110 protein-coding genes, 1 tRNA gene and 1 pseudogene (1 of these 112 running past the window's edge) are annotated in these 111,703 nt (G+C 42.0%); 42 read left to right on the top strand and 70 right to left on the bottom strand.

The features are described 5' to 3' along the window. The 4 genes from IPL35_04245 to IPL35_04230 all read left to right on the top strand — a co-directional run. On the top strand, positions 1 to 855 hold an 855-nt coding region (locus tag IPL35_04245), incomplete at its 5' end, for a hypothetical protein (protein MBK8442666.1). Then, positions 836 to 1,060, top strand: coding sequence for a hypothetical protein (locus tag IPL35_04240; protein ID MBK8442665.1), 225 nt, complete (start codon positions 836 to 838; stop codon positions 1,058 to 1,060). The genes IPL35_04245 and IPL35_04240, both read left to right, overlap by 20 nt. Before the next feature lie 1,795 nt (positions 1,061 to 2,855). Then, a complete protein-coding gene (locus tag IPL35_04235; protein MBK8442664.1) occupies positions 2,856 to 3,182 on the top strand; it encodes a hypothetical protein in 327 nt (108 codons plus the stop codon). Between the two features lie 367 nt (positions 3,183 to 3,549). Next, complete coding sequence (locus IPL35_04230; GenBank protein MBK8442663.1) at positions 3,550 to 4,206, top strand: hypothetical protein; 657 nt, start codon at positions 3,550 to 3,552, stop codon at positions 4,204 to 4,206. Here the strand turns inward: IPL35_04230 and IPL35_04225 are convergent. Further along, positions 4,193 to 4,342 (bottom strand): hypothetical protein, encoded by a 150-nt coding sequence (locus tag IPL35_04225; protein ID MBK8442662.1) that lies wholly within the window; start codon positions 4,340 to 4,342, stop codon positions 4,193 to 4,195. The two genes, IPL35_04230 and IPL35_04225, sit on opposite strands and share 14 nt — an antisense overlap. A gap of 11 nt (positions 4,343 to 4,353) precedes the next feature. On the opposite strand from IPL35_04225, the gene IPL35_04220 reads away from it, so the two are divergent. Further along, complete coding sequence (locus IPL35_04220) at positions 4,354 to 4,590, top strand: hypothetical protein (protein MBK8442661.1); 237 nt, start codon at positions 4,354 to 4,356, stop codon at positions 4,588 to 4,590. A gap of 459 nt (positions 4,591 to 5,049) precedes the next feature. On the opposite strand, the gene IPL35_04215 is transcribed toward IPL35_04220, so the two are convergent. The 10 genes from IPL35_04215 to IPL35_04170 form a co-directional block, all read right to left on the bottom strand. Further along, positions 5,050 to 5,238 (bottom strand): hypothetical protein, encoded by a 189-nt coding sequence (locus IPL35_04215; GenBank protein MBK8442660.1) that lies wholly within the window; start codon positions 5,236 to 5,238, stop codon positions 5,050 to 5,052. Positions 5,239 to 5,311: 73 nt separating this feature from the next. Next, the gene (locus tag IPL35_04210; GenBank protein ID MBK8442659.1) at positions 5,312 to 5,842 is read right to left on the bottom strand and encodes a hypothetical protein; all 531 of its coding nucleotides are present in this window, start codon (positions 5,840 to 5,842) and stop codon (positions 5,312 to 5,314) included. Positions 5,843 to 6,243: 401 nt separating this feature from the next. Beyond that, entirely contained in the window at positions 6,244 to 6,408 is a 165-nt protein-coding gene (locus tag IPL35_04205; protein ID MBK8442658.1) for a hypothetical protein, read from the bottom strand. Between the two features lie 197 nt (positions 6,409 to 6,605). Further along, positions 6,606 to 6,929 carry an NAD(P)-binding domain-containing protein gene (locus IPL35_04200; protein MBK8442657.1) on the bottom strand — a complete coding sequence of 108 codons (324 nt, stop codon included), beginning with the start codon at positions 6,927 to 6,929 and terminating at the stop codon, positions 6,606 to 6,608. A gap of 57 nt (positions 6,930 to 6,986) precedes the next feature. After that, positions 6,987 to 7,196, bottom strand: coding sequence for a hypothetical protein (locus IPL35_04195; GenBank protein ID MBK8442656.1), 210 nt, complete (start codon positions 7,194 to 7,196; stop codon positions 6,987 to 6,989). Between the two features lie 34 nt (positions 7,197 to 7,230). Further along, positions 7,231 to 8,253, bottom strand: a complete 1,023-nt coding sequence (locus IPL35_04190; GenBank protein ID MBK8442655.1) for a 1-acyl-sn-glycerol-3-phosphate acyltransferase — start codon at positions 8,251 to 8,253, stop codon at positions 7,231 to 7,233. Then, a complete protein-coding gene (locus IPL35_04185) occupies positions 8,226 to 8,402 on the bottom strand; it encodes a hypothetical protein (GenBank protein MBK8442654.1) in 177 nt (58 codons plus the stop codon). The genes IPL35_04190 and IPL35_04185 overlap by 28 nt, the downstream gene beginning before the upstream one ends. A gap of 43 nt (positions 8,403 to 8,445) precedes the next feature. After that, complete coding sequence (locus IPL35_04180; protein ID MBK8442653.1) at positions 8,446 to 8,691, bottom strand: hypothetical protein; 246 nt, start codon at positions 8,689 to 8,691, stop codon at positions 8,446 to 8,448. 84 nt (positions 8,692 to 8,775) lie between these two features. After that, positions 8,776 to 9,276, bottom strand: a complete 501-nt coding sequence (locus IPL35_04175) for a DUF4252 domain-containing protein (protein MBK8442652.1) — start codon at positions 9,274 to 9,276, stop codon at positions 8,776 to 8,778. Between the two features lie 200 nt (positions 9,277 to 9,476). Further along, positions 9,477 to 10,262 (bottom strand): TatD family hydrolase, encoded by a 786-nt coding sequence (locus IPL35_04170; GenBank protein ID MBK8442651.1) that lies wholly within the window; start codon positions 10,260 to 10,262, stop codon positions 9,477 to 9,479. A 460-nt stretch (positions 10,263 to 10,722) separates the two neighbouring features. Here IPL35_04170 and tilS point away from each other — a divergent pair, with 460 nt between their 5' ends. The 3 genes from tilS to IPL35_04155 all read left to right on the top strand — a co-directional run bounded on the left by tilS (position 10,723) and on the right by IPL35_04155 (position 12,410). After that, positions 10,723 to 11,883, top strand: coding sequence for a tRNA lysidine(34) synthetase TilS (tilS, locus tag IPL35_04165; protein MBK8442650.1), 1,161 nt, complete (start codon positions 10,723 to 10,725; stop codon positions 11,881 to 11,883). A 63-nt stretch (positions 11,884 to 11,946) separates the two neighbouring features. Continuing rightward, on the top strand, positions 11,947 to 12,084 hold the full coding sequence (locus IPL35_04160; protein ID MBK8442649.1) for a hypothetical protein: 138 nt from the start codon (positions 11,947 to 11,949) through the stop codon (positions 12,082 to 12,084). Then, positions 12,075 to 12,410 (top strand): sugar transporter, encoded by a 336-nt coding sequence (locus IPL35_04155; GenBank protein MBK8442648.1) that lies wholly within the window; start codon positions 12,075 to 12,077, stop codon positions 12,408 to 12,410. The genes IPL35_04160 and IPL35_04155 overlap by 10 nt, the downstream gene beginning before the upstream one ends. Before the next feature lie 54 nt (positions 12,411 to 12,464). On the opposite strand, the gene radA is transcribed toward IPL35_04155, so the two are convergent. Together radA and IPL35_04145 are read right to left on the bottom strand one after the other, a co-directional pair. After that, a complete protein-coding gene (gene radA / locus IPL35_04150; protein MBK8442647.1) occupies positions 12,465 to 13,832 on the bottom strand; it encodes a DNA repair protein RadA in 1,368 nt (455 codons plus the stop codon). A gap of 2 nt (positions 13,833 to 13,834) precedes the next feature. Further along, entirely contained in the window at positions 13,835 to 14,653 is an 819-nt protein-coding gene (locus IPL35_04145; GenBank protein MBK8442646.1) for a sugar kinase, read from the bottom strand. Between the two features lie 89 nt (positions 14,654 to 14,742). Here IPL35_04145 and IPL35_04140 point away from each other — a divergent pair. Continuing rightward, positions 14,743 to 14,816: transfer RNA gene (locus IPL35_04140), tRNA-Asn, on the top strand. A 139-nt stretch (positions 14,817 to 14,955) separates the two neighbouring features. Then, on the top strand, positions 14,956 to 15,147 hold the full coding sequence (locus IPL35_04135) for a hypothetical protein (protein ID MBK8442645.1): 192 nt from the start codon (positions 14,956 to 14,958) through the stop codon (positions 15,145 to 15,147). A gap of 480 nt (positions 15,148 to 15,627) precedes the next feature. Here the strand turns inward: IPL35_04135 and IPL35_04130 are convergent, their stop codons facing one another. From IPL35_04130 to IPL35_04055, 16 genes are all read right to left on the bottom strand, one after another. Next, on the bottom strand, positions 15,628 to 16,596 hold the full coding sequence (locus IPL35_04130) for a S1/P1 Nuclease (GenBank protein MBK8442644.1): 969 nt from the start codon (positions 16,594 to 16,596) through the stop codon (positions 15,628 to 15,630). 234 nt (positions 16,597 to 16,830) lie between these two features. Then, positions 16,831 to 17,304 carry a DUF4920 domain-containing protein gene (locus IPL35_04125; protein MBK8442643.1) on the bottom strand — a complete coding sequence of 158 codons (474 nt, stop codon included), beginning with the start codon at positions 17,302 to 17,304 and terminating at the stop codon, positions 16,831 to 16,833. Positions 17,305 to 17,452: 148 nt separating this feature from the next. Further along, a complete protein-coding gene (gene murI / locus IPL35_04120; protein ID MBK8442642.1) occupies positions 17,453 to 18,280 on the bottom strand; it encodes a glutamate racemase in 828 nt (275 codons plus the stop codon). Between the two features lie 75 nt (positions 18,281 to 18,355). Continuing rightward, positions 18,356 to 19,027, bottom strand: a complete 672-nt coding sequence (locus IPL35_04115; GenBank protein MBK8442641.1) for a YigZ family protein — start codon at positions 19,025 to 19,027, stop codon at positions 18,356 to 18,358. 73 nt (positions 19,028 to 19,100) lie between these two features. Further along, on the bottom strand, positions 19,101 to 20,210 hold the full coding sequence (gene lpxK, locus IPL35_04110) for a tetraacyldisaccharide 4'-kinase (protein MBK8442640.1): 1,110 nt from the start codon (positions 20,208 to 20,210) through the stop codon (positions 19,101 to 19,103). Between the two features lie 66 nt (positions 20,211 to 20,276). Beyond that, on the bottom strand, positions 20,277 to 21,362 hold the full coding sequence (locus tag IPL35_04105; protein MBK8442639.1) for an AAA family ATPase: 1,086 nt from the start codon (positions 21,360 to 21,362) through the stop codon (positions 20,277 to 20,279). Positions 21,363 to 21,439: 77 nt separating this feature from the next. Further along, a complete protein-coding gene (locus IPL35_04100) occupies positions 21,440 to 22,492 on the bottom strand; it encodes a tetratricopeptide repeat protein (protein ID MBK8442638.1) in 1,053 nt (350 codons plus the stop codon). Between the two features lie 131 nt (positions 22,493 to 22,623). Continuing rightward, entirely contained in the window at positions 22,624 to 22,917 is a 294-nt protein-coding gene (locus IPL35_04095; GenBank protein ID MBK8442637.1) for a DUF721 domain-containing protein, read from the bottom strand. Positions 22,918 to 22,960: 43 nt separating this feature from the next. Then, entirely contained in the window at positions 22,961 to 24,052 is a 1,092-nt protein-coding gene (recF, locus tag IPL35_04090) for a DNA replication and repair protein RecF (protein ID MBK8442636.1), read from the bottom strand. A 218-nt stretch (positions 24,053 to 24,270) separates the two neighbouring features. Then, positions 24,271 to 25,623, bottom strand: a complete 1,353-nt coding sequence (gene gldG / locus IPL35_04085; protein ID MBK8442635.1) for a gliding motility-associated ABC transporter substrate-binding protein GldG — start codon at positions 25,621 to 25,623, stop codon at positions 24,271 to 24,273. A 9-nt stretch (positions 25,624 to 25,632) separates the two neighbouring features. Beyond that, complete coding sequence (locus IPL35_04080) at positions 25,633 to 25,980, bottom strand: Gldg family protein (protein ID MBK8442634.1); 348 nt, start codon at positions 25,978 to 25,980, stop codon at positions 25,633 to 25,635. A gap of 175 nt (positions 25,981 to 26,155) precedes the next feature. After that, on the bottom strand, positions 26,156 to 28,105 hold the full coding sequence (locus IPL35_04075) for a tetratricopeptide repeat protein (GenBank protein ID MBK8442633.1): 1,950 nt from the start codon (positions 28,103 to 28,105) through the stop codon (positions 26,156 to 26,158). Positions 28,106 to 28,255: 150 nt separating this feature from the next. Beyond that, positions 28,256 to 29,065: an EF-hand domain-containing protein gene (locus IPL35_04070; GenBank protein MBK8442632.1), complete on the bottom strand. Its 810-nt coding sequence runs from the start codon at positions 29,063 to 29,065 to the stop codon at positions 28,256 to 28,258. A gap of 16 nt (positions 29,066 to 29,081) precedes the next feature. Further along, positions 29,082 to 30,164 carry an endonuclease/exonuclease/phosphatase family protein gene (locus IPL35_04065; protein MBK8442631.1) on the bottom strand — a complete coding sequence of 361 codons (1,083 nt, stop codon included), beginning with the start codon at positions 30,162 to 30,164 and terminating at the stop codon, positions 29,082 to 29,084. An 81-nt stretch (positions 30,165 to 30,245) separates the two neighbouring features. Continuing rightward, a complete protein-coding gene (locus IPL35_04060; GenBank protein MBK8442630.1) occupies positions 30,246 to 31,016 on the bottom strand; it encodes an enoyl-CoA hydratase/isomerase family protein in 771 nt (256 codons plus the stop codon). A gap of 141 nt (positions 31,017 to 31,157) precedes the next feature. Continuing rightward, a complete protein-coding gene (locus IPL35_04055) occupies positions 31,158 to 32,219 on the bottom strand; it encodes a class I fructose-bisphosphate aldolase (protein ID MBK8442629.1) in 1,062 nt (353 codons plus the stop codon). Positions 32,220 to 32,449: 230 nt separating this feature from the next. Between IPL35_04055 and IPL35_04050 the strand changes: the two genes are divergently transcribed. Next, entirely contained in the window at positions 32,450 to 33,526 is a 1,077-nt protein-coding gene (locus tag IPL35_04050) for a c-type cytochrome (protein ID MBK8442628.1), read from the top strand. Positions 33,527 to 33,552: 26 nt separating this feature from the next. Here the strand turns inward: IPL35_04050 and IPL35_04045 are convergent, their stop codons facing one another. The 4 genes from IPL35_04045 to IPL35_04030 form a co-directional block, all read right to left on the bottom strand. Beyond that, complete coding sequence (locus tag IPL35_04045; protein ID MBK8442627.1) at positions 33,553 to 34,218, bottom strand: DUF4956 domain-containing protein; 666 nt, start codon at positions 34,216 to 34,218, stop codon at positions 33,553 to 33,555. A 37-nt stretch (positions 34,219 to 34,255) separates the two neighbouring features. Beyond that, on the bottom strand, positions 34,256 to 35,128 hold the full coding sequence (gene purU, locus IPL35_04040; protein MBK8442626.1) for a formyltetrahydrofolate deformylase: 873 nt from the start codon (positions 35,126 to 35,128) through the stop codon (positions 34,256 to 34,258). A 477-nt stretch (positions 35,129 to 35,605) separates the two neighbouring features. Continuing rightward, positions 35,606 to 35,842, bottom strand: a complete 237-nt coding sequence (locus tag IPL35_04035; GenBank protein ID MBK8442625.1) for a T9SS type A sorting domain-containing protein — start codon at positions 35,840 to 35,842, stop codon at positions 35,606 to 35,608. After that, positions 35,815 to 37,914, bottom strand: coding sequence for a hypothetical protein (locus IPL35_04030; GenBank protein ID MBK8442624.1), 2,100 nt, complete (start codon positions 37,912 to 37,914; stop codon positions 35,815 to 35,817). The genes IPL35_04035 and IPL35_04030 overlap by 28 nt, the downstream gene beginning before the upstream one ends. Positions 37,915 to 38,047: 133 nt before the next feature. On the opposite strand from IPL35_04030, the gene IPL35_04025 reads away from it, so the two are divergent. Then, positions 38,048 to 38,290, top strand: coding sequence for a cytochrome b5 (locus tag IPL35_04025; GenBank protein MBK8442623.1), 243 nt, complete (start codon positions 38,048 to 38,050; stop codon positions 38,288 to 38,290). A 43-nt stretch (positions 38,291 to 38,333) separates the two neighbouring features. On the opposite strand, the gene IPL35_04020 is transcribed toward IPL35_04025, so the two are convergent. The 4 genes from IPL35_04020 to IPL35_04005 all read right to left on the bottom strand — a co-directional run bounded on the left by IPL35_04020 (position 38,334) and on the right by IPL35_04005 (position 42,726). After that, a complete protein-coding gene (locus IPL35_04020; GenBank protein ID MBK8442622.1) occupies positions 38,334 to 39,152 on the bottom strand; it encodes a purine-nucleoside phosphorylase in 819 nt (272 codons plus the stop codon). A gap of 56 nt (positions 39,153 to 39,208) precedes the next feature. Continuing rightward, complete coding sequence (locus tag IPL35_04015) at positions 39,209 to 40,390, bottom strand: aspartate aminotransferase family protein (protein ID MBK8442621.1); 1,182 nt, start codon at positions 40,388 to 40,390, stop codon at positions 39,209 to 39,211. A 157-nt stretch (positions 40,391 to 40,547) separates the two neighbouring features. Next, a complete protein-coding gene (locus IPL35_04010; protein MBK8442620.1) occupies positions 40,548 to 42,170 on the bottom strand; it encodes a glucosaminidase domain-containing protein in 1,623 nt (540 codons plus the stop codon). 157 nt (positions 42,171 to 42,327) lie between these two features. Continuing rightward, the gene (locus tag IPL35_04005) at positions 42,328 to 42,726 is read right to left on the bottom strand and encodes a DUF423 domain-containing protein (GenBank protein MBK8442619.1); all 399 of its coding nucleotides are present in this window, start codon (positions 42,724 to 42,726) and stop codon (positions 42,328 to 42,330) included. Positions 42,727 to 42,958: 232 nt separating this feature from the next. Here IPL35_04005 and IPL35_04000 point away from each other — a divergent pair, with 232 nt between their 5' ends. From IPL35_04000 to IPL35_03990, 3 genes are all read left to right on the top strand, one after another. Next, entirely contained in the window at positions 42,959 to 43,927 is a 969-nt protein-coding gene (locus tag IPL35_04000; GenBank protein MBK8442618.1) for an endonuclease/exonuclease/phosphatase family protein, read from the top strand. A 44-nt stretch (positions 43,928 to 43,971) separates the two neighbouring features. Next, entirely contained in the window at positions 43,972 to 45,660 is a 1,689-nt protein-coding gene (locus IPL35_03995) for an alkaline phosphatase family protein (GenBank protein MBK8442617.1), read from the top strand. A gap of 212 nt (positions 45,661 to 45,872) precedes the next feature. Continuing rightward, positions 45,873 to 46,868 carry a hypothetical protein gene (locus IPL35_03990; protein ID MBK8442616.1) on the top strand — a complete coding sequence of 332 codons (996 nt, stop codon included), beginning with the start codon at positions 45,873 to 45,875 and terminating at the stop codon, positions 46,866 to 46,868. Between the two features lie 12 nt (positions 46,869 to 46,880). Here the strand turns inward: IPL35_03990 and yidD are convergent, their stop codons facing one another. From yidD to rho, 5 genes are all read right to left on the bottom strand, one after another. Then, positions 46,881 to 47,120: a membrane protein insertion efficiency factor YidD gene (gene yidD, locus IPL35_03985; protein MBK8442615.1), complete on the bottom strand. Its 240-nt coding sequence runs from the start codon at positions 47,118 to 47,120 to the stop codon at positions 46,881 to 46,883. Further along, on the bottom strand, positions 47,098 to 47,376 hold the full coding sequence (locus IPL35_03980) for a ribonuclease P protein component (protein MBK8442614.1): 279 nt from the start codon (positions 47,374 to 47,376) through the stop codon (positions 47,098 to 47,100). Before IPL35_03980 ends, yidD begins: the two co-directional genes overlap by 23 nt. A 9-nt stretch (positions 47,377 to 47,385) precedes the next feature. Then, complete coding sequence (locus IPL35_03975) at positions 47,386 to 47,532, bottom strand: hypothetical protein (protein ID MBK8442613.1); 147 nt, start codon at positions 47,530 to 47,532, stop codon at positions 47,386 to 47,388. A 310-nt stretch (positions 47,533 to 47,842) separates the two neighbouring features. Then, positions 47,843 to 47,998 (bottom strand): 50S ribosomal protein L34, encoded by a 156-nt coding sequence (rpmH, locus tag IPL35_03970; GenBank protein ID MBK8442612.1) that lies wholly within the window; start codon positions 47,996 to 47,998, stop codon positions 47,843 to 47,845. A 134-nt stretch (positions 47,999 to 48,132) separates the two neighbouring features. Further along, entirely contained in the window at positions 48,133 to 50,148 is a 2,016-nt protein-coding gene (gene rho, locus IPL35_03965; GenBank protein MBK8442611.1) for a transcription termination factor Rho, read from the bottom strand. A 939-nt stretch (positions 50,149 to 51,087) separates the two neighbouring features. On the opposite strand from rho, the gene ruvB reads away from it, so the two are divergent. The 4 genes from ruvB to IPL35_03945 all read left to right on the top strand — a co-directional run bounded on the left by ruvB (position 51,088) and on the right by IPL35_03945 (position 54,566). Next, positions 51,088 to 52,137, top strand: a complete 1,050-nt coding sequence (ruvB, locus tag IPL35_03960; GenBank protein ID MBK8442610.1) for a Holliday junction branch migration DNA helicase RuvB — start codon at positions 51,088 to 51,090, stop codon at positions 52,135 to 52,137. 113 nt (positions 52,138 to 52,250) lie between these two features. After that, complete coding sequence (locus tag IPL35_03955; protein ID MBK8442609.1) at positions 52,251 to 52,787, top strand: RNA polymerase sigma factor; 537 nt, start codon at positions 52,251 to 52,253, stop codon at positions 52,785 to 52,787. Positions 52,788 to 52,851: 64 nt separating this feature from the next. Beyond that, complete coding sequence (locus tag IPL35_03950) at positions 52,852 to 53,082, top strand: hypothetical protein (protein ID MBK8442608.1); 231 nt, start codon at positions 52,852 to 52,854, stop codon at positions 53,080 to 53,082. Between the two features lie 287 nt (positions 53,083 to 53,369). Continuing rightward, positions 53,370 to 54,566, top strand: a complete 1,197-nt coding sequence (locus IPL35_03945; protein ID MBK8442607.1) for a hypothetical protein — start codon at positions 53,370 to 53,372, stop codon at positions 54,564 to 54,566. Between the two features lie 188 nt (positions 54,567 to 54,754). Here the strand turns inward: IPL35_03945 and IPL35_03940 are convergent, their stop codons facing one another. The 15 genes from IPL35_03940 to IPL35_03870 form a co-directional block, all read right to left on the bottom strand. Beyond that, entirely contained in the window at positions 54,755 to 55,348 is a 594-nt protein-coding gene (locus IPL35_03940) for a nitroreductase (GenBank protein ID MBK8442606.1), read from the bottom strand. A 66-nt stretch (positions 55,349 to 55,414) separates the two neighbouring features. Then, positions 55,415 to 55,879 carry a GatB/YqeY domain-containing protein gene (locus IPL35_03935; GenBank protein ID MBK8442605.1) on the bottom strand — a complete coding sequence of 155 codons (465 nt, stop codon included), beginning with the start codon at positions 55,877 to 55,879 and terminating at the stop codon, positions 55,415 to 55,417. 126 nt (positions 55,880 to 56,005) lie between these two features. Then, entirely contained in the window at positions 56,006 to 57,175 is a 1,170-nt protein-coding gene (locus IPL35_03930; protein MBK8442604.1) for a M56 family metallopeptidase, read from the bottom strand. A 58-nt stretch (positions 57,176 to 57,233) separates the two neighbouring features. Beyond that, a complete protein-coding gene (locus IPL35_03925; GenBank protein ID MBK8442603.1) occupies positions 57,234 to 57,638 on the bottom strand; it encodes a BlaI/MecI/CopY family transcriptional regulator in 405 nt (134 codons plus the stop codon). 214 nt (positions 57,639 to 57,852) lie between these two features. Further along, entirely contained in the window at positions 57,853 to 58,245 is a 393-nt protein-coding gene (locus IPL35_03920; GenBank protein MBK8442602.1) for a hypothetical protein, read from the bottom strand. 201 nt (positions 58,246 to 58,446) lie between these two features. Beyond that, positions 58,447 to 59,694 (bottom strand): outer membrane protein transport protein, encoded by a 1,248-nt coding sequence (locus IPL35_03915; GenBank protein MBK8442601.1) that lies wholly within the window; start codon positions 59,692 to 59,694, stop codon positions 58,447 to 58,449. A gap of 176 nt (positions 59,695 to 59,870) precedes the next feature. Then, entirely contained in the window at positions 59,871 to 62,090 is a 2,220-nt protein-coding gene (locus IPL35_03910) for a TonB-dependent receptor (protein ID MBK8442600.1), read from the bottom strand. 131 nt (positions 62,091 to 62,221) lie between these two features. Then, positions 62,222 to 62,773, bottom strand: a complete 552-nt coding sequence (locus IPL35_03905; GenBank protein ID MBK8442599.1) for a hypothetical protein — start codon at positions 62,771 to 62,773, stop codon at positions 62,222 to 62,224. A 172-nt stretch (positions 62,774 to 62,945) separates the two neighbouring features. After that, complete coding sequence (locus tag IPL35_03900; protein MBK8442598.1) at positions 62,946 to 64,484, bottom strand: aldehyde dehydrogenase family protein; 1,539 nt, start codon at positions 64,482 to 64,484, stop codon at positions 62,946 to 62,948. Between the two features lie 151 nt (positions 64,485 to 64,635). Then, on the bottom strand, positions 64,636 to 64,902 hold the full coding sequence (locus IPL35_03895; protein MBK8442597.1) for a heavy-metal-associated domain-containing protein: 267 nt from the start codon (positions 64,900 to 64,902) through the stop codon (positions 64,636 to 64,638). Positions 64,903 to 65,059: 157 nt separating this feature from the next. Further along, positions 65,060 to 65,374, bottom strand: a complete 315-nt coding sequence (locus IPL35_03890; GenBank protein ID MBK8442596.1) for a rhodanese-like domain-containing protein — start codon at positions 65,372 to 65,374, stop codon at positions 65,060 to 65,062. A 202-nt stretch (positions 65,375 to 65,576) separates the two neighbouring features. Continuing rightward, positions 65,577 to 66,104, bottom strand: a complete 528-nt coding sequence (locus IPL35_03885) for a hypothetical protein (protein ID MBK8442595.1) — start codon at positions 66,102 to 66,104, stop codon at positions 65,577 to 65,579. A gap of 215 nt (positions 66,105 to 66,319) precedes the next feature. Then, positions 66,320 to 67,060, bottom strand: coding sequence for a hypothetical protein (locus tag IPL35_03880; protein MBK8442594.1), 741 nt, complete (start codon positions 67,058 to 67,060; stop codon positions 66,320 to 66,322). Positions 67,061 to 67,094: 34 nt separating this feature from the next. After that, positions 67,095 to 68,192 (bottom strand): Nif3-like dinuclear metal center hexameric protein, encoded by a 1,098-nt coding sequence (locus IPL35_03875; protein MBK8442593.1) that lies wholly within the window; start codon positions 68,190 to 68,192, stop codon positions 67,095 to 67,097. A 30-nt stretch (positions 68,193 to 68,222) separates the two neighbouring features. Next, positions 68,223 to 69,308 carry a mannose-1-phosphate guanylyltransferase gene (locus IPL35_03870; GenBank protein MBK8442592.1) on the bottom strand — a complete coding sequence of 362 codons (1,086 nt, stop codon included), beginning with the start codon at positions 69,306 to 69,308 and terminating at the stop codon, positions 68,223 to 68,225. A gap of 93 nt (positions 69,309 to 69,401) precedes the next feature. Between IPL35_03870 and IPL35_03865 the strand changes: the two genes are divergently transcribed. Next, on the top strand, positions 69,402 to 69,902 hold the full coding sequence (locus tag IPL35_03865; protein ID MBK8442591.1) for a hypothetical protein: 501 nt from the start codon (positions 69,402 to 69,404) through the stop codon (positions 69,900 to 69,902). A 19-nt stretch (positions 69,903 to 69,921) separates the two neighbouring features. Continuing rightward, a complete protein-coding gene (locus IPL35_03860) occupies positions 69,922 to 70,731 on the top strand; it encodes a DUF2797 domain-containing protein (GenBank protein MBK8442590.1) in 810 nt (269 codons plus the stop codon). Here IPL35_03860 and IPL35_03855 read toward each other — a convergent pair. Together IPL35_03855 and IPL35_03850 are read right to left on the bottom strand one after the other, a co-directional pair. Beyond that, positions 70,728 to 71,495: a hypothetical protein gene (locus IPL35_03855; protein MBK8442589.1), complete on the bottom strand. Its 768-nt coding sequence runs from the start codon at positions 71,493 to 71,495 to the stop codon at positions 70,728 to 70,730. The two genes, IPL35_03860 and IPL35_03855, sit on opposite strands and share 4 nt — an antisense overlap. A gap of 113 nt (positions 71,496 to 71,608) precedes the next feature. Beyond that, complete coding sequence (locus tag IPL35_03850; protein MBK8442588.1) at positions 71,609 to 72,244, bottom strand: rhomboid family intramembrane serine protease; 636 nt, start codon at positions 72,242 to 72,244, stop codon at positions 71,609 to 71,611. Positions 72,245 to 72,749: 505 nt separating this feature from the next. On the opposite strand from IPL35_03850, the gene IPL35_03845 reads away from it, so the two are divergent. Then, positions 72,750 to 73,700, top strand: coding sequence for a redoxin domain-containing protein (locus IPL35_03845; protein ID MBK8442587.1), 951 nt, complete (start codon positions 72,750 to 72,752; stop codon positions 73,698 to 73,700). A 6-nt stretch (positions 73,701 to 73,706) separates the two neighbouring features. On the opposite strand, the gene IPL35_03840 is transcribed toward IPL35_03845, so the two are convergent. Both IPL35_03840 and IPL35_03835 read right to left on the bottom strand, forming a co-directional pair. After that, a complete protein-coding gene (locus IPL35_03840) occupies positions 73,707 to 73,925 on the bottom strand; it encodes a T9SS type A sorting domain-containing protein (protein MBK8442586.1) in 219 nt (72 codons plus the stop codon). Further along, positions 73,876 to 75,906, bottom strand: a complete 2,031-nt coding sequence (locus IPL35_03835; protein ID MBK8442585.1) for a VCBS repeat-containing protein — start codon at positions 75,904 to 75,906, stop codon at positions 73,876 to 73,878. Before IPL35_03835 ends, IPL35_03840 begins: the two co-directional genes overlap by 50 nt. Positions 75,907 to 77,077: 1,171 nt before the next feature. On the opposite strand from IPL35_03835, the gene IPL35_03830 reads away from it, so the two are divergent. Continuing rightward, positions 77,078 to 78,442: a metal ABC transporter permease gene (locus IPL35_03830; protein ID MBK8442584.1), complete on the top strand. Its 1,365-nt coding sequence runs from the start codon at positions 77,078 to 77,080 to the stop codon at positions 78,440 to 78,442. Here IPL35_03830 and IPL35_03825 read toward each other — a convergent pair. After that, positions 78,399 to 79,847 carry a hypothetical protein gene (locus IPL35_03825; protein ID MBK8442583.1) on the bottom strand — a complete coding sequence of 483 codons (1,449 nt, stop codon included), beginning with the start codon at positions 79,845 to 79,847 and terminating at the stop codon, positions 78,399 to 78,401. The two genes, IPL35_03830 and IPL35_03825, sit on opposite strands and share 44 nt — an antisense overlap. Before the next feature lie 495 nt (positions 79,848 to 80,342). Here IPL35_03825 and IPL35_03820 point away from each other — a divergent pair, with 495 nt between their 5' ends. From IPL35_03820 to IPL35_03790, 7 genes are read left to right on the top strand one after another with little or no spacing between them, the layout of a single operon-like run. Next, positions 80,343 to 81,680, top strand: a complete 1,338-nt coding sequence (locus IPL35_03820; GenBank protein ID MBK8442582.1) for a hypothetical protein — start codon at positions 80,343 to 80,345, stop codon at positions 81,678 to 81,680. Next, the gene (locus IPL35_03815; GenBank protein ID MBK8442581.1) at positions 81,677 to 81,916 is read left to right on the top strand and encodes a hypothetical protein; all 240 of its coding nucleotides are present in this window, start codon (positions 81,677 to 81,679) and stop codon (positions 81,914 to 81,916) included. Before IPL35_03820 ends, IPL35_03815 begins: the two co-directional genes overlap by 4 nt. Continuing rightward, entirely contained in the window at positions 81,892 to 82,476 is a 585-nt protein-coding gene (locus IPL35_03810; GenBank protein ID MBK8442580.1) for a hypothetical protein, read from the top strand. The genes IPL35_03815 and IPL35_03810 overlap by 25 nt, the downstream gene beginning before the upstream one ends. Positions 82,477 to 82,511: 35 nt before the next feature. Continuing rightward, the gene (locus tag IPL35_03805) at positions 82,512 to 82,775 is read left to right on the top strand and encodes a T9SS type A sorting domain-containing protein (GenBank protein ID MBK8442579.1); all 264 of its coding nucleotides are present in this window, start codon (positions 82,512 to 82,514) and stop codon (positions 82,773 to 82,775) included. Positions 82,776 to 82,779: 4 nt separating this feature from the next. Then, positions 82,780 to 83,004, top strand: coding sequence for a hypothetical protein (locus tag IPL35_03800; GenBank protein MBK8442578.1), 225 nt, complete (start codon positions 82,780 to 82,782; stop codon positions 83,002 to 83,004). Between the two features lie 11 nt (positions 83,005 to 83,015). Beyond that, on the top strand, positions 83,016 to 85,160 hold the full coding sequence (locus IPL35_03795; GenBank protein ID MBK8442577.1) for a leucine-rich repeat domain-containing protein: 2,145 nt from the start codon (positions 83,016 to 83,018) through the stop codon (positions 85,158 to 85,160). Positions 85,161 to 85,164: 4 nt separating this feature from the next. After that, the gene (locus IPL35_03790; GenBank protein ID MBK8442576.1) at positions 85,165 to 88,041 is read left to right on the top strand and encodes a leucine-rich repeat domain-containing protein; all 2,877 of its coding nucleotides are present in this window, start codon (positions 85,165 to 85,167) and stop codon (positions 88,039 to 88,041) included. A gap of 170 nt (positions 88,042 to 88,211) precedes the next feature. Here the strand turns inward: IPL35_03790 and IPL35_03785 are convergent, their stop codons facing one another. Further along, the gene (locus tag IPL35_03785) at positions 88,212 to 89,552 is read right to left on the bottom strand and encodes a Fic family protein (protein MBK8442575.1); all 1,341 of its coding nucleotides are present in this window, start codon (positions 89,550 to 89,552) and stop codon (positions 88,212 to 88,214) included. A gap of 216 nt (positions 89,553 to 89,768) precedes the next feature. Between IPL35_03785 and frr the strand changes: the two genes are divergently transcribed. Beyond that, a complete protein-coding gene (gene frr, locus IPL35_03780) occupies positions 89,769 to 90,341 on the top strand; it encodes a ribosome recycling factor (protein MBK8442574.1) in 573 nt (190 codons plus the stop codon). A 114-nt stretch (positions 90,342 to 90,455) separates the two neighbouring features. Then, positions 90,456 to 90,947: a GNAT family N-acetyltransferase gene (locus IPL35_03775; protein ID MBK8442573.1), complete on the top strand. Its 492-nt coding sequence runs from the start codon at positions 90,456 to 90,458 to the stop codon at positions 90,945 to 90,947. Here the strand turns inward: IPL35_03775 and IPL35_03770 are convergent. Continuing rightward, positions 90,938 to 91,918, bottom strand: coding sequence for a DUF2279 domain-containing protein (locus tag IPL35_03770; GenBank protein ID MBK8442572.1), 981 nt, complete (start codon positions 91,916 to 91,918; stop codon positions 90,938 to 90,940). The two genes, IPL35_03775 and IPL35_03770, sit on opposite strands and share 10 nt — an antisense overlap. A 266-nt stretch (positions 91,919 to 92,184) precedes the next feature. On the opposite strand from IPL35_03770, the gene gldF reads away from it, so the two are divergent. From gldF to IPL35_03750, 4 genes are all read left to right on the top strand, one after another. Further along, the gene (gldF, locus tag IPL35_03765; GenBank protein MBK8442571.1) at positions 92,185 to 92,916 is read left to right on the top strand and encodes a gliding motility-associated ABC transporter permease subunit GldF; all 732 of its coding nucleotides are present in this window, start codon (positions 92,185 to 92,187) and stop codon (positions 92,914 to 92,916) included. Between the two features lie 114 nt (positions 92,917 to 93,030). Next, positions 93,031 to 96,138, top strand: coding sequence for a tetratricopeptide repeat protein (locus IPL35_03760; GenBank protein MBK8442570.1), 3,108 nt, complete (start codon positions 93,031 to 93,033; stop codon positions 96,136 to 96,138). Between the two features lie 150 nt (positions 96,139 to 96,288). Further along, positions 96,289 to 97,203 (top strand): ATP-binding cassette domain-containing protein, encoded by a 915-nt coding sequence (locus IPL35_03755; protein MBK8442569.1) that lies wholly within the window; start codon positions 96,289 to 96,291, stop codon positions 97,201 to 97,203. Further along, positions 97,193 to 98,011 (top strand): hypothetical protein, encoded by an 819-nt coding sequence (locus IPL35_03750; protein ID MBK8442568.1) that lies wholly within the window; start codon positions 97,193 to 97,195, stop codon positions 98,009 to 98,011. Before IPL35_03755 ends, IPL35_03750 begins: the two co-directional genes overlap by 11 nt. Before the next feature lie 25 nt (positions 98,012 to 98,036). Here the strand turns inward: IPL35_03750 and IPL35_03745 are convergent, their stop codons facing one another. Then, positions 98,037 to 98,291, bottom strand: a complete 255-nt coding sequence (locus tag IPL35_03745; GenBank protein ID MBK8442567.1) for a helix-turn-helix transcriptional regulator — start codon at positions 98,289 to 98,291, stop codon at positions 98,037 to 98,039. Between the two features lie 331 nt (positions 98,292 to 98,622). Between IPL35_03745 and IPL35_03740 the strand changes: the two genes are divergently transcribed. The 4 genes and pseudogenes from IPL35_03740 (at position 98,623) to IPL35_03725 (ending at position 102,429) form a co-directional block, all read left to right on the top strand. Then, the gene (locus IPL35_03740) at positions 98,623 to 99,597 is read left to right on the top strand and encodes a hypothetical protein (protein MBK8442566.1); all 975 of its coding nucleotides are present in this window, start codon (positions 98,623 to 98,625) and stop codon (positions 99,595 to 99,597) included. A 91-nt stretch (positions 99,598 to 99,688) separates the two neighbouring features. Next, positions 99,689 to 100,285, top strand: coding sequence for a hypothetical protein (locus IPL35_03735; GenBank protein MBK8442565.1), 597 nt, complete (start codon positions 99,689 to 99,691; stop codon positions 100,283 to 100,285). Between the two features lie 242 nt (positions 100,286 to 100,527). Continuing rightward, positions 100,528 to 100,995 (top strand): nucleoside deaminase, encoded by a 468-nt coding sequence (locus IPL35_03730; protein ID MBK8442564.1) that lies wholly within the window; start codon positions 100,528 to 100,530, stop codon positions 100,993 to 100,995. Beyond that, a pseudogene (locus IPL35_03725) lies at positions 100,996 to 102,429 on the top strand (FAD binding domain-containing protein). It begins immediately after the preceding gene. A gap of 38 nt (positions 102,430 to 102,467) precedes the next feature. Here IPL35_03725 and IPL35_03720 read toward each other — a convergent pair. From IPL35_03720 to rfaE2, 5 genes are all read right to left on the bottom strand, one after another. Then, positions 102,468 to 103,607: a VWA domain-containing protein gene (locus IPL35_03720; protein MBK8442563.1), complete on the bottom strand. Its 1,140-nt coding sequence runs from the start codon at positions 103,605 to 103,607 to the stop codon at positions 102,468 to 102,470. Positions 103,608 to 103,621: 14 nt separating this feature from the next. Beyond that, positions 103,622 to 105,676, bottom strand: a complete 2,055-nt coding sequence (locus IPL35_03715; GenBank protein MBK8442562.1) for a choice-of-anchor B family protein — start codon at positions 105,674 to 105,676, stop codon at positions 103,622 to 103,624. A 199-nt stretch (positions 105,677 to 105,875) separates the two neighbouring features. Beyond that, on the bottom strand, positions 105,876 to 107,201 hold the full coding sequence (rseP, locus tag IPL35_03710) for an RIP metalloprotease RseP (protein MBK8442561.1): 1,326 nt from the start codon (positions 107,199 to 107,201) through the stop codon (positions 105,876 to 105,878). Between the two features lie 136 nt (positions 107,202 to 107,337). Further along, positions 107,338 to 108,261, bottom strand: a complete 924-nt coding sequence (locus IPL35_03705; protein MBK8442560.1) for an amidinotransferase — start codon at positions 108,259 to 108,261, stop codon at positions 107,338 to 107,340. Positions 108,262 to 108,375: 114 nt separating this feature from the next. Beyond that, positions 108,376 to 108,870 carry a D-glycero-beta-D-manno-heptose 1-phosphate adenylyltransferase gene (gene rfaE2 / locus IPL35_03700; GenBank protein MBK8442559.1) on the bottom strand — a complete coding sequence of 165 codons (495 nt, stop codon included), beginning with the start codon at positions 108,868 to 108,870 and terminating at the stop codon, positions 108,376 to 108,378. Between the two features lie 319 nt (positions 108,871 to 109,189). Between rfaE2 and IPL35_03695 the strand changes: the two genes are divergently transcribed. After that, positions 109,190 to 110,125 carry a peptidoglycan-binding protein gene (locus tag IPL35_03695; protein MBK8442558.1) on the top strand — a complete coding sequence of 312 codons (936 nt, stop codon included), beginning with the start codon at positions 109,190 to 109,192 and terminating at the stop codon, positions 110,123 to 110,125. Between the two features lie 791 nt (positions 110,126 to 110,916). Further along, a protein-coding gene (locus IPL35_03690) for an inositol monophosphatase (protein MBK8442557.1) crosses the window boundary here: on the top strand, positions 110,917 to 111,703 show its 5' portion. The gene runs 29 nt beyond the window's last position; only the first 787 of its 816 coding nucleotides appear in the window; it begins with the start codon at positions 110,917 to 110,919; the stop codon falls past the right edge of the window.

Genomic DNA, 111,703 nt, shown 5'->3' with positions numbered 1-111,703 from the left:
GCAACTTCGGCGTGGCAGAGCGCGAAGAACATGCGCCGCCTGCTCTATACCGAAGCCCGCGACCTCACCAATCAGGTGGCACTCATTGAGCATTATCTCATCAATCATATTTTGGACAATGCTTTTCGGTGGTGCGCTTCTTTGGTGGGAGCCGCCGACCGCTATCTGGTGGGCAAACGTTTTGATTGGGTCGTTATTGACAAAGCCTCACAAGCCCTCGTTACTACATGGATTCCCATCGCCAAAGCCCACAAAGTACTCTTTGCTGGCGACCCTTTTCAACCACACTACCGTAAAAGTTTTGATGCCGAGCGCAAAGGGATTGGACAAACCATCATCGGAAAAAGCCGCCTACACATCTCTGCCCAAAGTGAGCCTCCTCGATGTTCAATACCGTATGAACGAACAGATTGTAAACTTTCCCGAACCGCTATTTTTACAACAACCGCGCCAAGCGCACGAGTGGGTAAACGTGGCAACTGCCCTGCTCAACGGAAAAACCAGCCTGTGGAGTTCGTGGATACGGCGAGCTGCGGCTTCGAAAAGAAAACGCCAAAACAGCAGGCCTACAGCAAAGCCGCCCTCTTGTGGAAGCACTTAGAGCAACTGCTCCAACATCAGCGGAGACTTGCCTTTCCCTTCCATTTGGTATCGTTTCGCCCTACAAAGCGCGGGTCGTTTATTTACAAAATATGCTCAACGATTACTGCCTCCAACAACAGCAACTCGCCCACTATCAACATCAATACCATTGATTCTTTTTCAGGGAGCAGAAGGCGCGACATTGTTATATTTCTTTTGGTGCGAAGCAATGAAAACATAAGACATCGGGTTTTTGAATTATCGCCCGTATGAACGTGGCAATGACCCGCGCCCGCAAAAAATTAGTCATTACGCCGGCGATAGTGCCACCTCGCCCAACACGACTTTTGACAGCTCCTCGACTATGTTCAGCAAAACAACAGCTACACTTCAGCTTGGGTATATGGGGGGAGTAGTAGCAGCGAGCTATTTTTGCAAAAAAAAAAATTTAAACTTATTAATAAAAGATTATTTTTAACTTCATAGCAGATAAAAAGCAAAAATTATGATAATAGAAAAACTAAAGATAATTTATCATCAAAACTAAACCAGGAAATAAATTTGATTCAGAGCGTTTAAAAAATCTTATATTTAAAAATGGAATGCCATAGGCCTGATAAATCTTTATGGAAAGAAATACCGAAAACCTGAAAACCTTTTTCCGGGTGGTACATGCTTCATTCTAAAAATACCGACAACTGATAATGAAATTTTGGACATACATATACAGAAACAGACAATAGCATTGAGGTTTATCGACGGACCGAAAAATATTTTGAGGAAAACCCCGAAATTAAAAAACGTGTTGAAAGAGTAGGATGGATTTATCATACAGTTGGAATGATAATCCCTCAAAATCTTGAAAACCTTTGGTCTGGACACTATTTTCCATTTATCGACTCTTGGGAAGAACTTCAAGTATCATTCAATCAAATATGCTTTGGTCTTTACAAACAAGCTTTGTTTCACTTAGAAGTGGCTTAGAATTAGGAATGTTATCTGTTTACTTCAACATTAATGACGATGGACTGTACAGCCTGAAAGAATGGTTACGAATCCAAAGACGTGAAAAGCGGACACACCATATGCAAAGATAATTTGGAAAATTCTAAAACAAAATGACCATTCGATTATTTAACGAAAAACACGATTTAGAAACAGTCCATAAAAGCCTTGGTTATCTTCACAATTGTATTTCTAAAGCCTAGGGGCAAAATATTCCAACAAAATGGGAATGTTCAAGAGTAATTCACAGCTATTTGAGCCAAAATTAATTCTAAAATGGCTGGATACTTGTACAAAATAATTTCTTTAGTTAACTTGTCTGCATTTTATTAAAATATCCGATTTCTGTAATTAGGTTTGACTACGATAAAAAATTCGGAATTGATATTCCAAGTTTTGGAAATCTGGAAGAATACCAGATTGATAGAATAGCAACCATCTTACCATCTAATTGTTTAGCAGACATAGAAGCTATAGCACAAGCGGACAAAGCAACACAGGAAAAATTAAGAGATAGGAGTGCATTTCCAGATATGACAGAAAAACAAGTTGAAGAGCAAATAATCAATTCGGAAAAAATAGTAATAGAGGAAGGTTTTTACAAAATGGTTAAAAAATAGAGAAATTGCTTTTAAAATCGTTAGGGCAAGAGACAAATGACGAAAAGAAACAAAACAAGAGAGTTGAACTTGCTAAAACAATGGGCAAAGGAGAATGGCTATGGAATCAAAAGCAAAGAGGTTGAATTATAATATTTAAGTAGTGCCAAGGACAGATAGAAAACCAGCAAATTCGTTTATTTTGCCCCTTTACTTTATACAAAACATTTCCCAATGAAAAACACCGACCATCGTATGTGCGCTATTTAGCCGACATTTGCGCCGACAAGGTATGGGCACGCGGTGTTTTCGGGCTTGGCGCCGCTTCCCTTCGTGATGGCTTTTTCACCGCCACCCGCACATTCAGTGCCACGTCATCGTTGATGAACGCTGCGCCGCTTTTATGCGCCCTTGGGGTATCGCACAGCAAACCCGCCAACCTATCAGCACTCATTGCACCTCGCTGCACTGCCACCCTCAATTATGCGCTAGCCCTCGCCGAAGCCTTCTATCAGGAAGTGCCTTTTGCTCGTGCTTACCGCCAGACCGACCTGCGGGAGTGGATAGACCAAGCCGGTGTGCGAGTATTCGCCGGGTGGGGGTCTGTGCAACTATATAAGAAAAAGTTTTCAGCTGCCCTACTCTCCCCGCAAGCCGATGATTTCTGGTATGCCTGCCGCCTGGTCAATGGGAAGCACTCAATGTGTCGCTGTATCCCACGGCGGCAGTGCAGCATATCAATGTGCCTTTGCGCGGCAGCCGCTGTATGACGAAACCGACACCTCCACCGATAATTGTATCCCCAAACGCATTGATTTGGGGGCGGCGAGCGGGTGTTGCGCTTTCCGCAGCACGCTTATTTGTGGATTTGTGGCACAACAGCCCAAAAAATGCTCCTCGCCGGGACTACGCCGCCCGATGCCCGCCTGCTCAGATTATTACGCCTTGCAACGCCGCGAGGATATGGTGCTGCTCTGCGAAAGCACTTCAATTTGAATGATGATGCTTTAGCACCACCGACCTTTCATTGATGGCTGCAATGAGCGCAACAACAATATTTGCAGCCCGATTTGTTGGTATCTTTCGGCGGAATGATTGTATCTAAAAAAAAATAAAACAGTTTTTGCGCAAGCACCCAAACACCATATCCTGCTCCACGAAAACGCCTTCCATCACATGATACTTTTCGTTCTCACACAAAGGGTGGCTGCCACTGGGCGTTTTTTTCTTTATATATTGCGGAAGGCTCTAAAAAATTTCCCGCACTGATGCCGCACAGCCCTATTATCATTTTTCAGCATATCAACCATCTACACCGCTTATCCGGCAGCAGCAATATTTAAAACAAATCCCTTTTTGTGATTTGAAAAATTTTTGTTTTGTTAGTGCAATACCCTTGCCCAAAAATGCGCTGCTCAACTCGACAAATGCAGCGGTGCAGCTATTCCAATATTTTCGGATTGCGGGGTCGGCAAATCCTTGCAGCAATCGCGGCGTGGGTGGTATTGATGCACCATTTACGGCGGCAGGGGCTGCCATTGCTGATACACGGCGCGACTCACCGTGCTGGTCACCGAGATTGGCTTTTTACGACAGCAACGCCCTTTGGAACGAGGAATTATCACCCAATTTGCGCATTATCCTCATCAATAACGGCGGCGGCAGTATTTTTGCGTATTATTCCGTGGGTCCTGACCAATTGCCGCCCACCGAATACAACGCTGTTTTGACACGCCCCCTACCCTCAATGCCGAACCTTTGGCGCAGTTGTATCATTTGGATTAAGCCCGCTTGCAGCAACGAAAAACAATTAAAGCAGGCTTTGGCTTCGTTTTTTGGAAAATCCGACAGGGCAAAAATTTTGGAAATAAAAAGTGATAAAGCATTGAGTGCTAAGTATTGCAATTATTTCGCTGTTTTCAGTAAAAATGTTTTTAAAATCTATCTTAAAGTCCCATTATTGAAAATGGTGCTTTTGAGTTTTTTTCCAAAATCGTTCATAAAACTCACTTGGCGGTAGCGGCGATAAATTTGGGAAAGAGGCGCACAAAATCGGCGGAGTAGGGTTTGGTGACGAGCCGCAAGCCAAAGCCCATACGCTGTACTTCGTTCATATCCAATTGCCACACTGCCAACTCTTCCAATATCTGCACCATATCACCTTATTTTGCTTAAAATAGGAGGATACATATTTTTGCCCTTCGCGGGGTTGGCAATGTTTAAGCCTTCGTGTATGGCTGCTGCTCAAACTTTGCGCCAGTGTGTCGAATTTGGCTTCGGGCGACAAATTTGCTGCCTGCGCCGCCTGACTGATGCGCTCGTGATGTGCCGCAAGCCGTTGGGCGCGCTTGGCATTGGGCAGCCCGCCGCCGACAGCAATATACCGAAAAGAAAAAACAGATAAGAGAACGTAATTCAAAAGTGTCTTTTTTAGGATAAAAACGTTGAATAATTCTTTCGCAAATGTGCATAAAATAATCTAAAAACTGCAAATATTTAACAAAAGAGCCTTCAATAATAGGGCAAAATAAAAAACCGCCGCAGACAATCACTGCCTGACGACGGCTCCAAAAACAAGATACCAAAACAAAAAAGCAAAATAAGTTGAACTCCTTATGTCTTTTATTCTCTACTTCACTTCACATTCTTTCACATCTCATAAGGATATTACAACTTATCGGCTATCATGTTGCAGGTTGTTGCTCAAGTAAAAACTCACCTTTTTATAGAAAAACACATCTGACTATTCAGGTTTTACACTTAATATTCCCATTGATTATGTTCGCGCTCATAAAGTTCGCGTTTGATGCGGTGCGACTCTTCAAGTGCATTTCTGCCCGTAGCATATTCGGCGATATTGCGGTCATACACATTGTCTTCTTTTACAACGCGGCTGCAAATATCCCATATCCAAAAAATCAGCCCAGCTCAATATACTCTCTTCTCCATCGGGATTGGGAGCATCGTATTGCGCCAGCAAAGGACGAATGTCATCATAATACACCCAAAACAAAGCCTCCTGCCCGCGAATAACACCCGTTTCGTCAATCACCTCGCGAACAGGAGCAATGCCAATAATGCGTACATCTAAATTGGAATGTTGCTTTCAAATACCCAATCTTCTTTCAAACGAAACTGCACAAAATCTTTCCATTGCAAATTGCGCTCGATGGCTTCCAGTCGTATTCCTGCGTGGCAAAATTATACACCGCCACCGTATCAAATCCCGTAAAACGGTTTTGTAATTGCTCGCGCGGAACGGTTTCGGTAAAAGTATCATCGGTAAAAATGCGCACTTCGGGGTGTTGCATCACCAAATCGTACATCAATTCGGCAAAGGGATAGTCGGCGTTGTTGAATCGTTTGTTGGTGGCAGCGCGCGTATCAATGCTGCGCCAAATGCGCTTGCTCCACAGCACGTCTGCTTCGCGGATATAAGGCTGTGGCAAAGGCACACCGCCGCGTTGCATATTTTTGCGGTAGCCGCCTTCTTCTATGCTCACCAAATGTCGCCAATTGAACGAAAACGGCGCAGGCGGAATATCAGTAGAAACTTCGTTCAGCGAAGCAATGAGTTCCGCATTATTTTGCGAATAATTTTGTGCAAAAGAATAATAAAACAGCGAAAAATTCCCAATAATGCCAAGCAATACCATCTTAATAAGCGTCCCATAATTATTTGTTTTAATCCTGTTTTTGCTTTTTTGCAAAAGGATATTTTTTATTCAGGAAAAAATAAATCTATAAAATGTGTAGAGCTTGTTTTATCAATAGGCTGAACGGGAATATTTTTATGTAATTGATGTAATAATAGTCTTCTAACGCTGCCGATTTTAAAATATTGTGCAGAGTATGATTTTTTTAGAAAAATTTTTTTTATACTTTCATTTCTTCTTCATTGACCAAAAATTCTGCATCTACATCATTTTCGTGGTGCATCAGATTATTGAAAGCTTCGTGAATGGGCAAGTTTTCGTATAGAATACCGTGCAAATTGGCAATAATGGGCAAATCAAATGATAGTACCGCGATAAACAGTGAGCTATTTTGGTGGTTTTTACGCCTCCGCTACTTCGTCCATCGTTTCCAGAATATGGTGTAGCGTTTCGCCTTGCGACAAGCGATAGCCCACCGTAAAATTGCGGCTGCGGCTGCTGGAGCAGGTGGCAATTAAATCGCCAATGCCCGCTATGCCATAAAAAGCACTCGTTTTGAACCCAATGCCCTCCCCAAACGCACCATTTCGCCCAAACCCTGCTCATAATCATAGCACGGCTGTTTTCGCCCATTTGCATACCACTCAAAATACCCGATACAATGGCATAAATGTTTTCAGCACGCCTGCCATCTCTACGCCCAACACATCGTGGCTGCCATATACCCTGAAGCGATTGCTGCGCAAAGTATTTTCGTATTCAATCACTTCATCAAAACGGCTGCTGATGACGGTGGCCATGGTAGGGGCGCAAAAGGGTCTATCTGGCGGATAAGTTCGCGGAAGCCGCCCGAGTCCACCATTACATAAATGAGGGTGCAGCGTTGGCATACTTCTTCGGCAGAGATGGTAGCCTGAATACGCGGGTGAATAGTTTGATTGCGGTGCAGCCGTTTATGCTGAATAGCATCAACTACTTCGGGGCGGCGTGCATACATCAATACCTGATGATTATCTGCCAAGATATTGGCGATGGCTGTACCAAAACTGCCCGCCCCCAGCACACCTATAATTGAATTAGATAGCATATTTTTCAATAAAAATACTAATTACAACACAAAGAAAAAAAGATAAAAATTGCGCCTCTACACCCACTCATCTAAGCCGTAGCCTTCCAAGCGATTGTGATAAAAATATAGCAGGTTCATATCTTCGGTAAAAATATCGCCATCTTTGTTGCGGTTCACTACTTTTTTGCGATGATAAATACCGATATTTTCTATGCCGTGTTGTACGATATATTCTATATTTTCATTAAAAGGGTGGCTCAGTTTTAATTTCTTTTCATCTGCCATTATTTTAGTTTTGCCACCAAGCGTTCCATTACTTTTATAAATTGCTCGTAGGAATGAGTGTGTCTTCTTCCGACAAGCGCAACAAGCCGAATAGATCCAAGCGGCGATGGCGTTTTTTCAAAATTTCAAAAATGGCAAAAGCAAGCAAGTGGCTCGTGAGTACGCGGTTTTCTTTATAAAAACGCTCTACGATTTTGTCGGCTAATATTTTGGTATATTCCGAATCGCGCTGATTATCCTCGGCAATTTGACCGTTGCTCATAAAGTATTCTTTTATTTCCACTTCTTTTCCGTTGCGGTCGATGCTGTTGCCCGCTTCATCTACATCATTTCCAAACAAATCCATCGGCTTGCCAAACGATAGCACTACTTTTGACTTTGCCGAAAATAATTTCCATACAAAAAGCAAACTTTTGGCAATACTCGGAAAGTGGTCTTTGGGCGGATAATAGCGTTCTTTGCCCACTGAGCGCAAGTGTTCGTCTATCAGCGAAGCGGCTTCCAACACAAAATGGTACGAAATGACCAAAGGTACTACGAAAATTTTTTGCGGTTTTTCGGGGGCAGGATATTGCAAATTAAATCGCTGCGCATCAAATACTGTTCCGAGCAAACCCATTTTGAGGTCGCTTTCCAACTGTCCTGAGCGCGAGCGTGTGCCGCCCGGAAAAAATAAAGTGTGGCAACCGCGCTGTATCGTCATACGCGAATACATTTTGAGGGTTTCCAAATAGAGGGAGTTCTTTTTGCGGCGGTCAATTTTATAAGCTCCCAGCCGATTCATAAAATAATCAAAACCGCGTGCATTGAACAAATTCAGCCCCGCACCATACAATAAGGCGGGTACGCCAACGGCGTGTATTGCCCAACCCAATAAAATAGAATCCAAATTGCTGTGATGGGTGGGTGTAAGAATTACCGTTCCTTTGGTGGTTAAATTGCGCAATTCTTCAATGTGCCCGCGCAGTAGGAGGCTGTCCTGAATGAGCAGGTCGTTGTTGAAAATACGCCGCAGGCTTCGTGCACCCGCTACATTGAGCAAACGGTTGAAAAACACAGGCAAAGCCCGCGCCGCAAAACGATAGGTGCTACGATTGAAGTGTCGGCAATTTCTTCGGCGTAGCGGCTGATGATTTTATGCAATAAGGCTTGTGTTTCGGGCGATACGCCGTTGATGTCGGCTTTTTTTTGAGCAATTACCGCCAATTGGTCTTTAATATCACGCCAAAATTCTTTTTCGTCGGGCGGGTCAATGCGCTAGGGGTTTGGTGCGCAAACGAATGGTTTCCAAATAAGCGGCTTTGGCGATAATTTCCTCCAAAGGCATTTGAGATTTTACCGCATTGTCTATGATTCTCTTTTTGGTATTTTCTACCCATTGTGGGATAAAAGTGTCTAACTCTTGTGTGAGTTTATAAATTGGCCACTCGTTAATGTTGGGTAATACAGGCTCCAAAATGCCCTGAGGTTGTATGTTTTCTCCTTTTTCAGCCATGTAGGTGCTGTTTTTAGCAGCGTGAAAGTAGAAAAACTATCGCAGGTAAGAAAGAAAAATAGGTTATTTTATAAAAATATCCTATTAAAACGCCATACGCGGGTTTTGGGGAGCAATAGAACGCAAAGCGTCAAAACTTCCGATGAGGCGCAGGCATTTAAAATTTTCGTATTCGGCATTCACAATAACCAATTCCTGATGGTTGGCATTTACGGAGCGATACAACACGCCCATTACTTTTCCGTGTTGGCGACGACTGTGTAAAGGTTGGTAATTAGCATCGTGGAGAGTCTGTAATAATTCTACAAATAATTGACCGCCGTTGAGGTTGGTATTATTGCGACTATACGACAATACATCAAGGCTTTTAGCCTGCGACAAAAAACTCCGCACAGAAGGGTCTTGAATATATTGTTGGCTCACTTTCGCGATATTTCCTTCGTAATGTGATGTGCTGAAACCTTGCTGGTGGGCGTATTTTTCAAAGAAAGTATCGGTATCTTTAGGCGATTCGGCTGCCATTATATACATCGTACCTAAAGAAATAAGTACTGAAAACAGAGATATCCATATTTTTTTATACATGATATTACATAAGGTTTTGATTGTAAAAAATCAATGCAACTAATACTTGTATAAAGTTACATCAAACTATTTTAGCAATAACGTTAAAATCTATTAAAAAATTTCAAAACGTTGTATTAAGACTAAAATTGTCTGAATTGTTTATTTTTTTTATACATTTTTGTTGCATATTTTGTGTTGCTGCTTCTGTATAGCAGTGATTAAAGACCAAATAATTTTCGGGCATTTTGAGTGGTAATATGTGCAACTTCTTCTACGCTCACGCCTTTTATTTGTGCTAATTTTTCGGCTACTAAGCGTATATATGCAGATTCGTTGCGCTTGCCGCGATACGGCACCGGAGCTAAATACGGCGAGTCGGTTTCGAGTACCATCGCTTCTAATGGCAAGTGTACGAGTGTCTCTGCCAAGCCGCTGTTTTTGAAAGTGAGTACACCGCCGATGCCCAAATAAAAGTTGCCCAAAGATAATATCTGCTCGGCGGCGGCTACATCATCAACAAAACAATGAAAAATACCACCTAAACGGCTGTCGGCGTGTTCCTTAATCAGCGAAAAGGTTTCGTTGAAGGCAGAACGCGTGTGCAAAATCAAAGGCAAATGGTAGGTTTTTGCCCACTCCGCCTGTTGGTGTAAAGCGATTTGTTGCTGGGCAAAAAAAGTGGTGTCCCAGTATAAATCAATGCCCGTTTCGCCGACACCCCAATAGCGGCGCGTACCCGTTTTGAGTTCGTTTTCAATGAGTGCTAATTCTTCTTTCCAGTTTTCTTTCACGGAGCAGGGGTGCAAACCTATCATCGGCAGGCATATTTGCGGAAATTCATCGGCGAGGCGGTTCATAGCGTCGAGTGTGCCGCTATCTACATTGGGCAAAAAACAATGCGATACGCCCGCTTCTGTGGCACGTTGTAGCACGGCTTGTATGGTGGTGGCGTTTTCTAAAAACTGCTCGCTGAATAAATGGGTGTGGGTATCTATGAGTTGCATAGTATGATGTATATAAAAACGAAATGCAAAGTTGAGAAAAAATTACAGTACGCCGAAAAAATCATTGCTCCACTCTGTTGATGTGTTTTATTGATTTTTTTTCAATGTTTTTTAAGAATAAAGATTCCAAAAAGATAAAAAAATACTGTTTTACAAACAGATTTATTGCAGGGGCGTAGGTGCTGTGAATAATATGTGCTTACTTTTGACCGTCAAAAATCGTGCTTTAATTATACAACCTGCTTTTTTATCGTTTTATGCTCACCGAATTTTTGCAATATTTATATGGTGTGTGTCGCTTTGCCGAAGGCAACTCGCTCTTGCTCGCCGTTAGCGGTGGCGTGGACTCTATGGTGTTGGCGCATCTGTGCCACGAAGCCCGCCTGCCTTTTGCAGTGGCACATTGCAATTTTCAGCTTCGTGCCGCCGACAGCGATGCCGACGCTGCCTTTGTGCAACAATGGGCACAAGCACGGGGTATTCCTTTTTTTACGGAAAACTACGACACTGCACTGCTGGCGCAGCAAGCCGGCGTTTCTATTCAGATGGAGGCGCGCCGCCTGCGATACAGCTTTTTGAACGCCTGCGCCAACAACACGGCTACACTTTTGTAGCTACGGCGCATCATATCAACGATGCTGTTGAAACTTTGCTCATCAACCTCACCAAAGGCTGCGGAATCGGCGGCTTGCACGGCATTGCTCCCAAACAAGGTGCGGTGCTGCGCCCTTTGCTTGCTTTTACGCGCCAACAGATAGAAGCTTTTGCTCAGAAACAACAAATCGCTTTTCGTGAAGATGCCTCCAATGCCGAAGACAAATATATCCGCAATAAAATACGCCATCAGGTAGTGCCTGCGCTGCAGCACATCAATCCGCAATTGGAACGCACTTTTGCCGATAATTTCCGCCGCTTTGCCGATGCCGAAATTTTGTATCGTCAGGCTATTGAGCAATACCGAAAAAAACTGTTGCAGCCGCGCGGCAAAGACATTCGGATTCCGGTGCTGCTGCTGAAAAAAACACCCGCCGCCACCACCGTTTTGTACGAACTCCTCCAACCCTACGGCTTCCACGCCGCCCAAAGCACCGACATCATCGCCCATTTACAACACTCCGAAAGTAAACAATATTTTTCGGACAGCCACCGCTTGGTGCAAGAGCCGCGTTTTTTGTGGATTTTGGCAAAAAATATACAGGAAAGCGAGCGTTTTTTAATAGAAAAAAAACGACAATGGCGGCTACAACTGCCCGATTTTGTGATGAACGGCAAAATAAAAACCGCCGCCGCCACTACCATTAATCCCAACCCGCGCTATGCTTTTTTAGATGCCGAAAAAATTGAATTCCCTTTGACGCTCCGCCGTTGGGAACAAGGTGATTATTTTTATCCTTTCGGTATGAAAAAACCAAAAAGCGATAAGGTGGGAAAAAAGAAACTGAGTAAATATTTTAAAGATGAAAAATGGACTTTGCTCCAGCGCGAACAAGTTTGGATATTGCAAGATGCCGCCAAACGAGTTGTGTGGGTGGTGGGCACACGCATTGACCAGCGTTTTGCCGTACAGGAAAAGAGCAAAACTATTTTGCAATTGAATATTAAACATATCGCAGAGGTATAAGTCTAATGTATCTTTCGTGTTTTAAAAATTCAACATTTTATCATCATTTTACACATAAAAAAAATGAAAAAAATATTATCTATCGCCTTTGTTTTGTTCTTTGCCTACACCACCTTTTTGCAGGCGCAAAACACTCCACAACCCGTTAAATGGACTTTTGAAAGCAAAAAATCAGTGAAACCGAATATGATGTGGTGCTAAAAGCAACAATTGAAAAAGGTTGGTATTTGTACTCTCAATATTTGCAAGATGGCGGACCCGTACCTACAAGTATTCAGTTTAAAGAAGAAAAGGGTATTACTATTGCAGATAAAATTGAAGAAAAAGGACTTGCACCAAAATCGGGCTACGACGAGCTGTTTCAGATGGATATTACCAAATACGCTCAGGAAGCGACTTTTACGGCGCGTGTGAAACAGAAAAAAGCAACTCCCGCAACATTGCAGGGTTCGGTGGAATTTATGACCTGCGACGATACCAAATGCTTGCCGCCCGACCAAGTGGATTTCTCTTTTGAGCTAAAATAAAAAAACACAGCATTTAAGATTTTTCGCCGAAAAGCGGTACTTCTTTATTATTTATCAGGAAAATACTTTGTCGTATAAATCGCGCACTGTGCTTACTTGTATAATTTCTAAAGTACTGTTTTTCGGTATTCCTTTAAAATGGCTCGATACAAATATTTTTCTAAAACCTAATTTCTCCGCTTCTGCCAATCGCTGCTCAATGCGTGTAACACTACGCACCTCCCCCGATAAGCCCACTTCGCCGCTAAAACAAGTGCGCGGTGGCAAAGGTATATCTTCGTAAGACGACAACAAAGATGCTATCACCGACAAATCAATAGCGGGATCTTCTACTTTTAAGCCGCCTGCAATGTTGATAAAAGCATCTTTATCGCCCAATTTAAAACCGCACCGCTTATCCAGTACCGCCAACAACATGTGTAAACGCCGCAAATCAAAACCGGTGGTGGAGCGTTGTGGGGTGCCATATACGGCGCGGCTCACCAAAGCCTGTGTTTCAATAAGCAAAGGTCGCTGCCCCTCCATCGTGGCGGCAATGCTGATGCCGCTGAGTTCGGTGTCGTGCTGCGAAATCAACAATTCTGAAGGGTTGCTCACTTGTCGCAAACCTTCTTGTTTCATTTCATAAATACCGATTTCGGCAGTAGAGCCAAAACGATTTTTAAACGTGCGCAACAAACGATAACTGTGGTGCTGGTCGCCTTCGAAATGCAGCACCGCATCTACGATATGCTCCAACAATTTGGGACCAGCAATAGAGCCGTCTTTGGTAATATGCCCGATAAGAAACACCGAAATTCCTGATTCCTTGGCAAAACGCTGCAAAATACCCGCACATTCGCGGATTTGAGAGATGCTGCCCGCCGTGGCTTGTATGTCGTTGCTTTGTAGGGTTTGAATAGAATCAATAATGAGCAAAGTGGGCGATACTGTTTTTACAGCATTGAGAATTTGCTCTACTATGGTTTCGGTAAACAAAAAACAACGGTCGTTGCTGATACCTAAGCGGTCGGCACGCATTTTTATTTGTTGCTCGCTCTCCTCGCCCGACACATATAAAATAGTTTCTTGTGGCAAATGTACGGCGGTTTGCAGCAGCAGCGTAGATTTTCCGATGCCGGGTTCGCCAGCAATGAGTACCAATGAACCGGGTACAATGCCGCCGCCCAACACCCGATTCAGTTCGGCATCTTGTGTGTGCAAACGCGGCTGCACCTGCACCGAAATATCCGTTAAACTCACCGGTTGTGGTTTGTCGGTATGATTGCGCCAAGTGCCTTTGCCAACGCCCGAAGCACCGCCTTTTTCTACTACTTCCTCCACATAAGTATTCCACTCGCCGCAAGCCGGACATTTTCCTATCCATTTTGCGGCTTCTGCACCACAATTTCTACAGAAAAAGGCGGTTTTCGTTTTTGCCATTTTTAAAATGAAGCCATAGCCGAACCGTGAATAACTGCGCGGCGCAAATTATCAAAAGAAGTATCGTTAGTGCTTGCTATATATCCCATCAAGCCGCCTGCAAATGTATCGCCTGCACCGGTGGGGTCAAATACTTCTGCCAAAGGCAAACCGGGGGCATAAAACATCTCTTCTTTGCTGAACAATAAGGCTCCATGTTCGCCTTTTTTGATTACTAAATAGCGGGGACCCATTTCGTTTAAAATACGGCGTGCCGCTTTGAGTAAAGAATATTCACCCGAAAGCTGGCGCGCTTCTTCGTCATTGATAGTGAGCAAATCAATGCGTTTTAATACTTCGTGCAATGGCTCTAAGGCTATATTCATCCAAAAATTCATCGTGTCCATCATAATAAATTTCGGACGCTCGTTCATTTGGCCTAATACCTGAATTTGTAAAGTAGGGTCAATGTTGCCCAACATCAAATATTCGGCATTGCGATAGCTTTCGGGTAATACAGGGTCAAAATCTGCCAACACGTTCAGGTCGGTGATGAGGGTATCGCGCCCGTTCATATCCTGATGATAACGCCCACTCCAAAAAAAGGATTTTTCGCCTTTTTTCATCTGAATTCCTTCGCTGCTGATATTGCGGCGAGCAAATTCATTGAGCATATCCTGCGAAAAATCATCACCAATGACGGAAACAATACCGCAAGGATTGTAAAAGTTGGAAGCCGATAAACTTATAAAAGTAGCAGAGCCGCCCACTACTTTATCTATTTTGGCAAAAGGTGTTTCGATGGCATCAAAGGCTACAGTGCCTACAATAATTAAACTCATTTTTTAAAATTTTTTTTGCAAAGATATTGCAAGTTTAAAAAACACACACTATCTTTGCACCGCTTAATTAGAAATTAATACAGCAATTTTCCTCAGTAGCTCAGTCGGTTAGAGCATCTGACTGTTAATCAGAGGGTCACTGGTTCAAGTCCAGTCTGGGGAGCTAAAAAGCGCAAGTCGTATAAAAACGTGCTTGCGCTTTTTTGTTTTTTTAAAAAAGAGATAAAACATTTAGAAGCGATAAAATGTCCTCATCGCGCAATCACAGATTTAGTAAAGAATGGTAACCGCCCCAATGGCACATAGCACGGTGGCGTTGCAATACTTGTAAAAAAAGTTTTCAACTATCTTATCGTCACACTGCCAATAATGTAGGGATAGCCGAACAAATAGAACTTCAAATACTCAATAGTAGTGGTGTTAGAGATACCGCTCGGATATTATCTATTAATAAAAATACAGTGGTAAATCATTTTAAAAAAAAATGCCGATAGAAGTAAACTCTTGAATACATGGAAGATAGAGCGTAAAAATTTGAATTTCAGGACTCATATCAAAAGGTTAAACAGGTGCTATCTGCTAATCTAAAAGCGAAAAAATTCACGATAATGTCATTGGTTTTTATATCAATAAATATTATTTTTACAACGAAAAGTATGGCGATTTCGTAACTGCCTAAAATAATAACTCAACTCTTTTAATACAGTACCAAGTCTTCTATTCTGTAATGATGTGGCTGATATTGTTACTAATATCAATCACTTTGAATGGGAATTGAGTCTGTAAAATAACTATGCCAAATAGATATTTGAATAGTATTAGATGTTGATTTAGTATAACAAAGACTTCCCTCCTTCGGAAAGGAAAGAGAGGTAAATAGTTGTATTTATATAAACAAAGAAACAGGCAGGCTCTATTGAGAACCTGCCTGCACAAAAGGATTTTATATTTTTTTGGATACAAATAAAATTTTTTTAATGGTCATCACAAGAGCGACCTTTTATTTTTCCAGTTTCGTACATTTTTTGGAGTTCCGCCATTTCTTCTTTTTCGCTTTCACTTTCTTCGTATTTGCCGAGGTTATTTAAGTCGGGTTTTCCGGCATTTACCCAGGCGGTGTACCAAAAACTACCCACTGCCAGCACCGCCGCTCGCATGCGGCGTTCCTGCATATTGTCCAAAAGTTGGGCGTACTGCTCGGAATACTCGGAGGAGTAGGTGCGCGTCATCACATTATTTCTGTCCACATACGAATATTTTTTGTCGTCGGGAAATGCCTTATTTAGTTCGGCTTCGATGAGGAGTACCGAGTCCACTGCGGCATTGCTTTGCATAATAAAATCCCAGATAAGGGGAGCAGGGTCGGAGATGTATTGTGCTTTGCCTACAAAATAGTCGTAATCGTTACCAAAAAGTTCGGGTACGCGGCTTTCCCAAAATCCGTGAATACCTCTTTGGTTGGTGAGTTGTCCGTTGTAGTTGCGTGTGGTGTGGAGTGGCACATGTCCGTCAGCAATATAGTGCCCAATATCGGAACTATAACGCATAATGAGGGCAACGTCTTTTTTTACGAAAGCCTCTGTAAGGCGGTCTAAGCTCCATTGCAAATTCCAGGGCAAATAGCCGTGTGCTTTGAGGGTATCTTCAGAAAATTTTTCTTTGGCAGCTCCCCACGCATGCGGCAAGTCGTTGTAAGGCGGCACGCCGTAGCGGTCGAGGTCGATAAAATGTTTTCCGGCTTCGCCATCAACGGCATAACGGCGTTTGTCGGGGTCGGCGGCGTGCTCGGTTACATACTCTATATTTTCCTTAAAAAACACAATCATTTCGGGGGGCAGCGTAAACACCGCCAAACGGTTGATGCGTTTATGCGCCCAAAAACCCCACGATTGCGCCGCTTGCGGCACGGAAAACCAATAAATTGCTCCTGCAACAAAACTCAGGAACAAAATTTTATACAACAAAGAAAGATTTTTTTTCATCATATCCGTTTTAAGTAATGATTAATTTTTAATTGTAAATGATAAATGCAAAAACTAATTAAAAATCAATGTTTTATAAAAACAAATAGTATAAATTAATTCTGCTTGGATACTTATCTGTTGAAAAAAAGCGTAGCTATCATCATTGAAATAACAACTTTTACAAAGTTAAAAAAGTTTTAAAAATAAGAATAACTACTCAATCACCACACCTTCGGCTTCAAAAACCACTTCTACTTTGGGCTGTGTGATTTGTGCAATTTCTTCGGCGGCTTTGCCTTCATCTTCGGCATAGTGGCGGAGGTCATCAACAGAAGTAGTGTCGTATTTGGCAATGCCTTCAAAAACTACGCTTTTGCCCGATAAATCTTTCGGAACAAAAAAAGCATAATCTTTAAAAGTTACGCGCATCGGGTCGCCGGCTGTATTTTCAATCGTCATCCAGCAGCCCTTGGCTTGGCACACTTCCGCCACTTTTCCGCGCACTTTGGCATTCACCTGTTTAGTGCCCTGTATCTGCTGCGAAAGGTCGCCCATCGTAATGGCTTGCTCGCTGCTGATATTTTTACCGAAATGTTTGCCATCGCCGCCGGTGGCAGCACCGCCTCCGCAAGCCTCTAATAACAACAGCAGACAAGCACCCAAAAAGATAGAATATATTGTTTTCATGCGTTTATTTTCAATAAAAAAAGGTGATAATGAATTAGGCAAAGATAATTCAATCTCTGTATATTTTATGATATATTTTACACACGCAATCCCCTCAAAAACACGAATAGTGGCATCATTTTATTTTTTTAAAAACAACAACAATACATTAAGATTTTGAAGGGTTTGTATGTAAATGACGCTCCTCTAAATGAATAGATTTTCCAAAAAACATCGCTGCACTTTCTTCAAAAGCCGCAGTGCGGTCGGATACATAAAAAAGATGGCTGCCGCTTTTGTGTTCCGATAATAAATTGCGCTGCCGCAATACTTGCCCCAAATGCTCCGCAATAATGGTGGGTGAATCAAAAATATCCGCTTTTTCGGGCATAAATTGTTGAACGGCATTTTTGATAAGCGGATAATGTGTGCAAGCCAATATCAAACCTTCGGTGTGTTCAAAAGGCTCATCTGCCAGATAATGCTCCAAAACAGCCTGAATGATTTTTTCGTTGCGATACAAACCTTCTTCAATCATCTGAGCCAAAGAGCGCGTAGCTTTGGCATACACTTCTATATGCGGCAGGGCGGCACGCAGCTTTGCCGAATATACCCCCGACTGAATGGTGGCTTGGGTGGCAATCACCGACACATGCTGTAGCCCGTGCCGCTGCACCGCCGCCACTATCGGGTCTATCACATTGATCAAAGGAACGGCAGGAGGCAATAATTGCAGCAAAGGCAAATAAGCCACCGAAGAAGCCGTATTGCAGGCAATTACAATCGCTTTGCAGCCTTTACTGAGCAAAAACTCACAAATGCGCTCGCAATAATGCACTATTGTTTGCGCCGACTTTTCGCCGTAGGGCATGTGGGCGGTGTCGCCGAAATAAATAAGGCGTTCGTGTGGCAGGGCGGCAGCAATGGCATTGGCGACCGTCAGTCCGCCTACTCCCGAATCAAAAACGCCAATCGGCGCGGCAGCAGAAATTTCCATCAGCAAAAAAATATAAGATACATTGAAATCAAAATAAAAAAAATCACAAAAAGACAGCAATTGTACTGCTCTTTATCAACGTTTTAGCAGCAGCACCGTTACATCGTACAATTTTTGCAAATCGGCGAGCATATTATCTTCCTCTTCCAAAGGCACACTGCATATCAAAAACGATTGGTTATCAAAACCCTGCTCTACTATTTTGATACCTTCGCGGCGCAGGGCACGCATCACATCGTTCATACGCTCATAATTAAACACCAAACGATAGTGTGCCTGTAGTTTTACAGCTTTTACGGCTGCATCTTTGAGGGCTTCGGCGGCGGCGGTTTTGTAGGCACTTACCAAACCCGCCACACCCAACTTTACACCGCCGAAATAGCGCACCACTGCCACCGTGCAAGCTGTTATTCCTTTGGAGTCTATTTGGTTGAGTATGGGCTTGCCGGCAGTTCCCGAAGGTTCGCCGTCGTCATTGGTACGAAAAAATTTTCCTTCGGCATCTAAGCGGTAAGCATAGCAAATATGCGTGGCTTTGGGGTGTTCTTTATGGAGGCGTTCAAGAAAAAGCTGCACCATTGTTTCATCGGCGGTATGTTCGGCATACGCCAAAAACTTGCTCCCTTTTTCGCGGTATTCCGCATAGCAGGCAGCCGCCAACGTGTTGTAGTGCTGTATCGAAGGTTTTATATGAAACAAATTCAATTGCGGTGGATTTTCTTTTTTGCCTTGCTTCTTATCGCTCATTTTTTTTGTGCTGTGATGATGATGAATAAAAATACCACAAAATATACCAATAATGAAAAAAAACATTTTAAAATTACGCCAAAGATGCTGCTGTTTGCAAGCGTAGACGGGCGGCAGCTATTTTTTCTTTTATAGTATCCAAAAAAAGCGTTTCATCTTTCAATACATACAACTCTATCGGCACTACCACCACAGGCATTTGAAGTTCTTGCAATAAGGGCAAATGCAAGCGCAGGCGGGCGGCATCTTTTTCGGTCGTAAGTACTGTAACATTTTCATATTTTGCACATAGGTATTGATAAGTTTGTTGGCAATTTTTTAAATCATTTTCGGTAAAAAAATGATGGTCGCGGTGCAATAGCGTTGTTACTTGGGTATAGTGCTGCTGCAAATAATCTATCAGGGGCTGAGGGCGGGCAATGGCGGCGAGCAAGAGGGCGACACTTGATTGTAGCGGTGTGGGGAGTTGGTTGGCGGCGGGAGGAATCGTGGTATTTTGTTGTGGATTTAAAAAATAAGGAATCCCGTAGCGTAAAGCGGCAAAAAATATAGGCTGCTGCGCCAAAGGCTCTAATTCGCAGGTAATTGCCGCCATCGCTGTTTTATCTAAGGAAGCGGGGCAGCGAGTTACTAAAATCATATCGGCGCGGCGGCGGCTTTGTTTTTCATCGCGCAGAGAGCCGAGTGGCAAAAGGTGGTCGTGGGGATAGCGTTGTTCGTAGGGTGTGAGCAAGACATTGCAGTCGCCCCGCAAAGTACGGTGCTGGAAAGCATCGTCCAATATCACCAATTCAATATCGGGGTGCAGTTGTAGCAGTTGTTGTATGCCCCGAATACGATTTTCGCAAACCGCCAGGGGCACTTGCGGAAATTTTTCTTTCAACTGAAAGGGCTCATCTCCGATAAGGTCGGCGGTGCTGTGTGCATCAGACAGTACAAAACCTTTGGTGCTGCGCCCGTAGCCGCGACTCAGCAGAGCCACGCGATAATGCGCCTGCAATTTTTTTACCAAAAACTCCACACAGGGCGATTTTCCGGTGCCTCCTACATTCAGGTTGCCCACCACCAAAGTAGGCACAGGTGCAGCTTTGCTTTTGAGCCAGCGGCGGTTGTAGGCGATATTGCGCCAGCGCAGCCCCCAACCGTATATTTTTGACAATACATATAAAAAAGCAGTACGCATTTTGGCAAGGTGTGGGAAAAGTGAGCAGATTTTTTTAAAACCTCAAAAAAAACAAAAGCAATAATGCTATATCAAATCGCGGCAAGCACGATAAATATCTTTCCAGCCTTCGCGCTGTTTCAATACGGCTTCCATGTATTCCTGCATCACGATTTTATCTTGTACGGGGTCTTTTATAATAGTTCCGATAATGCCACCGGCTACGTCATCTGCTTTGAGGTCGCCATCGCCGAAGTGGTGGGCAAGAGCCAAGCCGTTGTTCATCACCGAAATAACTTCGGCGGTACTCAGCGTTCCCGAAGGCGATTTGAGTTTGAGTTTTCCGTCCTGTGATATGCCATTGCGCAGTTCTCTGAAAATCGTAACAATACGTTTAATTTCTTCCGTAATACCCAAAGGCAAGGGCAATTCCATCATTTGGCTGTAGCTTTTTACACGTCTGCTCACGATGTCAGTTTCTTCTTCTATGGTGGCAGGCACAGGTAAAATCACGGTATTAAAACGGCGCTTCAACGCACTGGATAATTCATTTACACCTTTGTCGCGGTTGTTGGCGGTGGCAATAACATTAAACCCCCTAATGGCTTCTACTTGTGTGTTGAGTTCGGGAATGGGCATTGATTTTTCGGACAATACAGTAATGAGGGCATCTTGAACATCAGAGCCGATGCGGGTAAGTTCTTCGATGCGCACAATTTTTCCGCTTTTCATGGCTCTCATCACGGGTGTTTCTACCAAGGCTGCAAGCGAAGGACCGGCTGCAAGCAGGAGGGCGTAGTTCCAACCGTAGCGAATGGCTTCTTCGCCGATGCCCGCCGTGCCTTGAATGAGGAGTTTGGAATCGCCGGTAATAGCTGCTGCCAAATGCTCCGATACCCAAGATTTGGCGGTGCCGGGCAAGCCGTAGAGCAGCAAAGCGCGGTCGGTGGTGAGGGTGGCGATGGCAATCTCCATCAGGCGTTTGTTGCCGATGTATTTGGGCGATATTTCAAAGCCGTTGTTCAGTTTTCCGCCCATCAGATAAGTGAGTACCGCCTGCGGCGACAGTTGCCATTGAGCCGGTTTATTGTGGCGGTCGTGGCGTTTGAGTTCCTCTATTTCGTGTGAAAAAGTATGTTCGGCGGCGGCACGCAAAATGACATTATTACTCATGGCTGTTGTTTTTTTTTCAGGAAAAAATAAAAATAATGATATTCAATAGTCCGACAAAAAAGTAATTTCCTTTTTTATTAATCCTGAAAATCACACATTCTTTTCAGCTCTTTATAAGCGTCCAACACATTCAGTTGATAGGCTCTTAAAAAATCATCGCAGGCTTGGTAGGGTTCGTTGATGGCAGAATACGCCAAACCTCTGTAAAAATACGCCAAACCATCATTCGGCTCCAAGCCGATATTGGTATTAAAATCTTTGATAGCTTCGTCATATTTGCCGATTTTGCATTTGGCAATACCCCTTCCGCGATAAGCGGGCGCAAAGAAGCCGTTTAAATCTACTACTTTGTTGTAGTCGTCCAAAGCGGCATCGTAGCGTTTGTTGAGTACATTGCAAGAGGCTCTGCCCTGATAGGCGAGCAAGTAGTCGGGTTTGTGTTTGATGGCAGAGCTGAAATTTTTGGAGGCTTCTTTGGTGTCGCCGAGTTTCATGTGCACCGCCGCCAGATTGTAGTTGATGTTTGGATTGGTAGGGTCGTATTTAATGGCTTTTTGGAGGTCTTTTTTTGCTTTTTTAAATTCCTGCAATTCTGCCTGGGCACCACCGCGCAAAAGGAGTAGGTCTTTATTGTTGGGGTCTTTTTTGAGGCATTTGTTCAATAAATCCACTGCACTTTTGAAGTCGCCCTCATTGACGCGCTGTATGGCTTGGCGATAATAATATTTAATATTTTCCTGATCGCGGAAAGATATTTTGCTGCGCGGGGCTTTTACATATACAGTGTCAATGACGTATTTTCCGACGATGCCGTCCAAATCCAAGCGCAACACTTTGCCCTGTTGGGCGGAGTCGGCGCGAGTGCTGCCGGCGGGTGCTGTGGTTGTGTTTTTGTCGGGAGCAGTAGTTTTCGCCGGAGTTTTGTCGGATGGAGGCGTATTGGCGGCAGGCTTTTGTTTGCTGCTGCTTTTGGATTTTTCTTTGCCCTTGTCTTTATCTTTTTCCTTATCTTTTTCTTTGGGCGAGTTGCCGTACATTTCAAAATCATCTCCTCCGATTTGGGCACGCAACGGCTCGCTGCTACTAATTGCCAAAAAACAAAAAAGAAATAAGAAGAGTATATTTTTCATATTATTTATAATGCGTTTTTTTAAAAAACAATTTTTTATGTAATAGTCTTGATTATTCCGATAAAAACGGAAATATCTGCTTTGAAAGTATTGGTTATGGTAGAAAAAGTTTTAAAAAAAGACAGAGTATGCTACATTACTACCACTTCGCGAATCAAGTTGGTTCCCAATTTTTCGTTGAACAAAGCGGCAATGCGCTCGCGGGCATAGAGCAACTCCTGCCTCAAAGGAGCAGATGTAATGCGCAACAACAATTTTCCCTGTCGCAACGATACCGCCGCCGTATGGCGTACAATCGCTTCGCCCATCAGTTCTTCCCACAAAGCAATGACTTTTGCCTCGTGGAGTTTATCCTGTAGTTCGTTTTCTTTCAAAAAATGGCGCAATACTTCGCCCAAACTCTGCTCATTGCTGTTGCGTTTCAAAGTGTATGTTTTATTGGATTATGAAAAAAATAGAGATATAAAATTAAGAATGATGAATTTCGAGTGCATGAAAGTGCAAATTTAAGCCATTTAATACAAGTGCCAAACGTTGTGGGTCGGTATCGCTGATAAATATTTGTCGGCAGCCGCTTTGGGGCAACAATTCAAAAAGGCGGTGCAAGCGGTGGGGGTCTAATTTGTCAAAAATATCGTCCAACAGCAGCAAGGGAGCAATGCCTTTATGACGGGCGGTGAGCTGTGCCAAAGCCAATTTGAGTGCCAGCAAATACGATTTTTGCTGCCCTTGCGAGGCAAATTTTTTCAAATTCAAACCATTTATTTCCATTTCCCAATCGTCGCGGTGTATGCCGTCGGTGGTTCGCTGTGCTTGCTTGTCAAAGGGTACATTTTCTAATAAAATATCCGAAAAAGGGCGTTTTTTCAAAGAAGAAACATACCTACATTCAGCCACTTCGCGCTCGCCCGACAAAAAATGATACAACTGCGCCAACAAAGGGGCGATGAGGATTTCGTAGCGGCTTCGCTGCTCGGCAATAAAAGTGCCGTGTTGTATCAAAATACGATTAAAAGGCTCCATCAGTTCAAAATCGTAGCGGTCGCGCTCGTAAAAATGTTTCAGTAAAGCGTTGCGCTGCTCCAAACAGCGTTTATACAATTGCAAAGATTCCAAATATTTCGGCTCTAATTGCACCAAAGCGGCATCTATCAGTTTGCGCCGTTCTTCGCTGCCCGCTTTTATCTGAAACAAATCATCGGGAGCTATCATCACCAAAGGCAACAAGCCGATATGTTGCGAAATACGCTCGTATTGTGAACGGTTTTTATACATTTCTTTGCCGCGCTCTGCGCTGTATTTGGCTTGTATAAACAGCGTTTCGTTGGTATTATCATCATTGCAATATTCGCCACTTAACAAAAAATATGTATTGCCTCGCTCAATGACTTGAGCATCGCTCAGATTAAAATAGCTTTTACAAAAACTCAAATAATAAATGGCATCTAACAAATTAGTTTTGCCGCTTCCGTTTGCTCCTGTGATGATATTGATGTCGGGAGAAAAAGAAGCCTGAAAATGGCGGTAATTTTTAAAATGCTCTAAAGTGATGCCGGACAAATACACTGCTGAATGAATGGTAAAGGGTGATTTTTTTTAAAAAATGAATAAAATTCAGGATTTTTATAATGCAAAAGCCCCAAAACTGCATATATAAAATACTATCAAAAAAAAGCAATATTATAAATCAGCTAACTTTAAATTTTTGCATATTCAAATAAAACAAAGTACAGAGATGATGGCATAACAACATAAATGCAAGATCATTTTCATATACCTCAACGAATGATATTGTTTGTATATCGCCGTTTTCGCCAAAAATGATACGCCGCCGCCGCTATGCCCGTGAGCAGCAAGGGCAGCATAATATTGAACAACTGCCAAAAAACGCGCTCCTGTTTGCTGCGCTCGCCGTCTAAAAGGCGCAGTGCAATTTCTTTGTTGCGGGCTTCTATCACACCGGCATCATCGGTGAGCCATTCAATGGTGTTGAGCAAAAAATCTTTGTTGGCAAAGGTTTCTTTGGTGTATTTGTAATATCCCAGAGGCAGTGTTTTGCTGCTGCTGCGTTCATAATCGTTTTTGATAAAATCGCCATCGGCAATGACGACCATTTTGGTAGGTGAGCTTTTTTCTTTAAATTTTAAATTCAAGCTATCCAACATTTCTGCGGTAGAAAAAGCCAGCCGATTTTTGAAATTGGAAGTAAATTCTCCTTCCAAAGCTACTGCTACTGCTAAGTTTTTTTGATTAAACTGCTCCGGCAGTGGGCGTTGTTTTACGGTTTCCAGCGACACATTAACGGGATTGGTGAGCGCACGGCTGTATTGCGAACTGCTCATCAGCACTGTCTTTTTTATGTCCTGCACACGAATAGTATCGAGTGTGGAGGCGAATTTACTCATCGTTGCGCCCATATTTTTGCCAATCGGGTGTGCTTGATTGAATTGTGTAAAAATGGGATAATACAACCAAGGGAAAAGTTGTTGTTGGGTGGCGTTGCCCGCTTTATCCGTACCCACCACCACCGGAATGGGATTGCACTGCATATCCTGCAATAAATTGGGATTGATACGCACGCCGTATCTGAACAGCAAATCATCTAAATTCAGCGGATAATCGGCGGTGATGAATGAGCCGCCGGCATTGTTGAGGCTGTCGGCATCGGCAATGAGGGGGTCTATGAGCCAAAGAATTTTTCCGCCGCGCATCACATATTGGTCGAGTTTGTATTTGTCTTTTTCGTCAAAAGGCTGTGTGGGTTTGGCAAGCACCACCGCTGCATATTTAAAAGTATCAATAGAAAGCACTTCGGGCAACGAAAGGCGGTGCAACTCGTAGTAGGTTTGGAGTGCGCCCGCAAAATCATTGACGTAGTTTTCGGTGAGTTCGCCGTGTCCTTCCAAAAACGCAATATGCGGTCGCTCTTTGCGCAGCAGTTTTTGAATGGCATTGATGAGGTTGTATTCGAGCAGTGCGGTGGAATTGTTGAGTACGGTTTCGGGGGCTTTGTTGAGTTGTTCCTGCAACAGCACTATCGGATATTCGCGTCCTTTGTAGGTGGCGATAGCTCCGGGAAAAAATATTTTTTCGGAGTAGCAGTCTGCATTTTCAATGAGGCAGCGCGGCACTAAGCCTTTTTAAATAAGTTGGTTGGCGATGGCTTGTTTTTCGCTTTCACTTTCCACATCTAAAGGGTCAATAAATTCGTATTGAAGATTATTGCCGGCAATAGCGCGAAATTCGTCGAGCATATCTTGGGTGCTGTTGCGCAAACGCTTGAAACCCGCCGGAAAATCGCCCTCCAAATACACTTTGATAAAAACAATATCGTCGAGTTGTTGCAGCACTTTTTTGGTAGCCGGAGTGAGGGTGTATTTTCCTTCTTGTGTGAGGTCGAGGCGGGCATAAAAACGCTGCGACAGAATATTGAGCAACAACAATATTCCGAATACGGAAAAAACAGGCAACCAATTTTTTAATTTCATAAAAATATATTTTGCGTTCTGCGAAAATATCATCTACAATGGAGATGAGTATAATAAAAAACAGAAAACAGTATGGGCGATGTACTTATTTTAAAAGTATTAAAAGATTTTTTTCGCTGTTTTTTTTTATCATAAAAAAAAGATACACAACAAAAAAATAACACCGACAGATTTATTATTTATTTTCTAAAAACAAAGGTAAGGTTCTTTGAATATCAACATCATTCGGGTCTATTTTGTAGCCTTTTTTAAATAAAGCAATTGCTGCTTCGCTTTGCCCTGTATTGAAATAGCAAACCCCCAAATCATATAATACTTTTACATCAGTGCTATCGTAGGTCAATGCTTTTTGTAGTAAAGGCATAGCGTTGATAAAATCATTATTAGTTCTAATAAATTTTAAGGCGTTGCTGTGCAACGATGCCACCATACTTTTTTGGAGTTCGGCTACCAAAGGGTGGGTCGGGTACAGCGAATCGGCTTTGCTCAAATACACTTCGGCACTGTCCAATTTATTTTGTTTGCCGTAGCAAGCCGCCATATTCAACAAGCCATTTACATAATTGGGGTTCATACTCAATGCTTTTTGTGCATATCCTTGTGCTTTGAGAATATACTCGTTTTCGTGGCTTTTGTGCTGCGGTGCTGCCGACATAAAAATATAGGCGGTAGAGGCATTGTTGTTGAGTGCCAAACTTTCGGGCTGTTTTTCTACATCTGCCAAAAACAGGGTATTATCATTTTCCCAATCTTTGTTTCTGCTGACGGTGAGGTAAGCATACACCAGCAAAATGGCAGCGAGCGCGGAATAAGCCACCCACGCAGTGGCAGTATTTTGTGTTCCCCGATAAATCAGCCACCCCAATACAATACAAAATCCGAGCGAAGAATGGAATATCAACCGCTCGCCCATCGTGGCACCCAAATTGAAGCCCAGCAAGTTGGAAACCAAGGCCAAAGCCCCCAAATAAAATGCAACAGGAAAAGCGAGTGGGTTGCGTTTTTTTAAAAAGTAAAAAAATAAAAAGATAATCATTCCATAGCACAAAGCACTCGCTATAAAAGCAATATCGGTGATGTTTTTGTAGGGAATGGAGTTATAACCATAGTCGCTGACAAGCGGATAAGGAATAATGAGTAAAATGAGGTATTTGAGCAGCACAAATATTTTGGTAGCAAAAGCCTCAGTGCCTTTGGCAAATAAATACGGATTATTGAGAATTTCGGATTCTACACCTATGTCTTCTTTTTGAAACAAAGCTCCTGTTTGTAGGCGCAGAAGTATATATATCAGCAAAGTGCCTCCTATTATGCCCATTATTTTTGTATATTTCGAGGCAATGATGTCTTTTTCAAATAAATAAAAAGACAAAGGCAGCAGCACCAACAAAATAATCCCGAACTCTTTGGACAGCATCGCCATCAAAAAGAAGAAACCCGTGAGCAGCAGCCATTTCGTATCATTGCGGCGATAAAAATTGTGGGCAGCTATCAGTGTAGCTACAATAAACAGCAACGAAAGTATTTCATCGCGGCTTTTTACGTTGGCTACCACTTCGGTGTGTATGGGGTGCGCCGCAAACAACAAAGCTATTATCAAAGCGGCTAAGGCTTGTCCGTGCCGGAAATTTATTTTTACCAAAGCCGCAAATATCAAACAAACCAGTAGGCTATACAGCAAAACATTTACCCAATGCCGCAGCCCGAAGCCTTTTGCCATCGCATCTTTTTGGTCGTAAATACCATCTTTATATACATCTTCTTCGGGTTCGCTGATGCCGTTTTTATTTACGTCCCATTCATTTTTGCCAAAGTCCATATTGTTTCGCGCACCGATGCACTCCTGCTCTACGGCAAAAGTGGCAACGGATAATGGTCTGAAACGCCCCCCGTGCAAACGACCATTTGCGCCCATTTTCCGATAATAGCTATCTAACATATCTTTGGTAAAAATATCGGGAATACCCCTCACTCCCTTCAATACATACTCATTGTTGAGAATAGTCATTCCGTCATCTAATGCGTATTGATGATGCAGGGTATTGGCGTATAATAAAAATGAAAAAACAAACAAAATAAGGTACGGAATATACCCTTTGGTTGTTTTTTCAAGGAGGGCGGACATGGTTGTAATGATGATAATTTTTAATTAAAAAAATGATAACAAATAATAAAGATACTTAAAATCAGTATTTTATAATAAAAAAATTACCAACATTGAATGATAATGATTACCCGATGAACGATTTTCTTAATTTTATTTTTAAAATAAATATTATTTGTACTGAAGCCCTGTGTTTGCAGGATTGTTCAAATCTATCCAAAATATTTGTGTAGCTTCTTCATATTCCATTTTTCCGTTATTATTTTTATCTATTTTGGCAAACACATACATCATATCGTTGGCGGGGTCGTATTCCGAACTCATCACCGAACAATTTTTGGGAATCAGCGGTGTCGGATTTTGTGCATTTATATCAAAATAATATAAGCGGCGCAGGTCTTTGGTATTGATAAAACCGTCTTTGTTTGTATCTTCATCATACGCCGAAATCATATAAAAATTTCGTTGAAGTGGTTTTCCGTTTAAAGTGTCTTTTGAGAAAGCCGGATAATACAGCGTTTTAATCAGCACTGCCTGTTCAAAAAAACGATTTTCTGTTTTGAGCTGATGATTAAAATGCGAAACATTGACTAAATTATAGCCGGACATTGCTTCAAAACCGGGTATAAAATGGTCGTTCCATTGATTATTTGCCGGTATATCGGCTATGTCCCAAGCGTTTCCGTGAAAGGCATTTTCACCAGTAAAAGGCTGCTGCTGCCTGTCGTAGTTTACTTTGTAAACGGGTACTAAACGATGGGCAGTGTTGGTAGTTAATAGTACATTGCGCGGTTGGGTAATAAAAGGCACAGTATCCGCCATTGCCAAACCTGCCGCACGATGAGCGGGTGCTTCGTCATTGTAGCTTTCGCTCGTATTTTGTACAGCAAATCCCTTTTCCTCTAATTTGTTGTGTTCCGAACAATGGGAAAATATCATTAAATTTAATAATAAAACAGCTGTCGGAAATATTTTTTTCATCATACTGATCCCTTTATCAAGGAATAATATCTATTTCCAATACCAATGGCAAGTGGTCGCTGTAATCGCCGATATACTTGTTGCCGGAGTAGGTGCGGCTCGGCGAAGCACCGTATTTCGGGTGTTTGAACATCATGTAATCTTTTTCAAAAACGTCCAATTTTCCGGCATCGCTGTGCAATCCTTTGGTGCTGTTGAGTACTTTGTCATTCACCACTAAATTATCAATCATTTGCCAGTTGCCCTGATAGTTGTAAGAGCCTATTCCTTTATTTTGTAGCACTGCTGTTAGATTATAGAGTTCTTTGTCGGCAATAGGCTTCATAGATAATTTAGCACCCAAGGTTTGTTGCAAACTTTTGTCTTGCGGTTGGTCGTTGAAGTCGCCCATGATGATAATTTTTGCGTTGGAGTTTTTGTTTTGAACTTCCTGTACTGCTTTTTTGAGTGTGGCGGCGGCGGCTACGCGTTTGGGTTCGCTTTTGGCATCGCCTTCGCGCCGTGAGGGCCAGTGATTGACAAAAAAGTGTACTTCATCGCCTTGAATGTGGGTGATGGCATGCAAAATTTCGCGGGTGTGGTCGTTGGAAAACGGCGGCGGAAAATTTACCTGCAAAAACTCTTCTTTATCCAAACTAAACAAATTTTTATCATACAACAATGCTACATCAATGCCGCGCTCATCGGGCGACTCCTGATGCACAATACCATATTGACTGCTTTTGCCCGCATTTGCCAATAAATCTTTCAATACTTTTTCGTTTTCTATTTCTACCAAGCCCAAAATAGCCGGATAGCTGCCGCCGCCCGCATCTTCAATTACTTGATTGAGCTTATCCAATTTTTTTTCATAACGTTCTCCGTCCCATTTCAAGTCGCCGTTGGGCAGAAAATCCTCATCGTCTTTTGTGGGGTCGTCAATCGTATCAAATAAATTTTCTACATTATAAGATACTAACTTCAAACTGCTAGGCAATGAGGTTGTAGTAGCGGTGCTGCTGTGGTTGGCATCGGGTGTGCTGTTTTTTATATTTTTGGGTTCGCATTTAAAAAAGTTTATTAAACTCAATCCCAAAACGAAAAGATATATTTTAGTCATGTGTTGTGTATATAAAAATATGTTTGTTTATGTTGTCTATTTTATTTTTAACAAAAAAGAATAGTGCAAGCCAATAAAGCATTATCCGGCTTTGAAACGGGTGATGGCGTTACGCGTAAATTCGGAAGTTACCAACTGCCCGCTAATGGCGGCGCGTTCCAATAGGAGGCTGTCCCAACTGTCGGTGCCCTGCCAAAAGATGCTTTTGAGCATCGCTGTTGCTGCGGGATTGGATTGCGAAAGCGTAGCAGCGAGTGTGTCAATGGCGGTGTCCATTGCTTCGATGCTGTCGAATACTTCGGCATATAAACCGCGCTGCAATGCCCACGCCGAACTTTTCCATTCGGTAGCTTTGATGGTGAGCTGGCTCATTGCCGACAAGCCCACTTTGCGCTCCACTGCCGGTCCTACCACAAAAGGTCCGATACCTACCGCCAATTCGCTCAACTTAACGGCGGCTTCGGCGGTGGCAAAACAATAATCGGTAGCGGCTGCCAAGCCTACACCGCCGCCAACGGCTTTTCCCTGCACCCTGCCTATCACTAATTGCGGGCTGCGGCGCAAAGCATTGATAACGTGTGCAAAACCCGAAAAAAAGTGCGTTCCTTCAGTTTCGTTTTGGATAGCCGCCAACTCATCAAAGCTGGCTCCGGCACAAAAAGTGCGGTTGCCGCCACTGCGCAATACAATTACTTTGGTGGCTGCATCTTGGCTCACCGCCGTAATGGTTGCCGCTAATTGTTCCAAAATAGCAGAAGGCAAAGAATTGCTTTGCGGGGGAAAAAACTCAACAGTAGCTACGCCGCGCTCATCGCAGGTGTGGCGTACATATCCTTCATTAGTGCCTGACATCTTTTTTCTTTAAAAAAAATAAAAAAATTATATAAATAAGAAACCTGCAAAACTACCTTTATTTGGCCGCTTATGCAAGCATTTTGAAGCAGTTTTGCAGGTCTTTGCTATATTTTCAAAAAGGACGATAAGAGGAGATAATTATGCCAGTGTAATGGTTTTATCTAAGTACACGTCCTGAATGGCGTTCAGCAAAGCTACGCCTTCTTTCATTGGGCGTTGGAAAGCTTTTCTGCCCGAAATCAAACCGCAACCGCCAGCTCTTTTGTTGATAACCGCCGTAGTGACGGCATCAGCCATATCGCTCGCTCCGCTCGCCTCGCCGCCGGAATTGATTAATCCCACACGACCCATATAGCAGTTGGCTACTTGGTAGCGGCACAAATCTATCGGGTGGTTGCTGCTGAGTTGCGAATACATTTTTTCGTTGGTTTTGGCAAAATTAATTGCTTTGAAACCGCCGTTGTTTTCTGCTAATTTTTGCTTAATCATATCTGCCTGAATCGTTACGCCCAAATGATTGGCTTGTCCGGTGAGGTCGGCAGAAACGTGATAGTCTATGCCGTCTTTTTTGAAACTGTTATTGCGCGTGTAGCACCACAGCACCGTTGCCAAGCCGAGTTCGTGGGCATAATCAAAGGCTTCGGCGATTTCCGTAATTTGGCGTGCACTTTCGGGGGAGCCGAAATAAATAGTAGCACCAATGGCGGCGGCACCCATTTCCCACGCACTTTTCACAGTACCAAACAATACCTGATCATATTTATTGGGATAAGTAAGAAGTTCGTTGTGGTTGATTTTTACGATAAAAGGAATACGGTGGGCATATTTACGAGCCACAATACCCAATACGCCAAATGTAGAAGCTACGGCATTGCAACCGCCTTCGATGGCGAGTTTTACGATATTATCGGGGTCAAAATAAATGGGATTGGGAGCAAATGAGGCACCTGCGGTGTGTTCAATGCCTTGGTCAACGGGTAAAATGGATACATAACCGCTGTTGGCGAGGCGACCATTGTTGTACAAAGCGGCGATATTGCGCACTACGGGCACGCTGCGATTCGATTGACTTGCCCAAATGTCGCCTACATAATTCGGACCGGTGTGTATAATATCGTTTTTGCCGATAGTGCTGCTTTTATGCTCCAGCAAATACGAAGCCTTATCTCCAAGTAAATCAACAATTTTTTGTTTAGCCATGATTTCGGAAAATGTTTTTTTTGAAAAGAAGGATAAAAATGATTAAAATTATTGCAAAGGTAGCAATAAAATACAGGTTATATATGGCTAAAATATGCCTTTACAACATAAATATCAGAGATTTATCGAATTTTTTTATTAATTTAGATGCTGTTTTTATAAAATCACAACTGTTTTTGATTAAGAATACTATTTAACAACTAAACTTCACTTTGCGGCGTTTATCAAATATGAAGCGTTTTCGTGCATTTGCTGTGTATGGGCTGCTGTCGGTTGTGCTGGCAGCTTGCGACCCGAAAGAAGATCCCACACCCGAACCTGTATATCCCGATCCTACTTTGGCGGCACTTACCGCGCCCAAAGGTTTGCCACCTTTGCCCGCCGCCTTTGACACTGTTAATGTAGAAATGCTCGATTTGGGCAGGCATCTTTTTTACGACCCTATCCTCTCCGGCGACAGCACGCAATCTTGTGCTTCGTGCCATCGTCAGGAACACGGTTTTTCCGATCCCAATCGCTTCAGCAAAGGCATTAGCGGCGCAGAAGGTGTGCGGCAGTCGATGGCTTTGATAAATTTGGTGTATAGCCAGCATTTTATGTGGGACGGCAGACACGCTTCTTTGGAGTCGCAGGCGGGCGAGCCGGTAGAGAATCCCATAGAAATGAACATAACTTGGGACGAAGCCCTGCAACGCCTCAACCGCCACCCGCAGTACCCCGACCGGTTTGGCAAGGCATTCGGTACGCACACTGCCACCCGCGAGCGTGCTACTGCTGCCATTGCACAATTTGTGCGTACCCTCATTTCGGGCAAAAGCAAATTTGATTTGGCGCAGCAAAATGGTTCGGGGGTGTTTTTTACGGAAGAGGAATTGCGCGGGAAAGAGGTTTTTAATACAGAAGTGGGCAACTGCTACCACTGCCATGGCGGTGTGTTGGCAACCAACAACAATTTTGGCAACAACGGCTTAGATGCCGTGGGCGATTTTTTCGGTTTTGCGGATAAAGGTTTGGGAAATTTTACAAAAGATGCCAATGATAATGGTATGTTTCGTATCCCTACTTTGCGCAATATTGAAATGACCGCTCCTTATATGCACGACGGGCGTTTTGCTACGTTGGAAGAAGTCATCAATCATTACAGCGAGGGTATTCAAAGTTCGCCTACGCTGCACCCGATTATCGGGGCAGAATCGCCAGGGGGGGTACACATGAATGAAGCGGATAAAGCGGCTTTGCTGGCTTTTTTGAAAACTTTTACCGATACTTCTTTTCTCAACAACCCCAATTATGCCAGTCCTTTTTAAAAAAATACCCGGTAGCTCCGTAAAGGTCAGCCTCTTTCGGGCGAACTGATAATATTTCCTTTTTCGGGCATATAAAATAATTTGATGCGTGCCGAATCGTTGATAAAATTGATTTGACCTACTTCTACGCGAGTGATATTCAGCCCTGTGCGCTTGCTGAGGTCGGTGATGAGCTGCTCGCGGTTTTCGGGCTTGATATTTTCTATTTTTTCATATACTATTGTTTGAAAAGCCACCTGCTTTGACATCCACACGACATCTAATATATAAATAACGCCTGTAATAAAAACGTTGGTAAAAAGAAGCTCAAAATAGCTCACTTTTTTATTGCTCATCGCATTGACCAACCCAATGGCAATAACGGCAAATAGATAGCTCATCTCTACCACCGGCAGGGTAGTAGTGCGATATCGTAGAATGGAAAATAGGGCAAAAATGCCGAAAGCGAAACCTAATTCAAATTTTACTTCACTGAGCAAATGGCATACAAAAAATACCAGCGTATTTAATACTACAAAAGTAAAATAGTATTCTTTATCTTGACGTTTGGGATAATAAATGTAGTGGATTAATACAAAACTCACCAATAGATTGACCCCTAAACGAAACAGTAAATTTACCGAATCGTTATAATTAAAAATTTTGGTATCTAAAATCTGCCAACTTTCTAACCAGTATATGAAATTATTCATTATGTTTTTTTTGAAAGGGTAAAAATATGGGATATAATCAGAAAATGATCGTTTTGTTGCCGTTGATCATTACGCGCTCCTGTAATACCCATTCTAAGGCTTTTGCCAATACCAAAGTTTCTACATCTTTGCCCATACGCGCCATTTCTTTGTCGTTGTAGTTGTGGTCAGTGCGCGTGATGTCCTGATGAATAATGGGTCCGTCGTCTAAGTTTTCATTGACAAAGTGCGCAGTAGCTCCGACAATTTTTACACCCCGCTCGAAGGCTTGGCGATAGGGATTTGCTCCGATAAATGCCGGCAAAAAAGAATGATGAATGTTGATGATGCGGTGGCGATAGTGTTGCACAAATTCCGAACTCAAAATACGCATATATTTTGCCAGCACGATATAATCAAAAGAAAAAGTCTGCAACAACTCCAATACCTGAGCTTCGTGGGCTTCGCGGCTGAGCCCTTCTGCACTGATGCAGTGAAAAGGCAAATGGAATTTTTCTACCAAATCGCGTAATATTTCGTGGTTGCTCACCACGCCTACAATTTGGGCGTTGAGGTGGCGGTAGTGGCAGCGCAGCAGCAAATCGCCCAAACAATGGTGCTCCTTCGTTGCCATCAGCAATATTTTTTTGCTTCGGTTGGGCAATGCCTCAATAAAAGCACCGGGCAACAGCGTATCGCGCAATCTTTGCACCAACTGCTTGCCTTCGTCGGTAGTGGTGGGTGCAGACAATACACAGCGATAGAAAAAATGGTCTTTTTCTTCATCAACAAATTCATCGTTTTCGATGATATTATAGCCTTCTTCAAATATTACTTTGGAAATGCGATAAATTAAGCCTTTTTCATCGGGACAGGAAATGCGCACAATGAGTTGCGAAGGAGTAGGAGTGGCGGGTTTTGTAAGCGACATAGGTAAGTTGTGTATGTAGTATGCTATGCTGCCAAGGGCTACAAACCACGCAGCGAAGTCAATGAGTATATTGTGTGGCAAAAATAATGCTAAAAAAACTTACCTGAATGTATATTTTTTATCAAAAAAGGCAATCTTTCCGTTTTATTTCCGAATTTAAGCAATCACAGGTACTTAGCCAAAATAAACCCTCAATGAAGCAGCCATACATTTATCAAAAGAATACTTCTATTGCATCTATGCTATATTTTAGGTTCAAAGGTGCATCGTTTACGTCTGCTACCGTAAATTTTTACGTCGAGAACGTGAAATTTAGCGTAAAGAACATAAAAAAATGTACCTCTCTCAATTCCTTCTTTTTGAAGGAAGGAAGTTTTTATCAGAACTTTACGAAAATTAAGCAAAACTAAATGGGGGAAGTTCTGAAGCAGGGGAGTACTTCCGAAGTACCTACCTGCTTCAAAGTATCCTGCTTTATCAGTGTATCATAAATATTTTTGCTACTGCCGCTTCGCTGCCATCGGTATTGGTGGCGAGTACTAAATATACACCTGTTTGTACGCGCTTGCCCTCGTAGGTTTTGCCGTTCCATATTGCCTGCCCGCCCAAAGCGGTGGTTTCATACACCAAACGACCACTGATGTCGGTGATTTTTACCTGTGCATCTTCTACTAAACCTTTTATGGCTATATCACCTTCGTAATCGGGGCGCACCGATTGGGATATACTAAAATATTGTCAAAATTGCGCGCGCCCTGTGTAGCATCGGCTTTGTAAGAAACGATTCCTTTATCCGTACCTATAAATAACTCGCCGCTTTCGTGGTCAATGGCGAGTGTTTTGATGATATTGGAAGGCAAAGGGCTGTTGCTGCGGTTAAATGCCGCCAACTGCTCCCGCCCGTCTGCAGATATTAAATACAGCCCCGATTCAGAGCCTATCCACTTGCGGTTGGCACCATCTACGGCAATGCTCAACACGCGCTCGCCGTCTAAGAGCCGCGCCAATTTTCCGTTGATGTCCACAATGGGTTGTTCAGCTTTGCAGGCGGTATTAAAAATATCATACCCACAATAAAAAACCACTACGCCATCGGCAGTACCTATCCATACTTCGCCTTCGCGGTCGGTTTGCATACACAAAATGTCGTTGGTGGGCATATCGGCGGAGGTGGTTGTGAGCCAGCGATAACGGTCGTCATTATCATCGGCAATATCATCACCACTGTCATATACCACTATTCCATTGGTGCGCACCAAAAACCATTTGTTGTTGTAGCCATCTATCGCCACATCAAAAAAGCTGTTTTCGGTACTGAATACATTTCCATTATCGAAAGAAAGCCATTCACCTGCTGCTGTTTTTACCACTATGGGTTTTTCTGCGCCGTAGTTGGCTATCCACAAGTTTTGGCTTTTATCCCACTCCAATCCGCATACTTTTGTGGCGTTGGGATCGCCAGTGGCGGCACGCAGCGCACTGTTGGAGGCGTTGTAGAGCGTAAATCCTTCCGGTTTCCATTCCAATAGTCCTTTGCCGTTCATTCCGAAATAAGTAATATCTTGGGTAGGGTGATTTGTGATGCGGATAAAATCGTACAAGCCGTTGTCGTTGATAAAAGAGGTATTGTAGATGTTATAATTTTCCCAATAATTTTCGGTGTTGTAGCGATAAAAACCATCGCGATTGTAAAGAGCCGCGCCGTTGGAAGCTACGCCGCCCGGGGCTACATACACTTGCCGTTTTTTTACAGCCATACGCAGTACATTGCTGCCCGGCGCATTGATGCTGTATTGCCCCAATACCTGAGTAGCAGAGGCTTGGGTGAGGGCGGCATAAAAATCGGCTATCCAAAAGGTTTGTGTACTGGCAGAAAAAACAACTTCGCGGGGGCGGTAAATAGTGGGTGCTTGTAAATACAAAGGGCTTTGAAATGAAGTAACCGCATCAAAATAAGCGATGCGGGCTTCGGTAATATTCTCGTTGTCGGGAGCATGATTTTCGCACACCATCAGTTTTTCGCCGTTAGCACTCATATTTTGTATGCTCCAAGTGGCGGGCAGGGCATAAAAATTTTCCCAACTATTGTCGTTGTAGCGATATATTTTCGTATCATCGGCGGCATAAAATGTTTGATTGATATACACCAAATGCCGTACATTGTCAGTGGGCAAGCCCTCTGTTTCGTCAAAGCGGCTCCACGTTTCTGAACTAAACAGCAATTCGGCATTGCTCGGCGCATAATACACGCCGTTTTCGGTGGCAGCCATCAGCAGGTTGGCATCTTGGGCAAGGGCATAGCAGCGCAAAGTGCTGTTGTTGTTACCAATGTAGTAAGTATCGCGGATTAAAAAATCTTCCAAATCCATCACTACAATACCAAAACCCGTTGCTAAATATGCCAGCGAGTCGGTGAGCATTATATCATAAATATTTTTATCGCCGCTCATAGACTCTTCTTTCAGGTCGCTCACATTTTTTACAGCACCGTTTTGCAGCAAAATATCTATGTTGGAGTTTTGATAGGCGATGAACAACAGTTGGCGGCTGTCGGAGTAGGCGAGTTGCTGCACACCGATTTCCGAAAGCCCTTCGATAGTGGAAAGCCCACGCAATTCATTGTCATCGGCATCGTAATAAAACACACCCGAATTATTAGTGCCGCAATAATAACGATTGCCGGCTTGTGCGATGCAGGTGGGTTCATTATAAGGCAGATGATTGCGCCAAGTACCCAAAGGAAAATCCTGTTGTGCCACCAAAGGCAGCAGAAAACAAGACCACACACACCAAAATTTTAAAAAACGAGAAAATAGCATGGAACAAAAATAAAGAGGCTTTTGGAAAAAGATGTACGAAAGCGCAAAAGGGTTGTAAAATGCAGCGATAAAGGTATAATTTTGTTGCGATTTTGCAAAAATGCACTCTTTACCCTTCTACACACGCACTCAGTTGGCACTGCGCAACGGACAAGACCGCCCCGAAGTATGGGTGGCTTATAAGGGCATTATCTACGATGTAAGTGCAAGCCGCTTGTGGCATACCGGCACACATTATGAACACTGGGCAGGGCAGGATTTGAGCGAAGAACTCCGCGATGCACCCCACAGCGAGCAGGTTTTTGAGCGTTTCCGGCAGGTGGGTATGCTGAAAGAGCAATAAAATCGTTGAGAGTTTTGCTATTTTAAGAGGTATCCGTTTTTTTTTACAACACCTGCAGCAACTCCTTGAACAACACCACCAATTGTTTGTCGGCGGCATTGGCAATATCTATTATTTCCTGAATATCATTTACCGGCTTGAGGCGCGCTTCGTCACATTCATCGGTGAGCACCGAAACCGCCAAACAAGGAATCTGTAATTGTTTGGCAACAATGGCTTCGGGAACAGTGCTCATACCTACGGCATCAGCACCGATAAGGCGCAAAAAGCGGTATTCGGCTTTGGTTTCTAACTGTGGTCCCAACAAAGCTACATACACCCCCGAAGGCAGATGAATATTTTTTTGTTCGGCGATGTGGCTGAGTTGCTGGCGCAAAGCAACACTGTAAGGCTCGTACATATCCACAAAACGCTCCCCGAAATCGTTGATATTCGGCAAATTGAGTGGCGAGTCGCCCATCATATTGATATGGTCTTCAATGAGCATAATATCACCTTTGTTCAGTGCCGGATTGAGTGCGCCGGCGGCATTGCTCACCAACAAATTTTCGATACCGATTGCGTGCATTACACGCAAAGGATAGGTGATTTGCCAGGCGGCGTAGCCTTCGTACAAGTGAAACCGCCCTTGCATCAATATCACTTTTTTTCCGGCAATAGTGCCAAAAATCAGGTTGCCCTCGTGAAAAGTAACCGTAGAAAGCGGAAAGTGTGGAATTTCGGAATAAGGTATAATAATGGTATCTTCTACCTGATGCACTAATTTTCCCAAACCCGAACCTAAAATAATACCGGCGGTAGCCGCTTCAAAGCCGCGCGAGCGCAAATAAGCTGCACTTTCTTGTATTTGTTGTATTGTCATCATACGAGAAGGCAAAATAAAGCATATTTAATGAAATATAACAGGAAATATATTTTTTAATCCAAACTTTTCGTGATAATCGTGCAGGCGGTTTGTATTTCTTCGGGCGTAATCAATAAAGGCGGTGCAATGCGCAGGCAGTGGGGCGCAAATAAAAACCAATCTACGATGATGCCGTTTTTTATGCAATATTGTACGCTTTGCAGCACGGTATCAAAACTGTCCAATTCTACAGCTATCATCAAACCTTTGCTGCGCACTGCTTTGATGCGCGGGTGTTGTAAATATTGTAAAAAACATTGCTCTTTTTCTTTTACCTCTGCCATCAGGTTATTTTGCAACAGCACTTCCAAAGTTGCCAGTGCCGCCGCCGCACATACTGCATTGCCACCAAAAGTAGTGATGTGTCCTAAAACGGGGTCGTGGCTCAAACTGCTCATTATTTTTTTATCGGCGATGAAGGCTCCAATCGGTAAGCCGCCGCCCATTCCTTTGGCGAGCAGCAGTATATCCGGTACTACGCCGTATTGCTCAAAGGCAAACAGCGTGCCGCACCGTCCGAAACCGCTTTGTATTTCATCAAAAATAAGCAATACTCCCTGTTCGGTGCAATGCTTCCGCAGGGCTTGTAAAAATTCGGCATCGGCGGCAATAACTCCCGCTTCGGCTTGCACCACCTCCGCCACCACTGCCGCCGTTTGTGTAGTGATGGCTGCTATATCTTCTTTTACATTGTAGTGCAGGGTGCGCGTGGCAGGAAGCAGTGGGCGCACTTTATTTTTGAGAAGTTCATCGCCCATAATGCTCAATGCTCCTTGCGTGCTGCCGTGATAGGCGTTTTTAAAAGAAATTATTTCAGGTCGCTCGGTGTAGCGTTTAGCGAGTTTCATAGCACCTTCTACAGCCTCTGCCCCCGAGTTGGTAAGATACACATTGTTCAAGGAAGGCGGCAGTTGTGCGCACAGCAATTTGGATAATTGTACTTGCGGATAATAAATATATTCGCCATACACCATCAGGTGCATGTAGCGGGCGGCTTGCTCCTGCACAGCTTGAACAACGTGCGGGTGACAATGCCCTACATTGCTCACACCGATACCGGCTATTAAATCCATATAGCGTTGCCCGTCGGGACTGTATAAATACATACCTTCGGCGCGGTTAATTTCCAACTGCAAAGGCGCATCGCTGGTTTGGGCTACATGTTGCAAAAACAGTTGTCGTAAAGAGGTATTCATAAATAATAAATGTTGTCGCGCTGTTTTTTTAATGTTGCAAATAAAAACAAAAATGCCCTGCTGTAAGAGCAAGGCAGTGTTTTTTTATAGAAATGATGTCGTAAACGGATTGTTTATGTTTTTTTTTAAAAGTTGATTTTTAACAACATGTATTTTTTTAGCGCACACGCAACAAAGAACCTGCTACTATTTTATTTTTTTTGATACTGCTGTTCATACTACAAATATAATCAATACTGCATTGGTAGCGTTTGGCGAGGCTGAACAAGGTGTCGCCGGCGGTTACTTTGTGATAAAGACGCTCGTTCATAGGAACGCCAGCGGGAGTTGCTGCGGGTGCATCAACAACAGGAGCAGCTGCCGGAGTAGTATTTGCCGGAAAATTGTGGGCGGTAACTGCTGGACCTGAAATATCACTTTGAGCATCGTGGTAGGCGATGGTGTTTTCGCGAATGATAATTTTAGTGCCTTGCGGCGGATAGCTGATGGCGAGTTTGCGAGGTGTATCTGTTGTTGCAGGATTTATTTTTGTGGAGGTGGTGGGCGTACCGCTTTGTTTGGGAAGTGGCGGCACAACGGAATTTTGGCGAGTGCCGTGCACCTGCTGTTGTTCAGATTGGTTTTGGGTATCTTCCTTTTTTGGGGCGATGGCTGTTGTTGAGGCAGGAGCTGTTTCTTTCGTAATTTCAGTGATATGCGGGGCTTTTTTGCGCAAATACAGCACCGTACCTGCGGCAAGTTCTTCGCCCGCCTCCAAATGGTTGCGCTCGCGCAAAGCCCCTGTTTTTACGCCGTATTTCAGTGCAACTTGTTCTATGGTTTCACCTTTTTGTACTTCGTGTTTTTTATATTTTTTATCACTTTTGCTGCGGCGTTCTGCCAAATAAATGGGCGTATTGGCAGCGATGGTGTCGTTGGTTTGTATGTCGTTCCAATCTAAGAGTTTATCTAAATCACAATTGTATTTTTCTGCGATTTGTGCAGGATATACAGGATGACGATAAGTGACAACTTCTGCTCCATTGATATATTGAATAGGGCGATAGCCTAAATATTTGGGTATGGCGTGCGGCTGCGCAACAATAGCGGCAGCAGGAATAGTAGGGGTATTTTGTGTTTGTAGTGCAGATAATACATATTGTTCGCGCGGAACGGGCTGCTGTGTGTGGGCAACTATAGCATCTGCGGTTTGTACAAAAGAAGATTGTGTAGGCGAATAGGCAGCAATATATTCACCATTTTGTGCAAAATCGTATAAATGCAGACGGTAGCGTTCAATGATATTGATAAGTTTTCCGGCATAGCGCGGGTCGGTGGCATAGCCAGCGGTTTTTAAACCAAAGCACCAGCCTTTATAATCGGAACGGTCTAAGCGAAATAAAAATTTATAACGGTCTTTTTCTAATATTTTAGCATGATTAATATATGATTCATATACGCTTTCATACTTTCTGAAACACTCATTGGGTCGGTCGTCAGTGTATGAAATAGTAGCACCAAACCAAGTATTGTGGCATTTGGCACCGAAATGATTATTTGCTAAAACAGCCAAACGGCTTCTGCCATAGTTGGTTTCGTGGAGTGCCTGTGCCAATTTTATACTGGCGGGAATTCCGGTGCGATACATCTCTGAAATCGCATATTGCTGATACTGATTAATATACAACACCGCCAAAGAATCAATTTCGGCTTGTTCTTCGGACGTAATTTGAGCATAGCTCTTGGTGTTGTAAGATAAAATGACAATGAATGCTATACAATATAATAAAACTCTCTCCATATTATATTACGATTGAATAAAGGCAACGGCGACTTCTTTTAAAGAAAATTATAAAAAAATACACAAACAAAAATAATGCCTAAAAATGGGTTTATAACGATACTAAACGACAAAGTCGCTCTATTATTCCATTCGTATTAAAAAGTATATAATTGACTTATGTGGTGGGATATTTGAGTAAATTCCAAAATAACAGCAACCAGCCCGCAATAAAACACAGACCTCCGAGTGGCGTGACAGGTCCTAAAAATCCGAAGGATATCTGTGTAATTTCCTGTGTGCTTAATAAATAGATAGAACCCGAAAACAGCATGACTCCAGCCAGCCAGCACCAAGCCACTGTACTTAAAAAAGTAGCCGAACTTTGCTGCTGCCACCAAATACCGATTGCCAACAGTGCCAATGTATGATAAAATTGGTAGGTGACTGCCGTTTGATACGATAATAAGCGGTCGGGACTCAGCCGTGCTTTGAGGGCGTGTGCACCAAAAGCTCCAAAAATAACTGCCAGTGCACCCATTATTGCTGCAATGCGAAGAATAGTAATTGCTTTCATGGTGTGTTGGTATAATTTTTTTTATAAGCCGTAAAGTTGCGCAAAAATATAATATCATACTAATTTTTTTAGCGACATATATATCATTTATTATAGTTTGTTAAAATCTTTTCTGTAATCTAATTGATTCATTTTAAATGATTTATAAACTTGTGAGTGCCTTTTTTTGAAAAACTTGCTACAAGTTCTTTAACTTAGCAACCTCAAATATTTTTATCTTATTTTTTTATAGATGATAACTAAATTACGCCGTTGGCTGCTTTCGTTGGTATTTTTAACACCTGTATTGTTGGTCATTGTGGCACTTGCTACCGAGCCTCCCGCATTTTTACCTCAAGAGATTCGCCAACTGCTTCAAAATATCAGAACTTTTATTGACGATTACAGAAATGCGCCCGTAACTTCTTCTTCTGAAAGCAGCGACCCCATTCCTGCCGAACAAAAGCCCGTTAAAAAAGCATTTAATTTGGTGTCGTGGAATGTGTGTAATTTTGGAAAAAGTAAAGACGATGCCGAAATTGATTTTATGGCGAGTTTGCTGAAATCGTATGATATAATAGCATTACAGGAGATTAATGTGAGCAGCGACGGAGCGCAGGGCGTGGCGCGTTTGGCAGAAGCCCTCAACAATAAAGGCGGCGATTGGGATTATACCATCAGCGACCCCACCGAAGGTAAAGGAACTTCGGAGCGGTATGCTTATATATGGAAACAATCCAAGGTAAAGCTATACAATAAAGCGATGCTCGTGAAGCCTTTTGAGCGCACCATTGCCCGCGAACCTTATATGGCGCGTTTTCAGGTGGGTAGTAAAGATTTGTTGCTGATTAACTTTCATGCCGTACCGCCCGAAAAACAGCCCGAAAATGAAATAATGCAGTTGTATCGTATTCAAGAAACCTATCCCGTCGATAATGTCGTGTTTTTGGGTGATTTTAATTTAGATGCTCATCACGATGCTTTTACGCAAATACATAATGAATTTTCGCCTGCTTTACTCGGACAAAAAACAAGCCTCAAAAGCAAATACGCCGAAAATGATTATTTATCCGAACCCTATGATAATATTTTTTACGAAAAACAAATCATGAAAGCCCTGCGTAGCGGAGTTATTGATTTTGTGAAAAACTTTAAAGACTATGAAAAAGCCCGCAACATATCCGACCATTTGCCTGTATGGGTAGATTTGGGCTGGAAATAAGCGTTGTTTTTAGCAATTAATAACCAATCATCTTTTTGCTGTATATGTATTCCTTTTTTTACAAACATATTATATCGTTGATGCTGTACTGTGGCATTTGCCATACTGCGGCTTTGGCACAGAAATCTCACCTTGTCACTACTTCGCCCGATAATCACCCCAAATTGGTCATCGGTATTGTCATTGACCAAATGCGCTACGACTATTTGTATCGCTACTGGGATAAATATGGCGATGGCGGTTTCAAACGGCTCTTGCGCGAGGGTTTTAATTGCCAAAATACACAATATAATTATGTGCCCACTTACACCGGTCCCGGTCACGCTTCTATCTACACCGGCACTACCCCCGAATGGCACGGCATTGTAGGCAACAACTGGTATGTGCGCGAAAGGGAATCTACGATTTATACCTGTGAAGATACAACCGTACAAACTGTCGGTAGCACCTCTCTGGCGGGGCTGATGTCGCCAAATTTGTTATTGGCAACCACCATCACCGATGAGTTGCGTCTGTGGTCAAATATGCGCTCCAAAGTCATTGGCATCTGCCTCAAAGACAGAGGCTCTATTCTGCCCGCCGGACATATCCCGAATGCCGCCTATTGGTTTGATGGTGCTACGGGTAATTGGATTAGCAGCACTTACTATATGCAGCAGCTCCCCGCTTGGGTACAAAATTTTAACGAAAAACAATTTGCCACAAATTATTTACACAATATCTGGGATACTTATCTCCCCATCACCGACTACTACGAAAGCCTTTCTGATACGCAACAGTTCAAAAATCCTTTTAAAAACGCTCCCGAAGCCCATTTCCCTTATACCTTAGATACCATCAAAGCACGGGGTCTTTACAACAACGACCTCATACGCGCCACACCTTATGGCAATACATTTACGGTTGATTTTGCCATAGAAGCTCTGCAAGCCGAAAAAATGGGCAGAGGCGACTATACCGATTTTTTGGCTTTGAGTTTTTCCTCACCCGACTATATCGGACATCAATTTGGCGTGCGCTCTATAGAAGTAGAAGATTGCTATGTGCGTTTGGACAGGGATATAGAACGATTTTTGAAATTTTTGGATAAATATATTGGTAAAAAAAATGTACTCGTGTTTTTGACTGCCGACCATGGCGGTGCTGAAACCCCCGCCCACATGCAAAGTTTGCGTATTCCTGCCGGTGTTATATCCGAAACACAATTGCAAACCGAACTCAATGAATATTTCAACCATTTTTATCGTACTCCCGATTCTTTACAGTGGGTGAGTGCAGTGATTAATCAAAATGTTTATTTCAACCATGCATTAGCTCAGGCTGCCGGAGTGGGTATAGAAAATTTAGAAGCAATGACTGTTGATTTATTGGAAAAAATAGAGGGCATTGTCTATGCTTTTGACCGCCGCACTTTGCGCACTGCTTTGCCCAATAATATGCAGGTAGAGCGTTTTCGAAAAGGTTTTCATCAAAAACGCTCCGGTGATATTGTTTTTATGCTCGAACCCGCTTGGTTTGAGGGAGAATATGCTGTTAAAGGCGGCACTACGCACGGCTCCGGCTACAATTACGATACCCACATTCCTTTGTTGTGGTATGGCTGGCGCATCAAAGCGGGCGAGTCGGCACGCCCCGTATGGATTACCGACATTGCCCCCACTTTAGCCAATTTTCTGCACCTGATGGAGCCGAATGCCGCCATTGGCACACCTATTCCGGGACTTACCAAATAAGCGCATTTTTCTTTTTTTCGCAACTTAAATAATGAATGATGCAATTACTATCTGTCGCTGATACACGCAGTGTGCAATTATTTGATGAAATGCCCTTGTCTATTTATCGTCCGCCATATCCGAATTGGGTGCGCCCGCTGCGTCAGGAGGTAGAAAAAGTATTTTCGCCTCAAAACAACAAACTCCTCCACGGCGGCGAAGCGATACGCTGGGTGCTACTTGATGCGCAGGGCAAAAGCATCGGACGAGTAGCCGCTTTTTACAACCCCGAACGCTCCTACGACAAAAACGCTCCCGTTGGCGGTATGGGTTTTTTTGAATGTATCAACGATCGGCAAGCGGCTTTTATGCTCTTAGATGCCTGCAAAGAATGGTTGCAACAACGCGGATTAGAAGGAATGGACGGACCCGTCAATTTTGGCGAGCGCGAGCGTTGGTGGGGACTTTTGGTCGAGGGCTTCGACCACTCCCCCGTATTTTGTATGCCCTATAACCCGCCTTATTATCAAAATTTTTTTGAAGATTACGGTTTTCAACTCTATTTTAAACAATACACCTTTGGTCGCCTGATTGATATTCCGATTCCTGAGCGATACGAAAAAAGAATGGCAGCCATTATCAATAATCCTGAATATCGTTTTGAAGATGCACGTCAAAAAAACTTTGCGGAATATGCCGATGATTTTTGCTATATTTATAATTTGGCGTGGGGAAAAAATCACGATAATTTTAAACCTATGAGCCGCGAAAAAGCACGCGCTCTTTTTAAATCAATGGAGCAGGTGGTTGATAAAAGAGTAGTATTTTTTGCGTATTATAAAGACGAACCAATTTCTTTCTTTCTCTCTTTGCCCGAACTCAACGAAATTGCTAAACACTTAAACGGTAATTTGAATTGGTGGGGCAAATTAAAATTTTTGTATTATCAAAAAACACAAGGCAGCAACGGCAAATTGCTGGGCATTGCTTTTGGTATTATTCCTTCGCAGCAGGGCAAAGGCATTGAAAGCGGTATGATGCACAAAGCCGTGCAAGTAATAAAAAAAGATAAAATATACGACTATATAGAAATGAACTGGGTTGGAGATTTTAATAGCAAAATGCTTACTATTCCTAAGCATTTGGATTGTGATTTAGTAAAAACACACCACACCTACCGCTATTGGTTCGATCGCTCCCGACCTTTCGAGCGTTCGCCGATGATATAGTTTTTGGGAGCATTAAGGAACGGGGTCGTAGCCGCTGCCGCCCCAGGGGTGGCACGAAGCCAAGCGTTTGACGCTCAATTTAATACCTTTCCAAAAGCCGTGCTTTTCGACGGCTTCCCAAGCATACTGCGAGCAGGTGGGCATATAACGACAAGAAGGCGGCGAGAGCGGCGATATAAATTTCTGATACCAACGAATACAACATTGCACCATGCGCACCGCCCAAGATTTAGTATAATGTTGTTGTAGCATTGGGTAGTTGATAATTCAGTTGTTGGCAAATGTGCTGCAAAGCAACATTTGTTTGGCGGTAAATAAGAGAAAAAGGTGCTTCCTCTTTGCCGATATACAGCAACATCAAAGCCAATGAATGAGGCTTTTTGAGCGTAAGTGTATCTTGTAAAAGGTATTGTTGCAAGCGATAGGCTTCGCGGAGTTGGCGTTTGAAACGGTTGCGAGCCGTAGCGAGGGGATATAGTCTTTTTGAAACAGAAACTACTATTTGCACCTGTGCTGTTTAATTGCTTTGAGCGTACCACACCACACGAAGCGGATAAAAATTTTTCCCTTTTTGTTTTTGTTGAAAAAGAGCTTGCAGTATGTAGCGGCTTTTGAGTTTGCTATGGCGCGGCAAGCGATAGGAAGGTGAGGCAGCAGTTTTCATATTTTTTATACAAAAATATCAACAATAAAATCACTCCCTTGTCTAAGTAAATTTTTAAACAAAGGGAAAGGTATAAGGTATAAAAAAATGATACAGAAAAAAAACACCAAAAAATGACAATTATTGTATTGGTGATAATTTTTTTTGTGAGATAGTAAAAAAACAAGACTTTCGCTTGAAGCAACTTAAACAATGGATAAACAAAAATGTATGGAGATGCTTGTCAAAAAAACACTCCCTTTTTTGTTTATCAACTAAGCCGTCAAGCGAAAGTCTGGATAAAAAATATAAGCTCAGTGAGCAGCAGTGATTATTTCAAACGTCTTTCGTCAGAAACCGTCAATTTGTGTCTGCCTTTGGCACGGCGTGCTGCCAACACACGGCGACCATTTTTGCTTGCCATACGTTTTCTGAAACCGTGTTTGTTGGTTCTCTTTCTACGCGAGGGTTGATAAGTCCGTTTCATCGCTTCAAACTATTTATTAATTTTTTATACAATATTGTTGTTTCTATTTCCTTTTGTGCCAAAAGGTCGGCAAAGATAGGCTTTTGCTCTTGAATAAGCAATTTTTTTATTAAAAAAATCCTTTTAATTTAAATTTAGCCATTCATAGAAAATAAAAACTCGGCGTTGGAGCGTGTATCTTTGAGGCGTTTGTACACAAAATCCATCGCTTCTTCGGTGGTCATATCCGAGAGGTGATTGCGCAAAACCCACATTTTTTGCAATACATCGCGCTCCAGCAATAGGTCTTCGCGGCGCGTGCCGGAGGCTATCAAATTCACTGCCGGATAAATACGGCGGTTGGATAAACGGCGGTCGAGTTGCAATTCCATATTACCCGTTCCTTTAAATTCCTCAAAGATTACCTCGTCCATACGCGAGCCGGTATCAATGAGGGCGGTGGCTAAAATGGTGAGTGAGCCGCCGCCTTCGATATTGCGGGCTGCTCCGAAAAACTGCTTTGGTTTGTGGAGCGCATTGGCTTCTACACCGCCCGACAATACCTTGCCCGATGCCGGTGCTACCGTATTGTAGGCGCGTGCCAAGCGCGTGATAGAATCCAGCAAAATCACTACATCTTGCCCACACTCTACCAAACGTTTTGCTTTTTTTAACACAATTTCTGCCACTTTTACATGTTTTTCGGCGGGTTCATCGAAGGTAGAAGCTACCACTTCGGCGTGTACGCTGCGCTGCATATCTGTCACCTCTTCGGGGCGTTCGTCAATGAGCAATACAATCAGATAGGCTTCGGGGTGGTTAGTAGCAATGGCATTGGCTACATCTTTGAGCAAAAATGTTTTTCCGGTTTTGGGTTGCGCCACTATCAAGCCGCGCTGTCCTTTGCCGATGGGCGAAAACAGATCAATTACACGAGTTGGTATTTTGTCGGCAGTAGTTTCCAAGCGAAATTTTTCTTGTGGAAACAAAGGTGTGAGATAATCAAATGTAACACGGTCGCGTACTTCTTCAGGGCTTCTGCCGTTGATGCTGTCCACGCGCAGCAAAGCAAAGTAGCGTTCGCCGTCTTTGGGTGGGCGCACCGAACCCTGCACTGTATCTCCTGTTTTTAATCCGAATAACTTTACCTGCGAAGCCGACACATACACATCATCGGGCGAAGAGAGGTAGTTATAGTCCACCGAGCGCAAAAATCCGTAATTTTCTGCCATCATTTCCAGCACACCGCTTGCTTTAATTACGCCATCAAACTCTACATCAAAAATAGACTCTTTTTTGTTGTTTTTTTGTTGCTGCTGCTGATTTTGTTGTTGCTGTTGTCTGGGCTGCTGATTTTGCTGTTGGTTTTGTTGCTGTTGGCGATGATTGCCTGCCGGTTGTTGCGGCTGCACTTTGCGTTGTTCGGGTTCAATGAGTGCTACGATATTGGTGGCAGTAGGCGGCGTAGGTGGTGTAGATTTAGAGCCTCCTAAAGCTATCGGCTCTTGCATTAGTTTAGATGCGTTGATAAACTCTTTGTTTTTTTTATCGGTTTTGGCAACGGCAGGCGGAGTTTCCGGAGTTGATGCAGGCGAATTTTCTGCTGTATTGGCAGGTGGTGGTGTAGGAGGTGGCGGCGTGCTTTCTGTGGTGGCAGGCGGCGATACGAAGTTTATGTCCTGCTTGAAAATAGGCGGCAGCGGTTTTTGACGAGATTGTTCTAATTGCATCGATTCCGCACCCTGTGGCTTACGAGGTATATGTTTGCGCTGTTTTTGAGCAGCAGGAGTTGCAGATTCTTTTTCGGTTGGTGGGGTAGATTCGGCAAAAATTTCCATTGTTGTTGTCGGCATCTCCTGAGGCGAAGGCGAATGTTGTTTCTTGCCTTTGTCGTTGTTATGAGGAGGCGGAGCGGCAGCACGCTCTTTTGTCGGGTTCTTTTTATTATTATGGTCCGGAGCGGCAGGTTTAAGATGTTTATTACTATTTTGTTGTTGTTGTTTTTTATTTTTTATTTTTTCGATAGCTTCCGGATTAACAGCTTGACGATCTAATATTTCAAAAATAAGGTCTTGTTTTTCAAGTTTGTTCGGATTTTTCACTTCTAAACTTTCTGCTATCTCTTGAAGCTCTGGCAGCAACATGTCATTTAGTTGCAAGATGTCGTACATAAAAAGAAATTAAATTGTGATAAATGATTGGATGAATAAAATATGGTATCAGTATAAAAAAGGTGTATTATAGTAGCAACTCCCAAATCGGTAATAATTTTTTACCGAATATGTTTTTGTTTAATAATATACTTTTTAAAAAAAAATGTAAAAAAATGATGTAAATAATCAGATGAATGGTAAGGAATAAAATATTATCCGCCTTGTGTATGATTATGAAAATGAACGAAAAATAATTTTTTATGAGTGTATAAGAATATCACACTGCATATTTGGTTTAAATTTTTTGTATTATTGTTTTGTAGCTTACTGAATAGCTGTGATGCTTTCCTGCCTGATTATTTTATACATAAAAAAGATAACACCAAATCTAAATACTTTTAAAAATACAAGTTGTTGTGTTTTTTTTATATGTATTTTTATTAAAATATGTAAATAATTATATTTCAGTAAATAAAAACACAATCTGTTGTACAGAACTTATACAAAGATAGTCAAAAATAAATTGAATTTGAGTAACTGAAAATAATACAAAAGCTGAATTTATATGGTTGAATTTAGTAAGATTTTGAAGTATAGTTATGGAATCTATCTACAAAATATACACAATTATAATGTCTATCGTAAAAAAATAACACTGAAAATAACGGCAATGTTTTAATAAAAAATGCGCCGTATTAGCTGAAGAATAGCACAAAGATAATTTATTTTCTGATACAAGCAAAAAAAATGCCTAAAATATGTTTATATCGTATCAATATTATTTCTTTTGAAAATTATTTACAAATAACTGATAATAAATTAATTATATTGATTTTTAGGATTTTGCCAAAATAAAAGTCAAATTTATTTAAATTTGTTGATGGTATAACATATATTTGTTATCGTTTTTAGTGAATTCAATGACAGCAAATTCATTTTTTGCGACCTGAAATACCTATGAGTACATCTCCGTTTCATCAAAAAAATAATACACTCAGCTCCGAAGAGCAGGAATTAGAGCGTGCCTTGCGTCCTAAACAATTTCTTGATTTTACAGGGCAGGAAAAAATGGTGGATAACCTTAAAATTTTTATAGAAGCAGCCAAACGGCGCGGCGAAGCCCTTGACCATGTGTTGCTTCACGGGCCACCCGGATTAGGAAAAACCACCCTCTCTCATATTGTTGCCAACGAGTTGGGAGTCGGTATCAAAATCACATCGGGTCCCGTACTCGAAAAACCCGGTGATTTAGCTGGTTTACTTACCAATTTACAGCCCAACGATGTGTTGTTTATAGATGAAATACACCGTTTGGGAAAAGTAATAGAAGAATACTTGTATGCGGCAATGGAGGATTTTACAATTGATATTATGATTGACAGCGGTCCCAATGCTCGCTCCATTCAAATCAACCTCAATCCGTTTACATTAGTAGGAGCTACCACACGCTCCGGCTTATTGTCGGCACCTATGCGCTCGCGCTTCGGTATCACCTGCCGTATGGAATACTACGACGTAGATACGCTGATAAAAATCGTAAACCGCTCGGCATATTTACTCCAAACTCCCATCGAAACAGAGGGCGCGTATGAAATAGCAAGACGTAGCCGCGGCACTCCGCGTATTGCCAATGCCTTGCTGCGCCGTGTGCGCGACTTTGCCCAAATAAAAGGAAACGGAAACATAGATTTATCCATCGCTCGCATATCCCTTGAAGCACTCAATGTAGATGAGCACGGATTAGATGAAATGGACAACCGTATTTTGTCCACTATCATTGATAAGTTCGGCGGTGGCCCGGTTGGTATCACTACCATAGCCACTGCCGTAAGCGAAGAAGCCGGTACACTGGAAGAAGTCTATGAGCCATTTTTGATAAAGGAGGGCTACCTGAAGCGCACACCGCGCGGCAGAGAAGCCACCGAGATGGCATACAAACATTTAGACAAAGAAATACCGCTCTCTTTTTTAAATAATAATCAAGGATTTTTGTTCACAAATCAGTGACCATTTTTGTTTCAGTTATCTAAAAAGTACAATAAAAGTTTAGACCCTTTCATTGAATGTCGTTCCGTAGAGATTTAAAAAAATTATCCGATGAAGATATTATAAAACTCATAGTGGAGGATAAGCAATCTGACTGCTTTGAAGAGTTGTATAATAGATATGCAGATAAAATTTACAGGAAAACACATTCTATGACACAAAATGAGGAAGATGCCAAAGATTTGTCGCATAATATTTTTATAAAAATATTTACCAGTTTATCCGCATTTAAACAACAAGCCTCTTTTGCTACTTGGATTTATCGCATTACTTATAACGAAAGTATTAATTTTTTAAAAAAGAAAAGCCGCCAGCTTGTATCCGTTTTAGAAGAAGAAGAAATAACCGATGATATAGAGGATAAATCTAATTTGGATATAGAAAAGCAAATTTTATACGATATAAAAATTTCCAAATTACGAGAGTACCTGCAGCAAATAACACCGGAGGAAAGAGCCGTTCTGTTGATGAAGTATCAAGATGATTTAGGTGTGAAAGACATAGCAGATACCATTAATGTATCACAAAGTGCCGTAAAAATGCGGCTATTGAGAGCCAGAAATCGTATTTATGAGTTATTTCAAAAGGATAAAGACTTAAATATTTTTTAAAAAATTATCCGAAAATGAAACTTAACTTCTTCTTTATGTGTCTCATTTTAACCAAAGAATCGCCATGCAAACCAGACCTAATATTTTTGAACAGTTAGACGCGGAAATAAAAGCCCCCGAATCGCTGAAAAAACAAGTGATGCACTCCATTTCGTTACTGAAATATGTAACTGAAGTGGTGGACTTGTTTACTATTAAGCAGGCACTTTCTTACAAAAATATGCTACGGGATATGTATAAAAACGATAAATCTGCCGGTGAACGCTCTTCGGATAATGACCCTCCGACCGATTAATATTATTCCCCGATTGCCCACCCCCATTTGCTTTTGTGTCAAATGTTATTTTTGCCACTATACAGCATTGTTGAAATGTTTTTTTTTTCGACAAATTACTTCATCATTATTACCTAATCGTTTTTTTATAACAACAACGATACTTTTAAACACCGCTATATTTGAATTTATGCGTATGTTTTGAGTTTTAAATATTTAGATAAAAAGATTGTTCTATATATAGGAGCTGTGTATATTTTATTTATAATTCTTTATTTTACTTCATCTAAAACTAATTATTTTTTATTATGAGTATCAGAAAATCATTTTTGACCTTATTGGCTCTCTTCTTGTTTTCTTGGGGGCTGCAAGCACAATACGAAACCATTTTGTACGACCGCGAACGCAATTTATTTAATAAAGGAAACGAATTGCCCGCCGAAACCAACTTTATTGTAAATGGCGAAATAACCCAAACAACGGACATGGTGCAAATTGAAATTTTTAAAGCCGGCAAGCATCGCAGTCCTTTATACATCAACCGTTGGACACGCAGTGTTACCAATAAAGGCAACCAATTTGAAATCCCTGTGAACTATAAATTGCGTAGCAGCAATAATTATGATTTTAAACTCAGTAATTATAAAGTTGCTGACAATAAAAACAAAGAGGCTGCCCGCAAAGAAATTGTGCAGTCTATGAATAAATACCTGCAATCTACCTTTGTGGCAAAAGGCAACCATTTGCGTATGAATAAAAACCGCAAAACAGTATTGCGCGAACTGAACACAATAACAAAAAAAGGATTGTCTAATCACAAGAGTATGTATGATATGCCGTTTGATGGCTACTCTACCATAATTTCGCAAAAGTTGCGTCAGATTAGTAAATCCGAACAAGCTATTGATTTTAAGTTGGATATCAAGGATAAAGAGCAGAAAGAAGATAAAAACATGAAAAAAAGCACCGAAAAATTATTGGGAGCTAATCAGCAGGTGGAAGAGTTGAACAAAATCCTCAACGAAGAACTCGGCTCTTATCTCAAAAATGATTTGTATGCTTTTCAGGGTAGCAGCGATATTGCCAGTTATCCCGTAGAGTCCACGCGCAACTATTTGGCAGTAAATGTAGGCTATGGTGGAATATATCTCAATAATGACGGCACTGATGTTTCTACTGCTTCGGCTCCTTTTGTGGGCGTATCTATACCTTTTTCGGGGTCTGCATTGGCTCCGGCATTTTTCAAAAATACTGCCATCTCCACAGGTGTTTTCATCACCGACCTCAAAGACGACAATAATCAGGTCATGAGTGGCCCTTTTATCAAACGACCTTTTTATTTGGCACTGGGGTATCGTGCTTTGCAATTTGTACGCATCAATGCAGGAGCAACTTTTATTGAACAAAATAAAGATAACCTCAGCAAAGACAAAGAAATCAAACTAAAACCCTTTATAGGCATTAGTGCCGAAATCAATTTGTCGGCTACTTTGGGCAGAAAATAAACAAAAAGCTATCCCGGTGACGGCGGTTTGTTATTTGTTTTATTTAAAATAAACAACATTTTAAATATTTATGACTGTTTTTTTGTGACTTTATTAAAAAAAACAGTCTATATGATAGGTTTTGAAGGTTTAACTTTTTGATGTGAGCTATGCTGCGACCGACGCCGAGAGGCATCGGTCGTTTTTTTTTATAACCACACGGCTTTTTCTGTTATCGCTGTCAATCTCCTTCCTGCCTTCATTGCTGCATCTGCGGCGGCATAACCTACATACAAAAATCCCAAACATTGCTCATTGTGCTGCAACGCCAAAAAATTGCGTAAAGCGTTGGAATAGGTGCTGCCGCCTGTTCCCCAAAAACACGACACTCCATAAGCCGTTGCTGTGAGCCACATATTCATCACCGCACACGCCACTGCTGCTATTTCTTCTGTTTCGGGAATAATTTTGGCAGCTTCGTTGGCTTGCCGTTTCCAGCATATCGCAATCACATACGAAGCATACAAAGGTCGCTGCTGCGCTTTTTCATATTTTTTGTTATTGAAAGTGTCAGCACTACTTTGGCTTTTGTAGTATTCGGCTTCAAAAAGCCCTAAGTCTTTTAGCGACTCTGGACTGGCAAATACTTTAAACCGCCAAGGCTCGGTGTAGGCATGTGTAGGAGCCCAGTTGGCATTGGCGAGCATATTTTCTACAACTTCACGCGGCACTTTGCGTGTTGTATCAAAATCTTCCGGCTTTACGGAACGGCGCATTGCTATTATTTCATTGATAGCAGCCACAGAAACATCTGTATTCACAAAAAATAAAAAGGATAAATTTGATATAAAAGACAGAGCATTGGTTATTTATGCTCCTGTTGTATTATTCAGCAGTTCTTTTACTACCGCCGATACGGCACTGCCTTCGGCTTTTCCGGCTAAGGCTTTGCTGGCAATTGCCATTACTTTTCCCATATCCTTGGGCGAAGCAGCACCTGTTTCGGCAATGATGTTGCGCACCTCCTGAATCAGTTCGTCGCGGGTGAGTTGTTTGGGCAAAAATTGCATAATTACCTCCAATTCTTCTATTTCTTTTTCTGCCAAATCCTCGCGCTGCTGTGTTTTGTAAATTTGTATCGCATCTTGGCGTTGTTTGCTCAGTTTTGTGAGCAATTTAATTTCGTCATCGGTACTCAATACATCGTTGGCGTTTTCGGCGGTTTTTGCCAATAATATCGCCGACTTAATTGCACGCAAAGCACGCAATTCACCGGCATTTTTTGCTTTCATAGCCTGTTTGATAGCTTCGTTTATGGTATTTTCTAAGCTCATAATATTTTATTTATTGTATTTTGTGATTTCCTTTGAAAAAAAATTCAGAGATTTTTAGGGTAAAAAAGATACTGCAAAAAAGTGGTTGAAAAAAATATACGGCTACCCACAAAAAGTGCTGCAAATTTACTCAACAATAACAGATTTGTCGGCTATATCTTTGTCATAAATACTTTTTGCCAAGCAATGGGCGCAAAAAATGGTTTTACCGCAGGTTTCGTATTCGCGATGCAAGGCTTCATATACTTGCAAACGGTCGGTTTGTTGGGTGATGTAAGGAAAAATCCTTTGCGAAGTGAAACTCATCACTATTGCTATGGCGGCGATAACGATACTGCTCCAATAGCGCGTGGCAGTGGGTAAGCGATGATGATGCAACTGCGGATTGAGCAGATATTGTATGCGCTCGTGCAGCAAACTATTATTGCTAAACGCCGACAGCGCGGCGGGGAGTGGTTCGCGGCTTTCCATTTTCAGCAGTAAATACGCATATTGGCGCACATTGCCCAAATGCAGGGCTGCCACTTCATCGGCGATGTGCTCGCTGAGGCGCAACAACTCGCGGCGAAGAAAATAATATGCTGGATGCACACACCACAGCACTTGTGCCAAATGAATAAACATTTTTATCCAGGTGTCTTTTTGGCAGATATGAGAATATTCGTGCATCAAAATCGCTTCGCGCTCTTGTGCATTCAGTTCCTGCTTACTATCTTGCCAAATCATATATTTATTCCATAAATAAAAAGAGCCTATCGGCATTTTTTTTCGCGGACGCAATAAAATGATTTTTTTTCCAGCGATATACAGTGTTTCTTGTTTTGAAGTGGCAATAATATAGAGCAACCAAATAATTTGCAGCGTAAAAGAAACGACCAACAACACCCCCGCACCTATAATCAGCGAAGCAAAAGTATTCTCCTGTTTGGATAAAAAACTATACCAGTTGTTGTTGTGATATACGATAATGTTTTTCTTTTCTATATGAGCGCAATGACAAAACTGTGCCTGACTGATAGCCAAAGACCAACAGGAATCAACGGAGGCAGGGTCGGCAAAGCAGTATTCGTTGCAAATATCGTTGGTAAGGGCTATTTGGTGCTGAACTATTACTTGTGGTTCGGGATTGATGCGATACTGATATACGCAATACAAAGGCATCACTACCGATATAGCGAGTAGCATCAAAACAGCTCTTTTGCACAATAGTGCCGAAAAACGGCGGCGTATCAGCAAAAGATACAGTGCCGTTCCGATAAGCAGCGTAATATAAGACAGAAGCAGATAACTAAGCATAAAACTGATACAAAGAGAGAGCAGTTTTAAAAAATATACATACCTGAAAAGTATATCGTCATTTTGTTGATGAAACAGTGGTATTTTGCTCCGCCGCTTCCTGACCATCTATCATACGGCGCAAAGTAGATATTTCTTCTGCCGATAATTTTTCATCGTTGCCCATCAATGCTGATATAAAACCGCTGCGCGAACCAGCAAAAAGATTTTCCAATACATTGGCAACGTGCATTTTTTGATAAGCTACTTTGCTGATAGTAGGAAAATAAATAAAGCCTCTACCTACCGTCTTATGCTGAATAAAACCTTTTTCCTCCAAAATACGCACCGTAGTAGAAACGGTATTATAAGCGGGTTTTTCGCTTTCCTGCCATTTTTCTACTAACTGTTTTACAAAGGCTTCTTTCATTTTCCAAAGTAAATTCATCACTTTTAATTCCAAAGGGGTGAGCAAACGAGTCATAATTTTTTATGTAAATATGGTAGTGTTTAATTAAAAATCAATATTCAAAACCAACAACAATATAAAACAAACGCACCAATGTACAAAGTTCGTATATTGTTGTGGAATTTGTTTGTTTTTTAACTTTCTTTATAAAAATAAAAGCGGCTCATTCCCATTATGCAGGAAAAGCCGCTTTTATGATGCTTGCAAAAGCAAACAATAATCTTACTTATTACTTAGCACCGGGGCGTTTGGTCACATCTACTTTTTTAGGAGCCGGAGGTGTTGCCGGAGCAGTCGTAGAAGTTGGCGGAGGTGTTGCCGGAGCAGTAGTTGGTTTAGCAGCCGGTTTAGCAGCAGCCGGTTTGGTAGTGGCGGCTACACCTTTGCTGGTTTTTGCGGTAGCAACAGAATCGCGCAAAGTTTGCAAAGCTGTTTGTGCTGCTGTTCTTTCTTCTTCAATTCGTTTCAAGCAATCGGCTTCATCGGCAGTTTTTACCGAATCAATGGCTGCACTTACTTTTTGTGCAATTTTAGCCTCTACTTCGGCGGGTTTCATACCACAACCCGTAGCTCCTGCCAATGCACCCAATACTATAAGAGAAGAAACAAAAATTTTTTTCATTGTTTTTCTTAAAAATTTAGATAAATAAAAAATTATTTTTATAATTTAAGCCGCAAAGATACATATATATATTATATATAGCTCCTGTTATTGCTTAATTATTTGTAGAATATCAGACTTGCAGCAAATAGGGGCGTTTAAAACTTCTGTTAAAAAAAATATTTTTTTGGTATTGGGTATGATTTTTTAGTTTGTACTTATCTAAAAATTGTAATGAAATGAAACGCCGGGTATAATGGCGTTGAATTTGTAAGAGCCTGCTAAGGCTTCCTGAGAACCCTTGGCGGGATTTAAAGTACCTGCATTGAGCAAATCTTGTGTAGATTGAGATGTTTTTGCTCCCAATACCACCAACAAGGACATATCCAAAGTGGCTTTTTCGTTAAAATCATAACCGAAACCTCCGGTAAGGTTGATACGGTTGGAGTTGGGAGTTTCGGGAGTAATGTAGCCTTTGTCGGCAGGGGAGGGGTCGTAGTAGATACCCATTCGCAAATCTAATTTATCGGTGGCAGTGTATTCTGCACCTAATTTCATCAATACCGAATTTTTGTAATTGCGCGGCGAATCTAAATCTTGAAGTTGGTCGCTGTTTTTTTCAAAATCTATTTTTAAAGATTTATAAGCACTCCATTGTACAAAATTGGCTTCGGCAGCTACGAGCCAGCGCGGGTGTATTTGCCAACCCAAACCCACCAACAAATTTGCCGGCAGCGGCAAAGATGCCGAAAATGTATTATCGGTAGGAAATGAAGTTCCCAATAAATAAAAAGGAACATTAAACTCCGCATTGCCGCCTTCTACTTCGGCATTGATTAAAGAGCGATAATTGACTCCGATAGAAAGTTTTTCGGTCGGCTGAAATTGAATACCGATATTATAACCCAAACCACTGGTAGTACCGTTTAGGTTTACTTCGGATTCTGTTCCGTCATTGGTTTGTATAGGAATAGCTTTGGATAATTTTACGCTGCCCATCGCATATACCAAACCTGCACCGATACCTATTTTGTCCGTCAGACGATAGCTGAATGTAGGTTGAAAATAAATGGCTTTCAGGTCAATGGATTTTAATATAAAACGCCCTTTCCATGTATCTTCCCACTCTGCCCGCGAGCCGAAAGGTGTATAAATACCCAGTCCGGCTTTCCATTTGTTTTTACCATAAACGGCATATACATGGAAAGGGTAGTTGATGAGATTATTGGTGCGTGCGGTATAATTGCCGTTGGAAGTTTCGGTATCGGCGTACAGAATATTGGCAAAAATAGGGCTTACGCCTAATTGTAAACTGTTTTTTGACCAGGTCATACTGCCCGGGTTCCAAAAAATAGAGGAGGCATCGCGAGTAATGGCTGCCCCGTTAAGTCCAATTGCGGTTTGACGATTACCCTGCAACATTACCTGATAACCGCCCGCATATAAATTTTGGACGCATAAAATCATCAATAGCGAGAAGATAAAGCATTTTTTTTGCATATCTGAAATTCATTTTAGAATGTAGAAAAAAAACAATTAAAATCGGAATTGCGTACTCCGGCAACCCCGATTTTAAAAACCTTAGCACAAGGTACGTTTTCTTGTCTGAAAATTAATATTTTATCATAAAAAAACTATGTAGTTTATTAAAATTTCCAGCGCAATGCTCCAAATATATTTCTGCCTGCCGCATTAATACCGCTTGCAAATACACGATATTGCGTATCTAATATGTTGTCAATACCCGCTTGTACCTGAAAATGTGTATTGATATTGTAGGCGGCGCGTATATTTGCGGTAATCCAAGCGGGCATACCATCGGCAGTGGCATACACCAAATTATCTTCGCCACTGTTGCTGTAATCCTTTAGTTTTTTTGCACCATTCCACAATACCAAAAACTCCATGTTCCATTGGTCGTTGTTGTACTGCGTTTGAAATTTTCCGAGTAAAGGCGGTATGTGGTCAAGTGGTGTGTTTTCACGGTCGCTTATTACTTCTCCTTTGATATATTGCATTGTCAGGCGGCTTTGCCATGCTTTTGTCCAATATACGGCAAGTTGTGTAGAAAATCCGGCTATATAGGCTTTCTGTTTATTTTGATTGGCAAAAACAGCACTCATTACACCATCGTATTCTATAGAGTCAGCCCCATTGAATGTAAAGGGTGCACTCATTACCGCATCAAAAAAGCGCGTATAATACACTACATTTTCCCAAGCTACTTTTTCATCGGCGAAGGTTTTTGAAATTCCCAATTCGGCGTTGAGGGTTTTTTCGGGTTTTAGGTTTTCGTTGGGCACCACCACCAAACCGGGCGAGGAATCAAATATTTTACTCAAATCATCAATATTGGGTACTCTGAATGCACTGGACAACATCGCAGAGCATTTCCATGTATGGTCGGGGGTATAAATAATGGCTGCATTGCCGGAATATACGGGTGTTTTTTGATTGATGTTGTTGAAAGGAAAATCAAAAAAAGTATCGTTGCGAAGCGTAGAAGATAAAGAGCTATAGCCCAAGCGGATACCATCGTTGAGTACCCATTTTGGCTTAATTCTCCAAGTATGCGTAGCATAAGCAGCGATATGCAGCATATTATTGTCGCCATTCGGATAGCGTGTGCTGAGAGCAGCGGTAGTATCGGTGTTGATGTCCGTTTTGTATGCTGTTGAAACAACACTACTCCATTGCATATCAATACCCAAGCGCACTTCCTGATTTTCGCTTTCGTGTGCTACATCTATATTGCCTCCCCATACCTGCACTTTTTCTATGCGGCTGTTGCGAAATGTTTTTCCGAAATCGCGGTTGTGGCGGCTTTCTTCTACCTGTTGTGTACTGAGTGTTGCCTGCACCTGCTGAAAAAACGAACCCTCTAAATGACGATTGTACTGATAGGCTGCCAGCAACAGTTGTTGGGGACCATAATACCATTCGGCAGATTTGAGTGTTCCGTCACTTTTGGGGTCGGTGAGGCGGTCGTAGCGCGGCACATCAGAGGAGTTGGCGTATTGGATATTGAGACTATGGCGTGTGTGTGCTTGTGGGCTGAACACTATTTTTTGCAATACATTTATTTGCGAATAGCCCGAATTTTTTTGCAAAAAAGGATCTTCATTGCGCATCAAGGTATCTTTGCCGTTGATGTAGGCAGCATAGAAATTTCTTTTTTTATAAGAGTCGTCATAAAAAGGATTTTTGTTTTTGCCGCTTTTCAAATCACCGAATTCAGAGTAGCTCACCGATGTAAAAGAGCCCCACCGATGTTTGGCAACGGAAATGTTGCCGCTAAGAGCACGTTCCTGATTTACGCTGCCGTAGCGCACCAAACCTTCGCTTTTGACAAGCATTTTGTCTGCTTCGTTGCTAAAAGTCGGATTTTTGGTGTATAAATGAACCACCCCGCCCAGAGCATCACTGCCATATACGGTAGATGCCGAGCCATAGAGAATTTCTACACGGCGCAGCGCATTGTTGTCTAAGGTGATGATATTTTGCAAATGTCCGGAGCGATAGATGAGATTATTGAGGCGCACGCCATCAATATAGAGCAGCACCCGACTGGCTTCAAAGCCGCGCAATACCGGAGAGCCGCCCCCTTGCTGACTTTTCTGAACAAAAACGACCCCTGCATTTGTGAGCAAATCGGCGGTATTTTGCGCCTGCGCCATTTGTATTTTTTTTTGACTGATACTTTGTATCTGCTGCGCCACATCTCGTTTGTTTTCGGCGAATTTGTTTGCCGAAATTACAATTTCTTCCAAATCATATACACTGCTGTCTGCTTCCTGCGCCTGAACAAATATAATGTTATAAAACGAAAAAAATAAAATAATATATTGGAATATAATGTTTTTCATATAAATTTTTTATAATTATAAATAAAAAATATCTATATACACATAACTTTTGTGGGGCTATGTGCAATACAAACCACCATTGCCTTACTTACAATTGCAAGTAAGGCACAAATGATATTGCTTAAAAGAATTTATATAGAAAACGGCAGATTGGGCGGTGGAGCGTGAATGTGCAAATAGCATTGCAAGTACAAAGTTTGTGCGGGCAAGGCTATGTGTTGTAAGGTGTGAAATAAGGAAGAATAAAAAGAAAAAGGAGTTGAAAAAATATCGGTGTATAAAAGCGACAGCAATTGCTGTACAATTTTAGCCGAAGTTTTTTGAGTGTTATTTTCAGTTTTTTCAAAAAAGTGCTTGATACGCTTCAAGAGGTTTTCTTCGTAGTGGTCGCGGATTGCCTGTATTTCTACTTGCCCTTCGTGTATGTTGATGATTTTAAAATCATACATTTGATGATGCCATCGTATTTCGTAATCGTTGATTTTGTGCTTTTCCAGTTGGGCGAGGCTCATCGTAATACATTCGGCGGCTTCGCTGTTGGTGCCAAAATGTTTGATTTTTTCACGCATTTCATAATGAACGAAGCCTAATTGAAGGGTGCAAACCGCCAAAAAACCACCTGTTTGCAGCCATAACAACAGCAGCAGCAAGCAGCATAAAAATATATTGAAACGATTTTTCACCCAAGCAAAATATTTTCACTTAAGCAAAGATACATCGTATTGTTTATTGCTACATACTTCCGCAATATAAATGACAAAACTGTGTCTTTTATAAAAAAAATCCCCTTGACAGTGTGTTACATATCAAGAGGATTTTGCCAAAAAATGTGATTATTTTTAAGACAATATTTTTTTATAAATCAAATTGAATACCTTGTGCCAGTGGCAATTGTGTGCCATAGTTGATGGTATTGGTCTGACGGCGCATATAGATTTTCCAAGCATCGGAGCCGCTTTCTCTGCCGCCGCCTGTTTCTTTTTCACCTCCAAAAGCACCGCCTATTTCCGCGCCGCTCGTACCGATGTTTACGTTGGCAATGCCGCAATCGCTGCCGCCCGCCGACAAAAATTGTTCGGCTTCGCGCAGGTTGGTGGTCATAATTGCTGACGACAAGCCTTGCTTTACGCCGTTTTGCAAAGCGATGGCTTCATCTAAAGTTTTGTATTTGATAAGGTACAAAATTGGAGCAAAGGTTTCGTGCTGCACAATCTGATAGTGATTTTCGGCTTCGCAAATGGCGGGTTGCACATAGCAGCCGCTTTCATAACCCACACCTTCCAGCACTTTGCCTCCTACGAGTATTTTACCGCCTTCGGCTTTCAGTTGGGCGAGAGCCTTTTGAAACATATCTACTGCTGCTTTATCAATCAAAGGACCCACATGGTTGTTGCTGTCCAATGGATTGCCGATGCGGAGTTGAGAATATGCTTTTTGCAGGCGTTGTTTTACCTGCTCGTAGATGCTTTCGTGGATAATGAGACGGCGGGTAGAAGTACAGCGTTGTCCGGCAGTGCCCACCGCACCGAATACCGCACCAATGATGCTCATATCCAAATCGGCGTGCGGCGTGAAGATAATGGCATTGTTGCCGCCTAATTCGAGCAAGGAACGCCCCATACGCTGCGCCACCGCACTGCCTACGGCTTTGCCCATGCGTGTAGAGCCGGTAGCGGAAATCAGCGGAATACGCTCATCGGTGGAGAGCCACTCTCCGACTTTGTAGTCGCCGTTTATCAGGCAGCTCACACCTTCGGGAACGCCATTTTGGGCAAAAACTTCTTGTATAATATACTGACAAGCTACGCCGCACAAAGGAGCTTTTTCGGAAGGTTTCCATACGCACACATCACCGCATACCCAAGCGATGGCGGCGTTCCAGCTCCACACAGCCACCGGAAAATTGAATGCCGAAATAATACCCACAATACCCAAAGGGTGCCATTGCTCATACATACGGTGCAAAGGACGCTCGGAGTGCATGGATAAGCCGTAGAGTTGGCGCGATAATCCTACTGCAAAATCGCAAATATCTATCATTTCCTGTACCTCGCCCAAACCTTCCTGCAAACTTTTGCCCATTTCGTAGCTCACCAATTTGCCCAAAGGCTCTTTGTAGCGGCGCAGAGCTTCGCCAATTTGCCGCACGATTTCGCCGCGTTTGGGAGCGGGTACGGCACGCCACTGAACAAAAGCACTTTCGGCTTTGGCAATAAGGGCATCGTATTCGGTGCGGGTGCTGCTGCGCACTTTGCCGATGAGCGTTCCATCAACGGGCGAGTAAGATTCTAAAAATTTACCGTTGCTTTTGAGCCACTCTGCACCGGTAGAAGTGCCTTCATTAGTGGATTTTAATTTTAATTTTTTTAAAAAATCTAAGGAAATTGTTGTCATGCTGAAATGTATATTGAAAGCACAAAGTTATGAAAAAAAATACCTTTTACGCTTACTTTGTTTTAATATGCAAGCGTTGAAAGGTAATAAAATATGAAGGAAAAAAGACGGTGGATAGTAAGGAACGCAATTATGATGCCGACCATTGAAATCAGGCTTCATCTTGTATTCTGCCTACCATACAACTTACATACGACTTAGCTTTTTTGAACAAATCGTTGTTGCCTTTTTCGGGATAGCCCATCTGCTCCAAAGTTTTAATCAGTGTGTCGCGCTCTACTGCAATTTCTGCTTCTACGGTCACTGTTTCTTCCTGAACAGACACCGTATTGATGCCTTGTATTTTCAACAAAGCGTGTTTGATGCTGTTCATACAGCCGCCGCATTTAATATTTTCTACTTCTATGGCGTGTATCATAAGTAAATGAATAGTTTTTTAGTTGTACTGAAACACAACAAACTTTTTGATTGAAAATCAGTATTTTATCACAAAAAAAAATGACGATAAAACGATGAAATCAAATATACAACATATAATACCCAAAACGTTGTATTTGTTCAAATACACAAATTGTTTACTGCTGAATACAGGCATTTACCTGCTGCCAAGTGCCGCCGTTGGTGACATTGGTGAAACCGTTGCGCTCTAAAATACTTTTGGCTTGCCCGCTGCGGTTGCCGCTTCTGCAAAAAACTACAATATGCTGCTGATTTTTAAACTTTGACAACTGGCTGCTCAATACATCTAAAGGAATATTGACCGCACCCTTCGCGCTACCTGAGGCAAATTCGGCAGGTGTGCGTACATCTACCAAAAAAGCACCTGATTTTATTATTTCGCTCAAGCCCTGATTATCGGCAGAAAATAAATTTTTAAAAAGTTCAAACATGATTTGTTGCTAATTATAAATGAATGAAACAGATTTTTTAACGAAGCAAAATTACTGCTTTATTAAATGTTATAACGTTACTTTCGTTACATACAGGTTTCTTGTGGTTAATTGTAGAAATGCGGGCGCATTTTTTTTAACAATTGTAAATAATAGAGAGATAGCCGAGCAAATAGAGAAACAGGAACAATAAACAATTCATCTACCCCAACAAATCTGCTGCTTCGCGCTTGAGATGATGAATAGCGAGTTGTGTGGGACTTATTTTGGATTGTTGGACAAAATGCTGCAAAATGGCACGCGCATAGTCGGCATTGGCGGCAGCGGCGGGCATTTCGGCGGCAATGCCGTTGATGGTACTGATGAGTTCTTCTACCCCCGACTTGATGATGAGCCAAGTGCTGTCGCCCACATATATCTGCTGACTCAGGTTGTGTTCCATCTCTCCTCGAATAGAGGTAATGAGAGCGTATTGCAATTCAGGAATGGTCATCTCTTCATCGCGCACTCTTTGAATAAGGGCGGCGGGTTCGAGGCGTTCCATGAGCAGCACCAAACGCTCGTAGGCTTGCAGGCGCAGAGGCAAAGTTTGCTTATTGCGCTCGCCCTGCTGCCGTATGTGCTGGAGGCGAAAAGATTTTTCTGCTTCTTGACGCAATACTACAACGGCAGCCAAAAGCACCAAAACGGCAGGAATAGTAATTTTTAAAATATCTATGAAAAGTTCCATGCAAATACTATGAAATATCTGGTTAAAGTTGTTTTGTCTTTTTTATACACAAAAAGGACATTACAACAGCATAACCACTTTATTGATATGATAAAGATTTTGTAGAAAACTGTTTTTTTAAAAAAAACAGCATTACCAAAAAAAAGTGAAGCTACCGCCGTAAAGTCCTTTTATAAACGAGTAGAAGAATAATTTATTATGATACCCCAAAAACTCTACGCATCAATATCAGCATCTACCAAAATTCTGCCGCAGTGTTCGCATACGATTACTTTTTTGCGCTGTTTTACGATCATTTGGCGTTGAGGGGGTACTTTGGCAAAGCAACCGCCGCAGGCTTCGCGGTCAATCATCACCACAGCCATGCCGTTTTTGTAGGTATTACGAATACGATAATAAGCCTTGAGCAGGCGTTCTTCTATATTTTTGGCAGCTTTTTCGGATTTAACACGCAAATCAGCTTCTTCTTTTTCGGTTTCGGCACTGATACGTGTAAGTTCCTCTTTTTTCAGAACCAAATCTTTTTCCAAACGCTCTATCAACAATTTAGATTGCTCCAAATAGCTTTGTTTGCTGGTAATTTCGTTATTGGCATCGCGTATTTTTTTCTCTGCCAACTGAATTTCTAAGGTTTGCAATTCAATTTCTTTGTTCAAGGCATCAAATTCGCGACTATTTTTTACATTGTTTTTTTGCTTTTCGTAGCGGTCAATCAATGTTTTACCTTCTTTGATAGCAGCTTGGTTGTCGCTGACACGTTTTTTATACTCGTCTATTTCGCTGATAAGATTACTAATACGAGTATTGATACCGTGCATTTCGTCTTCCAAATCTTTTACTTCCATCGGCAATTCGCCGCGCATAGTATTGATTTCATTGATTTTGGAATCAATTTTTTGTAGTTGGTATAATGCTTTAAGTTTTTCTTCTACCGTCAAGTCTTGTGGATTTGCCATAAGGAAAAATAGAATATTTATTGTTTGTTGCGTTTTAAAAATGGTAATGCACCGGATTGGTACAAACGTCGGTTTTCAGAACGGCAAAGTTAGAAAATTTATTTGTCAATAAATGATAAAACAAATCTATGGTAAATTGTTCGCTTTCGTAGTGTCCGATGTCGGCAATTAATATTTGTTGTTCGGCATCAAAAAACTCGTGATACTTGTAATCGGCGGTTACAAAAGCGTCTGCTGCCTGTGTTCGTGCTTTGGGCAGCAAAAAACTCCCTGCCCCACCGCAAAGTGCCACTTTGTGTACCACTGCCCCGCGCAGTGCTGTGTGACGCACACAAGGCACACGAAAGGCGGTTTTGAGCAAATCCAAAAAATCGTTTTCCGGCAAAGGTTTTGGTAGATAGCCCACCATACCCGACCCTATCTGTGGATTTTCGTTTTGCAGAGCCACTATATCGTAGGCGACCTCTTCGTAGGGGTGAGCCGCTTGGAGGGCTTGCAGCAAAGATGTTTCGAGGTGCTTGGGAAAAACGACTTCAATTTTAGTTTCCGGCTCTTGGTGCGCTTTGCCCGCCTCGCCCACAAAAGGCTTGGCGGCATCGTTGGCGGTAAAAGTGCCGTAGCCTTCGGCATTAAAACTGCACTCGCCGTAGTTGCCGATATGTCCTGCTCCGGCGGCAAAAAGAGCTGCACGCACTTGGGCTGCCTGCGCTTGCGGGCAAAAAGTGTATAATTTGCGAAGCGTATCAGATTTGGGAGCTAAAATTTGTGTGTCTGTCAAACCCAATATTTCGGCTATTTTCGCATTTACGCCCTGCCGCACATTGTCCAAATTGGTATGAGAAGCATAAATGGCGATGTCGTTTTTGATAGCTTTGATAAGAACACGCTCCACATAGTGCCTGCCGGTAATGCTGCGCAATCCTTTAAATACTATCGGGTGGTGCGCCACTATCAAATTGCACTGCCGTGCTAAGGCTTCATCAACTACCTCTTCCAAAGCATCTAAGCACAGCAATACGCCGCTACATTCCCAATCGCTGCTGCCGCAAATGAGCGTAGCATTGTCGTAGCTTTCCTGATACACCGGAGGTGCTATGGTTTGTAAAAAATCTATGACAGATTTTATTTTTATCATGAATTTCGGGTATTCCGCAGCTTTTTTCTATAAATATTTATCTTGTTGTTGCGATTTTAAATCGCGCATAAAATCTTTAATCATTCCTTCACTGTCTTTGCGGCATATCATCAATACATCATCAGTATCTACGATACAATAGCCTTCCAAACCCTGCAACACAACCAATTTGTCGGGATTTGTCGCAACAATATTATCCGAAGACTGATACATAAGTACGTTTTTGCTGATGAGTGCGTTTTGATGCGTATCTTTTTCTTTTTGGTCCCAAAGCGAATTCCAAGTGCCCAAGTCACACCACCCGAAATCCGAAGGAATGACAGCCACGTTTTCTGCCTTTTCCATCACACCGTAATCAATAGAAATATTGGTGCATTGGGAATAGGCTTGCTCGATAAAAAACGTTTCGGAGGGCGTATTGAAAAAATCTTTACCGCTTTCAAAAACATCGGCTATTTCCTGCAAGTGGGCGCGCAATGCCGACACAATGCTGCGGGCACTCCATATAAAAATACCCGAATTCCAAAGATAATCGCCGCTTTCCAAAAAATGTTGTGCCAACTCTGCGTTGGGTTTTTCGGTGAAGGTTTTTACGCGATAAATATCTTTTTCTAATTCATTTTCCAAAAACTGAATATAGCCGTAATTAGTATCGGGGCGGCTGGGACGTATGCCGAGTGTGAGCAATTCGTCGTGGTTTTGAGTATATTGCAAGCCTTTGTTGATGTCGGCGGCAAAAGCCATATTATCCACGATTAAATGGTCGGAAGGAGCTACCACCAAATTGGCACGCGGATTTTTGTTCAATATTTTATACGAAAAATAAGCAATACAAGGGGCGGTATTGCGGCGGTCGGGTTCGGCGAGTATTTGTTCTTCGGTTATTCCCGGAATGCTCTCCTGTACCAAATCTATGTACTGGGCATTGGTAACAATATAAATATTTTCGGTGGGTACTATTTTGGCAAAACGGTCGAAGGTGGCTTTGAGAAGCGTTTCGCCCGTACCCAACACATCTAAAAATTGTTTGGGGCGGTTTTGGCGGCTGGAGGGCCAAAAGCGACTGCCGATGCCACCTGCCATAATCGCTACATAATTATTGGAATTGCTCATGTGCGTTGATATTTTTCCTTGTAACTTTATCAGTTGATAATTTGTTTTAAAGGCGCAAAGTTCTATCTATCTTTTTATTATTTGTATTTTTAGATGAAAAAAATAATAATTTTATTCTGTTCTTATTGGATATTCACTGCTTTTGTGCCTCCGCACGACTATCATGTCAGCATTACACAAATTTATTACGACAGCACCACACAGGCTTTGCAAGTCAGTATTCAATTATTTGGTGATGATGTAGAAAAAGCCATTGAAAAAAATGCAGCCATTTCGTGGAAGCCCTTACAAGACTTCCACAGTGCCGACTCGCTGTTGCGGGCATATATAGAGCAAAATTTTAAGCTGCTGCCCGACAGCCAACAACAAGCGGCAGTGCTGCAATATTTGGGTTTTGAAATAGACCACGATGAAGTGTGGTGCTATGCCGAAATACCCTCATTGCCGCAAGCACCGAAGCACTTGTATATAAAAAACACTTTATTGACAGAAATATTTGCACAGCAAAGCAATATTATTCAGGCGAATATCGGCGGACACGAAAAAAGTGTTTCTTTGCACCGCCAACAGCGCGAAGCAGTGTTGGAATTTTAAAGCAAAATAAAAAAAGAGAATGTTGCTTTTTGAAGGAATTTTAGATAAAATGCGTGCCACTTGGCAAGAGCCGGTACAATATGATTTTTTTGTGGGCAATGCTTTTTTACCTGTCAATGATTGGATAGGTAAGCGTTTGTCGTTGCAATTTTCAGGTGCGATTTATTGTGTTAATTGCGGCAAAAAAACAAAAAAATCGTGGGGTGAAGGTTTCTGCTATCCCTGTTTTATCAAAGTTCCCGAAGCTGCGCCCTGCATCTTGCGCCCCGAACTCTGCGAAGCCCACCTCCATCGGGGGCGCGATGTGGCGTGGGAAATATCTCATCATCTGCAACCGCACAGCCTGTATTTGGCTTTGAGTTCGGCACTGAAAGTGGGCATCACGCGCAACACCCACATTCCGGCTCGCTGGCTCGACCAAGGTGCGTGGAAGGCACTTATTTTAGCCGAAGTACCCTATCGGCGGCTGGCAGGCGAAATAGAGATGTGGCTGAAAAAAAATATCAGCGACAAAACGAATTGGCAAAAAATGCTCAAAAACGTGGCGGATAATACGCTGAATATAGCGGAAGAAAAAAAACGCATCGCCGCATCTTTGCCCGCCGAGTGGCAATCTTACACGGTTGATACCGACACCATTTATACTTTTCATTATCCGGTGTTGGCGTATCCGACTGCGGTGAGCAGCATAGATTTAGAAAAAACACCACAGATTGAGGAGCGTTTGATGGGCATCAAGGCGCAATATTTTATATTTGAAAGCGGAAAATGCCTGAATATCCGCAAGCATAGCGGTTATTGGGTAAAAATAGAAGCCGAAACTGTTTAGCGTACACGCTCCCAAATGCGTTTGTTGGTTTTGTGCATCATATTGTTGCCATCGCAACTGTATGGAATTTGCTCTGTTTGACCATCGTAATACAGCATCAAATTTTTGTCGGCAGAACTCCAAGTTCCTTTGGCAATAACGCTGCCGCCCGCCTCGTAAGCACCATAAGAGCCGCCGCCGGCACTGCTGCCTTGAGTATATTCAAAAGTGCCATCAGCATTGAGCAGCAAAAAATAATCTGTTGCCCACGACATATAATCGCCAAAACCTCCGCTTGACATTACATCGGTGTATCGCCACAAACCCACGAGGCGGTTGTCGTCAATATTGGCGGCTGTTTTATTGGGAGGAGCAGTATTGTTGTTGGGAAGGGTTACATTACTTGCGGCAGGCGGCACGCTTGTAGCGGCGGCAGTGCTGCGCTGCAAAGACAATTCCACCGGCACTAAACCCAAGTACATACTGAATATCAGCGTTTCGCCGTGCAGGACAGCACTGAACAAATAGCTGGCAGAACCGTCACCTTCGGCAACCACGCCCGACATCATTTCATCGTCACCTACCACGCCCGTCACCGTTGCATAATCCTGCCCCGATACCAAAGTGCCCTTATAGTCGGAGTCTTTTTGTTCGCCGCTTAAAGTAATAACTACCCCGTTTTGATTTAAAGTAAAAGTACCGCTAAAATTGACGGCTTGCAAAGAGAATGCAGGCAAAAGCAATAAAAATGCCGCATAGAGAAATAATGGATAGGTGTTTTTCATAATATATATTTTTTTAAAAAATAAAAACACGCTAAAAGTATTGTGAAACAATATTTTATACTTGAATAATTCAAATATAAAACATATTTCAAACATTTCATCATATTTATTTTTTAATCTAACATTTTTCTCATATTATTTTTCCGCCAAAATAACAATAAAATACCTCCAAACAACATACCGCCCAAATGCGCAAAATGCGCTACATTATCGCTGATTCCGAAATAGCCCAAACCCATGACGAGTTCCAAGAGTCCGTAAATGACGACAAAATATTTTGCTTTGATAGGAACGAAAAAATAAACATACAAAAGTGCATTCGGAAACAACACACCAAATGCCAGCAAAATACCGAAAATAGCACCCGACGCACCCACCACTACCGAGTTGTTGTAATAATAGCGGCGATATTCTTCCAAAAATTTTGCACTCTGCAAACGCAGTTGCGGGTCGGCAGCAAAAGCCGAAGGGTCGCTATGTTCAAAAGCATAATACGACTGCAACAAAGGGCTGCCGGCATCGCGTTCCCAAAACTGAAAGGTAAAATTATCCTGTATATTCTTAAAATTATCGGCAGTAGGCGACTCCAAAAAATGCTCTACGGGTTCAAAAGTATTCTGTGTTTGGTAATGAAAAATGCCGTAATGAAACAGAGCAGCCCCCAAGCCGCAAAACAAATAATAAAATAAAAAGCGTTTAGCACCCCACACATTTTCCAAGATAGCACCAAACATCCACAATGCAAACATATTGAAAAACAGATGTGCAAAATTGCCGTGCATAAACATATACGTCACCCACTGATACGGGCGATAATCGGCAGCATTCCAATAATGCAAACCCAATAGTTTGGCGAGATCAATATCCGTTTGTGTATCAAAATAATATTTTGCAATAAATAATATGACATTGATTATCAACAAATTTTTGGTAATCTCCGGTAAGTAAGTAAAATTATTGGGTCGGATAGCTGACATAGAACAATTTTGGGTAAAAATAAAAAAAACACAGTTTATGGCTATAAAATATAATGAATAGGCATATTTTTCAATGTTCCTTAAAACTTTTTTATGCTTTATTTGTGAATATAGTGCATCTGATACAAACAAATAGAATACTAAAAACGGTTCTATAAATACTTGTATTTTTTTATTTACTGAAGGGCAAAAGTATTGGTAAACAATCATATAGGTTTGCTTTTTGGAGCAGTTGTTTTTTATGGCAGCCTGATCGTGTGTTTTTTAATTTTTAGAAATGAAAGCATCTGAAGAAATTTACGACAATGTACGCAAGTGGTTATATGTTGCAGCACTCTGCTACTGCTTGGGAGGAGTATATTTATTGTTGAGAGCCTCATTTTTTTGCGTTTTTGTCGGTTTGGATTTGCACGAACTGATGGCGGTACATATTGTGGGTATCAGTACTGTTGTTTTGGGAATCGGGCATTTGTTTGCGAGCATTCAGCCTTTGCGTTATTGGCAAACATCTTTGATAAGTTTGTTATTTAATATTGTATTCAGTCTTTATTTTTTCACTTTGTATTATTATGGTTATGTGGGTGTTTTTGTTTGGTGGCCGATTGCTTTTTGGGTGTTTTTCGGGTTTCTGTTTTTCAAAATCATACAAAAAGTTTATCTTCAGCAATTTGAGCAAGATGCCAAATTAATTTCTATTTTTTCGCAAGACCAACACCTCACCCTCTCCGCCTTTGAAACCAACCACGACGAAACACTCGCTGAACTTTGTGAAAACTCCCCCATAATGCTGGTATTTTTGAGGCATTTCGGCTGTTTATTTTGTATGGAAACGTTACAGGATTTGCAACAAAAACGCAAACTCATAGAAAGCTACGGTGTGCGCATTGTATTGGTGCACATGGCGAGCAGTGAGGTTACACTTGATATACTGAAAAAATACAACTTGGAAGACTTAGATTGTGTGAGTGATGAAGAAAGTATTTTATATAAAAAATTCAGCCTCAAACGTGCCACTTTAGAGCAGTTATTTGGTTTAAATGTATTAATCTCATCTGCCAGAATATACTTACAGGGAAAACGCCCTTCTATGGAATTTTTAGGCGACCGCTTTCAAATGCCGGGTGTGTTTTTGATTTATCGCAATCAAATACTCAAAAAATATGTGTATCACCATATTGCCGAGCGTCCTGATTTTGTACAAATAGCAAAAGCTACCGTTTGTCAGTAGTTTTTTTCAATATCTCCACTTTATAACATAATTTCTACCTGCCACAATAATACGAATAAAATACAAGCCGTTTGGCAGTGTTGCAACAGGCGGCGACAATGTTATTTGTGTATTATCGGTATGTATATTCCAATGGGCGCATCTTTTTCCCTGCACATCATACATTTCTATATCTTCAATCAATACTTGCTGCGGGTTGTATAAAAAAACATTTTCGCGGGGCAAAGCGGGCTGAGGAAATATAAAAGCCGCCATTTTGCTGTGCGCCATATAGGAGAGCATCGCCGCCGCCACTGATGATTTCGTGCTCGCTTGCCCACAACAAACCGCCGCGCACAGTGCCACAGAGCACCTCTCGCCAGCCGTCATTTTCCACATCGGCAATAGCGATGCTCAACTCGCGCCCGCCAAAGGGCAACGACTCATTGCCGAGCAGCTCAAAACTGTCGCCACTGTCCATATTATTTTCAATATCGCCATATACCCACAATTTTCCCGACAAAGCCCCCACTGCCAATTGCCATTGATTAGTGGCATTTTTGTAGGCAAACGGTACGGCATTTCCCGTAAATTCACCGTCTTTGCGCACATCTATTTCCCCCAAAAAATTATTCATCAGCTCAAAAGCCGCATTTTGCGGTGTTCCCGTATTTTTCCAGTATTCCACAGTGCCGTTAGCCGTGCCTATGAGCAAATCCTGCAATCCGTCATTGTTGAGGTCTGCCAAATGCGGTGCAGCCAGCAAAGAAACGTGTATATTTTGCCAGTTTTCGTGTTTCAATACAAATTGTGCGCTGCTGTTGGCGGCGGCGGTATTTTCAAACAAATGCACATTGCCCGAAAAATCACCCAATACCATATCGCTGTCGCCATCGCCGTCTGTATCGCCGAAGGTGGGGCGCAAGCCGTAGTGCGGCTCGGCAAACTGCGCCGACACTTGTGCAAAATCGCTGCTCACCCATTCAAAAGCGGGCATATCTGCCGTGCCGCTGTTCTGAAAATACGCCAAAGCGGGTATAAACTTTCCGAGCGTATCATTGTAGGCATAGTTGCCGCTTACAATATCTAATAAGCCATCGCCATTGACATCAAAAAAAGCGGGGTGCGTGCTGCGGCTGAGTTCTATCATTTCATCTTGCAAAAAGTTGTTTTTTTCAAAAGCAAAAATTTCGGCAGCAGGGTTGCCAACATTATTGTACAGCCACACACAATTGCGTTGCAAAGAGCCGAGCGGCGCATTGGGTACAGCGAGCAAATCGTAGCGTTGGTCTTTATTGACATCAATGCGGAAAGCCGCCGGAAAAGTGCGCAGATTGACGGGCACATCGTAAGACGGAAAATTGGCATCTTGTTCCAAAACATTTGCATCGTTGGCAGTGCCGTTATTGTAGGCAAGCGTGAGCGCATCAAAACTGATGTCGCCCAAAAAAAGCTCTTGGTCTTGGTCAAAGTCCAAATCCCACGCCAGCAACGTAGAACCCGGGTGGCGCGAAGGTGGGGGTGTTTTGGCAGCAAAGCAAGGTGCTTGCAAATCTAAGGCGGTGCTGCCGCCGGTTTCGTAAAAATCGCCCCAGCAAGGGTCTGCAAGCACAAAAGAGGCGTTGCAGGCTTCGTTTTTATACCAAAACACAAAACCGCCATCGGGATTAAAAGTGAGCAAATCCGTTTTTCCGTCTTGGTCTATATCGGCGAAGTCGGGCAGGTCGTCAGAAGAAATAATAATACTGTTGTTGTCGCTGTCCGTCAAAGTAGCGGCGGGCGTAGCGGCAAAGGTGAGGGTGTCGTTTTGATAAATACCCCAAAAAACCGCTGCACCTTCGCTGTTGTTATAGGCGATTAAGTCGGGGGTTTGGTCGCAGTTGAGGTCGGCAAAACGCGCCCAATGTTGTATCGGCGGCAAATGGCGGGTATAGGCTTCCTGAAAAGAGTAAGGAAAAGCGGCATCAGAAAAATTATAGATAAAAGCGAGCCAGCGGCTGTCGCTGCGGTCAAAAAGGAGCAGGTCTTCGTGGGTATCGTGATTGAGGTCGGGGTTTGAAAACTGAGGGTTGTTCAAGCCGCCGAGCCACGCCAAATCAAGGGTGTCGTTGTTTTTGAATACCGGAGGATTTTGATAGCTGTAATATAAAGGCTGTTGAGCGCGCACACTGCCAAACAACAGCAGAAAGCTGCCCCACCCAACAAGTGTCAGGAATGTACGGAACAAATAGTATGATGACGTTTTCATAAGCCGACTAAAAAATATCTATAAGTAATACCCCAAAAAAAGTATAATTTTTGGGATACTAAAAATTAAAACGACATTAAAAGAAAAAAAGCTGGCAATCGTGCAGAGCAAGGAGTTTTTTTAAAAGCATATTACTTTTTTTAAAAATCTTAAAAATGTTCATCGTCCAACCCCCAAATACAATGTTCCAGACGTAAACGTTCACGGTGGAGGGCGTAAACTTTCATGTTCCAGACGTAAACGTTCACAGTGGCAGGCGTAAAATTTCACGTTCCAGACGTAAACGTTCACGGTGGCAGGCGTAAAATTTCACGTTCCAGACGTAAACGTTCACGGTGGAGGACGTAAACTTTCACGTTCCAGACGTAAACGTTCACGGTGGCAGGCGTAAAATTTCACGTTCCAGACGTAAACGTTCACGGTGGAGGACGTAAACTTTCACGTTCCAGACGTAAAATTTCACGGTGGAGGGCGTAAAATTTCACGTTCCTGACGTAAACGTTCACGGTGGAGGGCGTAAACTTTCGGAGGTGTATCATTTACGTTCTTTACGCCAATTTTCACGTTCCTGACGTGAAATTTCACGGTATCGGGCGTAAAATTTCACGGTGGCAGACGTAAATTTTCACGTTCCTGACGCTAAATTTCACGTTCCTGACGTAAACGTTCACGGTGGCAGACGTAAACGATGCACCTCTGAGCCTAAAATATAGCATAGATGCAATAAAAATGATAGTTTGATAAAAATGATGAGCTGCTCCACCGTGCAGAGTAAGGGGCTTTTTTTAAGTATATGGCTCTTTTAAAAATCTAAAAAAGGAACTTATCCTAATGGAGCAGATAAACCCAACCAAAAATACAACCCTAATTTTGGTTGAGTGCCTCATATATTCGCGGCTGCCGGAAAAAATGTTTAACAACGACAAAAAGCTATCAATTCGGTCTATACAAAAGTGTCGTTTTTTTTAAAAAATAACAATCAATTTTCGTCTTATGATAAAAATGCTAAATGTGTTTTACGAAAAATACACACCATACTTTTACTTCCTGAAATACAATACTACAGGCTGCTTTTTTAAAAAATATAATTTTATTATCTTCAGGGTGATTATTTTTGTACATTATTGAACTTTTTTTAACGGTACTGCCTGTGAGCAATTTTTTTGATATACTCGTTCAGTTTTTCAATTTCAGCGACCCCAACGTGCGTTTTGTGGTGCTGGGCTTGATACTGATTGGTATTTGTTCGGGAATGGTGGGGAGTTTTATGGTATTGCGCCGCCAAGCCTTAGTGGGCGATGTGGTGGCACACGCCGTATTGCCGGGTATTTGTATTGCTTTTTTGGCAACGGGCGAGAAAAACACGCTGGCACTGCTGGTGGGTGCTTTGGCTACGGGCTGGTTAGCGGTGGCTGCCGTTAATATTATCACAAGTCGCAGCCGCATCAAAAGCGATACCGCTTTGGGGATAGTGCTGTCGTTTTTTTTTGGGGGCGGAATGATGCTCCTCACCTACATACAGCACAGCGGCAACGCCGCACAAAGCGGATTAGACCGTTTTTTGTTTGGCAAAGCTGCCTCCTTGCTGCCCTCCGACCTGCAATTGTATATGGTGGTGTGCGCTTTGGTGCTGTTAGTGTTATTGTTGTTTTTCAAACCCTTTTCGCTCATTGCTTTTGATGCGCAATATGCACAAACGTTAGGTCTTCCGCTTCGTTTTTATAATATTGTATTGTCGGCGGCAAGCGTACTCACCATTGTGGCGGGCATACAAGCGGTGGGCGTGGTACTGATGGCGGCACTTTTGATAATACCCACCGTAGCGGCGCGTTATTGGACAGACCACCTGCCTACTTTGGTGCTGCTGTCGGCGATAGTGGGGGCGGTGGCGAGTGTTTTGGGTGCTTTTGTGTCGTATTTGCTGCCCGATATGCCCACCGGTCCTTGGATAGTGGTGATATTAACGCTGCTGCTGTGGACTTCGGTGTTGATAGCTCCCAAAAAAGGCTGGTTGTTTAAAAACCGCGAAAAACGGCAGTATCAGCACAAAATGCTCACCGAAAATATCCTCAAAACCCTCTATATGGCAGGCGAGCGCAGCAATGATTTTTCGAGTTTTCAGTCTTTGGAATCGCTCAAAAATTTACATAGTTTCACACAAACCGAACTACAAGCGGGCTTGAAATATTTAGAACGAAAAAAATTCCGTATTACAAAAAAACAACAACTGGCGATTGTCGCAGGAGGGTATGCAACAAGGCAAACGCATTGTGCGGCTGCACCGTTTGTGGGAATTGTATATGCAACGCTACCTCAAATTGCCCCCCGACCACCTGCACGAAACCGCCGAAGCCATCGAGCACGCCCTCACGCCGGAATTGGAGCGCGAGTTGGAAAAATTATTGGAATATCCGAAATACGACCCGCACGACAAACAAATTCCGTATTAAAAATACAAAAACCCTATGTTGTCAAAAGCGCGACAACACGTCAAGCAGCCATTTTTTTTCGGTAATTTCGGTGGTTTTCTGTATTTTATCGGCTAAAAGCTGCCTTTCTTTGCTATTACGCTGCGGCATATCTGCCCATACTATAATGCGGTGCAGATACTTGCAAAAATTGAGATAATACACATAATTGGTGGGCAAAATGCTTTTATTGCGGTGCAAATAATTCGTAAAATTCACCAAATGCGCACTCAAAGCATCTTCGTACTGGAGCGTTTTTTCATCTTGACAATATAATTCATACAAAGCCTTGATTTGTAAGCATTTAGCAGTGAGCAACATTTGTTTATCGTCGGGGGTGAGTTGCTCCAACTCCTGCAAAACGGTGCGATGCCGCTGCTGCAAAAAGCGCAGTTTTGCCACATTGAGGCGATACGCCGCCGCCTCCACTCTGTCTTTGTGCTTCAGCAAAAAATCATCTAACCACGCCAACTCGCCCAAAATTTCGGCTACCACAAAAATATTGCGGTAGCTCGCTGCCGGAACAATACCCTGCACCAAAAGCAAATCAAAATCTATTTCGGTTTGGTAAATATGAAAAACTTCGTTCCAGTATTCGCGCTTGCCCGCATTGATTTCGGCGATACAAAAATTGATGGCAAAAATAAAAAGATGTTGTTTTTCTTCGCGGCTGATGAGGGGGTCGTTTTGGAGCAAAATCGCTTTGAACTGCCTGTAAAAAACTTCGCTGTCGGGCACTGCCAAGAGCGTTTGCGCAATGCAGTAGTACATTTCAATGAGGGAAGATTGCAGAAAACGCGCTTGTTTTACAAAATCGAGCAGCGGCTCAGTGAAGCCGAAATTATAATGTTGTTGTTGTTTTAATCGTTTGAAATTCAAGGCTTTGCAATAATACCTCAATTTATTGGTACAATAAAAAACATCAAGGCTGTCCATCACTTCCTGCAAGCAAGGCTCTACATTGCGCACCGCCTCCGCCTCCACCATCTGATGTTGCTGCACCGCCAACTCGTAGTAGCGATACAAAGTGACATCGGCACGAAGGGCTTGCTGCTGCAACAATTGGCGGGTTTTGTGTCGGCTGCTTTCGCAATGCGCTTTCAAACCGCGCATTTGGAGGCTGTGCGCCAGTTGTATTTGATACATATCTTCCTCCACCGTCAGGCGTTGCTGCACCCAAAATTGCTCAATGCAAGCGGTGAGCAGGCTCATCAGTTGCTGCAATTTGATAATCTGAATATCGGCATCTTTCGGAAACAAAAATCGGTAGGCGGCTTCGCGGTGCAGGCGGCGGTGTTGCCAATCTTTTTGCGACCATTTGCGGATATATTGCAACAAATGCAGCAAAGACTCCGAGCCGCCGAAATAAGGCGACTGCACAAATTTTTCAAAGGATTTCCATTCCTTTTCGCTGAAAGTTTTGAGATAAGAAAATACCTTGCTCTGGTGCATCGGTGCAAAGGAATAATATTTAAAACACAAAAAAACAGTATTTTTTTAAAAAATTTTCAACATTTTTTTAATAAAATAAATCTTTTAAATTTTTAATTGTAAATTATTGATTATTAATTTTTTATGAACTGTATTATTTTTAAAACTATATGAAAAACGTTTTAAATAAAAAATATTTTTTGTGTTTTTTGATTTTTGTAGCTATGCAAATTCCCTACAATTTTGTTGCGTGATAAGTAGGCAAAGCACCGAACAGCATTTGATACGGTGTGTTTTCTTGCTCATCATCAGCCTATCCACTATTTACTATGTTGCTATATCTGTTGATTTAGCCTCCGGCGGAGCGCGGCGTTCAGCCGAAATAAGCACCCAAAAGGGCTAAATCAGCAAAATAGTAGTTGAAGAAAAAAAGCACTTGCAAACCCCTATTGCAAACCCGCTTTTTTTTGCTCTTTGATTTTTATCCATTAACCCTATAAAAAAAACATAGATGCTATGAAACACATCTTTACGACATTATTTGGCAAAGGCGGGCTACTCTTGGGCGCGGTTTTGTTGGGTACTTTTTTTGCCACCGCCCAAATTGTGAATATCCCCGACCCGAATTTCAAATACGCCCTTTTGAGCCACAACCCCGCCATTGACACCAACAACGATGACGAAATACAAGTGGCAGAGGCGGAGGCAGTGGGTACTCTAGATTTGAATAATAAAAGTATTTCAGATTTAACAGGGATTGAAGTGTTTGTAAATCTTGAATTTTTTAGATGTTCACAAAATAATATAAGTGTATTAGATGTCAGCAATTTGATACATTTAAAAAATTTGTATTGTAATCAAAACTCATTAGCAAAATTGAATGTACAAAATTTAAAGGATTTGTCTATGTTAGACTATTCCAATAATTTTATAGATAGTTTAGATGTTCATGAACTCAAAAATTTATACGGAGTAGTCTGTTTTAACAACCAACTTACCTACCTAAATGTTTCTGGTTCAACAAAAATTGCTGGATTAGATTCTTATCAAAACTTATTAACTTCATTAAATGTTGATGACCTTATAAGTCTAAAATATTTTGATTGTAACGGTAACAAATTAACCTATTTAGATGTTAGCAAATGCAAGGCACTTTATTCTTTTGCTTGTGGAAATAATTTATTGGAGATACTAATTTTAAAAAACGGAAGTAATAATTTTGGAACAGTATTTTATTTTGGGAGTAACCCCAATCTTGCTTATATCTGCTGTGATACGGATCAATTGGAATTTGTAAAAAACAAAGCAGTAGAATTTGGATTAAACAACTGCCAAGTTAATACCTATTGTTCGTTTGAGCCGGGCGGTAATTACAATACTATTTCAGGTAACATCATCTTTGATAATGAAAATAATAGTTGTGATGAAAATGATGTGCCATTAGCGAATCAACTTATACAAGTTGAAGACGGTGCAGAAGGCAGTTATATTAATTCTGATAATTCAGGAAGCTATAAATTATATTGTGGTAAAGGAACTTATACATTACTACCTTTTGTAGAAAATCCTTATTTTTCTGTAAATGCTGCTACTTTTAACTTTACCGAAACAAATCTCACCACCACCCAAAATTTCTGCATCACCGCCAACGGCACGCACCACGATTTGGAAATTACGTTCCATCCGCTAAATTCTGCCCGCCCGGGTTTTGATGCAAAGTATAAAATTATCTGCAGAAACAAAGGCAACCAAAAAGAAAGCGGTAGTATTTACCTTCAATTTGACGACAGCGTATTGGATTTTGTGTCGGCTTCGCCCGCCCTTGCCGCCCAAAGCGACAGCCTCCTCACTTGAGTTTCGCCAACTTACAGCCCTTTGAAAGCCGCAGTATTAACCTCACACTCAACCTCAATTCGCCGCAAGAAACACCGCCTCTGAACATCGGAGATGTTTTGAATTTTCTGGCATACAGCGATTATCCACAAACAGACGAAACCCCAACGACAATAATTCTACATTTAATCAAACAGTCGTCGATTCTTACGACCCCAACAACAAAACTTGCTTGCAAGGTTCTCAAATTGATGTAAAAAATATAGACGATTACCTGCATTACGTCATTCGTTTTCAAAATACAGGCAGTGCGGAGGCAATACAGGTGGTGGTGAAAGATGAGTTGGTGGATAATTTGGATATTTCTACTTTCCAGATGGTGGCGGCGAGCCACGATTATCGCCTCCGCTTGGAAAACCGCATCTTGGAAGTATTTTTTGAGAACATCAATTTGCCGGACAGCACCGCCAACGAGCCGGAAAGTCACGGTTTTGTGGCGTTCAAAATCAAAGCCGCCGACAGTGTGGCAATAGGCAGCCAACTCAAAAACACCGCCGAAATTTATTTTGACTACAATTTCCCGATTGTAACGAACACCACCGAAACCGCCGTGATAGAACTGTCACCTTTGTCGGTGGATTATCTGTATTTCAGAGGCAAATGTACAACTGCGGCAAATGTTTTGGAGTGGGCGACGGCGGCGGAGTATGCGAGTGATTTTTTGGGTACAGCGCAGCGCAGACGGTCGGGTTGGTCGGTGCTGGGCAAAGTGGCGGCGGCGCGATGTACACTTTCAGATGCCAGCCTGTCGGGCTGATATTATCGTTTGCGGCAGCAAAACAGAGATGCCAGATGATTTTCGCAGATGTTGGTATTGTACGATGCCCACAGCGAAGACTTTTTGCAGTATTTCCCAACCCCGCCAGCGATTTCATCACGCTCAACAGCAGCGAGATAATAGAGAGTGTAGAGATTTATGATGCGGCGGGTCGTTTGCGATTGGCGCAAAAAGGCATTGGTCATCAAATAGATGTGCGGAATTTTGCGAGTGGCAGTTATTTTGTAAAAGCACAAATTCAGGGAAGAAACTATATCCATCACTTTACAAAACACTAAAACTATGAGAACGATTTTTATTTTTTTGGCAATCTGTTACACCCATTTTGCCACCGCCCAAATTGTAAATATCCCCGACCCAAATTTCAAAAACGCCCTTTTGAACCACAGCCCTATCATTGACACCAACAACGATGGCGAAATACAGGTGGCAGAGGCGGAGGCGGTGGATTCGTTGTATTTATTTAATAAGAATATTACAGATTTAACGGGTATTAAGGCTTTTTAAATTTACAACACTTGAATTGTTCTGGAAATGAACTAACGGTTTTAGAAGTATCTGATTTAGTTAATTTAGAATATTTAGATTGTGGTGATAATCAACTGAGTAGTTTAGACATTTCCAATTTAGTCAATTTGCAAACTTTAGATTGTAGTGATAATCAACTGAGTAGTTTAGAAATAAATAATTTAACCAATTTACAATATTTACATTGTTCTTTTAATCAACTGAGTAGTTTAGAAATAAATAATTTAACCAATTTACAATATTTATTTTGTTATGGTAATCAACTAAGTAAGTTAGATGTATCTAATTTAATCAATTTGCAATATTTAATTTGTTCTTTTAATCAACTGACGAGTTTGTTTATAAAAAATGGAATTAATGAAAATGGTGGTAATACAAACCAAGGTTTATATTTTTCAAATAACCCCAATCTCGCTTATATCTGCTGCGATGAAAGCCAATTAGAATATGTAAGAAATAAAGCAACAGCAAACGGATTAAACAACTGTCTAATCAATACTTATTGCTCTTTTGAATTAGGCGGTAACTACAATACCATTTTAGGCAATGTTATTTTTGATGATGAAAATAATGGTTGTGATGAAAATGATGTGCCTTTGAATTATCAAATTATACAAGTTGAAGATGATGCGGAAGGCGGTTATACGGTTTGTGATAATTCGGGAGATTATAAATTTTATTGTAATGCGGGTACATATACATTACAGCCTTTCTTAGAAAATCTTTATTTTTCGGTAAGTTCTGCTACTTTCAACTTTACGGAGGACGATAATATCTCTGTTACTCAAAATTTCTGCATCGCGCCCAACGGCACACACCACGATTTGGAAATTACGCTCCTTCCGCTAAATCCCGCCCGCCCGGGTTTTAATGCTCAATACCAAATTACCTATAAAAACAAAGGCACACAAACCGAAAGCGGCAGTATTCACCTGCAATTTGACGACAGCGTATTGGATTTTGTGTCGGCTTCGCCCACACTTGCCGCCCAAAGCGACAGCCTCCTCACTTGGAGTTTCGCCGACTTGCAGCCTTTTGAAAGCCGCAGTATTAATGTTACACTTAACCTGAACACGCCGCAAGAAACACCGCCTCTGAACGGCGGCGATGAAATTACTTTTTTGGCATACATCAATTATCCGCAAACAGACGAAACGCCCGAAGACAATAGCTCCGCTTTGCGCCAAACAGTCGTCAATTCTTACGACCCCAACGACAAAACTTGCTTGCAAGGCTCACAAATTGAGGTAAAAAACATAGACGATTACCTGCATTACGTCATTCGTTTTCAAAATACGGGCAGTGCGGAAGCCATTCAAGTGGTGGTGAAAGATGAGTTGGCGGATAATTTGGATATTTCCACTTTTCAGATGGTAGCAGCGAGCCACGATTATCGTCTGCGCTTGGAAAACCGCACCTTGGAAGTGTTTTTTGAGAACATCAATCTGCCCGACAGCACCACCAACGAGCCGGAAAGTCACGGATTTGTGGCGTTCAAAATCAAAGCCGCCGACAGTGTGACAATAGGCAGCAACCTGAAAAATACCGCCGAAATTTATTTTGACTACAATTTCCCGATTGTAACGAATACCACCGAAACCGCCGTGATAGAACTGTCACCTTTGTCGGTGGATTGGTTATATTTCAGGGGCAAGCGTGCAGTGGCGGAAAATATTTTGGAGTGGGCAACGGCGGCGGAGTATGCGAGTGATTTTTTTGAGGTACAGCGCAGCGCAGACGGTCGGAGTTGGTCGGTGCTGGGCAAAGTGGCGGCGGCGGGCAAGGCGCATAGCTACACTTTCAGCGATGCGCAGCCTTTGTCGGGCTTGAATTACTATCGTTTGCGGCAACAAAACAGAGATGGCACAGATGATTTTTCGCAGATGTTGGCGATAGGCGGCGATGCGGCGGATATAAACATTTTTATTTCGCCCAATCCGGCAAGTGATTTCATCACGCTCAACAGCAGCGAGATAATAGAGGGCGTAGAAATTTACGATGCGGCGGGACGCTTGCGATTGGCACAAAAAGGCATTGGTAATCAGATAGATGTGCGGAGTTTTGCGAGTGGAAGTTATTTTGTAAAAGCGCAAATTCAGGGAAGAAATTATATCCATCATTTCACAAAACACTAAAACTATGAGAACGATTTTTATTTTTTTGGCGATCTGCTACACACATTTTGCCACCGCCCAAATTGTGAATATCCCCGACCCAAATTTCAAAAACGCCCTTTTGAATTACTACCCGAAAATTGACACCAACAGCGATGGCGAAATACAGGTGGCAGAGGCGGAGGCGGTGGATACTTTGTATTTATACAATAAAAGTATTTCAGATTTAACAGGCATTGAGGCATTTATCAATTTGCAAGGTTTAAATTGCAATGGTAATCAATTAACGGGTTTAGAGTTAGCTAATTTGCCCAATTTGCAATATTTAGATTGTGCTTCTAATCAACTGAATAATTTAGAGTTAGCTGATTTACCCAATTTGCAAACTTTAGATTGTAGTAGAAATCAACTGACGAGTTTAGGTTTAGAGGTTTCTAATTTACCTAATTTGCAAACTTTAGATTGTAGTAGAAATCAACTTACGAGTTTAGGTTTAGAGATTTCTAATTTACCCAATTTGCAAAGTTTATATTGTTCTAATAATCAACTGACTAGTTTGGAAGTCGCTGATTTATCCAATTTGCAAAATTTAGGCTGTGGGTGGAATGGTTTGACGAGTTTAGATGTATCTGATTTACCCAATTTAAAATTTTTAAGTTGTGAGGTTAATCAACTGACGAGTTTAGATGTATCTGATTTAGTCAATTTGGAATATTTATCTTGTTCTGATAATCAACTGACGAGTTTAGATGTATCTGATTTAGTCAATTTGGAATATTTATCTTGTTCTGATAATCAACTGAGTAGTTTAGATGTATCTGGTTTAGTCAATTTGAAACATTTGGGTTGTCCTGATAATCAACTGACGAGTTTAGATGTAGCTGATTTACCCAATTTGACAGCTTTATATTGTTATGAAAATCAACTGACGAGTTTAGATGTAGCTGGTTTATCCAATTTGAAAAATTTGCAGTGTCATTCTAATCAACTGACGAGTTTAGATGTTTCTAATTTACCCAATTTGAAATATTTATGGTGTTCTGATAATCAACTAACGAGTTTAGATGTTTCTAATTTACCCAATTTGAAAACTTTATATTGTTATGAAAATCAACTGAGCAGCTTATTGATAAAAAATGGCAGTAATGAAGGTGTTTTAAATTTTTCTAATAACCCCAACCTTGCTTATATCTGTTGTGATGTAAGTCAGTTAGCAAGTGTAAAAAATAAAGCAATACAAAATGGCTTAATCAACTGCCAAGTAAATACCTATTGCTTTTTTGAGCCGGGCGGCAATTACAATACCATTTCGGGTAATATCATTTTTGATAATGAAAATAATGGTTGTGATGAAAATGATGCGCCTTTGAGCTATCAAATTATACAAGTTGAAGATGATGCGGAAGGCGGCTATACCGTTTCAGATAATTTGGGAAAATATGAGCTATATTGTAATGCGGGTACTTATACCTTACAGCCTTTCTTAGAAAATCCTTATTTTTCGGTAAATGCGGCTACTTTCAACTTTACAGAGGACGATAATATCTCTGTTACCCAAAATTTCTGCATCGCGCCCAATGGCACGCACCACGATTTGGAAATTACGCTCCTTCCGCTAAATCCCGCCCGCCCGGGCTTTAATGCCAACTACCAAATTACCTACAAAAACAAAGGCAACCAAAAAGAAAGCGGCAGTATTCACCTTCAATTTGACGACAGCGTATTGGATTTTGTGTCGGCTTCGCCCACACTTGCCCAAAGCGACAGCCTCCTCACTTGGAGTTTCGCCGATTTGCAACCTTTTGAGAGCCGCAGTATTAATGTTACACTCAACCTGAACACGCCACAAGAAACACCACCTCTGAATGGCGGCGATGAAATTACTTTTCTGGCATACATCAATTATCCGCAAACAGACGAAACGCCCGAAGACAATAGCTCCGCTTTGCGCCAAACTGTTGTTAATTCATTCGACCCCAACGACAAAACCTGCTTGCAAGGCTCGCAAATTGAGGTAAAAAATATAGATGATTATTTGCATTACGTCATTCGCTTTCAAAACACGGGCAGCGCGGAGGCAATACAGGTGGTGGTGAAAGATGAGTTGGCGGATAATTTGGATATTTCTACTTTCCAAATGGTAGCGGCGAGCCACGATTATCGTCTGCGCTTGGAAAACCGCACCTTGGAAGTGTTTTTTGAGAACATCAATCTGCCGGACAGCACTACCAACGAGCCGGAAAGTCACGGATTTGTGGCATTCAAAATCAAAGCCGCCGACAGTGTGGTGATAGGCAGCAACCTCAAAAATACCGCCGAAATTTATTTTGACTACAATTTCCCGATTGTAACGAATACCACCGAAACTGCCGTGATAGAACTATCACCTTTGTCGGTGGATTATCTGTATTTCAGAGGCAAATGTACAACTGCGGCAAATGTTTTGGAGTGGGCGACGGCGGCGGAGTATGCGAGTGATTTTTTTGAGGTACAGCGCAGCGCAGACGGTCGGAGTTGGTCGGTGATTGGTAAAGTGGCGGCGGCGGGCAAGGCACATAGCTACACTTTCAGCGATGCACAGCCTTTGTCGGGCTTGAATTATTATCGTTTGCGGCAGCAAAACAGAGATGGCACAGATGATTTTTCGCAGATGTTGGTATTGTACGATGCCCACAGCGAAGACTTTTTTGTAGTATTTCCCAATCCCGCCAGCGATTTTATCACGCTCAACAGCAGTGAAACAATAGAAAGCGTAGAGATTTACGATGCGGCGGGTCGCTTGCGATTGGCGCAAAAAGGCATTGATAATCAAATAGATGTGCGGCACTTGGCGAGCGGCAGCTATTTTGTAAAAGCGCAAATTCAAGGAAGAAACTATATTCATCACTTTACAAAACACTAAAACTATGAGAACGATTTTTATTTTTTTGGCGATAGAATAGCGAAATATAGGAAAATAGAAGCCGAAGCGGTATGTTTTTTGTTTTTTCATGTTTTGATACTACAAAAATACATAGCATCAATTGCTTAGTCTTTTTTATCAACACTTTTTAGGGACTACCCAACTGTTCATTATTTCATTTTTTCTATTTGCTCCAATACAGAGCGCACCGTGCTGCTTACTATTTCATTTTCTTGTTGCTCGGAGATACTTTCATAATTAAGCAAGGATATTTCATCTTTTCCGTATTTAATTATGTATTTATACGCATCAAAAAATATTATGATTTGTACGTCTATTGAAAAAATATTTTCTCTATTATACCTAAAATCTTTTAACGTTCTGATATAGCTGATGTATCTTGTGCCTTCTGGATATACAAAAGAACTTTGTAGTTCCTTAGAATAATCAGCATCACGAAAGGATATACCTCTGTTTCTAACCGCATCATTATCTATATAAATTTTAGAAAAGGCCTCAGAAAACAACTCATCAAAAGTTTTTAGTTCAGCATCGGCTTTTCCAAAAAGAGAAACCATTATTTCAATTAAGTGCTGCTTTATTTGCGCTTTGTCTTTAATAAATTCTATTGCCTCTTTTTCTTTTAAATCTCTTTTGAGCAATTCAATTTCTTTGCCCAAATCATCGGCTTCTTCTATATCTTCGCTGCGTGTGGCTTTGAGCATCAATTCCAAACTCCACAGCAGTTGGGTAGCAATATATTCCGTAAAAGCCTCTATATTTCCGGTGTCGGCTTGGTTGAGAGCGTTTAAATATTGTTTTTTTTCTGCGGATTTGATAATGACGGGCGGTAAATCGTGTTTGAGTAATACATAATTCATCAGCAAGCGAGCCATACGCCCGTTGCCATCGTCAAAAGGGTGAATACGCACAAATTTATAATGCAGCAAAGCAGCTAATACTATCGGTGGCAGTTCGGATTTGTACTCTTCTTCGTGATACCAACTTATCAAACGCTGCATTTCCAATGGCGTATCTAAGGGGCTTGTATATTCAAACATTTCACCATTGGGCAACAATACAGAATTTGGAGTTTCTTTATAAGTGCCTGCCTGAATTAATTTTCGTGTAGCTTCGCCTGTGGGCGTGGTGGCGTTTTTCCAAAAAGACCGTACTAAAATAGTTTTATGCAGGCTTTTTATATCATTTTCAATAAGCGGACGATTTTTTTCTTTTGCCCAATCCTGAATAAGATGATAAGCGAGGTCGTGTGCTTTCATTTCTTCTAATTCGCGCATATCGTGGGCAGTGTTGCCCGATTTATCGCGGTACAACAACAGTTCGGTTTCGCCGTAAGTGAGCGTATTGCCCTCTAAATGATTACTGTTGTAATTGAACTCCAAACGAATTTTTTTCTCTAATCTGCGTTGGTTTATTTCACTGATGGGCGGCTCTTTCAAAATATCCGCTTGCAGCCGCTGAATACGTTCATACAGGATAGATAAAGTCATAAATTGATAAAATTTTATGTTATTGTTGCGATGATAAATAATTAACGAAACTATTATTTAATTTTATGGCTTCAAAAAAATAATTTCCGTCCAATAAAAAAATGTACGGAACTTTTATTTTGTGTTTTATATTTGTAATGTACAAAGCAAATCAATCTATTTTTGTTTTTTTATTTTTAGCCAACGTACTTTAATATTTTCCAGAAAAAATTTTTTATGATTAACGTTTCAGAAGAAGTAGCCAAGATAAAAAATAAGGCACAGCACGATATGGATGGTGCTATTCATCATTTGGAAACTGCCCTCACTGCTATACGAGCCGGCAAAGCAAGCCCTTCTATGGTAAATCAGGTAATGGTGGATTACTATGGCAATCCCACACCGCTGCCGCAAGTGGCAAATGTGAGTGCTGGCGATGCCCGCACGATTCTCATCAAACCCTGGGAGAAAAACATGTTGCACCCGATTGAAAAAGCCATTTTTGCCTCCAATATAGGGCTTACGCCTCAAAATGACGGTGACTTGATACGCCTCAATATTCCGCCGCTCACCGAAGAACGCCGCAAAGAATTGGTAAAACGTGTGAAAAACGAAGGCGAACACGCCAAAGTTGCCGTGCGCAATGTGCGTAAACATGCCAACGAAGTAGCTAAACGCCTTACTAAAGATGGTTTAGCCGAGGATAATGAAAAGAAATTAGAAACCGAGATTCAAAAAATGACTGATGATTATATTGTTAAAATAGATAAATTGGTTGATGCCAAAGACAAAGAGATTTTGAGCGTTTAGAATTTCTTTTTTTCTCATTAAAATTTTTTTCAGAAAAGCCACCTTTGTACAACAGAGCCGTCAAAGGTGGCTTTTGTATTTTTCTTTTTTTTTATGGAAATAATAAAAAACACTTTGCTCCGTCCCATCGCTCTGCACGAAATACCACAACTCAGCCGCCTTGCTCACGACATCTGGCAAGCGCATTATCCCGCCGTTATCGGACAGCAGCAGGTGGACTATATGCTGGCAACACTTTATTCCGAAGCCTCGCTGCAACACACTTTTGAAGCAGGCGAGCAGTTATTTTATTTTGTGGAAGAAAACAATACAACAGAAGGATTTGTGGCAGTGAGTTTTCCGCAGCCGCAGGAGTGTTTTATCAATAAGTTGTATGTACGTCATACACAACAACGCGGCGGCATCGGAGGGCGTACTTTGCAAAGTTTGGAAAATATATTTCCGCAAGCCGACATATTTCGTTTGCAGGTAAATCGCCAAAATTACAAAGCCATCAATTTTTATTTCAAAAACGGGTTTGTGATAGAGCAGGTCGCCGACTTTGATATCGGGCAGGGTTTTTTTATGAATGATTTTATCATGACGAAAAAGAAATATCAGAAATAAAGTGGGTGAAAAGTGAATTTTCCTTGCGAATTGATTTCTAAGGCAGGTGCGGGAATTTTAATCATATTGGCGGCATATAAAAAAGTTCGCAACCATTTGGAGCGTGTTTTTATTTTGCTCAAATCCACATCTACCGAAAGATAATACTGCCGCAATCGCGGAATATCGTAGCGTGTTATTATTTCGCCGTTGGCATCTTTCCATTCATTGGCGTAGCCGCCCAGCATATTTTCTGCTCCGTAGCCTATGGCTATATTCAACCATTTGGGCAATAGCGTAGTTTGTGGTGCTGCCACCCGCAAAGGGTGAAAAGTAAGCCAGTAGGTTTGTCCGTTGTAATCTTTCAGCACCAACTCCGCCGCCGTATTGCCGTATAAATCGCGTGCCCGCTCCGCCACTTGCCCCGAAAAATGAGAATAGTTTACCCGATGCGATGAAAACTTCAGATGAAATCGCTGCTCCTGCCAAGCCGTTTCTTGTGCCCACATCAGCAATGAACCGCTTGTATTGGCTATAATATCTCCGCCGGACGCGCCCCATTTTTCCGAAAAACCATCTAATACTTCAATGCTACCCTGAAACAACCAAGCCAGCGATGCGCCCCAGAAAGCAGCTTTGCGCCGCGACATTCCCGCCCATTGATACAGGTGCATCAGTGTAAGTGCTTCGGAGTAGGCTGTCCAAGTATGCCCTATTTTATCCACTTGATTCCACTCGCCGTTGTCGTTGTAAAAATGTAAAGCACTGCGGGCATATTGGCTGTACCACGCTTCGTTGAGGGCGAGCATCATACCGCTATACGATACGGCGGCGGCACTGTTGAGGGCGAGGAGGCGTTTGCGTTTTACAGCCGCCGGAAGTGTGTCGGTGGCAGTGGCTTTTGTAAGCAGTTGGTTGGTATCGGCGGCGATATTTCGGAAAGGGGCGGCGTATTGAGCGTATAATTTTGCATCATACTCCGAGATAAGCAATACTATTATTGCTAACGATATATTTCGTAAAAATACAAATATCAACTCCTTCATTTCAGCAGTTTGGAAAGGCAAATATCCATAAGAAAATTCATTTTATTATTTTTTTATGATAGAACTTTGCGGTTTGCTTTTTGCTGAAAAACCTGCCATAATATTTGTATTCGCCCTGTCGTTTTTATCTTTACAACAAAAGATGAATATATCTTCATTACATTTTATGAAAATTATTCTGCAAATTTGCACATCTACATTATAATTCGGTTATGTTCAGCATTTTCGCCAAAGAATTACATACTTATTTCGGCTCGCTCACTGCTTATTTGAGTGTGGGTATTTTTTTGTTGGTAAATGGCTTGCTGTTGTGGGTTTTTCCCGATACAAATTTGTTGGATTATCAGAATGCTTCTTTAGATTATTTTTTCAACATCACGCCCTGGATTTTGATGTTTCTTATTCCTGCCGTCACGATGCGTTTGTTTGCGGAGGAAATCAAAAGCGGTACTTTGGAGCTGCTCATCACGCGCCCGCTTACGAGTGCGCAAATCGTGGGCGGAAAATTTTTGGCGGCGTGGTTGCTCATTGCTTTTGCCATTGTTCCTACTTTTATTTACTACTACAGTGTTTATAATTTGGGTAATCCGGCTGGAAATATTGATGTGGGAGCGACCAACGGCTCGTATATGGGCTTGCTTTTGTTGGCGGGTGCTTTTGCGGCTTTGGGCGTGTTTGCATCTTCGTTGAGCAGCAATCAGGTAGTAGCTTTTATTATTGCCGTATTTTTGTGCTTTTTCTTTTATCAGGGTTTTGATGCTTTCAGTAAGTTGCCGTCTTTGGCAAATGTAGATTATTGGTTGCAGAATTTCGGCATTTATTCGCACTACGAAAGCATCAGTCGCGGAGTGGTGGACAGCCGCGATATGGTGTATTTTGCATCATTTATATTCTTTTTTCTTTTTCTTTCGCAATATCGCTTGGATAAAAGAGCATTTTTATAGGTCGTTTTTTTGAAATTTTGAGCCTATTCATTCAAAAAATGGCGTAATTTTATCCTGATTATTTCGTTTGGCTCATTGTCAGTATCTTTTTTTTATTTACAGCAATACATCTTCATGAATAGCCGCCATTTTATCGCCTTTTGCTTGTTGATAGCTGCTCACGTTTCGCTTTTTGCTCAATATACCGCCGTTTATCAGGAGGGCAACAGCCTCTACCGGCAGGGCAGCGAAGCCTTTGAGCGCGAAAATTACAGCCTCGCACAACAGAAATTTGAGGAGTTTTTGGCATTGCCCGCCAACGCTGCCACCCATATCACCGACCACGACGACCGCATTGCTGCTGCCTTCAAAGCGGCGATTTGTGCCAAAAAACTGCGCCACCCCAACACGGTGCATCTACTCACCGAATTTACGCGCAACTACGGCAACAACCGCCAATACCTCAGCCGCGCTAACTACGAGTTGGTACAAATTTTTTTCAAAAAGAAAGAATTTGCCGGCATCATCGCCCTCGAAAACCAAACATACCCGCAGGATTTGACGAGCAAAGAAAGCAACCAACTGCATTTTATGGTGGCTTACGGCTATTTGGTTTCCAAAAATTTTGACAAAGCCAAAGAACGTTTTGAAAAAATAGCGGGCAAAGGCGAATATGGCGGCGATGCCAATTATTATCTCGGATTTATTGAATACGATAAAAAAGAATACGACAAGGCTCTGCAGTATTTCAGAGCCGCCGAGCAGGAAAAGAAATATCAGGCGGCGATGCCATATTACATCACGCTCATTATGTTTCAGAAAAAAGATTACGGCGGCGTTATCAGCTATGCCGAGCCGAAACTCAGCAACAAAGGGCTGAAATACGAGCGCGAACTGCGCAAAATGGTGGGGCAGGTGTATTATGAACAGCAAAACTATCAGAAAGCATTGCCGCATTTGCAGTATTATGTAGAAAAATCAGCCAAAGTGAGCAAAGAAGATTTATATATTCTCGGATTTACGCAATATCAATTTGGTTTGTATGATAAAGCCATTGCCAACTTTTTGGAACTCAACACTTTGCAGGATAGCATCGGGCAAAATGCTATGTATCATTTGGCAGATTGTTATTTAAAAACCAACGAAAAAGAAAAAGCCTTGGCTTCTTTTGAAAGTGCCGCACGTCTTTCTTTTGATGCCGAAATCAAGGAAGCGGCGATTTTTAACACCGGAAAAGTAGCTTATGAACTCCAACAATATTCAAAAGCTATCAACACCCTAAAAGATTTTATTTTTGCTTATCCTAATTCGCGCTACTCTGGCGAAGCACAGGATTTGCTCGGCAAACTTTTTGATACTTCCAAAAATTACGTCGAAGCCATTGAAATTATTGAAAAAATACCCAATAAAACTTCCGCTTTGCAGGTGGCATATCAGCGCGTCACTTTCAATAGAGGTGTGGATTTGTTCAATAGCCGCGATTATGACAATGCTTTGATTAATTTTGATAAATCGCTGCAATATTCGCAAGACCGCAACCTGAATGCTTTGGCAAATTTTTGGAAAGCCGAAATTTTATTCAAAAACAACCGCTTTTCCGATGCCATTACTGCATACAGCAATTATATCACCTCCAACCCTTCGTCGCTCACCTATACCGATGCCAACGTAGGAACTGCCAATTATTCTATTGGCTACTGCTATTTTAAACAGCGAAATTTTGCACAGGCAGGCGACTACTTCGACCGCTCCGCCACCGGATTGCAGCAGAGCAACCGCGAACGCCTCCTCGCCGATGCTATTTTGCGTAGCGGCGACTGCTATTTTATGCAAAAAAATTATCCAAAAGCCCAGCAACGCTACGACGAAGTGGTGCAGCGCGGTGGCAGCGGCGCGGATTATGCGCTGTATCAAACGGGTATGATTTTCGGATTGAATAAAAATTATACACAAAAAATAAATACACTCCAAAAAGTAAAAAGCAACTACACCAACTCCGATTTTGCAGATGATGCCGTGTATCAAACGGCAGTGACCTACGCTTTGCAGGAAGACCACCGCAGTGCCATTGCTTCCTACCGCCAGTTGATAGAATCGTATCCCGACAGCAAATACTATGCTACCGCCCTCAACGAAATAGGTTTGGCATATTACAATTTGGGTATGTTTAATGAAGCATTGCAAGCCTACCAACGCCTCATCAGCGAGCAGCCCGATTTGCCCGAAGCCAAAGAAGCCCTCACGAATATACGCGATGTGTATTTGTCATTAGGCAAAAGCGATGAATATTTTGATTTTCTCAAACGCGCTCCCGTTCAGGTGCAGAGTACCGCCTCGCAGCAGGAAAAAGATTTGTATCAGTTTGCCGAAGTAGCTTTTGAGCGCGGCGACTGTACTGTTGCTATCCGCGATTTTACTAAATATATCAATAGCTATCCTTACGGCTCTAATGCACTGTATGCGCATTTTTATCGCGGCGAGTGCCTGTATGCCAACAAACAATACACCGATGCCCAGCCCGACTACGATTATGTATTGCAAAGCAACAGCAATTTATTTCGCGAAAAAGCAATGGATAAAGCAGCGCGTATCGCTTTTTATATCAATAAAAACTATGCTTCGGCGTATGATTATTACAAACAGATTCTCAAAAACAACAGCAGCAACAAAGAAACACAAGCGGAAGCATTGCGCGGTATGGTGCGCACCTGCTACGAACTGCGCAAATTCAGCGAGCTTGAAACTTACGGCAAACAACTGCTGGCAAGCAATGACGTAAGCCACGAACACGCCGCCGAAGCACATTATTATTTAGGAAAAATGTATATAGAGCAAAGCAAATGGAGCGATGCCAAAAGTAAAATGGAACAAGTTGCCAAAGCCAATACGAACGAGATGGGCGCAGAAGCCCGTTATTGGCTGGCTTATATTGCTTTTAAACAAAATGAACTCGATAAATCTAAAGATGCCTGTTATCGTGTGGACAGAGAAACTCCCGGATTTGTATATTGGGTAGCCAAAGCTTTTGTTTTGTTAGGGGATATTTATGAAAAAAAGAACGACTTCTATCAAGCTAAAGCCACTTATCAGAGCGTTGCCGACAACTATACCGGCGATCCCGATTTGATGGCAGAAGCCCGCGAAAAACTCCAAAAAGCAGAAGCCAAATTGCGCTCTAACTCTAAATTGGATAGCGGCGACAAAACCAAAGAATTGGAAATGGACGAAAGCGGCGGCGAATAAAAAATGTTGCCACACAGTGGTTTAAAATATTGCAGTAAAGAAAAGGAAAAATTTTCTGTGTTAAAGAATGATAAAAATGCTGTGCTGCTTGGAATAAAGCAGATGATTTCGGCGTAAAATATAGCAAATTTGCTTACTTAATTTTCAAATATGGCAGTTGAAGTACAAGGATTAAATAAACGCTTCGGACAACAACAAGCTGTGAGCAATGTAAGTTTTTCGTTGCGAAACGGGGAAGTAGTAGGTTTTTTGGGACCCAACGGGGCAGGAAAGAGCAGCACCTTGCGTATGATAAGCGGCTATTTGCAGGCAGATAGCGGCGATATTCAGATAAATGGCATAGATGCTGCCCGACAACCCATACAGGCACGTCGCCACATCGGTTATTTGCCCGAGCACAATCCTTTGTATTTGGAAATGTATGTGCGGGAATATTTGCAATCGGTGGCAGCTATTTATCGCCTTCCGCAAGCACGCACCCGCATTGAAGAAGTCATTGCTACCACCGGTTTGTCGCCGGAAAGCAACAAAAAAATCGGGCAGTTGTCAAAAGGCTATCGTCAGCGCGTGGGCTTGGCGCAGGCGATTCTGCACAACCCGCCCGTATTGATTTTGGACGAACCCACCTCCGGCTTAGACCCCAACCAACTGCACGATATTCGCCAGCTCATTCGCAATTTGGGAAAAGAAAAAACGGTCTTGTTTAGCACACATATTTTGCAAGAAGTACAGGCTGTTTGCGACCGTATCATCATCATCAATCAAGGAAAAATAGTGGCAGATGACCCCACCGACCGAATTATGGCGCGGGTGGCGGGGCAGGTATCTTTTTTGGCAGAATTTGCCGAAATAATTTCTTCGGAACGCCTCCGGCAATATTTCGGCGAAGCCACTATAAGGCAGGGCGACACACCTCAGATTTGGCATTTCAGCAGTGCCTCCAACGAGGATTTACGCGCCGCCATCTATCGTTTTTCCGTAGCCAACGGGTTTACTTTGCTTACCCTTCAAAAAGAGCAAAGCAATTTGGAAGACATTTTTAAAAAACTAACCGGTGCCAATTAAAAACTTTGTACGATACATCATTGCAGGGCTTGTGGCTTGCTGTGCTTTTTTGATAAATAATAACAATATAAAAGCGCAGGAGCTGAAGCGATGGATTATTATTCGGGGGCATGTGCTTGCCGAACACGACAAAAGCCCTTTGGAATATACGAGTATTGCCAACGTACAGCGCAATCAGTTTACTTATACCGGAGAAAACGGAGAATTTGTAGTAGGCGGCGTTGATGGCGACCAGATTGTTTTTTCGGCATTAGGCTACGATATGGACACTTTGGTCGTCAATGAAAGCATCAACTACGAACAACTGATGCCCACTATTTTTATGACTCCCCGCGACTATATTCTTAAACCCGTTATCATTGTGCCTTGGAAAACCTACTACGACCTCAAGCAAGCCGCTATCGCAATGGAACTGCCCAAAGAGGAACTTCCTCTGAATTTGCCCGAAATCAAAAATACCGCCAAGCCACTCTTAGGCGGCAACAATGATGTTACTTATGGTCCCTCCTCCAGCGGAAATGGTGTGGCGGTGACGGGGCTTTTTACGCATTTGTATAAAATGGTGAGCCGCGAAGGTAAATTTGAACGGCGACGCGAGCGCATTTTTGCTGCCGAAGAACGCAAGCGTATCATTGCCAAAAAATACAACCCCGAAATGGTATCGCTCCTCACCGGCATCAAAGACCCCGCCGAATTAGAAGCCCTGATGCGCTATTGCAATTTACCCGAAGATTTTATTTTAAATGCCATTGCCTACGATTTGCTTTATACCATCAAGCAATGCCATCAGGAATTTGAACGGCGGTAGGGGAGAGGTTTTTTATTGTATGTTTTTACAGAAGTTTCAATATATTTTCTGTAGGAATCGTTAGGATACGAGATAATTTATCTTCAAAATCTATAATGTCTTTTACGGATACACTTAGTATTTGTGCAATATGTTGCAGACGTTTCATAGAGATATTATCGGCACATTGCTCTATTTTACTATAAGCACGTTGAGAAATACCCAATTGGCTTGCTACATACGCTTGTGTATAATTGCGTAACTCGCGTAAATGACGAATGTTTTTTCCTAAATTATTCATAGTAATTTTTATAGCAGAGTTTATTAGTTATAGTTAATCACTCCAAATATATGCTTTATCTTGTTAAATAAAAATTTTTTCTTATTTTTAACAAAAATTAATCAATTCTAAATTAGAACTACAGGTTCTATTTTAGAATTTTTAGTTATATACGCTATTTTATAAAACAGATAACTTTGTATTACCGATAAATTAGGTGTACAGATATTTTTTTATTGCAATGGTGACACAAAATTTGTAGTGGGGAGAAGTTACCTTTGAAAACCCACCAAATAGAGTAAAAGGTGCAAATGCCGAAAGCGTTAGTGTAGGCAAATTTTAAAAAATATTTATGAAAATTACACAATTATTTTTGGTCTTATTCGTCTTTTCTTTATGGTCTTGCCAAAAGGATAACTTAAACGAGAATGAAAATTTACGAGTAGATCAAACTGTTGATTATGGTAATCCTACCATAGAAAAAGGTATTTTAAATTTCAAAAATGAAGCACATTTTGAAGAATATATGGTATCTTTGGATGACTCTACTAAATTGAAGAGCCTACAAGCTATGACGGGCTTTAGCAGTCTGTATAAAACGGTTATTGCAGGAGCTACAGATCCAAATGCGATAGATGAAAAAATAGAACAATTTAATATTGACGACAAAAAATTATTATCAACAATTAATGCTAATCATGAAATTATTATTGGGGAATGGTATTTTAAATTTTTCCCGAGTAGCAAAGAAATAAAGGTATATAGTTTGGTTAATTACAGAGCAAATAATTTAACTAATGAACAAATATATAGCTTTAATGATGATGTGTTTGAAGGTTTGGAAAAAGGAATATTTGGCTGTGGTGAAACTTGTAAGCAAGAAAAAGAGGATGGTACGGAAAAAGAAGAATATTGTACAATGAAAAATAGTGGAAATACTTACCAAATAAGATTGAAAAGTATTTATAACAGTTATGGCGTATGGCGCAAACTACAATCTAAATTTAAGCATAAATGTAGTTCCGGCATAAGTTGTTGGGGTATTGATGATGCTACTTCTTTTAGTGTCGGATATAATACGGAATGGAAGAAAAGATGTAAAAATGCGGGAGCGGGCTATAAACCTGTTGTTTGTTTGGATGCTCCTCCAGCTACCGATATATTAGATTGTGGACAATTCGCAGATTGGGGCACCTCTTGGGAACACATGCACTATCAGGGTACAAGATGCCTATCTGTTTTTAAATTAAAAACTTGGGTGGGTTTTACGAATGTTTGTACTTTGCTGCCTGAATATAGAGAAACAGAAGAAATAGTAGGTCAATAGTATCGTTATAAAAAAACGAATCAATAGTAACGGGAGTTTTCATAAATTCCTGTTACTGTTTAATATTTAGACCCTTTATATATTAAAATTTATGAAATTCTCTCTCTTCATTTCTGCCTCTTTCCTTTGGTTGCTGCAAATAAATTTTTGTGTAGCGCAACAACTTTATGCCGAAATTTCTTTAGGTGGTAGTTTGGGCTGGCACAAAATGCACCAAACTTCAGAGCCTGCAACACCTTACTTACAGTCTTTTCCGACCTTTACCGTAGGGCGCGCTTTGGGTGTGGTATATGAAACCCCCAAACATATCTTTCGCCTAAAATATGGAAAATATGCCCCCGCTGTGTCGGCGGGTGTATTAACAAGCACTATTTTAAAAAAGCAGTATCAGGGAGGCATGTTTGAACATAATTATAGACTTCTATATGAGAGAAAACTTAGTGTAGTAAAAAATAAATTTCAATACTGTATTGGCGGTGGATTAGGAGTAAATCAAATTCAATATCATTCTCCATCTCCCATGACAGGAGGAAGTAACGGTGAAATCAGTTTTTATAGAACGGGAGTCAGAGTAATACATCGTGTTTCGCCACATTTGGTAGTTTCCAATGGTTTTTTATATCATTCCAAAATAAAAAACACCGTTTCTATGCAGAGATATACTACAATTTCGGGCTTTCTGTATTAAAAAAATATACATACAGCGCAAAGATAGCAGGAGAGGGTTATCACGGTTATATAGAAAACAAAGCACGGTATGGCGGTATTTTATTTCACTACGGCAGAAATTTAGGTAATCCTCAGCAATGGTTTAAAAAGAAAAACAAAGCAAATGAGTAACGGAAAAGTATTTTTTGTATTCAATGATAGCGGGGTTTTTGTTTTTATTGTACTTTAGCTCCTCATTTAAAAAATACTTTTATTTGATTTATGAACACTACTTTCATGCAAGAAGCCATACGCCTTTCAATAGATAATGTAGAAAGCGGGCGTGGTGGTCCCTTTGGGGCTGTGGTGGTAAAAAATGGCGAAATCATTGCGCGGGGGGCTAACAGCGTTACGGCTGCCAAGGACCCCACCGCCCACGCCGAAGTGGTGGCTATCCGCAATGCCTGTGCCGTACTGGGGACTTTTCAGTTGGAGGGCTGCGAAATTTACAGCAGCTGCGAACCCTGCCCGATGTGTTTGGGAGCTATTTATTGGGCGCGCCCCGACCGCCTCTATTTTGCCAACGGAAAAGCCGATGCCGCCGCCATTGATTTTGACGACCAGTTTATTTACGAAGAAATCGCCAAACCTTTGGAAAAAAGAAGTATTTTCACACAGCAGATAATGCGCGATGAGGCTTTGGAGGCTTTTAAAAAATGGGCGGAAAGCACACAGAAAATCAGCTATTAAATGATACAATTTATTCTCAACCGTCAGCATATCAGCACCGACTTGCCTGCGGGCAGTACGGTGTTGGATTTTGTTCGTTATCATAAGCGGTTGCGCGGCACTAAAATCGGTTGTCGCGAAGGTGATTGCGGTGCTTGTACCGTATTGGTTGGCGATTTTGAAAACGCTACCTTGCGCTATCGCTCTATGACGAGTTGCCTGATGCCTTTGGGCAATGCACACGGCAAACATATTGTGACGGTGGAGGGCATCAACGGCGAAAATCTGTCGCCTGTGCAAGAGGCGATGGTGGCGTGTCAGGGCACACAATGCGGTTTTTGTACTATCGGTTTTGTGATGTCGCTCACGGGTTTTGCGATGGATACAACCCAAAAAGACTACGAAAATGCCATCGCCTCCATAGATGGTAACGTGTGTCGCTGCACCGGCTACAAATCCATTGAACGGGCGGCGGCTCTTATTTGCGAGCAAATTGCGGAAAAACCCGCTGCTCAAACTTTGGAGTGGCTGGCTCAAAATAATTTTATTCCTGATTATTTTGTTGAAATTCCGCAGCGTTTGGCGGCTTTGCAAGAAAAATTATCCGCACAAAATAAAAATTCAACTGCCTCGTCGTCCGTTCTTTTAAATATCGGCGGCGGCACAGATTTAATTGTTCAAAAGCACCACGCCGTAAAACACGCACCTTTGGAATTGTTGTACGAACACAAGGATTTTCAACAAATCCGCCTCAACGCACAAAGCAATTGCGAAGTGGGGGCTTCGGTGACAGTGACGGAATGGTCGGAGTCGCCATTGATACAATCGTTTTTCTCTGATTTGAAACGCTATGTAAAAATGGTATCTTCAACGCCCATTCGCAATATGGCTACGCTGGCGGGCAATGTGGTGAATGCTTCGCCGATTGGCGATATGTCGGTTTTTTTGTTGGTGTTGGAAACCGATGTACATTTAAAAAATAAAGAAGGTAAGGCACGTAAAGTGGCTTTGAAAAATTTTTATAAGGCTTATAAAACCTTAGATAAAACTCCCGATGAAGTGATTACCCATTTTGAATTTGTGCCGCCGCCGACTCGCAGTGTTTTTAATTTTGAAAAAGTGAGCAAACGCACTTATTTGGATATTGCTTCGGTCAATTCGGCGTTCAGTGCTACGCTTTCGCCGGACGGCAATGCTTTTGAGCAAGTGCATTTATCGGCGGGTGGGGTAGCCCCTTTTCCTAAATATTTACGGCAAACCTGCGATTTTTTAAGCGGAAAAAACATCAATACCGGAAATTGAAAAACTGCCCTCATACGCATTGACGAAGAAATTGCACCCATCAGTGATGCACGCGGTACGGCAGATTATAAACGCTTATTGTTGCGTCAGTTGGTGCTTTGTCATTGGCAGCATTTGCCCGCCGCACAAATATTGATAAAGGAATTATTGTAAAAATAATTGTTTTTTTTTGTAAAAAACAGACAATTATTTTAGGCTATTTTGATGTTTTGGCTGCTCGCCCAAGTGGGAATATCTTGTTTGCTGATAGCACTTGCCATCAGTTCGGGAAATAAATCGGGGGTACAGGCAAAAACGGGAATTTGTAAAGCGGCACAATATTCGGCGTTGGCGTGGTCGTAATAAGGCGCACCTTCATCGTTGAGCGCGAGCAGCACCAACATCTGCACACCCGAAGCAGCAATTTGTGCGATGCGTTTGCGCATTTCTGCCGCATTGCCGCCTTCGTACAGGTCAGATATGAGTACCAAAATCGTGTCGTTGGGGCGCGAGATGATTTGCTGGCAGTAGCTCAGGGCTTTATCAATATCCGTGCCGCCGCCCAACTGCACACCAAACAGCAATTCTACCGGATCTTGGAGTTGCTCGCTGAGGTCGGCAACTTCTGTATCAAATACCACCATATTGGTTTTAATGGCGGGGATAGATGCCATCACCGCCCCAAAAATCCCCGAATACACCACCGAAGTACCCATAGAACCGCTTTGGTCTATACACAAAACAATATTTTTTAGCGATTTTCTTTTTCTGCCGTAGCCGATGAGTGTTTCGGGAACGATGGTTTTATAGGCTGCCTGATAATGTTTGAGGTTGGCTTTAATGGTTTCGTTCCAGTTGATTTCATTGATTTTTGGGTGACGATTGCGGAAAGCGCGGTTCAGGCTGCCGGATATTGCCTGCTGAGTACTCGCCGACAATCGCTGCATCAATTCATCTACTACTTTTTTGATGACCTGTTTGGCGGTAGCTTTAGTTTTTTCGGGTATCAATTTACTCAAACTCATCAGATTTGCCACCAAATGAACATCGGGAACGATACCGTCTAATAGTTCGGGTTCGGTAAGTAAGGCAGTGAGATTGAGGCGTTTGAGGGCATCTTGCTGGATAATCTTTACCACGCTGCTCGGGAAATAAGTGCGTATATCGCCCAACCAACGCGATACCTGTGGCGAAGAAGCCCCCAAACCGCCTTTGCGGTCGCTGTCGTAAAGAGCCTGTAAACTTTTATCAATTCCCAATTCGTTGTTGCTCAAATCGCAGGGCAAGGCTTCCTGTGCATCGCTGCCCAAGAGCAAACGCCAACGTTTTTGGGTGACAGTTTCAAGTTCCACTTTTTTGTTGAATTTTATTGCACTACAAATTTACGGCTGCAAACATTATTTTTCCCCTGCACTTGCACCATGTATATTCCTGCCCGTAAAAAAGAGGGCAATGTCCAGCTAAATATTTCGCCCGCATCGCTTTGAAATACTTCCCATTGTGCTACTTTTTTTCCTTGTATATCCATCACATTCAATACAAAACCTCCAGCTTCTGATACAACTTGCGCCCGGACAGCAGTTCCGGCAGCAGCGGGATTAGGAAAAATTTGTAATTGCAAAGCGGCGGCAGTTGTTTCTTTTTGCAGAAGAACATTCAAAGATGCTGTATTATTTTCTTTAGCAAAAAGAAGTGGATCTTCGGCAACAGGCGGCAATGAAGGCGTGCAGCCTTGTATATATGCGTGAAAATCGCAGCCGGATTTTGCCCAAAATTCGGGTAATAAATCGCAGTAATTTCCTGCATTATATATGATTACCGCACCGCTCTCTATTGTGTTGGTAGCTTGGATATAATTTACGGCAGAAATATATTCATTATCTCCGGAAACAAAATTTTGGTTGATGGTATATTGCGTATTGCAATTGTTGATGGCATCGCAACCATCGGGAATGCCGTCGCTGTCTAAATCTAATAAATCGTTGAATCCTGCACATATATCGCAGGAGTTATCTACACCGTCATTATCGCTGTCGGTGTTGGCATAGGGTGTAGTGTCGTCACAATCAGGGCCGTCCACCGTAATATAAGCATCGCAACCGACATAATAACCGTCATTGTCGTTGTCTATACAAGTAGCGCAAGATGTCCACACATTTGGGTTATTATCATCACAGTCGGGATTACAAGCGGCGTAGCCGTCATTGTCGCGGTCGTCATCAGCAGGAAAAGCTCCGGCTGTTACATTGGGATGTACTACATACAAGCCCTCTTCAATATTTCCCAAAATAACATTGCCGCTCGGAAAATAAGGATAAACATTCCATGTAGCATTGAAAGTTGCCGCATTGCTGCCCGGAGTGCCGTCAAAATAAGCAACCTGACTCAAATGCGGTGCATTGGCGGCGTGGCGCAATATCCGAAGTCCGCAGGTATAATTTGCCTGATAAATGAGGTCACCTTTGTAATATTCATTGTGGTCAATGCACGCTGTATTTGCCAATAAAGTTTCGGTAACAAAGGGAGCATCTAAATCGCTCATATCCCACAAGTAAGTTTTGGTGTTGTGTCCAAACTGAATTTCATCGTATTCATCATTCATTACAAAATAGCGTTGGTCGTCTGAAAGCCACCCTTGATGCGTATAACCTTCGCCCGCATAACCTGTGCGCGAAATCATCACGGGTGCGCTTTTGTTGGTGACATCAACGATAGTTTCGGTGTCGCTATTAGAGCAAATACAAATTTCTTTACCCACATGCTCGCAATCAGGTCCTTCGTATATTACACACTGTGCATCGTGGGTATAGCCATCGCTGGAAAAACAACCTGCGCCGACTGGTGCCAAAGGATTGTTGATATTGACAAAATGCAAACCGCCACTGCAAGTATTTGTACCCACACCATAAGCGTAGCCGCTGGCTTCATTTACTACAATGTTGTGGCATTTGCCAAAACCTGTATATACTGCCGAAGCCGTAAAGTTTACGGGCGGATTGGTGATGTTATCCAATTGGTTCAAATCAAAAATTTGCAGACCGTGTCCGCTGGCTTCACTTACAATAAGTGCATAATGTTGATAGGTTTTAATTTCGCGCCAACCCGAATTAACGGTTTGTGTAGGCAAATTACCTATTAGTACCGGATTGGCGGGATTGGTAATTTCTACGAAAGCAGTACCGTTTTCTAAGCCCATCAGGGCATACTCTCTGCCGGAGGAAGTATTGGTCCAACCCCAGCAACCGCTGCCTTCCAAAGGGCTGGGTGCGCCCATTTGTGGTAGTGTCAGGTGGGCGTAATAATCAACATTGTTGCAGGGATAGCCGGCGGCACTGCCTCCGCTACAGGGCGTTTGCGCTGATATTTTTGCGGCAGCACCGCATAACATAATGATACAAGTAGTTGTGAATAAATTTGTCATTGTCTTTGTTATACAAGTGTATAGTTTTTAGGGGGAAAAAAACAAGCAAAGTACAATATTACCTTATTTTAAAGAGGAAAAATAATATTTTGTCAAAAAAATGTCATTTTTATTGTATTTCTACTCATAAAATGCCACACGCCTTGTCATAAATAAATGACAAGGCGTGTGTAAAAATAATGAGGTGTATAAAAAAGAACTACTTGAATAAGAAATTGGAAATAATTTCCCATAAATCTTTACCCACTGCAAACAGCATCAGAGGAAGCAAAATTGCCATACCTACCATTTGTGCTTTTTCTAAAAACGAATCGCTCAGGCGGCGACCGGTGATAGCCTCCACACCGATGAACATCATGTGTCCGCCATCTAAAGCCGGAATGGGCAAAATGTTCATAAATGCCAAAATAAACGACAACAAACCCGTGAGATACCAAAAGCGTTGCCAGTTCCATTTAGGTCCGAAATATTTTGCCATACCAATGGGGCTTTGTACCGAAGTCGCCGGATTGAGTTTTCCCTGAAACATCATTGCAAATCCTTTGGCATTGTAATAAATAGCGTCCCAACCTTCTTTGATGCCGTAGCGCATACTTTCTGCCAAACCGTAGGGGTGTGTGGCATTGACGGCTTTGTAATCAAAAAACGGATAAAACCCGATTTTTCCGGCGGTATCTACGGAGCAGTTGAGGCTTTGCATTTTGCCTTCGCGCTCAATGTCCAAGCTCACAACGGTGTCTTTGGCGGTTTGGAGAGCGGTGCGCAAATCGCCGTAATTCTCTAATATTTTACCATTTACAGCTACAATAAAATCGCTGTCTTTCAAACCTGCTTTTTGAGCGTTGGAACTGTCGGCAACGGCGGCGACCTGAATTTTGTGATGAAAAGGCGCAAAATAATCTGTGCCTTTGGTTTGGAAAAGCGTGTCGGGCAGTTGAATATGCACGATTTCGCCTTTGCGCTCTACCGCTACATCAGCACCGAAGAGCATTTCCATAGATGTATAATCTTTGTAGCGTTCGCGCGATTTTCCGTTGATGGCGACGAGTTTGTCTCCTGTTTGAAAACCCAATTTTTCGCCCCCTTCAAAGGCGTAAATGCCGTTTTTGAGTGCGGAAGCGGGTAAATATTCTTTTTCGTAACTTTTTAAATAAAAAGCAAAAATGATGATACCTGCCAAAATATTCATCACAATACCGCCAATCATCACAATGAAGCGTTGCCAGGCGGGTTTGCTGCGAAATTCCCAGGGTTGCGGTTCTTGTTTGAGTTGTTCGGTATCCATTGACTCATCTACCATTCCTGCTATTTTTACATAACCGCCCAAAGGCAGCCAGCCGATGCCATATTCGGTATCGCCTACTTTTTTGCTCCATAGTTTTTTGCCCCAGGCATCAAAAAAGATAAAAAATTTATCTACTCGTATATTGAAAGCGCGAGCCGCCAAAAAATGTCCTAATTCGTGTATGAATACCAGCAACGATAAACTTAATATCAGTTGCAGTGCCGAAATCAATCCACCCATTTTAAAATGATAAGATATGTTTTGTTAGTGTTTATTTGAAATGATGTGTTTTTGCAGTAAAGCATTGACAAAGCAAAAATTATATTGTTTTTAAAAAGCAATAAAAACAGCTTTTTAAATAATTTTTTAACAAAGATTAAGCAATATCGGGCGCAAATACTTCTGCCAGCATACAGCGTGCACTGCCGCCGCCGAGTGTTTCGATGGTGTGGAGGGGCGAGTGCAGAATATCGCAATAGCGACTGATGCGCTCCACTTGTTCGTTGTTGAGGCTGTGGTAGGCTTGTGAAGAAAGCACCAGAAATCCTTTGTCGTATTTATTTTTTACTTGCAGCATATTGCCTGCAAAATGGTTCATTTGCTCCAATGTAATGGCGATTACTTCGTGACCGGTGGCCGCCAGTGACTTGTCGAGGTTGTTGCGTGCGCCCAAATCGCTGATACTTTCCAAGCACACTACCGCAAATTTTTCGCCGATGCACATCATGACGTTGGTATGATAAATTTCCTTGCCTTGCGCATCTAAGGCAGTAAAGGCTTCGCAGGCGTAGTTTTGGTCGGCGCACCATTGTTGCAGCAACGACAAATGGGTGCGCGGCGACACACAAGCATAGGCGATTTTATTTTCGCGGTCGAGAACCATACTGCCGGTTCCTTCCAAAAATATCTCTTTTGACTCGTAACCGGAATAATCTTTTATGGAAGAAAACCCAAATTGTGCTTGCATAGCGGCTACTATATCATTGCGCCGCTCTTCGCGCCGGTTGGGTGCTGCCATCGGATACAATATAATAGTGCCGTTGCGGTGAAAAGAAATCCAGTTGTTCGGAAAAATACTGTCGGGTGTATGTGGTTGCGGAGTATCGTCAAAAATGACTACTTCAATATCATTGTAGCGCAACATTGCCGCCATTGCTTCAAACTCTGTCAATGCCTGCTGCTGCGAAATCGCTGCTGTGTTTTGCGCCGTGCCATCTTGAAAAGCATTAGATGTCGCCGTTTGAGCATTGAACTCAAAACGAACCGGACGTATCATCATCAGGGTTGAAGTAATTTGCATAAACCGGTTTTTAAATGGAATAATACGATAATTGTTTGCTTTGAAAAGGCAAAGATAGTATAAAAATTGCGTGTAGCACGGCTTTTTGAAGCAAATAGCGACTGTAGCGGTGAATTAGGCGTTTTTAAGTCGCTCTATCATTTGAGTAGTGGAAGTGAAGTGAATAAACGGGATTGTTTGCACAATGCCGCCCGCCGCTTGTACCTCATCTGCTCCTATGATGTCTTTCAAGTCATAATCGCCGCCTTTTACGAGTACGGCGGGCTGTATTTGTTGAATGAGGCGATAGGGGGTGTCTTCCTCAAAAATAAGCACCGCCCCCACAAATTCCAGCGATGCCAACAGCAGTGCGCGTGCTGCTTCGTCGTTGATGGGGCGTGCAACTCCTTTGAGGCGGCGCACCGAAGCATCGCTGTTCAAGCCCACTATCAAAAAATCGCCCATATCGGCAGCTTTTTGCAAATAATCCAAGTGCCCGCTATGCACTATATCAAAACAGCCATTGGTAAATACCACTTTTTGCGGTTTAATTTGCCATAAAGCTCTGTGCTGCATTAAAGTGGCTTCGTCCCAAATTTTTGAGCGAATCCGTTCGCCGGTTGTTTTCATGGTTGTCGTAAAAAATAAAATAAGCAGCAGCAAAAATAAGAAAAACTATATTTTATTAATAATCAAATAGAAATATTGCTATTATTTAATGCTTTGTAAATTAATTTTTAAAAAAAATAATCCTGCAATAAACTTTTGCCTTGATTTACTATCTTACTACTTTGTCTGTACTTTGTCTATTTTGCTTTATTATTTATTTTTATATATTTGTTGTGTATAATAAAACAATTGACAATATTCTGTAAGTAGTTGTTTAATATGGACTATTGTATTAAAAATTAGATACTATTTTATACATATAATTTATTTTTTTATTATGATTAAAAATTTATTTAGCTTATTGTGGGTGCTTCCTTTTATGGTGGCAAGTGCTCAGGGTGTTTCAGACGATTTGCCACCCAACCCCGAATTTGGTAAATGCTACGCCAAATGTAAAATACCCGATTGTGTAGTACAAACTACCGAATCCGTAATGACTAAAGCTGCTTCGAAACGGGTAGAAATTATACCTGCACGCTACGAAACGCGCAACGAACAGGTATTGGTAAAAGAAGCAAGCCGTAAATTGGTGGTAGTACCTGCCACTTACGAAACCGTCAGCGAGCAAATTTTGCTGAAGCCCGCCGAGAAAAAACTCACCGAAGTGCCCGCCACTTACGAAAATGTCAGCGAGCAAATTTTGGTAAGCCCCGAAAGCGGTCGCTGGGTGAAGAAAAAAGTAGATCCTTCCTGCTTGTCGGCGAACCCCGAAGATTGTATGGTACAGTGCTACGAAAAAACGCCGGCACAGTACAAAACCATCACCAAAAGAGTAACAAAAACGCCTGCCACGACTAAAGAAGTGGAAATTCCGGCAGAATACAAAACTGTTACAAAACAGGTCATCAAAACGCCTGCCACTACCAAAGAAGTAGAAATTCCGGCAGAATACAAAACCATCACTAAACAAGTAGAAGTAGAACCCGCCCGCACCCGCGAAATCGAAATTCCGGCGGAATATACTACTATCAAAAGCAAAATTGTAGCTGACAATGCCGGATATACCAATTGGTACGAAGTGGTATGTGCCAGAGATATGAGTGACGGACTTGTGAAAAATTTGCAGGAAAAATTACAGGCACAGGGCTACGATGTGGGCACAATTGACGGTATTATGGGCAGCAAAACAAAAAATGCACTCGTAAAATACCAACAAGATCATAAATTGCCTATCGGTAACTTGAATAAAGAAACAATGGCGGCTTTAGGCTTATAAATAATAAAATATTAAAAATTTCGGCAGGTGGTAATACATTTTGCCGAAATTTTTTGTTTTATTTGTAGCACAACTCAACCTAAAATATTATTTTTTTTGTTTATTGGTTTTTTATACAAACTTAAATGTTTGATAATAAATATTTTATAGCAAAAAAACAAAAACGTACTGATTTATCGCCGAAAAATTGATTTTTTATTTAAAAAACAAAAGATGATTTATATTTGAAAACCATTTTTCATTCCGATTCCATAGAAATACGCGATTATCCTTTTGCGCCCGCTACTGTTCATAAAGCTCCTTTTATTTTTGCCGAGCAAATTCAGGAAGTAAATACCAAAAACGAGCCGCCGCATATCATTATTAATCGCAATGAGGTTATTTTCTTAAACTCCACCGATGCAGCCGCCCTAATTGCCTTTGCAGCCGCCCACCAACTGCCCGATGTGCAACGATTTGATATTTGGGCTGCTATCAATGAGCCTTTCTTGGAGCATACTCCTTCTGCCGAACAGCAAATGCAAACCATCGCTTTGTTGCAGGAAAATGGTATGAATAAAATGGAAATTTTAGACCTGCGCGATGCTATGAAAGATGCAATGAGCGATTGGACTGCCCTCAACTGGGACTGCGATTACTTGGGGCATTATGAAGTATTGCTCCAACGAAAAAATACGTCTTTTTGGCAGCGGGTTTCTAAAGATTTTTATTGGCGCACAATGGATATTGCGTTGCGCAACCAGAACAAAAAAACGGTAAACACCGCACCTGCCACTTCTGCTACGGTACACATGAAACCGCCGTCTGTGCCGCCTTTGGAAAAATTGTGCAAACAAGCCATTAAAGCGGCAGCGCAAGCGGCTAAGTGTATTTCGCAATACAGCCAAAACCGTCAGCAATGGCAGGTAGAAGAAAAAAGCCATAATCAGTTGGTGTCGCTTGTGGACAGAACGGCGGAGCAAATTATAGTACAAACTTTGCAAAAGGCTTTTCCCGAAGCTGCTTTTATCACCGAAGAAAATACGGTGGCTCAACAGGAGGCGGAGTGGCGGTGGGTAATTGACCCGCTTGACGGTACTACCAATTTTGTGCATGGCGTACCGCCTTTTTCGGTGAGTATTGCGCTATTGCACAAGAACGAAGCTGTAATTGGAGTAGTACACGAAGTGGTATCAGGCGAAGTGTTTTCGGCGTGGGAAGGCGGCGGTGCATTTTGCAACGGAAAAAAAATAAATGTATCGGCTCGTCGGCGGCTCGCCGACAGTTTGGTGGCTACGGGTTTTCCGTATTACGATTACAGTGGCAGCGACAGCTATTTGGCGGTGCTGAAACATCTGATGCGCCACACACGCGGCATCAGGAGGCATGGCTCGGCAGCCGTTGATTTGAGCTATGTGGCGGCGGGGCGTTTTGATGGTTTTTTTGAATACAGCTTGCAGGCGTGGGACGTGGCGGCGGGCATTTGTTTGGTCAAAGAAGCCGGCGGAAAAATATCCGATTTCGGCGGCGGTAATGACTATTTATTTGGCAAAAGCATTATTGCCGCCAATCCGCAAATATTGGAAGAATTAAAGCCGC

This window comes from Sphingobacteriales bacterium (assembly GCA_016711285.1).
Taxonomy (GTDB): domain Bacteria; phylum Bacteroidota; class Bacteroidia; order Chitinophagales; family UBA2359; genus JADJTG01.
The sequence above is the reverse complement of the archived record's forward strand: the minus strand, read 5'-3'. Positions and strand labels throughout refer to the sequence as shown.

Excerpts from the sequence above, each read along its gene's own strand:
- IPL35_03730 (MBK8442564.1), top strand. The coding sequence starts at position 100,528 with ATGAACACTACTTTCATGCAAGAAGCCATACGCCTTTCAATAGATAAT.
- IPL35_03865 (MBK8442591.1), top strand. The coding sequence starts at position 69,402 with ATGAAAAAAATAATAATTTTATTCTGTTCTTATTGGATATTCACTGCT.
- IPL35_04055 (MBK8442629.1), bottom strand. The coding sequence starts at position 32,219 with ATGGCTAAACAAAAAATTGTTGATTTACTTGGAGATAAGGCTTCGTAT.
- ruvB (MBK8442610.1), top strand. The coding sequence starts at position 51,088 with ATGAGTACATCTCCGTTTCATCAAAAAAATAATACACTCAGCTCCGAA.
- IPL35_03740 (MBK8442566.1), top strand. The coding sequence starts at position 98,623 with ATGAAAATTACACAATTATTTTTGGTCTTATTCGTCTTTTCTTTATGG.
- IPL35_03935 (MBK8442605.1), bottom strand. The coding sequence starts at position 55,879 with ATGAGCTTAGAAAATACCATAAACGAAGCTATCAAACAGGCTATGAAA.
- radA (MBK8442647.1), bottom strand. The coding sequence starts at position 13,832 with ATGGCAAAAACGAAAACCGCCTTTTTCTGTAGAAATTGTGGTGCAGAA.
- IPL35_03855 (MBK8442589.1), bottom strand. The coding sequence starts at position 71,495 with ATGAAAAACACCTATCCATTATTTCTCTATGCGGCATTTTTATTGCTT.
- IPL35_03880 (MBK8442594.1), bottom strand. The coding sequence starts at position 67,060 with ATGGCAAATCCACAAGACTTGACGGTAGAAGAAAAACTTAAAGCATTA.
- IPL35_03845 (MBK8442587.1), top strand. The coding sequence starts at position 72,750 with ATGAAAGCATCTGAAGAAATTTACGACAATGTACGCAAGTGGTTATAT.
- IPL35_03995 (MBK8442617.1), top strand. The coding sequence starts at position 43,972 with ATGTATTCCTTTTTTTACAAACATATTATATCGTTGATGCTGTACTGT.
- IPL35_04125 (MBK8442643.1), bottom strand. The coding sequence starts at position 17,304 with ATGAAAACAATATATTCTATCTTTTTGGGTGCTTGTCTGCTGTTGTTA.
- IPL35_04060 (MBK8442630.1), bottom strand. The coding sequence starts at position 31,016 with ATGTCAGGCACTAATGAAGGATATGTACGCCACACCTGCGATGAGCGC.
- IPL35_04100 (MBK8442638.1), bottom strand. The coding sequence starts at position 22,492 with ATGAAAAATATACTCTTCTTATTTCTTTTTTGTTTTTTGGCAATTAGT.
- IPL35_04025 (MBK8442623.1), top strand. The coding sequence starts at position 38,048 with ATGCACTCTTTACCCTTCTACACACGCACTCAGTTGGCACTGCGCAAC.
- IPL35_03820 (MBK8442582.1), top strand. The coding sequence starts at position 80,343 with ATGAAACACATCTTTACGACATTATTTGGCAAAGGCGGGCTACTCTTG.
- IPL35_04050 (MBK8442628.1), top strand. The coding sequence starts at position 32,450 with ATGAAGCGTTTTCGTGCATTTGCTGTGTATGGGCTGCTGTCGGTTGTG.
- IPL35_04105 (MBK8442639.1), bottom strand. The coding sequence starts at position 21,362 with ATGAGTAATAATGTCATTTTGCGTGCCGCCGCCGAACATACTTTTTCA.
- IPL35_04210 (MBK8442659.1), bottom strand. The coding sequence starts at position 5,842 with ATGGTATTGCTTGGCATTATTGGGAATTTTTCGCTGTTTTATTATTCT.
- rpmH (MBK8442612.1), bottom strand. The coding sequence starts at position 47,998 with ATGAAACGGACTTATCAACCCTCGCGTAGAAAGAGAACCAACAAACAC.
- IPL35_03805 (MBK8442579.1), top strand. The coding sequence starts at position 82,512 with ATGATTTTCGCAGATGTTGGTATTGTACGATGCCCACAGCGAAGACTT.
- IPL35_03930 (MBK8442604.1), bottom strand. The coding sequence starts at position 57,175 with ATGCTTAGTTATCTGCTTCTGTCTTATATTACGCTGCTTATCGGAACG.
- IPL35_03895 (MBK8442597.1), bottom strand. The coding sequence starts at position 64,902 with ATGATACACGCCATAGAAGTAGAAAATATTAAATGCGGCGGCTGTATG.
- IPL35_03850 (MBK8442588.1), bottom strand. The coding sequence starts at position 72,244 with ATGTTTGCATTGTGGATGTTTGGTGCTATCTTGGAAAATGTGTGGGGT.
- IPL35_03800 (MBK8442578.1), top strand. The coding sequence starts at position 82,780 with ATGAGAACGATTTTTATTTTTTTGGCAATCTGTTACACCCATTTTGCC.
- IPL35_04175 (MBK8442652.1), bottom strand. The coding sequence starts at position 9,276 with ATGTATAAAAAAATATGGATATCTCTGTTTTCAGTACTTATTTCTTTA.
- IPL35_03715 (MBK8442562.1), bottom strand. The coding sequence starts at position 105,676 with ATGACAAATTTATTCACAACTACTTGTATCATTATGTTATGCGGTGCT.
- IPL35_04195 (MBK8442656.1), bottom strand. The coding sequence starts at position 7,196 with ATGGCAGATGAAAAGAAATTAAAACTGAGCCACCCTTTTAATGAAAAT.
- IPL35_03860 (MBK8442590.1), top strand. The coding sequence starts at position 69,922 with ATGTTGCTTTTTGAAGGAATTTTAGATAAAATGCGTGCCACTTGGCAA.
- IPL35_03945 (MBK8442607.1), top strand. The coding sequence starts at position 53,370 with ATGAGTATCAGAAAATCATTTTTGACCTTATTGGCTCTCTTCTTGTTT.
- IPL35_04000 (MBK8442618.1), top strand. The coding sequence starts at position 42,959 with ATGATAACTAAATTACGCCGTTGGCTGCTTTCGTTGGTATTTTTAACA.
- IPL35_04225 (MBK8442662.1), bottom strand. The coding sequence starts at position 4,342 with ATGGTGCAGATATTGGAAGAGTTGGCAGTGTGGCAATTGGATATGAAC.
- IPL35_03950 (MBK8442608.1), top strand. The coding sequence starts at position 52,852 with ATGCAAACCAGACCTAATATTTTTGAACAGTTAGACGCGGAAATAAAA.
- frr (MBK8442574.1), top strand. The coding sequence starts at position 89,769 with ATGATTAACGTTTCAGAAGAAGTAGCCAAGATAAAAAATAAGGCACAG.
- IPL35_04170 (MBK8442651.1), bottom strand. The coding sequence starts at position 10,262 with ATGCAACTCATAGATACCCACACCCATTTATTCAGCGAGCAGTTTTTA.
- IPL35_04045 (MBK8442627.1), bottom strand. The coding sequence starts at position 34,218 with ATGAATAATTTCATATACTGGTTAGAAAGTTGGCAGATTTTAGATACC.
- IPL35_04015 (MBK8442621.1), bottom strand. The coding sequence starts at position 40,390 with ATGAATACCTCTTTACGACAACTGTTTTTGCAACATGTAGCCCAAACC.
- IPL35_03735 (MBK8442565.1), top strand. The coding sequence starts at position 99,689 with ATGAAATTCTCTCTCTTCATTTCTGCCTCTTTCCTTTGGTTGCTGCAA.
- IPL35_04115 (MBK8442641.1), bottom strand. The coding sequence starts at position 19,027 with ATGAGCGATAAGAAGCAAGGCAAAAAAGAAAATCCACCGCAATTGAAT.
- IPL35_03755 (MBK8442569.1), top strand. The coding sequence starts at position 96,289 with ATGGCAGTTGAAGTACAAGGATTAAATAAACGCTTCGGACAACAACAA.
- IPL35_04065 (MBK8442631.1), bottom strand. The coding sequence starts at position 30,164 with ATGACTAAAATATATCTTTTCGTTTTGGGATTGAGTTTAATAAACTTT.
- rho (MBK8442611.1), bottom strand. The coding sequence starts at position 50,148 with ATGTACGACATCTTGCAACTAAATGACATGTTGCTGCCAGAGCTTCAA.
- IPL35_04020 (MBK8442622.1), bottom strand. The coding sequence starts at position 39,152 with ATGACAATACAACAAATACAAGAAAGTGCAGCTTATTTGCGCTCGCGC.
- IPL35_04145 (MBK8442646.1), bottom strand. The coding sequence starts at position 14,653 with ATGAGTTTAATTATTGTAGGCACTGTAGCCTTTGATGCCATCGAAACA.
- IPL35_03760 (MBK8442570.1), top strand. The coding sequence starts at position 93,031 with ATGAATAGCCGCCATTTTATCGCCTTTTGCTTGTTGATAGCTGCTCAC.
- IPL35_04160 (MBK8442649.1), top strand. The coding sequence starts at position 11,947 with ATGAAAAAAATATTATCTATCGCCTTTGTTTTGTTCTTTGCCTACACC.
- IPL35_03705 (MBK8442560.1), bottom strand. The coding sequence starts at position 108,261 with ATGCAAATTACTTCAACCCTGATGATGATACGTCCGGTTCGTTTTGAG.
- purU (MBK8442626.1), bottom strand. The coding sequence starts at position 35,128 with ATGTCGCTTACAAAACCCGCCACTCCTACTCCTTCGCAACTCATTGTG.
- IPL35_03870 (MBK8442592.1), bottom strand. The coding sequence starts at position 69,308 with ATGAGCAATTCCAATAATTATGTAGCGATTATGGCAGGTGGCATCGGC.
- murI (MBK8442642.1), bottom strand. The coding sequence starts at position 18,280 with ATGGAAATTTCTGCTGCCGCGCCGATTGGCGTTTTTGATTCGGGAGTA.
- IPL35_03975 (MBK8442613.1), bottom strand. The coding sequence starts at position 47,532 with ATGAAAACTGCTGCCTCACCTTCCTATCGCTTGCCGCGCCATAGCAAA.
- IPL35_03745 (MBK8442567.1), bottom strand. The coding sequence starts at position 98,291 with ATGAATAATTTAGGAAAAAACATTCGTCATTTACGCGAGTTACGCAAT.
- IPL35_04235 (MBK8442664.1), top strand. The coding sequence starts at position 2,856 with ATGCCTGCCGCCTGGTCAATGGGAAGCACTCAATGTGTCGCTGTATCC.
- IPL35_04010 (MBK8442620.1), bottom strand. The coding sequence starts at position 42,170 with ATGGAGAGAGTTTTATTATATTGTATAGCATTCATTGTCATTTTATCT.
- IPL35_03885 (MBK8442595.1), bottom strand. The coding sequence starts at position 66,104 with ATGGAACTTTTCATAGATATTTTAAAAATTACTATTCCTGCCGTTTTG.
- IPL35_04075 (MBK8442633.1), bottom strand. The coding sequence starts at position 28,105 with ATGTCCGCCCTCCTTGAAAAAACAACCAAAGGGTATATTCCGTACCTT.
- IPL35_03825 (MBK8442583.1), bottom strand. The coding sequence starts at position 79,847 with ATGCACCAGAGCAAGGTATTTTCTTATCTCAAAACTTTCAGCGAAAAG.
- IPL35_04080 (MBK8442634.1), bottom strand. The coding sequence starts at position 25,980 with ATGAAATTAAAAAATTGGTTGCCTGTTTTTTCCGTATTCGGAATATTG.
- IPL35_04180 (MBK8442653.1), bottom strand. The coding sequence starts at position 8,691 with ATGGCTGAAAAAGGAGAAAACATACAACCTCAGGGCATTTTGGAGCCT.
- gldF (MBK8442571.1), top strand. The coding sequence starts at position 92,185 with ATGTTCAGCATTTTCGCCAAAGAATTACATACTTATTTCGGCTCGCTC.
- tilS (MBK8442650.1), top strand. The coding sequence starts at position 10,723 with ATGGGCACAAGCACGGGGTATTCCTTTTTTTACGGAAAACTACGACAC.
- IPL35_03785 (MBK8442575.1), bottom strand. The coding sequence starts at position 89,552 with ATGACTTTATCTATCCTGTATGAACGTATTCAGCGGCTGCAAGCGGAT.
- IPL35_03910 (MBK8442600.1), bottom strand. The coding sequence starts at position 62,090 with ATGAAAAACATTATATTCCAATATATTATTTTATTTTTTTCGTTTTAT.
- rfaE2 (MBK8442559.1), bottom strand. The coding sequence starts at position 108,870 with ATGAAAACAACCGGCGAACGGATTCGCTCAAAAATTTGGGACGAAGCC.
- IPL35_03920 (MBK8442602.1), bottom strand. The coding sequence starts at position 58,245 with ATGAAAAAAATTTTTGTTTCTTCTCTTATAGTATTGGGTGCATTGGCA.
- lpxK (MBK8442640.1), bottom strand. The coding sequence starts at position 20,210 with ATGCGTACTGCTTTTTTATATGTATTGTCAAAAATATACGGTTGGGGG.
- IPL35_04200 (MBK8442657.1), bottom strand. The coding sequence starts at position 6,929 with ATGCTATCTAATTCAATTATAGGTGTGCTGGGGGCGGGCAGTTTTGGT.
- IPL35_03790 (MBK8442576.1), top strand. The coding sequence starts at position 85,165 with ATGAGAACGATTTTTATTTTTTTGGCGATCTGCTACACACATTTTGCC.
- IPL35_04070 (MBK8442632.1), bottom strand. The coding sequence starts at position 29,065 with ATGAAAAAAATATTTCCGACAGCTGTTTTATTATTAAATTTAATGATA.
- IPL35_03925 (MBK8442603.1), bottom strand. The coding sequence starts at position 57,638 with ATGACTCGTTTGCTCACCCCTTTGGAATTAAAAGTGATGAATTTACTT.
- IPL35_03890 (MBK8442596.1), bottom strand. The coding sequence starts at position 65,374 with ATGTTTGAACTTTTTAAAAATTTATTTTCTGCCGATAATCAGGGCTTG.
- IPL35_03900 (MBK8442598.1), bottom strand. The coding sequence starts at position 64,484 with ATGACAACAATTTCCTTAGATTTTTTAAAAAAATTAAAATTAAAATCC.
- IPL35_04005 (MBK8442619.1), bottom strand. The coding sequence starts at position 42,726 with ATGAAAGCAATTACTATTCTTCGCATTGCAGCAATAATGGGTGCACTG.
- rseP (MBK8442561.1), bottom strand. The coding sequence starts at position 107,201 with ATGGGTGGATTGATTTCGGCACTGCAACTGATATTAAGTTTATCGTTG.
- yidD (MBK8442615.1), bottom strand. The coding sequence starts at position 47,120 with ATGCTACAACAACATTATACTAAATCTTGGGCGGTGCGCATGGTGCAA.